Raw genomic sequence first — 115,343 nt, 5'->3', positions numbered from 1 at the left:
TGATATCTTTTTTAGAGGTTGACTTTAGCTTAGAGAAAACTTGTTTGGATACCGCTACATCTTTTTTGGGGCTTTTATCGTCAATAAGTATCAATTCAATAGGGCCTAGATAGGTTTGTGAAAAAATACTTTCAATAAAGAAAGGAACTTCTTTTTCCTTGTTGTAGAGTATTGCAATTATTGAAATTTTTGGCAGTTGTTTGGGTAAGTTAAAAAGCCGTGGCTGTACTTCAACCGTGGAAAAGGGAAAAAATCTAGGTCCAGAATGAAATTTGGTGCTTAATTTGTAATAAACGTAGTTTTTTGAGTTTTTTAAAAAAGTTAGCGGTCCTTGTCTGTAGAGCACCCTAATTGCTTTATAGATAATTCCTTCACCAATGATTAGCTTTAATGACTTCACTATTGCGTTCATATTTCCCATTTTTTTCTTGTTATGTCCAGCATTTGAACTTGTTATCAACATATATTTCATATTACAATTTCTTTTTCAAATTAGTTTAGAGGTTTTTATGAATATTTTAGTGACGGGATCTTCTGGCTTTATAGCATCAAGTGTTGTTAAAAATTTATTAAATTGCGGAAATAATGTGCATGGCATTGATGACCATAATGACTATTATGACCCTGAGTTAAAGAAATACAGGGCTAATTTAAATATTGCTCTGGGGCTTGCGTTTCATAAAGAGTCCATTTTGAATAAGGAATTTCTTCGAAAGTTGTTTCGCGATAGTAAATTTGATTCAGTTCTTCATTTAGCTGCAATGGCCGGGGTAAGGTATAGTCAACAAAGACCAGAATTGTATATTGATACTAATGTTACGGGAACTTTAAATATTCTAGAGCTTTGTAAAGAGTTTGGTGTAAAAAAGTATGCATTGGCTTCAACATCCTCTTTATATGCAGGGGAACCACTACCTTACGTTGAAACTCTGGCTGTAAACAATCCTTGGTCGCCCTATGCGGCCTCAAAAAAATCAGCAGAAGTGTTATCGTATTCCTATCAACATCTGTATCAAATTGATGTTTCAATTTTAAGGTTTTTTACAGTTTTTGGCCCAGCTGGACGCCCAGACATGAGTATATATAGATTTATAGACGGTGCTTTGAACGGTGAAGAGGTAGAGGTTTATGGCGATGGTAGCCAAGCAAGAGATTTTACTTTCATTGAAGATATTGCTGAGGGTGTGTGCAGATCTGTTAAACTAAGTGGATATAATATTATTAATTTGGGAGGAGGAAAAAATCCAAAAACAATATTGGATCTTATTTCTACTATTGAACTAAAAACTGGGAAGAAAATGATGGTAAAGTTCAAGCCATTTATTGACTCGGACATGAAAGTGACGTGGGCAGATATAACTAAAGCAAAAACACTTATGAATTGGTATCCCAAAGAAAGCTTTGAATCTGGTATTGAAAAAACAATTGACTGGCATGAAAACAATAGCGAGTTTATTGCCAAGCTAAAAAATATAAAAAGGTAGTTGTATGAATATTACAGTCATTGGATCTGGTTATGTAGGGCTTGTAACAGGAACCTGCTTAGCAGAAATTGGACATCATGTTAAGTGTCTTGATTTAGATAAAAAGAAAATTGAATTATTAAAGCAGGGCAAGGTGCCAATATATGAACCAGGTCTTGAAGAGTTAATTACAAAAAATATAAAAAAAGAACGCTTATCATTTACTGATTCAATTGAGGAAAGCGTAAATTTCGGTCAAGTTCAGTTCATCGCAGTTGGCACACCTTCTGGTGAGGATGGATCAGCCGATTTAAACTATGTCGTAAAAGCCGCCGAGAATATTGGCAAATATATGAAAAATGAAAAATATATTATCAACAAATCAACAGTTCCTGTTGGTACAGCTGATAAAGTCAAGTCTGCTGTAAACGCTCAACTTAAGATTCGAAACGAAAAAATTAATTTTGATGTGATTTCCAATCCCGAGTTCCTTAAAGAAGGTGCAGCCATTGATGATTTCATGAAGCCTGCAAGAATTATTGTTGGAATTGATAATAATGAAGTTAAACCAATAATTGAAGAGCTATATGCACCATTTCAAAAAAACCATGATAAACTTATTTATATGGATGTGAAGTCTGCAGAGCTGACTAAGTACGCAGCTAATTGTATGTTAGCTGTGCGTATTTCTTTTATGAACGAGTTATCACGACTAGCTGAAAAAGTTGATGCCAATATTGATTTTGTCAGAAAAGGAATTGGTTCAGATCCAAGAATTGGGTTTAATTTTTTATATTCAGGCGTTGGCTATGGTGGTTCTTGTTTTCCCAAAGACGTAAAAGCCTTAATAAAAACGGCACAGGATAATGATTTAAATTTAGAAGTTATTGAAGCCGCTGAAAGTGCTAACAAAAAACAGAAAAAATATTTTGTAAATAAAATAAAAACATACTTTAAAGATGATCTTGCCGGAAAGAGAATCGCTGTTTGGGGGCTAGCATTTAAACCCAACACTGATGATATGCGAGAAGCTCCAAGCATAGATATAATAAATCAACTATCGAATCTAGGTTGTAAGTTTAATTTATACGATCCTGTAGCTATGCAGGAATCGAAAAAAATATTAAATGCTAATAATCTTACATATTTTGACAATCAAATAGATCCATTAAAAGGTGCTGATGCATTAGTTGTCCTAACTGAATGGACAGAGTTTAAAGCCCTAGATTTTGAAGTTTTATCAAAAAATATGAAGGTTAAAGTTATTTTTGATGGTCGAAATTTATATGATTCAAAAGTAGTTACTAAACATGGTTTTCAGTATTTTGGAATTGGAAAAAAATAGTATATGTGTGGAATATTTGGATTTATAAACAAGAACAATGAATCTGTTTCCCAAGAAGTTATTGAAAAATTAAGAAAATCTATTCACCACCGGGGCCCAGATGGGAATGGATATCACAAATTTAAAGATAATATTGTGTTTGGCAATGTTAGACTTGCTATTGTCGACAAGTCACAGGGGCATCAGCCGATTTTTGATAAAACCAATGACTGGGGAATTGTCTACAATGGTGAAGTTTATAACCATGAAGAGTTACGTTTTAAACTTGAGAAAAAGGGTTACACTTTTAAAACTCATTCAGACACTGAAGTAGTTTTATATCATTTTATTGAAAATGGGACGAGTGGAATTAAAGATTTAAATGGAATGTTTACTTTTTGCATATGGAATAATAAAACAGGCGATTTTTTTGTTGCGAGAGATAGGATGGGCATTAAGCCACTTTATATTTACGAGGATAATTCAAAATTAATTTTTTCTTCTGAACTTAAAACTATTTGTCGATTTGAAAATGTTAAAAAAGATCTGAATCCATTAGGTATTCAAGATATGTTATATTTTAGATATAACCCTTCGCCATATACTATTTATAAAAATGTAAGAAAATTAGATCCAGGTACGTATTTACATTTTAAAAATTCTAAACCGACACAATGGCCATTTTGGAACATCTCACAGCAAGTAAATATTAATAACGCTATTTCTGAAGCCGAATCTTTAGAAAAACTTTCTTTCCTTTTGGAAAAATCTGTTAAATCTCAATTAATGGGTGAAGTTCCCGTGGGCGTTTTATTAAGTGGAGGATTAGATTCTAGTACAATAAGTTATTACATTAACATGTTTGGTCAAAATCTAAAAACATTTAATATTGGTTTTCATGATGTAAACGAATTTGAATTTTCACGGGCCGTTGCTAAGAAGTTTGATCTACAACATATTGAAATAGAAACTTCAGTAAGAGAATTGATTGAAAATTATGATGATATTTTAGAGAGTATTGATGAGCCAATTGCGGATCCTGCATGTTTCCCATTATTTATACTAGCTAAAGAATTAAAAAAACATGTAACTGTTGTTTTATCGGGCGAAGGTGGGGATGAGCTTTTTGGTGGTTATAATCAGTATGTGAATATTTTAAAAAAATTTAATCAAGAGGGAACTCGTCAGCTTGATCAGTATAACGCTTTTATTGAGAACAGTTTTTATTACACTGATTTAAACAACTACATGAATACAAAAACGTTACCTAAAGATTATTTTAGATTTTACAAATATTATAATTCAGAGCCAGTGATGTCGATGAATGTTTATGATTTGGTTACTTGGATGCCTGATAATTTGATGATGAAGGCAGATAAAACATTAATGCATCATTCATTAGAAGGAAGATTCCCATTTTTAGACAATGATTTGTTAGATTTTTCATTTACTTTGCCAGAGAAGCTAAAGGTAAATAAGGATATGGTGACTAAGTACATTTTGAGAAAGCTTGTCGAGCCACACCTTCCTGAGTCAGTACTAACTCGCCCTAAAATGGGCTTCACTGTTCCTGTTGATCAATTATTAATTGGATTAAGAGAAAGGGTAGAGACCGCATTTGATACTAATAAATCTGAGTTAAATGAAATTGTAAATTATAAATATTTTAACGATCTAAAGAATAATTTTTATGAAAAGAAGGATCGTAGTCATACTCTAAAGATATGGAACTACTTTATTCTAAAAGAGAAAATAAATCAGTATTTGGTAGTTGGTTAATAAAAATTACAAAATTTGATAAATATTTAGTTTTTTTCCGATTTTAATCAAACTTAATTGTGAATTAATCGAAAGATCTACTTTTGTTGGCGCTATAACTATATCTGCACCAGTTAACTTAAAATTAAATGTTTTAATATTAATTCTAATATTTATAACATCAGGTTGTGGTGATTCTATAATATAGCTATCGTTAATTAGATTATTGTCAGGGATGTAAAGTAAATGCTGATATCTATTAGTAATATTTTTGAATTTATCTTCTGGATCAAGATTTTTCCATATTGTTTTTTGAGGATAGTAAAAAACTCCATTTGCGATAGGAAGTCCAGCTGATAATAATTCCATGGCTTCAATTTGTGAGTTTAAGACGAGTATTCTCATATTTTTTATTTTAGGCAGTACCTCAGCAGAAAGATTAATTCTAGAAGGGGTAATGATTAATGGATTGAATTTAAGGGTAATTAAAACCCCAGCTAATAAACTAGTTATAATAAATGCTTTTTCCATTTTTTTTAAAAAATAGTAAGACGTTAAAAAAGCAAAACTTAACATCCATAACCATGTTGAAAAATTTAAATTACCAGTAACGGCATTTGGTATTTTAAGTGTAATTAAAAATAATAAAAAAGTCCAACTAAGGCTCAAAATGATTACTTTCTTTTCAGAAAGAATAGAGCTCGTTCTTTTTGAATTTAGAATTATGGCGCAAAGGATGGTTGAAGCTAATCCAAGTGCTAAATCAGCCCTGTTTTCACTTACACGTCCCCATTGACTAATTTCAGAAATGAATAGATTTACTCCAATAAGTTGAAAAAATAAAATCCAAAAACAGAACAATACTAATACAACTTCAAGTAAAGAAGGTGTAATTCTTTTTATTAAATTTGAAATCATTAAAAATATTGCAATTGGATATAAGTATAGAAAAGATGCTGCTTCACTCTGATTTGAGCCTGCAAGTGTTTCATAGTACATTGTATGATGATTAATAAATCCTTTGAAAAGTTCCCAAATTGCTATGTTTCCACCTAGAATTGTAGAGCGTTGTCCTGGATATACCGTGGATTGAATCGCGTGGATTGCATGTTGTGCATCATTAAACCATGTAAGTAGAATGAATAGAGTAGTAATGATTCCTGTTAAAATTGAGATTGTTCTTGTTGTCGTAAATTTTTCCCATAATTTATCCCTGTAAAAAATAACGAATGTCATAAGTAAAAATAAATAACCTAATGAAACTTGCCATGGAGGATAGAGAATAAAAACAAAACCAGCGAATGAAATTCCTAGCGCAAGCCCCATTGCTATTTGAAGTTTCCATGATTTTTCATTAAAAATTTGGAAAAACAAAAAGAAGGTCGCAGCAGGAAATAGAACTGTATATGCAGGCCAGTATGACCAAGCCGTTACATAACCAGATAATATAAAAATAGCTGAAGTGGATAAGCCAATTCCCCATTTACCAGGTATTAGAATTTGCATCACACCCCAGAGGGCAAACAAAGCTCCAAAAATTGGAAACCACCAACTCCAAGCTAAAGCTCTGCGAAGATCAAAAATAAAAAAACCCCAAGTTGCAGGCTTTGCTATTGTTGAAATATGTGAGATTGGAACACCGGTCATTCCAACAATAAGCATATTTTGTCCATCAGGCCCAATATTTTTATTAACTATCGGGTATCTTGGTTCGTGCATAGATTGAGCAATGGACATAGGTGTTAATATTAGCCATTCATCTGATCTGATTGGCCTCTCTTTTCCAAGTAGTTTGATTGGATTAGATTCAATTAAATCATCCATATCTTTTAACCCCAAACCCATGGAGGATCCCGATACGCCAATCCCTACGAGTGTAAAAAAGATAGCTATAAGTAATATTGCCATAGTGTATGGTTTTTTTATCATAAAATTAAGTCCTTGGGATTTTTGTATTAGGTTGCAAAATTAAATTTTATCCTCTATTTTTTTTTGAATATTTCGTATGTAAAGCTTTTTTAGGTACGTTTGATGTATCATAATTAAAAAAAGAAAGTATTAATTGAACACCTAGAATTATTGGCATGGCGGCAAGCATCACTGTGCCACTCGAAGCAACTTTTCCGGTGTTATAAGAGTTATTCCATTCAGAATAGCCAAAGCAAGTTCCAAAGGAAAATAATAATAGTCCAACTGGTAATTCAATTGAAGCAATTGATAGATCTCTCAAATAGTAATTATAAAAAATTCTTTTGATAAAATTACGTGTGTGTTTAAAAATAAATTCACCAATAATTTTAGAAATTCTGAGGTTGCTAACCTCATCATCATATTTTGCTTCCATGGGGATATCAACAACAACGGCCTTTAGCGTGTTCAATCTAAACAACATATCAGTTTCAAAAAAATACCGTCGACTTATTTTATCAAATGGTAAAAGTTTTGCTACGTCTCTATGTATAGCAGTAAAGCCATTTGTTGGATCAAATAAATCCCAATATCCCGAAGAAACTTTAGTCATAAATGATAAAATAGCATTTCCAAATAACCGAGTCCATGGCATGTTTGTAATTGTTTCTAAATTAAAAAAACGATTTCCTTTTGTATAATCAGCTTCACCACAAAGGATTGGATTGATAAAATTTGGTATTAAAGTTGGATCCATCTGATTGTCGCCATCAATTTTAATAATTATGTCCATTCCTTCATTAATTGCGACTTTGTAACCTGTCATTACAGCACCGCCAACACCTTGATTTTCTTGATGGCGAACTATTACAACACGAGGATCATTACAGTTTTTCTTTACGTATTCACCTGTTGCATTTGGACAGCAGTCATCAACAATATAAATCCGACTAATTTCATTTCCAATCAACTGAATGACTTTAAGGATATGATTCTGTACTTTGTAGCTTGGAATAACTACTGCAAATTTTAAATTGATTATCTCCAAGTAGGACCTCACTTCTAATAATATAGATAACAATATTCAGTTATATTAGTACGCATTAATATGCGGATATATTAGATTATTTTTGTTATTTATGTAAAGTCATTAGTCAGGAAGAGTTTAATATACCAAATTAAAGATTTGAAATTTTTCGTCGCGCTAACTACTGTAAATAGTGTTGTTTTGCTAATATTTTGATTGAGCTTTCATAAAGCTATACTATAGATGTTTAACTATGTTATGATTAAAAGGCGTGCATTAGGAAGAGGATTGAATGGGTCATTATATTTGACGAAGTTGTGAATATGAAAAGGCACTTAATCCGGTTATAAATTTAAATAAAGCTCATTTATTATTGGATGAAGTAGCTCGTGAAAGTGGCTTAAAACAGTTGAGAATTAGAAACTTTATCTCAATATGAAATCAATAGTTACTTAATGAGCATGAAAAATTTGATATAATAGTTTTCAATGATGTTATTGAGAATAATCCAGATATTGACCAAGTTACCAGCCTTTGTCGCCAAAGAGTCTTCCATTTGAAAGCTCCTGAGACACCTGCTCAAACATAAATTCATCATTGACATTAGCAGGTGCAACGCCAGCTATTCACAGCTCTGGTATGGTTCCTGATACCAACTCACCGAGGCAGTGAATTTTGGTGGAATTAATTATTCATCCAACAGCGATTCTCGCATTTCAATCAGTTGCTTCACCTCAAGTAAGAAAATCAAATGGGGTATTTTTTGAAAAGTTAGATTTATTTCGCTTTGCCATTTTTGGTGTCGGTTTTGCCATTGCCTTATCTTTGATTTTTATTCTGAGAGATCCCATTAATCCTGATTTAAATTTAGCTCGAGGTAAAGTCATGGTCTTATTATCCTTTTGGAGCTGTTTACTTGTTATCTATTATACTCCTGATCCAATTGCCCTCTGTCTCTGCTGTTTTAAAGGTTGAAAGAATTCCATTCCCTATCTGGATCGAAACTCTAGCCATTGCAATAATCTTTTTGGCTTCACTATTTCTTTTTGATTTCATGACCAAAAAAAGAAGAATCTAGTTTTTATTTTCTGCTTTTAGCCTTGCTTTTGGAAAATCTCAAGACAATCGAGAAATGATTTCACATCAAACATATTTTTCTTAGATTCCATAAGTTTTTCATTTATTCCTAAGCCTAGGTTTAGTCGAAAACATCAAAAGGAGAAAGAAAGATGAAGAATGCATTTATAGTCATCGCTACAATATTATTGGGTGGTTCTGCCTTTGCTGGCAATTTGACGGTTCAAAAAGCGGCATCAAAACTTAAAGCTAATGATACAAGAACCATCATTAAGCAAGTCGAAAATACTGATGGAAATCCATGTCTGCCTGAAGGCAAATCTTATCAAGTTGAATTACAAGTTAAGCAGGCTTCATATGACCACGAAAAAAACAAAGTGGTTTATTCTTGGGAAACAGTCAAGGTAATCGGTGTAGATATAGCCGGAAGAGTGATGGAAGTCTGTGCCGAATAAATTCCGGTAATCCAATTTTGTGTTTTGGGACTTTTAAAACTAAATTGGTGGAAATCAGAAGTTGATTCTAAGGGGTTTCGCCTGAATGCTTCCAATGAGTTATCATAAAAATCTTTCGTGGCCTGTCTGTTAGGAAATTTAAATTCATACCGAACAGGACTCCAAAATAGAGAATTATTTTGATTTTTCAAAATTCTAGCTTGAGTGATTTGTAGAAAAAACTCAGCACTCAGGTAAGAGAGCTGAATTTGTTTATCCTGTGAAGAAATAACCAATTCACTAAAATGTTCCAGGTGAGATTGCAGCCAATCCAAAGTTTTGAAAAAAATATCCGACAGATTTAAAAAAACCATTGGCTGAAATGCTATCTGTAGATCTTTTAAACCTTGATCTACCTTCGTAAGTTGAACACTCATTCCTGATTCTGGGTTAACGGGATGATAACACCCACATTGAATTTCGATTGGAATTTGGATCTTCATACCTGATTGATCAGTGCTCCAACCAAGATAACTTGGATGAAAATCAAAACTGCCCACAAAAGAACGGTAAAAAACTAATTTTTGAGACTCGGCAGGGGTCATTTATTTTCCCTTTGTTTCAAAGTCTTAGAGCGCACTTGAAGAGTCTTGATCGAGGCCGCAGGAGGGAGGCGACTGAGGCTTGGCACAGCCAAGTCGCAGGGAGTCCGACCGACGAGAACGAAGAGTTAAGACTTTTCAAGCGCGCTCTTATTGATAGATAATCGGATTGATATTAATCTTTCCCACTTTTCTGAGAGACTGAATCCAGTCCTCTTGCAATTGAGATCCCTTTTGTTGTGCCAAGTTCATGACTTCCTTTTTTAAATCGAGAGTCGAGGTTTCCACCTTTGTTTCCTTTAGGTAAACAATATATTTTGCCCCTTTTAAATAAGTGATACTCGATGAAAGTTTTTTGGCAGGAGATAATTGGAAGACCGCAGACTTGAGCTCTTTTTCTGAGAGCTTGGGGATCTGAGTGGCATCTAAATTAAAAAATCCCGTTTCATCCCAATGGGCATTTAACACATTCATCGCTTGGGTAAGGACATTTAAATCATTTTTCTTTAAGGCTTCCTCTATCTGCTTTAATTGAGTGTCAAAAATATCTCGTGAAATTAATTCTGAAGCTATTTTGGTTTTGACACTATCAAAAACAGCTTTGACTAAAGGCACTTTCCCATTGACTTTGATAATTTGATAACTGCTAAAACCTTTGATGGGTGAAGAGACTTCACCCACAGGCAGAGAGAAAGCAACTTGTTCCATGCCAGGATCTTTTTCTCCCTTCGCAAAAAATCCTAAATCCCCTTTTTTATTTTTACTCCCAAGATCCTCTGAGTAGGTTTGGGCCAATTTGCCAAAATCCTCAGCTTTCACCTTCTCGGATATTAATTTAATTTTATCGTCAGCGACTTTTAGTGAAGCTGCGTCTCCAGGTTTAAAGTTCACTACAATAACCTGGGCAGATATTTTTTCTGGAGTGTCATACTGGTTTTTATTTGCTTCGAAATAGGAAGTGGCCCTTTTAACAAACTCCTCCTGACTTAAATTTTTTTGAATCTCACTAGCCGCAACCACCATCTTTTTGCTTAATTCCTCTTTATCCAGTTTTACAAATTGGACATTCCATTGAGTGCTTTTTAGTTCCTTGATCAAGTTCAATTCATACAAAGACGGTTTTACACTGGTCTCAAAAATTTCTTTGGTACGAAGAGCTTGGACTTGTTTCTTTATGGATTTTTCGAATTGTGTCGGCGTTAAATTATTAGCTTCCAGCAACTGAAAGTAGTGTGAAGCTTGAAAAAAACCTTCTTTTTTAAACTCTGGGATCTCTTTAATCTTTTCTAAGATCTCTTTATCTGAAACCAGTACACCCTCCTCCTCGGCCCCTTGGGAAAGGAGTTCATTCTGAATTAAGGATTCAATAGCCTGTCTTCTTATCATTTTGTGGCGCTCTGGGTCGAAAGTAAAGGGCTGACCAAACATTTGCGCATAATACTCTTGCATTTTTTGAATGCGGGATTCTTCCTGGGAAAAATCTTTGAGGGAAATAAAAATCTTATTTACCTGGGCGGCACTAGCTCCCCCGCTGAGATCATTTTTGGGGAGACCAAAAAAGACAAAAACAATCATAATGGGAACAGCAAACAAAATGGTTCCGATGACTTTTTTTGTTCGATCTTTAGAAGCAAGAATCTCCTTAATGTGATCCACAAAATTTAAGGCCTTTGGATGGGTCTTAGGAGCCGCGTGATGTCTTCTGGTATCTTTTGTCATGTCTTCCTCATTTGGTGTTAAATCTTTGAGTTCCATTAATATGACCCTTTTTTTTTATTCTTTTCAAGACAAAATTGCAGATTATATCTTGCCCCGAACGCCATCTTCACTTTAATATTTTAAAAGGCAGGGAAAATTGAATTTCGTAAATTTAAATCTAAAAAAAATTATTTTTTTCGCTTTTGTGTTTATCTTACCTCTTATCACTATCAACATAGAACAAAGACCTGATCAATCGAGTTGGTTCAATCAACCATTCAGCTGGTTTGCGGGAAGCATGGAAAAATTTTTCTTTGACTACAGCAAAGGTATTAAAGACTCGACAGCTAGATACTTAAATCTTTTAAATATCAAAAAAGATAATAATGCCCTCAAAGAACAAAACAAAGAGTTACAAACTCAGCTATTGAAATTCAATGAGGTGGTGGCAGAAAACAACCGCCTCAAGGACCTCCTCAATTTTAAACAAAATTCTAAAATGAATTTATTGTCGGCACAGGTTATCGCCAGAGATTTAGTGCCTGATCATAACACCGTCACGATTAACAAAGGTACCGATGAAGGCATCTTGCCAGGTCAAGCGGTGATGACTTTATCTGGGGCTCTTGGTTACATTTACAAACCCTCTAAGAAAACAGCGCATGTTTTATTAGTCACAGATCGCTATGCCGTTATCGATGGAATCATTCAACGTAGCCGTGCTCAAGGAATTGTTGAAGGAAAAGGGGGCTCTGGGGGAGGAGCCGTCTTAAAATATGTCGAACGCACTGAAGATGTGAAACCAGGCGATCTTGTTGTTACGGGTGGCTTAGACAATATTTTCCCAAAGGGATTCCCTCTTGCAATTGTGGAAACCACGGAAAAAAAACAAATAAGTGTTTCCCTAAAGGTGGATCTTAAGCCCATCGTTGATCCTGATAAAGTTGAAGAAGTTTTTGTTGTTCTCAATGCTGCTAATCAAGATTTATCTGAATTACTTAAAACGGAGACCGCTAATTGAAAAAAAATAATAAAATATTTTTTCATGGTCTTTTGTTTCTCTTTTTTACTTTTTTACTTTGCACTTTTCAAAGCGTTATTTGGTTTCAGTTGTTCGGTAACTTAACTTCTCCTTTTTTAAGTTTCGTTCTTTTTGTTTACTTTGGATTAGACAAAGACTCTTGGAAATCATTATTATTTTGTTATAGCATCGTCTATATCTATTCTCTTTTTACCTACACCTCTATTGGAATGCTCTATTTTAGTTCGATGATCACCTTTCTCTTTTTGTTTATAGTGAAAAATAGAGTCTATTGGCCTGGACCCATTTATTTTACAATAATGACTTCGAGCAGTTTGTTTTTATTCCATCTTTCTTATATTTTATCATCCCTCGCTTTTGAATCTAGACACACGCCCCTTTTGCTTGGTTCCCGATTTTTGCAACTGGTTTGGACGTCCATAGTCGCTTACTTTTCTTATCATCTTATAAAAAAAATAGACATTTCCTTTAAACCGGAAATCTTAGCGGATATTCACAGAGATAGCCACGGAGATACGCATGGCTGAATATGTTAACAATCCAGATGAAGCCAAAGAGTATTGGGGTCGATATAAATATTTTTATTTTCTTATTTCTTTGACCTTTGTTACTTATATGTTTCGATTATGGTACCTCCAAATTATTTCTGGCTCTGAGTTAAGAGACTTTTCAGAGAAAAATAGAATCAAACAAATTAAAATTCCCGCACCTCGTGGTTTGATTTTGGATCGCCAGGGGAAAGTTCTGATTCAAAATCTTCCTGGTTTTGAAGTTATTTTATCACCACAGTATATTTCGAATCTTGAAGACCTCGCAAAAAATGTAGGGCCACTGATCAATCTGGAGCCTGAAAAAATTATTATCAAAGTGCAAAGAAGCCGTAAGGTGAATGGCCCTTTTTCAATTGTGAAGCTTAAGGAGAATCTAAGTCGTGAAGAAGTCTTTCGATTAAAAAGAATTAACCTCGATACTCCTGGGTTAGAAATCAGAGAAACTATCTTAAGACATTATCCACTAGAAAAAAATGGAGCTCAGTTATTTGGCTACGTCAGTGAAATCTCTAAAAAACAATTACCCCTACTCAATGAACTCTATCGCGGGCTCTTGAAATTTGAACAAGGAGATATCATTGGAAAAAGTGGAATTGAAGAAAATCTTGAAAAAGATATTCGAGGAACCGATGGCATTAGCTTTATTCAAGTGGATGCCCATGGCAGAGAAACCAGCTTAAAAAATCCAAACATATTGGGCGAAAAAATTACAGACCAAGATGCTATTCATGGGAATAATGCCGTTCTGACCATTGATAGAGATATTCAAGATGCCGCCTATAAGTCTTTTAAAAAACTAGATCGCATTGGTTCCCTGGTGGCAATAAAATCAGATGGCCAAGTTCTTGCCTGGCTTTCTGAACCCGCATTCAACCCCAATGAATTCGCAGCAGCAATCTCTGCCCAAACCTGGAACCATCTAATCAATGATCCGTTTAAACCTATGAGAAATAAAGTGATCCAGGATCATCACTCCCCGGGATCTACCTTTAAACCCCTTGTGGCCTTAGCCGCCCTTGAAGAAAAAAAAATAACAGACACACAAATAATTTATGCCCCAGGAGTTTTTTATTTTGGCAAAAGACCCTATCACGATCATCAAAAAGGCGGGCATGGAAATATTAATATTTACGATGCTATCGAGAGAAGCTCGAATGTATTTTTTTATCAAATGGGAATTCGCTTAGGTATTGAAAAAATGTACGACTACATTTCTCTTCTTGGCATTGGGCAAAAAACAGGAATTGAATTAGCCCGTGAAGTTCCCGGCAATATGCCCAATTCTCTTTGGAAAAAACAAAATCGAGGCGAGGAATGGCAAGAAGGTGAAAATCTGAGTACGGCCATTGGCCAAGGCTTCGTCAACACGACCTTGTTACAAATGACCCTCGCTTACAACACCATTGGATTAAAAGGAAAAGTTTATCGACCTTATGTTATTCAAAAAGTGGTCGATCAAGAAGGAAAGGTCTTAAAAGAAACTTTTCCTCAACTTGTCAGAGATCTTACAAAGGTACAAGCTAATGGCGTTAAAATTTCAGAAAAAACTTTTGATATCGTTCGCGAAGGCATGCGAAGGGTCGCTAATGGGGACCGTGGCACCGCTCGATTCTGGAAAATTCCTGGAGTGCAAATGGCTGGAAAAACAGGAACTTCCCAAGTTATGGGTTTTTCTGCTGATCAAATTTATTCTAATTGCACTTCGAAACCGATTCATATGCGCCATCATGGTTGGTTTATTGCCTTTGCTCCTGTTGAAAATCCCGAGATCGCCGTGGGAGTTTTGGCTGAACATTCTTGTCATGGCAGCACAGGGGCGGCTCCAATTGTTCGAGATGTCATCCAAGCTTATTTTGAAAAATACCATCCAGATATAATTGCTGAAGGGCTCAAATCTCAAAAAGTTAAAAGTGTTAAAGCCCTCACCCCCTCGCCAGAACCAGAGGCCATCGATGAGTGATCGTTGGATGGCAGATGAGTCGTCGGCGGATAAATAAAAAGGATTAAATGTGGAATTATCAGTTTCCTATGAAGAAAAGACATTATTTAAACGATTGGACTGGAACTTAATTCTGGTCATTTTCGCACTTAACATCATTGGCTTAATTAATTTATACAGCGCCACCCATGGGCCTAACTCCAAAGAATCCGAATCCTTATTTATTAATCAAATTGTTTGGTTAATCTCTGGCTGGAGTATCTTTTTCATTGCGACGTTGATCGATTATGGAGTGGTCAGAAAAATTTGTTTTTTTATCTATTTCGTAAATCTGTTAGCTATTTTTTACGTGGACTTTTTTGGTAAAATTGCCTTAGGAGCCCAGCGCTGGATTGACTTTGGCTTTTTTAGGTACCAGCCGTCCGAAACAATGAAGTTAGCGATGATTATGGTTTTGGGAAAAGTGCTTTCTTCAAGAAATTCCTATGGAAAGGGAATGGGGTTCAAAGAACTCTTTGGACCCTTAGTTCTTTTGATAGTTCCTTTTATTCTGATAATGAAACAACCCGATCTGGGGACCGCCATGATGGTAACGGCCATCAGCTTGACGATGATTCTATTTACCCGTGTTAGAAAACACATTCTGATAAGTGGCTTGATTCTTATTTCTATTTCTCTTCCTTTGGCTTGGAAGTTTGTTCTCCATGACTATCAGAAAAATAGGATTTTAACTTTTCTTTCTCCAGAGAATGATCCCAGAAAAACAGGCTATAATGCTTTACAATCAAAATATGCTGTGGGATCAGGGCAATTTTTTGGCAAGGGTTTTCGCAAGGGAACCCAGTCTCAACTCGAGTTCTTACCTGAACGGCATACTGATTTTATTTATTCCGTTTTAAGCGAAGAACATGGATTTATTGGTGCGGTAACAACTATTGGATTATTTTGTATTTTATTTTTTCTGATTCTCAGAATTGCCTATCAATCGAGGGATAAATTCGGCGCCATGATTTGTATAGGAATCCTCAGTTATATTTTCTGGCATATGTTTGTGAATATGGGAATGGTTATTGGATTGCTCCCTATCGTAGGAGTCCCATTGCCTTTGTTGTCCTATGGGGGCTCTAGCATGCTCACCACCATGGCTGGATTAGGCTTAGTGTCCAGCATTGCCTTTAGAAGATATCTTTTCTAGGACTTCCGTGGCAGCTACAAATTCTCTGTCTCAAACCAGCGTTCTTACTTTATGCTGGTTTCGATTTTATTTAGAGTTTCACCTTGAAGGTTTCTCAGCTCAAAACGAATTCTCTTTTTTTGCCAATCAATCAGGGCAAGTCCAAAATTTTCAGTTTTAACGAGTGGCCCTAGGTAAGTGGGATCCGATTCCTCATAAACCTTGGGCCTATTTAACGAACTTGAAGTGACTTCGAATAAGGGACCCCACCCATTGATATCCATCTTAGAAATAGAGCCCTGATGACGATCTCCGCTCAAAATAAATAAATTTTTGGCATGGGTTCTTTTTAATAGGCTAATAAATCTTTCTTTTTCCTTAGGAAAATTAGCCCATTTCTCGAAGCCTTGATTTTCTGGAATAAATTGAATACTTGAAACCACGAGTCTTAGATTCGCAGGCTTCAAAAGTTGCCGCTCCAGCCATTGCCATTGCTCCTCCCCTAAAATGGTGACTCCTTTATCCTCGTTGGGAAGATAATTTTTTCCCGTTGCCTGAGCCTCCATGGCTGGCTTTAATGGCGAACGGAACCACCGAGTATCCAACAAGATAACTTGGACGATCGGAGATTTCTTTCGAACCCCACCAAGTGTTTTGGCATAATAAATACCACCTTGATTCAACTTAAGAGAATCTCTGACATAGGCCCACTGATTTAAAAAATCCTTTTTAGCTTCTTCCTTCTCGGGGTTTTCGGCCCCTCCATTATTTAATCCATAATCATGATCATCCCAAGTGGCCAAAAAAGGAATTTTTTCCCTAAAAGATCGAAACTCTTTAATTTGATTCAACTTCTCGTATTGCGCTGAAATAGGCTTTGTTTCAGGATTTGAAGCGTAAACATTATCTCCCATAAATAAAAATAAATCCGGATTGGTTTTCGAAATAACTTCCCAAATGGGTTGGGGAAAATCCTGATGGGCACAGGAACCGAAAGCAATCACTGAAGGGGCATTGGCAAAATCCAAACCTCTAGGAATAAGATCATTAGATTTTGGTGGCTTATACAAAAACTTTGCAGAAACATTTCCTTGAGCCGCCACCGTTGGAGCTGTTGATGTCTTTTCTGCTTTTGATTCTTCAGAGGGCTTAGATAAAGGCCCTGCACAAGCTGATAAAATAACTGAAAACAGAACAACAACAACCCACTTGGGACGACTCATTTGATTCATTTAATCCTCTATTTTCGTTCTGAAATAGGCATGACATGTCTTTGTTCTGGGCCAATATATTCGCTCAAGGGTCTTATAATTCGATTATGTGCCGCTTGCTCCATGATATGAGCTGACCATCCAACAGTTCTTGCCATAACGAAAATGGGTGTGAAGAAATCTATTTCAAATCCCATCATGTAATAGGCAGGTCCCGCAGGAAAATCCAGATTTGGATATATTTTTTTCTTTTCAATCATCACTTTCTCTAGTGAATTATACATTTTCATCCATTTTTGATCGCCAATCACGTCGGCCATCACTTGAGTGTATTTCTTCATCGTCGGAACTCGAGAATCACCTTTTTTATACACCCGATGACCAAAACCCATTACTTTTTTCTTTGCCGCCAAAGCCTCTAATAACCACGACTCTGCCTTTGCGGGATCGCCAATTTCCATCATCATGTGCATCACTTGCTCGTTAGCTCCACCATGAAGCGGGCCCTTCAAAGCACCAATACCGGCAACCGTTGCCGAATAGAGATCGCTCTCTGTCGAGGTGACCACCCTCGTTGTAAAGGTAGAGGCATTGAAAGAATGTTCTGCATAAAGAATCAAAGAAACGTCAAAAGCTTTGATAATTTCTTTCTGAGGAATTTTACCAAAACACATATTAAAAAAGTTTTCACTGATAGAAAGATCTTTACTTGGAGGGATAAAATCCAAATTATTTTTAAACCGGTAATCAGCAGCCACCATGGTAGGAATCTTGGCTAACAACTGAATCGCTTTATCCACATTGGTAGCGGGGCTGGAGTCCCAAACTCTTTCATCCTCACAACCTAGCAAGCTCACTCCCGTTCTAATGGAATCCATGGGATGACATTTCTTAGAAAGAATTTTTACAATATTTAAATTATCTTTTGAAATCTCACGATAAGATCTTTCGAGTTTTTCAAAGTTTGCCAATGAAACAGCTGTTGGAAGTTCTCCGTGATATAATAAATAAGCCACTTCTTCAAAGCGACAGTTTTCCGCCAATTCCTGAGCCGGGTAACCACGATAAATCAACGTATTCGTATCCGAATTCACCTTGGATACACTCGAAGTGTCAATGACAGAACCCTCAAGTCCTTTTTTGGTATTTACTTTTTCTGGTTCTGGAATATAATCTGGATTTAAATAGTTATCTTGTTGTACTGACATTTCGCCTCCTCATAAAAATCATATTTTAAAATTAAAAATTCCTTGGTCGAACTGATTGTATTCTTCATATCGAGTCAAATCATAGAGTTCTTTTCTTGTTTGCATCTCTGGAACTACTTTCTCTAGATTACCTTCTTGTCTTAAAGAATCAAGCCCTCTTTCAACAGCCTTCATAGCAAGTCTTAAAGTTGAAACTGGATAAATCACGATATTAAAACCCAAATCAGTTAGTTGTTTTTTCGTTAATAATTTAGACTTACCAAACTCAGTCATATTTGCAAGCAACGGCACCGAAATGGCCTTCCTAAATTTTTCAAATTCTTTTTCATCAACTAGGGCCTCAGGAAAAATAGCTTCTGCACCAGCATCCACATAGGCCTTGGCTCTAGTGATTGCGGCATCGATTCCTTCCGAAGCTTTTGCATCGGTTCGAGCCATAATTAAAAAATCAGGATCTAACTTTTTCCCAAGCACTGCGGCCCTGATTTTCTTTGTCATTTCTTCCCTTGAAACTAGGGCCTTATTATCTAAATGCCCACAGCGTTTTGGATTCAATTGATCTTCCATATGAACAGCACAGATTCCCATTTCAATCATTTCTTGTACCGTTCGGGTGACATTCATCGGCTCACCAAAACCCGTGTCAATATCAATAAGACTTGGAAGAGATGTAGCCCTCGCAATTTGACGACCGCGATAGGCCACTTCGGAAAGAGTTGTTAGCCCAATATCTGGATAACCTAGGTCATTAGATAAAACAGAACCCGAAATATAAACTCCATCAAATTTTTTTCTTTCAATAAGCATGGCAGTTAAAGGAGAAAATGCACCCGGGAACTCCAGTAAATTTCCTGTTTGAAGCTGCTGCCGAAATTTTTTTCTTTTCTCTGAAGATGTTATTTCTGGAAACAACATCTTAAAAAATTCCCTTCGTGTCTCTTTTATTATTTATCAATTTCTCTATGGGAATCTGAACATTTAATTCTTGAACTTGTTCCAGCGTCAGGTCCGTCAGATTTTCACAAAGAGAGATAAATCGATTTCTCTCTTCCTTAGTAATAATCTCAGAGGTCAAAATATCAAATTTACGAATATAATCAGCTCGCTTAAATGGTTTAGCTCCGGCCGGATGAGCATTCGCAACTCCCAATTCATCAATGACTGAGGTCCCATTGCGGAAAAGGATTTCGACTCGACCGCCAAAACGTTTTTTATCAGGATCTTGAAAATGGTAAGCCTCGGTCCATTTTGGATCTTCAACGGTTCTGATTTTATGCCATAACTTAACGGTATCAGCTCTGTTCGCACGCTCTGGAGAGTAGGACTGAACATGATGCCAGCTTCCATCCTGAAGAGCCACTGCAAAAATATACATGATAGAATGATCTAGGGTTTCTCTAGAAGCTTTAGGATCCATTTTTTGTGGATCATTGGCCCCAGTCCCAATAACATAATGGGTATGATGGGACGTATGAATGATGATTTCTTTTATATCATCGAAATTCGATATTTTGCTTCTCATACGGCAAGCTAAATCGATCAAAGCTTGGGATTGATATTCCGCTGAATGCTCCTTGGTATAGGTTTCCAAAATAGCTCTTTTCTCTTCTCCCATTTCAGGCAATGGGACTTCATATTTTCCATCCTTGCCATCCAGCATGTAGGCAATGACTGAATCCTCCCCTTCATAAATGGGTGAAGGAGCCCCTTCTCCTCTCATGCAACGATCAACCGCTTCAATGGATAATTTTCCTGCATGGGCCGGGGCATAGGCCTTCCATGAAGAAATCTCTCCCTTTCGAGATTGGCGTGTTGAAAAAGAAACGTGCACGGCTTGCTGAATGGCCTGATAAACGACCTCTGTGGGCAAATTCAGCATGGCTCCAACACCCGCTGCTGAGGCCGGGCACAAATGAGCGATATGATCTTTTTTATGCTTATGAAGACAAATGCCTTTTACCAAATTAACATGCATTTCATAACCCGTGACAATCCCTCGAAGTAAATCTTTGCCACTCTGACCCAACTGTTGAGCCACAGCTAAAATGGGAGGGATATTGTCCCCAGGATGAGAATAATCAGCAGCCAAAAAGGTATCATGATAATCTAATTCTCTGACCGCGGTTCCGTTGGCCCAGGCTGCCCACTCACAGGAAAATTTTTGGTCGTTGGGCATTCCAAAAACAGTGGCACCACCAAAAGCTCTGCCTTCCCCTGTGCCCTTTTGCTTGCCGACCCAGGGATGAGCCAAAGCCATAGCCCTTGCCGAGGCCACAGGTCTTCGGTTTGCTGCCGCTATGGCCACCGAGGCGTTATCTATAATTCTGTTAATCACCATCTCTGTAACCTCTGAAGAGATAGCTACCTTATCTGTTGCTAGTTCTGCCATTTTCCAGGCTAATTGATCTTTTCTTTCAAGCTTTTCTTTAGAGGGATAAACTCTTACTAAATTTTTTCTCATAAATTGACCTTTTCTGTTAAAACGATTTAGCCTAGCTTGGAGCTCCAGATCAGGTCAATAGGTATTTAGAACGTAAGTTTCATTTTTGGAGCGAGTTTGAAAGGTCTTAATCAAGGCCGCAGGAGGGAGACGACTGAGGCTTGGCACCGCCAAGTCGCAGGGAGTCCGACCGACGAGAACGATGATTTAAGACCTTTCAAACTCGCTCTGAGCAAAAAAAAAGCTCTGATACAAATCAGAGCTTTTTACACTTAGCCCATTGGGGGCCCCGTTTCAGGATGGTCAGTTAATTCTAACAACTCCTGTTTTACCTTTAGTTTAATAACATTTTTAACAATGATATATCTCACTTACAAACCTCCTTGAAAAATTGTTATTAGCCATTTTTCTTTGAGGCACTTCAGATATCCGGTCGACTAGCCATCGACACTCCCTTCATTCTTTCCTTGTTTGAGTACTCTGTTTTGGCCTTCTCTTTCTTCCTGCGCGCTTGGATCTTCTTTAAAACCTATCGGCAATTTACTCCTGGGCTTTAGTCTTTTCTTTATACTTTTTTTAAAATTATATCGCATTGTCCGTTATAGCAACTGAACCCTGTATAGAGCCTAATCCAGTCATTGTATCATAGAAGAACGATTGACTATTCAGCTGCAAATCAAAAGAATTTAAATCCAGTTTCATTCCTGAGAAGTCAACTGATGACGAATTACCTGAAACACCTGCAGTTCGCCTCAATTCAAGATTCTTTATATTGATCCTATCAGCGGTATTTACAGCGATGTCTCCACTTCCTGAAGCCGACATCACAACTCTATCCAATTCGTACGCATCAGGAGTGAGTCCTTTGTCCAATATGAAACTATCAGTTTGAATGGAAACCGCCGAACTTTGAAGATTCACGGGATTGGCACCAGAAAACTCTAATATCAAAGCTACCAAATTTGATTCTACCTTATAAGCAGAAATCATCCCCAAATTATTTGTAAACATGAGTTTGCTAAACGGCTGGGTAGATAAGATGCGATAGACAGCTGAAGAACTTGAATTATTCTGAAATTCAACTGTAGCCATATTGTGATTAAAAATTCCTTGCACTTTTAAAGCGTAGCTAAGTGTCGGCATTTTTTGGGTGTTAAATATCAGCTTCTTTGTTCTGCCAATTTGACTTGGAGCTGTAAACATTGCTCCAGCTGCAATTCGAAGAGATTGCAACTGCAAGTTATTTGTTGATAATAAGTCCTCTGTCAGCTCAGCCGTACCTTCTAAGTAAAGGGGAGGTATTTGACAATCAGGATGGGTGACTCTGTAATGTGAAAGTGTGTTATCAATGTGAACAGGAACGGTCCATCCTCGACTCTGACCTGAACAATACAAATCCCCAGCTAACGTTATTTTTGAGGTTGTTGAATAGAAATCCAGCTGAGGGAAAGAGCCTCCAAAATCTCTTCCTGCCAAATCCAGAATTCCAGTAACAACTAAATTATCAGACTTCAATTTCCAACTTCCACCGTCGGTATCCATCTTTAAATTATTTAATTCCAAACCATCTGGGGCATCAAAAATCGTATAATCCCCTGATGATCCATTTGGATCCGCAAAGACAAGGGTTCCGTTATTATGAAAAAAATTATTTTTATCAATAATTTTTGCAATTGTTGAGAGATGAGGATTGTCCTTGCTATTAAGAATAAAATCAGAGCCTAAAGGAGCGTAAAACACACCGCCCAGTAGTTCATATTTAAATGTAACCTCTAATCTACCTGTGGATATATTCAAATTAAACTGTCCACCTGTTTGCTTAAAAAAAGATTTAGACCTCGCCAAATCACCGGCGCCCGGACCATGGATATTTCCAACAGAGAAAGCGTGTCCACTTTGATCAAAGAAATTATCTTTTAAATAAAATGAATGAACCTGACTTGGTGCTGTTAACTGTGGAGAACAATTGTTTGGTCCCAACCAACTCGCCGTCGGAGACGTACATAAATTATCAATCATGATTTTAGTACTAAAGCTAGGAGGCAAATTCGCCCCCTGACATCCAGTGAATAACCCGACACTCCCGCACCAGTTGTAAGGATTATTAAAATCATTATCTACCATGCCTGCCCAAGAATAGGGCATCACAATATGATACTGAATGGTATAAATTCCTGAGACATTATTAAATTGATCCGCGAATTTGTAAGTCGCCGAAAAAATTCCTGACAAGTTTCCATCTGCATAGTTACCAGGCCTCATTTCAATTTTTTGTGAAATGTCATTGAGTTCATGAACCCCGTTAATAGAAATAGGAGTAGAAATACTTACGGGTGTGACGGTAAAAGGGGCTCCCTCTGGAACATCATCAATAATCGAACTATAATCGATTTGCGTGGCTATGGAATTATCAAAACTAGACATAATATAAAGTTTGGAAGCTCCTGTTCTCAATTTTGGTGGCTCTTTGGTTTGAAAATTAAAACTTTTAGAAACGGTAAAGCCTGACGCATCTGTGGCAATCAAAGTTGCCTGGTAAGACTTTGCCATACTCAAACTACAGGTGGTCAGATGATGCTCCACATCTGATCCAAGAATGGAACCCTCACTGCACATAAAAATATCGTACAAGGCCGTTTCTGAATTATATTCGTTGATGAGTATTTCAAAATGGTCGACATTTGTGGCGGCTGTCCAATTTAGAAAAAAACTATTGAAACTTTCATTTAACTTAGCACTCGATGAAGGCCCGCTAGTCTTTGAAACTCCATTAATATCGAAATTTCCAATAGTTAAACGTGTCACCTGTCCTGAATTTTCTTCCCTAAAATTTCCAGCTCTGTCACTATGCCTAACCTTAAATTGAAATAAATTTTGAGAGAGCCTAGATGATAAGTTAAAAACTAAAGACCACGTCCCGCTAGTGCAAACAGTATCTTGAGAAATTCCTGAAATAAGCTCAGAAACTGACACCTTTTCATTCGTTTCGGAACAAAGCCCTGCCAGAGCTAAATTTGGCTGATTTGTGGCCATTGAACCGGAAGCCAGGAGACTCAATGTTGGGCTTTGAGTGTCTTTTTGAATCATCAATTTTTCAACAAAAGTATCACCAAAAATATATTTTGATTCAACTGAAACTTCAATGATGCCATCAGCAACTTCTGATAAATCTAAGTTTTTTGAAAATTGACCATTGAGACATTCGAGATCCAAAACTAAAGGAGTAGTGATCCTAAATTTAGCACTGGATGAGGCCTCGCAGGTTCCAGAGATATTCATTTTAGATTTATTTTCGATATTCAAAAAGCTAACATCTGATTTTATTTTGAAGGAACTTGAAAGCTTTTCTTTCGAAAAATCAAAATCAAATACCGGAGACGCGGGAGTACACCCGTTAATAAGAAAAAGAATCCCGAGCCAAAAAACAGAGATCTTTATAAAATTAGTATTTCCCATAACACCCTCTTACATGCAAGTTAGATGAATACCTATACCCACCTAGACTATCGGCCAGTAGGACGAATTAGTTGAGCCAAAGAGGTAAGAAATCATATTTCGTTCATGTTTCATTATGGGAATCAGAATAAAATAGCAGACTTACACTTGTTTAAATATTAATTTGAATTTTAAAATAGAAATAAGATGTCTCATTATTTAATACACGGATATTGAAATCTCCGGTTTCCTCATCCATGGTTTTAGCGGCATTAGCATGCCCCGTAACGGCTGTCAGCTCTTTAGAAAAAGCATAACCGATTTCCTGAGCCGTGATGTACTCGTTTGCAAAGTCTTCATTATATTTAATTTTATTTATAAACTTAAATTGTACTGTCGCTGTTATCTGACGCCAGCTGTAGGCAAAAATATTATTACTTACAGAATATAAATTAACATTTGATTCCGCTTTGGTTGTTTCCTCTGATTCTTGGAATGCCTTTAGCAAACTCAGCGAGCTTGAAAAAGAAAATGCAGGAATTTTCAAAAACTCTGAGTCCATGATAATTCCATATCCCACACCGAGAGCTCCATATTGTTTGTTTTCTTCGCGACTTAACTTTGATAAACCCACCGTGCTCGTCAAAAAAGATCTACCTTTAATTGCAGGAAAAATATTTTTCGGGATCGTAGAAAGATTGATGACTGGGTCGTCCCAATCGGCTTGATCTGAATTTAAGTCACTTTTCAAATAGTTAAGAATCGAAATTAATTTAAATTTTTTAGTTTCGTAACTAGGAGTCAATGTCACTTCTGAAATTTGATCAGGATCTTTCCCCTCAGTAAGTTGATACTGATAATACCTGGTTGCTTCAGAAGTCAGACTCCATGTTTTTGCAGTCATCACCATTTTATTTTTTGGCATAGAAAAGCAGGAAAAGCCCTGCAAAAACAGAAATAAATACAGAATAAGTTTCACACTTGTTAAAAATCTTACGTATTTTATATCCATGCGTCTCTCCGTTGTGACCAATGAAACGATTCCCATAATTTCTATTAAAGACTCGTCCCTAGCAGATAGGAAGATAAACAACTATTTTCCCTTGGAAGAAAAAATTGACGACCTTCTGCTGATTGTAAAATATACTTTTTTCTTAAAACATCAAAACTTCTATAGGTTTCTTTATCATTTTTCATAGCCTGAAATAATCCTTGCTTGGATTTCTCTGAAGCATTTATCTGATCAAGCATTGTAAATAAAACGATAGAAACCTCATCTTTTTTTTGAGTTTCTCTTTGCTCTAGCAGAGTGAGGGTTTCTTCAATTACCGTTTTTACGTCGTCCGGATTGACGGCTCGATCCAACTCCCATAGCGTAAACAAAACAAACCATTTCTCTAACAATTGAAATGATTTTCCATAGTATTTATCGTTCAGCTCTTTCGTTAATTTTTCAGTTGAAACAAACTTTTCTACTGAAACCAATTTGGTTATTTCGATTAGCCAAATCAAGTACTCTTCACTGAAGGTCAATCCTTTATCAATACCCTTTTGAATCGTTTTAAAAATGGACTTAAGTTGATAAACATTAAGAGTGTTATCTGCTATTTTTAGTTTGTTTCTGTGATGAGAATAATACGAGAAAAGACTTTGATGCAAAGATTGAGCTTTTAAAACACTTACAATTCTGTTGACTCGATCAGGCCTTGCAATCCCTTCATTATCTAATTCATTTGTGAGTGGCAAAATTGCAGATTGTGCCAAATCATACCCTTCGGGATCATTTTTGAACACAGTTCTGGTGATATCTATCACGGTTTCTAATTTCCACGGAACTCCTTCATATAAATACGATTTTGTTGGGCTCATTGTTTCTATTGCCGAAGAAAACGATCCATCTCCGGTAATCAATGGCGAAAAAGTAGATTCTGAAATAAGCGCATGAGCTAACTCCCATGGGTGTTTTCCAATGGGAACAAGAATGCAATTTTCTTTAATTTGTACAGAACCACTCCCTTTAAAAACAATCACGGTTTTACGATCTGGAATATCTTTAGAAATTTTCTCTACTGCTTGAATATAATCTTCTGTTAATTGAGGATCTCCCGCGTAAGCAAATGCTAAATTAATTTCTGACAAATTCAGATGGAAAGTCTTAGGAGGCGATGTCCGTTGATTTGAATCTAGCTGATTTGAATTTTTCTGGATGATAGGTGATAAAAATTCTTCAACATATTTTTTATTTTTCTCAGAGTGTAGTCCATCATTATGACTATCAAAACCGTAAACACCAAACCCCAATGGGCCCGCATTTAATTTTACAATCATAGGTTTGGTGTTAAAAATAGTATGACTGTAGGACTCAGAAGCCTGCAGGTATTCTCCAAAAGAAATCTGCATTTCCGCACTCTTAACAACTAAATTCGAGAAAGGGTTATTGTTTGCCGAATACTGCAAGCCCAAATCGGCGTAAGGAATGTGAGATGTCAGCTTGATAACCTCGTTTCTTTGTCTTAATGAAAGATTGTTAGGATCTGCGAAGGTCAATTCTTGCGGAACGGAGACAAAGTAAATTTCGACACCTTTATAATATTGCGCTTCTTTTACATCTGGATTTAAATAGACATCCCCGTTTTCATTTTTCAGAACTTCTGGAATAAAGCTTCTTACCTTATTCACATTTTTTCTTTTATCATCATCATTTAGAGTAACGATAAGTCTCACTTGAATTTGGGGGTACATTTTTTTAAATTCCAATGCCATTATGACATTCGACATCACATCGCCCCAGCCTCCTGTATTTTCGTTCTCTTTAATTTTAATTGAATGCAAATATTGAGGAGTGATCGTGAGCGGAATTCCTGAAACAATATTAATAGATTTTGGCAACTCTGGGCTCGATAAAGAGGACATCGCTTCGGCAGATAGGAATAGGACTACAAATATAAATTTTTTATAAACACTCATAAATATCCTATTCTTCGGAAATTCAAATAAACCTTAATTATTTGAAGCCCTATGAATATAGACCTTTCACGTTTCAAAAACCACTGTAGTGATTTAAACAAAGTGACTAAAATTGTCTGGTTGAACCAGACAGTTTCAGCCCTCCCTGTTACATTCAGGGTATTTATCCGTAATATTCAGGTGCTATATAGGAATTGGTATTAAGAACGTGTCTTTAAATCCTTAAACACGCTCTAAGCCTCTTTGTAGGAACTGCCGTAATACGCTCTTAAATAGATGGTACGAAGTTCCTTCATGGAGGGATAACGTGGATTGGCACCTGTGCATTGATCGTCAAAAGCCTTCTCTGACATCATATCTAGTTTTTCTAGAAACACGCTTTCAACGACTCCCGCATCCTTGATAGATAGGGGAATATCGATTTGTCTTTTTAATTCATCGAGGGCTTCGATTAACAAATCAACCTTTTCCCTAGGGGTGGAACCACCTAAACCTAAATGGTTGTTAATTTTGGCATATCTATCCATGGCTAAGGGGTACTTGTATTGTGGAAATGTCGCCTGTTTTCTGGGGGCGTCCGTCGCATTAAACCTAATGACTTCGCAAATCATCAAGGCATTAGCTAAACCATGGGCCACATGAAACTCAGCTCCAAGAGTATGGGCTAAAGAGTGACAAATTCCCAAAAAGGCATTGGCAAACCCAAGTCCTGCAAGTGTCGCTGCATAGTGAATTTTTTCACGTGCTTTCTGATTGTTCTCACCCTCTCGGTAGGCGGTCGGTAAATATTTAAATATCAATCGTATCGCTTCCAGGCTGTAAGGGTTCGTAAACTCGGTGGCAAATACCGAAACAAAACTTTCTATCCCATGAGTGAGGGCATCGTAGCCACCATAGGATGTTAATTTTTTTGGCATTTTCATCACTAATTCTGGATCCACGATAGCAATATTTGGAGTCAACTCGTAATCGGCAATGGGATATTTTCTTCCCGTCTTTTCATCCGTAACAACGGCAAAAGGTGTTACCTCTGAACCGGTTCCTGAAGTGGTTGGGATAGCGACAAGTATGGCTTTCTTTCCTAACATTGGAAAATGGTAAATTCTTTTTCGTATATCCATAAATCGCAAAGCTAAACTTTCAAACTCTGTATCTGGATTTTCATACATGAGCCACATGATCTTCGCTGCATCCATGGGTGAGCCTCCACCCAATGCTAAAATCACATCCGGTTGAAAGGATTTCATCATTTCAACACCTTTTTTAACAGTTGCTAAGGTTGGATCTGGCTCGACATCACTAAAAACACGGCAATCAATTCCCATATGCCTTAGGGGCTTGATCACTTTTTCGCTGTAACCCATATCGTAAAGCGGTTTATCCGTAACTAGAAACACCTTGGATTTCCCTTTAAGTTCCCCTAAAGCTAAGGGCATACATCCATACTTAAAATAAATTTTTGGAGGGACTTTAAACCAAAGCATGTTCTCTCTTCTTTCAGCATTGACTTTAATATTTAACAAATGTTTGACTCCCACATTTTCACTTACAGAATTTCCGCCCCAAGAACCACAGCCAAGGGTTAAAGACGGCTCTAAGCGAAAATTATATATATCCCCAATGGCCCCTTGGGACGCCGGCATGTTTACTAGTATTCGTCCAGCTTTCATTCTTTCACTTAGGTATTGAACTCGTTCTTTATTTCGAGCATCCGTGTACAAAGTACCAGTGTGCCCCACACCTCCAAACTCAACTAATCTAACAGCCTTATCAACGGCATCGTGATAATCCACAGCACGGTAAAGACCTAATACGGGTGACAATTTTTCATAGGAGAAAGGCTCATCACTTCCAATTTTTTCAACCTCAGCCAACAAAACCTTTGTCGTTTCCGCTACCTCAACCCCTGCCAAGTGAGCAATTTTTTGTGCTGATTGACCGACGATGTCGGCATTTAATTTTCCATCGATAATAATAACTTTGGCTACTTTTTGTTTTTCCGTTTCCGATAAAATATGAGCTCCACGGAATTTAAATTCTTGTTTCACTTCTTCATATTTTGAAGCGACAACCACGACGGATTGCTCGGAAGCACAGATCACTCCGTTATCAAAAGTTTTACTTAACAAGATAGAATTAACTGCCATCTTTAAGTGACAAGTCTCATCAATAATCGCAGGAGTATTTCCAGCTCCGACGCCAATGGCAGGCTTTCCAGACGAATAGGCTTCCTTGACCATGTAAGGGCCACCCGTTGCTAGAATTAAATTTATTTTTGGATGATGCATGAGACGTTTCGATAGCTCCACAGAAGGGTCATCAATCCACCCAATAATATGAGCGGGTGCCCCTGCAGATACAGCGGCATCCAAAATAATTTTCGCTGTGGCAATCGTTGATTTCTTGGCCCTCGGATGTGGAGAAAAGATAATGCCATTTCGAGTTTTTAACGAAATCAACGCTTTAAAAATCGCCGTGGACGTAGGATTCGTCGTTGGAATAATTCCAGCAATCAATCCAATAGGCTCCGCATATTTACAAATACCCCAGGTTAAATCTTCTTCAATCAAACCACAGGTTTTCACATCTCGATACTGATTGTAGATATATTCAGAGGCAAAGTGATTCTTGATCACCTTGTCTTCAACAATTCCCATTCCCGTCTCTTCTACCGCCATTTTGGCCAATTCAATCCGTGCCGCCGCCGCCGCAAAGGCCGCCTTCGAGAAAATAAGATCCACTTGCTCCTGGGTAAAAGTACTATACTCTTGCTGAGCCAGGGACATTTTTTCTATTAACTCATCCAGTTTTTTTTCTTTTATTTCTTTAACTTCTTTTGCTTCAGATTCTGTAGCCATAAAACTCTCCTTGAACTCGAATAGACAGAACCCGAAAGAACAGGTCCTCAAAGATTAAAAATAGAAACACGGGGTAGTGTAACACAAAGATATCCCAATTTCAAGGATTTGGTAAAATCTAGCCAGTTATTGGACTTAACTCATTCATTGAGCTCGGTACATAAAAAAGTTGTCAATTTGTAACTTCTCTAGTCTGTAATGAAGCTCTATCAAGTCAAATATTATTTTTAAAAATTTCCAAATTTTAAAAAGGTTCTTCTTGACCTTTTTCAGATTAAACATAGATAGTAGCTTCTCAAATTATTGAACTACGAAGAGGGACTTATTATGAAAGCAATTACGGAATTTCCTACTTTCTTATTAACAAAAGGCTTGGCTGCGAAGACAGCTTTAACCGCTGAAGGGAAATCTCCCGAAGAGATTCAACAGAATTTGGGTGAGACTTTTAAAATTACTGAACCTAAATTGAAGTATTTTATTGCGGCATTGGATATTGCGGCTCAAAATTCAACAGACCTTAAAAGAGTTTTGGTTTTGGGTCTTGGGGAAAATGAGTCAGCTCCTGCAAAGGCCGTCAAGATTGATGACTATTTTTATGTTCCTGAATTCATTATCCATCGTGAGATTAAACTACAGGTGGGTGCCGGTGTAAAAAGTCCTCGCCGTGGCGGAGCTGGAGCCCGCAAAGATGGGCCAAAAAGCTCCCCTTGGGGTCTTTCTCCTGAAGAAAAAGCGGCTAAAAACAAGGGTGCCGCCAAAAAATAGTTTCTTAGTTTTGATTTAAAAAATCTAAAAATTCCAACCAGCCTGTATTCTGATTGAACTTCAGCTTAGAATATCTCTCTTTATATCTGTCCAGCTGCCAAGCAGAATCAGGCAACCAAATTGACAAACCCTTAGCCTCTTTATAGGACTCACTATTTTTGCTTACTACAACTAGATCATTAAACGTGGTATTCAATTTCGCTTTCGTGGATTCCAGCATTAAATTTTTCGCATCTAAAAGTTTAATAAAATGAAAGAAATCTTTGTAATCTGAATTCGTGAAATACAAAGCTTCATTGGCTGCTAGCATGGCTTCCCTTTTTTCACTTTGGGAAAATCCACGAAGTTCACTGACAAAGGATTTTACCGAATTTTCAAAAGACGAAAGGGCATTCAAATTCAAAATAGAAAATGTGATGTTTGCATGGCCATAAACTCCGCCTGAGTAGGCTTTTAAATACTCATCTGCCAACAAATTTCCCACTTGAGCAGGGCCGGATTCGGGAGCTTTATTCCAAGCACGTAAAAACTCTTTGTAGGGCCAACCTTCACCGGGTTCTACTTGTTGTGAACCAGCAAAATAAGAAACGGAGTCCTTCATTTCCGAAGCCACCTCCGCCATGGACATTAAACAGGCATCACTCCCATAAAGATCAATTTTTCTATGGATATACTTGGAAAAATTCCCCATCACCAATCCTAATTGTTCGGTCGTGATTTTATTTCCCGTTTTATCATCATAGGAAATATCATTGATATGTATTCCTTTTTCTGCCAACTCACTTCGATACCACCCATTCCCATGATTCCAAACAGAAACAAAATATTTTTTAGCAGGATATTTTTGATGTCCCCATTTTAAAAATTTTTCAAGTTCTTTAAAATCTCCCATATCTGCATTCCCAAGGTCTCGAACCACAGGAGAGGTGATTTTATTTGGGTTCGTTGATTTTTTGACTAACATTCTCTTTACTGTTTTACGGCTCATTGAACCCCATTGCACGACAATGTTCATCTTTTCGTTTGAACCTAAGGATTCCATTTGTTTTAGATTCATATCACCAAAGGAATCAAGATTGTTATTCGCGTTTAAAAAAATTAAAAACGTCCATTCCTTTTCAACTTCATTTCCGGCAAAAGCAAAAGTCATAAATGTTACAGAAATAGCAAAGTACATTTTTAAAATGTGGTTTAGGCTCAAAGGTTCCCCCTCTTGTAATTGAATTGAAACTCTATTCTAAAACAGACTGAGGCAATGAAGAGACTAGTTTGTAAAACTGAGACCATTTCCATTTCTTGGTCATACTTTTAAGAAAAAGGCTAACTTTAGTCCTAATCTAAAGACGAGTTTTTCTAGAATGAATGACAACTAAAAATAGAAGCTGCTAATGTCAAATGAGTGAAAATAATGTCTCTTTGAATTGGATCAGAAAATGGAAAAACTGTCACAGACTATATTTACTTATTTTTTAGATCAAATTAAAACCTATTTTTTGAATGATTTTATTCGATTTCACCCGATGGATGATGAAAGTGAAGTGTATTTTCAAAACTGGATGTCCATTATTCTTATATCGAATTCTGATTTTAGATTAACAATCAAAGTCTATTGTAAAGAATCTGATATATTAGCTCTTGGAAAAAGTGCTTTGAGTGGTTTGGAAGACAAATCACAAAATACCGTTTCTGATTTCGTGAAAGAGCTTGCAAACCTACTTGGCGGCACCATGAAGAGAGCCTTTGAGGCCAGCGGCGTTTCTAGTGGATTGTCTTTACCTTTACTGGTTCGGGCCTTTGACGATCTCTTCTTTTCTAAATCACCTACTTCTGAAACCTTTCTGACGACTTATGAGTCTGAAGGAAAAAGTTTTACCGTTCAACTTTATTTTGAATTTATGACAGCCTCTTCAAGAGAAAAACTAGTTCAGTTACAAATTTCAAATCCCAGTGTTGGCACGGGTGAATTCGAGTTTCTATGATCAATCAAAGTTTAGACATCCAAGCAAGTTACCAAATAATTCAATTGATCGAAAGATCTAAACAGAACTCCGAAATGATCATTGAAACCCTTCCAGATCTTTTTTTAGTCATTGATGGCCGTGGAAGGATCTTTAAATCAAATCATGAAAGTTGTAAATTTTTTGGTCTGGTTCCAGAACAAGTCATTGGCTATTCCTTTAGCACTCATATCGAAAGCGAAGAGTGGAACCTTATTCAAGGGCATCTGTTAAGGCTCGTCACTGATAAAGATGTATCCTCTTTTGAAATGCCAATTATTGTTCGAGGCTCTGAGAAAACCTATCTTTGGTCCGTTTCCAGATTTGGAGATTTCGCTGAAAAAGACTTAGTTTTGTATTCACTTCAAGGTCGTGACATCACTTTGTTAAGGACCTATCAGAAAAAAATAAATGATATTTTTTCAAGTATTCCTTTAGGCATTTTTACAGTCAATTCTTTGGGAAGAATTGATGATGCTTTTTCTGAATACACTCGCTTTATGTTAGGCAGATCAGACATTGCTGGGAAAACACTCCAAGAAATTATTTTTGATCCCGCAAAGGAATGGATGGACGTCGCTGGTCGTGAAGGTTTTAAAACCATGATGAATTCGATCAATCGTCCGTTAAGAGATTTTGATATTCTTTCAGAGACCTTTCCAAAACAAATCTACTACCCCCTGCCTCATTCCATTGGCGACAAAGGTAGATATCTTGGAATTAAAGTTCAATCTATTGCGTGGGGTGAACAAGTTTCGGGTCTGTTGGTGATCATAGAGGATCGCACGCTCATTGTCGAAGCTGAAAAGGCCGATGAGAAGGGCCGACTACTTCAAGATCAATCCATAGAACGCGCCATACAATTAAAAAGAACCGACCCCCAGATTCTTGAAATTGTGATGTCTGATTTACATCGCCTCTTTACGGATCTAGGCGACTGTGTCTTAACACAAACATCCGATTCATTTATGAATGTTCTTCACTCGGTGAAAGCAAATTCCCGATTGGCAGGATTAAGTAATTTACAAAAAATCACCCATTCCTTTGAGTCAAAATTGCGCGAGTCAGATAATTTTTCTTGGGAAGTTGTCTATACAAATATTGATGCACTTCTTAATGAGTGGCGAGAAATCGTCGCCTTAGAGAAAATCCTAAACGCCAGTACAAAGGTCACCCCAACTCAGCACTTCGAAAGTTTAAATCGGTCTCCTTGGAAACTTTATAAAGAATCCGTATCAAACCAACGATCCAAGACCGAGTTTGAAAAATATCTGAAAAAAATCTCACTCAGCTCTTTAAGTCAGTTAGAACCCATGGTGATGGGAATGGTCAGCACTGCAAGTTCACAAACAGGTAAAAAAATAAAAATTATTTTTTCCTGGGATCGTGATTTTCAGTTAGATTTGGATCTGTTGAGTGAAATTAGAGTCTGTTTAAGCCACCTCGTAAACAATTCAATTGATCATGGTTTTGAAACTCCTACAGAAAGAGTTGCTAAAGGAAAAGGGGCTACAGGACTTTTACATCTTGGTTCGATCTTATCTAATGACGGTTTAATTTTATTTATGGAAGATGATGGCGGCGGACTTAATACATCTAGAATACTAGAAAAGGCTATTTCCCAACAATTAATTACTAGGGATCATGCCAAATCTCTATCTGAAGGAGAAATCAATGACTTTATTTTTTCTCCTGGATTTTCAACTAAAACAAATATTTCAGAAATGAGTGGCCGAGGGATAGGGTTAGCAGCTGTTCGAGAAATATGTATAAAATATGGAGGAAATTGCAAGGCCACCTCAACAGCCCAAGGGGTCACGCGATTTGAGTTACATTTTCAAACCAATGAATAAAATGAAGCAATCGACAAGAGTCCTTTACTGACTTAGGAGAATTAATGGCAAATATACTTGTAGTTGATGATTCAATGACAATAAGAAAAATACTTCAGTCTATTTTAGAACCTGATGGTCATGTAATTACGGATGCTTCTGACGGTCTTGAAGGAATAGCCAAGTTCAAAGAAAATCCAAAAATCTCTTTGATTCTCACTGATGTGAATATGCCAAATATGGATGGAATCACCATGTGTGAACAAATCAGGCAATTGGAGGAAGGAAAAACCCTGCCTATTTTTGTAATTTCCACTGAAGGAAATAGTGACTTAAAGGCCCGGGCTAAAGCTGCTGGAGTGATGGCATGGATGACGAAACCTCCTCAAGGAGATAAAATACGCGAAGCCATTCGCGTTGTTTTGAGCCGAGCCTCTGGAAATATAAAATAGGAAAAGGATTTATCAATGACAGAAGCGCAGGAGTTTAATCTCAAAAAAAGAAAGGTCACAGAAGAGGATCTCGAAAATATCGTCACTATTTTAAAACCCGGCAGCGAATGCATCATTACCTTGTCCAACGCCGACGATGCCAGTCAAGATTTCGATCGACTTAAGCCCTTGTTAAAAAAAATAATTAAAATTTCTTCCAGAGTTATTTTAATTGCAGCCCCAGGTTTTGAAGCCTTAGTAGATCAAAGCGATAAAAGGAAAATATTTTTTATTAGCAAACCCCCGTTTAATTATGAAAAAATTAATGAGAAAGACTTCGATTCCATTTTAAATTCACTTATTGAAATTTTTTGGGAACATTTTTTCCCAAAAAGCCAACGAGTCAAACATACCAAAGAGTTTACCTCAACTGCCCAGGCTGCTGTTGAGGTCTACAGGGCAAATAGTACTTATCTCTTGACTCTTAAAATGAGTCAAGAGGGGCTTAATGCTTGCGGAGATAAAATATTACAATTTCCTAAAGAAGGAATTAAAAATTATCCTCCCAGTGATTTAGTTGCTGAAGTATTAAATCTATTTTGCGGACTTCTGAGACCCATTCTCCGAGAAAACAAATTAAATCAAGAAATACAGATCGGCATCCCCGAAGAATTATCCTCCCAAAATGAAATGGCTAAGGGGCCGACTCTCTATCGTTGGTCTTTTGAAATTGATCATAAACTAAATTTTGAATTGGAATTAAATGAAGAGGTGAACCATGTTTCCACTTAACACAAGAATATTAATTGTCGATGATATGAAGGGAATCAGAGTCTGGTTGCAAAAGTCTCTGCATAATATGGGCTATACTGATATAAAAGAAGCCTCTAATGGTGAAGAGGCCTTGAGCATTTTAAAATCAGAAAAGATTGAGCTCTTATTTCTAGACATTGTCATGCCTAAAATGGATGGCATTCAGCTGTTGAAAGCCATGAAAAGAGAGGATCGATTTGGATCCCTTCCCATTATCATGCTTTCCGCAGAAACAGATGGGAAATTAATCAGCGAGGCCATCAGTCTTGGAATTTCCCAATATATTATTAAACCTGCAACGATTCCCGTCTTGCAGAAAAAAATGGGAGACGTTTTTTCTCAAAAAAAGGCATAGATGTGAGTGAAATCATTTCCATTTCTGTAAAAGATCATTTCTTGAACCGACTTAAAGAAGCTGTGGACTTCACCCAATCACCTTGGGTTAGTTATGAAGCCTTGGATGATGTTATTGATGTGAGTGGGAAGTTAACTCCCAAACTAATACTCATCTCTGTCGTCGATATTGAGGCAAAAGAAGAAGTTGCCGGTCAGGTACAAACACTTCGTCAGTTTTTTGCCGATGCTTTTATTTTGGTTCTCGCCGCAAAAAGAATGAGCATTTCCGATGCTTTATTCGTAAAAAAATCTGGAGGGAATTTCGTTATTTTAGCTCCGGCCTATTTAACAACCATCCGACTGGAATATATTTTAAATCAAGTGGTTAAAACAAGTTTTATTCCTGTAGGGGCCGATGATTTCAAAGAAGGAACTGTCCTCGACTTTGCCGTCTACACAAGACTTAAATTAAATAACAAAATTGTTCCCGTGATTCACCCAGGGACCTTGATAAATCAACCAAGACTTGATAAATTAAAGTTAGCTGAGGACCTTCAAGTTCGTCGATCTCAAGTAGAACTTTTTTCAAAATACATCAACGATCAACAAGATAGCTCTGCGACAGGTGTGTCCCGTCGATGTCGAGTTCAACTGCAAACTCTAGCCAACATTCATGTAAACTTAGTGCTCACTTTAACAGATCAAGCAGAATCCGGGTCCTTTGGAAAAGGCAAAGATTTGATTCAAAAATTTTCTGAACTTTGCGATAACCTTTTGAAAAATCTAATTCAAGTCTTGGACCCCTGGGAAATTATTGACAGGTCCATATTTGGCAGCATGGGTGTCACTGATCGCTCTATGGTGATCGCTTGTCTGGCCGCTTTAACAAGTTTTCGGACCCATGTCGGAGACCCAAAAGATATCTTAATGGCAGGGTTATTCTGTGATATTGGTTTGTTAGATTTATCCCCAGCTTCGTTAAATTATATTAATACCTTAGAGGGTCGTAAGAGGCTCATTTTAGACGATTTACAAATCTATCAAAGCCATCCTGTTATAAGCCTCAATGCCTTATTAGAGCGAAAGTTACAGCTTTCAGAGAAGGTGAAAGAAATCATTTTATGCACCCATGAAAAAGCAGATCGAACGGGATTTCCCAATCAGGTTTTACCTGAAAAAATCCCTATCGAATCTTTTCTGCTAATGTTCCATGAATGGGTTGATATCGAATGTCGTCCTCAACCAGGAAAAGAACGACCCTCGTTTTTAGATGTAAGAAGAAAGATCTATGCTCAAGAAAGGGAAAATCCCCAACATTTCAGCATCCTTTTTCTTGAAAAAATAAAATCAAGTTTTTGAAATCAACCTTTTTACACTTTGAAATCAAGCCTAGAAATAAAGATCTTCTCTTCGATCTCGAAAAAATCCAAAGGCAGCGCGCTGACTGCGAATTTGAGAAAAATCAAAATCGGCTGTGATAAAACCTTGAGTCTTTTCGTCTAACTCAGCGACTTTATCACCTCGACGATTACAAATAAAAGAATGTCCATAGAATGACTGTCGTGGTTCTTTGCCAATGCGATTTGCTGCAACCACAGGAACCACATTACTAACCGCATGCCCGATCATAGCTCTCTGCCAAGGGTCCTTTGTATCTAAACCAGGATCCTCTGGTTCTGTACCAATGGCCGTGGGGTACATCAATAAATCCGCCCCTTGAAGCATCATAGCTCGAGCGCATTCAGGGAACCACTGATCCCAACAGATACCCACACCTATTTTTCCAAATCGAGTGGACCAAACCTTAAAGCCTGTATTGCCTGGTCTAAAATAATATTTTTCTTCATAACCAGGACCATCAGGAATATGCGACTTACGATAAATCCCCAAAAGCGAGCCATCAGCATCAATCATTCCCAGGCTGTTATAATAACAGGGTCCATCCACTTCAAAAAAAGAAACAGGAATCACAACTCCTAATCTTTTAGCTAATTTTTGAAACTGAAGAAGTGTCGGATGCTCCAAAGCCGGCCGTGCTAAAGAAAAATATTCTTCTTTTTCAAAAGTACAAAAATAAATATTTTCGAAAAGCTCAGGCAAGAGAATGATTTGAGCCCCTTTACTTGCCGCTTGCTCCGTCATTGTCAGCATTAAAGAAACATTCTCAGCGGTATTTGTGGAAAATGCGGCTTGAAGAGCTGCTACCCTTGTTATTGAAGGTATCTCAGAGGATGATACAGAAGACCTTGCAGATGAAGTAACAGAAGATATTGTCGCAGGATTTGTCATTTCGATACTCCAAGAGATATTCCAAGAGATACTCCATAAGGCTGTTGTTGACTGATGCAGTGAAAGGCTCCTCCTCCGGTTAAAATGCCCTTTGCCGATAAACCTACCGTACGCCTCGTTGGAAAATACGTACCAATGGCGTCAACAGCGGCCTGATCCCAAGGACTCCCATAGGTCGGCACCACCACTGTCGAGTTTCCAATATAAAAATTTAAATAACTGGCGGGCATGATTTCTCCATCTTCATCTAGAACTAATCCTGGTGATGGGATTTTTCCCACCTGCAAACGACGATTTTGAGCATCCACCTGTACCGACAAGGCCTGAGCTATAGCGGCTAGGGCTGCGTGATTGGGATCATCGGAAGTTTGAGCCTCCATGCAAAGAACAACCCCAGGAGCCACAAACCTAGCAATGGTATCAATGTGCCCATCGGTGTGATCATTCAAAAGCCCCTCGTCTACCCATAGCATTTTCTCAGCTCCTAAAGCTTTGCAAACCTTGGCTTCCACTTCTTTGGGGCTCAGATTTGGATTCCGATTGGGGTTAAGCAGACACTGACGACTAGAAAGACAAGTGCCCTCTCCATCGACTTCCACAGATCCTCCTTCTAAAACAAAGGAATGAACGACCTGAGCGGCACCACTTTGCTGAGCCACTCTTTGAGCGATTTTGTAAGCCACATTTTCATCGCCAGGCATCCTGTACTTTTCACCCCAACCATTAAATTGAAAGCAAGCGGCAGCAAGTTTATTTTCTTTTCTGACAAATATAGGAGCCGTATCACGAAGCCAAATATCACCATAGGGTATTTCAAAAAAGCTCACAGGAAGCCCCTTCAAAGCCCCACTTGCCTCCTGATAGGCTGTAGCCGTAGGAATTAATACATTTAATTTTTCCCCACGAAACTTTCCTGTTTGCGTATCAAAATCTACAATGGCCTGACAAAGTCCAACAAACTCGGCCTGAGCTTTCTCTAAGTCTTCTTGCCATAACTCCCTGTCGTAAGGCCAGGCAAGCCAAACAGCCTCATGAGCTTCCCATTCTGCTGGCTGTCGATAATTCGCGAAATTGACTTCTTCGATTTTTCTTTCCTTATTGGTTTCTTTATCCAAACCCATTTATTCTCCTATGAATTCCGTGCGGTCATATATATCAGATGTTTTCATAAAAAAATAAGGAATTGTTTACAAAAAATTCCATAAATATTGACTGGGCTTAAAGCCAATGCAATGACCTCGATTAGAAATATGCTTTTAGATTTGTAATTTGTAATTTGTAACTTTTAATAATTTATCTAAAAATGGGGGTTTTATGAATAAGAATTTTAAATTCTTGATATTCGCTATTGGGTTTTCTTTTTTTACATCGGTTTTTGCAAAGGCTTCTACTGTAAATTTATGGGAAAGAGCGTATTCTGCATCAAACTGTGTTTATTTTTCAACAAATTTAGCCGATTTTCATTTTGAATATCAAAATACAAGCCTTCCATGGGGCAGTCGTGTTTTTCTTGTGTACGGTTTTTATGATTCATTCTCTAAACAATCGATGCAAGGCTATGACAAAGTTGAATTACGAGCCTCTCAGCCTTACACTTGGACTGTTCAATTAAATAACTTAACTATCGCTGAGCGCTCTTCTTTTACTCGAACTAAAATCCAGTTCTACTTTAGAATCGTCCTGCCTAATCAACAAATCCTTGTTGATAAAGGAAGTCCTAATGACTATTATTATAGCTCTGACATCCTACCAACTTCTTGCCAAAAGGGTTCATTTCAGAAAGTGACTTATTGGACCTCTTTTTAGACCTCTTTCTTTAATTCGTTTATCGAAAAGGAATATTAGGGAATTTATCACTTTTTCTATTTCTTAAAAGTAAAGGTAGAAAAGTCCCTGATAGTTTTGTGAACTAGAGATCATCGAAATAGAAATATTTTTTTGATAATTAAAACGGTATTCCCAGTGATTTCCTTCAACCTGATGAGAAGCATTAAAGCATTGCTTCTCATAAAATAAATAAAATCGATGTTTATCTGATAAAGAATAAATGAGTCCGCCCTGACCTCCATAAGCAAAATGATTTCTTTCTTTTTCAAAGTATTCGCCATAACGATATTCAAGAGTTGGCATTAACCACATCGTAAAACTGTTCAAATCGACGGCATAACCAAACATTGATTTAAAGCCATGACCAAAGCAATCAATTCTTGAATCACAAAAATCAAATCGTTGAGTACCCACCTCCATGGACCAAGAAAGTTTTTTTTCTAACTCAGATAATGGATTCAGTTGCAGAACTTTAAAAAATGAAAAATGATCCAAAAAGATCGAATTGCCGACTGTTGAAAACTTAAAATTTCCGAACTCCAATTGGGAAAACTTAGGAAGACCCCTTTTTGAATCAAGTAAATCATGAAGCGCAAATCTGAACTCAAAAAATAGTTTCTTTGATTGACTGCTTTTTTCCTCCCCAGAACCTAGGGCGACCCGGCTTGATGGATGTGAACTATCAGGCCTTTCATGTTCAGGTGTAGGAATTTTAAGTTCCTCTGATATAAAATCCAACCTGGCTCGAGTTAATAGATTGGTCTCTTTGAATGCGAACCATGGCCCCTCCCTTTTTGCGATCCCAAAAGGATCTTTTAAATCAGCATAATTCAATACGGTATCAATCACCATGCTTTTTCTCTCATCGGTGAGATGATTGTACTCCAAAGGGAGTTTTTGATCGTTAACATAGGAAATAAAGATTTTTTTTTCACTCTGATCTAAAAGAGAAAATCGGGAATCAAATTGTTTTAGCAAACTCGGTCGGAATTCAACGTTTTTTACAAAATCTTTTTCTGTAAATAAAACTTTTACCGAGTCTGCAGGTATAATAAAAACAGGTAATCTTTCAGAAAAAGAAAGCCGTGGCGCTGCCGCCTCTAAGGCTGTTAACATTTGGTAGGAACAGTTTTGAGAAAAAAAATAATAGGTAAAGAAATGAGGACCAATTTCCCAAAAATGAAAAACCAATGTTTCTAATTCATCCTCTGTTAGATTTAATTCATAAGACCACAGATCTCTAGATTCAAAATCATTATACTCGCGCACTTTATAATAATAGGGAACATTGGTATAGGTTCCGTTAAATCCTCCTGCCAGGCCCAAAATAGCATACATTAATGGATTATCAGTATGAGCATTCGCCGCAAAACTGATTCCATAATCTAAAAGCTCTTGTTTTTTCCTTCCTTCTTTTTCTTTTTTATTGACTCTAAAAAAGGTGTGGCCAAAGGCAGACCCTGGACTGTTTGCGTAGTAGCTAGAAAAAACAAAGCTAATGGACTGAGGGTTTAAACTTCTAAGAAATAAATCTTGATAATAACAATCAGGAATAGGAAGCTTTTTGAAAATTTCGTTTTGGTTCAGTTCAGTTTTAATAAATTTTAATCTTGCAGGAAATTTACAGATTGGATGTTGAAGCTTTTCCACCTTAAAATCATCGTACAAATGATTCAGCTTATCTGTTTTCCAAAAAAAACTAAACAACGTTTCCTTCATCTCGTCTTCAGGGCTTTTATAACCAACTGAACTCATAAAAAATCGTGTGTCCGTCACCTGACTTCTTTTTCGAAGAATGAGGTCCCTTTCAAAATGAAGCAATTTCTCCCATTGTCTTTTCTGAAAGCTTTTATTTGCTTTTAATTTTCCCCAAATGTTGAGTATCTCTCGATTCGAAATAGTGGTATAAAATGAGTTTTTATTTTTATAATACAGAGAACTTTTCAAAAAACCATTTGCTTCTGATTCTTCAAAGAATGATTCTTTAGGTTCGGTTTCTGCAAAAGTTCTTGAGAAAAAACAAAGTTGCAAGAAAAGCACTAAAATAAAAATTGGGGACTTTGTCCCCAATTTGAATTCAGCAAATCTTATGTTGGCAAATTTATTTGCAAGAATTAACAATAGCACCATCAACAACTAATAAATTTAATTTAGATAGTCAATTTACATTGTTGTGACAATTGATCATCGTTTTGAATCAGCGTGATGATATTGTCAGTCACTATGTTTGTATTCTCTTCTAAAAATAAATTTTGATAATTTGCTTTTAAAGCCCTTCCTAATTTAGATGACTCTGAACATCCCATAACTTCAGACAATGCTATAATTGTCTCACCATTTCCTTTAGCTGCATCCCCAATAAATTGAGATTTATTTCCCTGAATATAGTTATCCATTTTAGATGCCACTTCTGAGGACGAATCATCTACACAATTTGAAGTTCCAGAAGTGATACCAAACAATTGACTATAGGAGGTTGCATTTGTTGTCCCAGCAAATATTTGAGATCCCTGACGAGGAATAACAATGGAGCCTAATCCACATCCTGCCATACCATAAGGTCGTTGGTAGGATTTTTTCGTTTTTGGCTTTCCTTGAGAAACTTCTTTAGCCAAAGTAAAACTAAAAGAAAATGCAGTTAGTACTATAAATAATAATTTCATTTTTTATTCCTTTCTTAATTATGATTGTGAATCACTTTGACAAGTTTTTTGAACTTCAGAGTTAGATTTTAAATTTTGCAGAATAGAAAGAGTTTCATTTGACTCAAAAATATTGTTATAATTTTGTTTTAAATTCATTTGAACACTATTTTTTTCCTTGCAAGCCCAAATAGTCATCAGACCATCAAGTGTCTCGCCTTGCCCACGAGCAACATCATCTTTTAATGCCGTTTTGTTATTTTCAATAAAACGCAAACTCACTTCATCTCGTGACCCTTCATAACAGTTAGAGGTACCTGTTGTTATTGCAGAAGTTTGCGGAGACACTATATTATTAAGAGTTGCTGCAACAATTTGTATTTTACCCGGCTGATCTTGGAATACTAAAGCTCCCAACCCACACCCAGCCATTCCATAATTTGCGGCCAGCGCGTGAAAACCAATTAATGAAACAAATACTATCATTTTTTTTAACACAATTTCCTCCCATGAAATTAAATCTCCTCTAATTATTTAAAGGAGGTTTTATTAGATAATTTAAATCTCGTATCGACAAGATTTAACTTTGGTATTGCAGCGTGCAACAAATGAAACTAGATATTTGCCAAGAATCTAAGTACAATCTTTGAGCATTTTATCGAAGGAGTTTTTTGTGAGTATTTTCAAAACCAGCTTAAGAATTTTGTTTTTCCTATCTTCACTCAGTTTAAGTATTTTTGCAGAAGAGGTGTCGAAGGAGGACTCCACAAAAGAAAATCCGTTACGATGCGAACGATTCACTAAATCCAATTTAAGAGATCTAAAAGAAAAGCTATATGAAAACTGTGACCTCAATAAACCATTTTCAACCAGCTTAGCCATTAATATTGGTGAAGAACATTTTCTTTATTGCTGCCACAAAAAGAAATAGTTTCCTTTAGTGAAAGAGCGGATTCTACGATTGTTTGTCATTAGTGAGTAAGTCCCAAAATGAGAATTTGAAATTTACTTCAATGGCAGCTCCTGAACTGTTGTCTCGGACCTAATTGGCCTCAGGCTTATCCCGAGGGTGCCGTTGAAGGGGCTGCTCAAATCCCAGGATCTGATGATTTATTTTTTTAAACATTTCCTAAAAAAAATTTGATTCATTGAAATTAGCTGTTATTTTGATAGCAAAGTCCTTTGGTTAAAGGTTAACTATAAAGTCTGGGGTTACGCCTATGACTTATAATGCAGGGGAGTTCCTATGAAAGATTGGACCTATGAGAATGAGCAATGGACTCGACTACCTACTTATTTAAAACACCTTCCCCTCTTTACCAGATCCATTGATTGGACCAGCATGATTTTTCGATTTGCCTGGTCTGTTTATTTAAAGCTCGTTTTTAGCTCTTACATCCAGCTTAGGATCAAAGGGGACTCTTACGAAAATCTCTATGCCAAATACCCCCGACTCTTAATTATTTCCAACCATGGAAGCCATTTAGATGCGACCTCTATTGCCGCCTCCATCCCTTCAAAGTACTGGCTAAATTTATATATCACTGCGGCTAAAGATTATTTTTTTTCTAATCCCTTTTTTACTTTCTTTTCCAAGCACTGCCTTGGCGCCATTCCCCTTGATAGAAAAGATAGAAAGGGTGAGGCTGTGAATTTAATTATCAAGCTCTTAACCCGCCTAGATCGCATTTGGATGATTTTGTTCCCCGAAGGCACTCGTACTCCTGATGGTAAAATTCATGAATTTAAAAGAGGAATTTCTATATTTGCGGAAAAAACAAATACTCCCATTTTATTTTTATACCTCGATGGAAATACCAAATTGTGGCCCAAAGGACGAGCCTGGGCTAAACCGGGAAAACTCACAATACATGTCGGCCCAGTCCATCCCCCAATGCCTGTGGAACCCCTCTATCAACTCTATAAAAACTGGGTCAAAACGATCAACCCGATTGCTTTTGCTGACGATGATCAGCTCCCACAAAACATAGAACCTAACAACAATAGACCTCTTTCGTGACGAGAAGGCCCTTAATATGAAAGAATCCAAATAAAGGTACCGAAATGAAAACAAATAAAATCTCTTTAAAGATTGGCAATTATCAACTCCATTCTATCCCCACTGGGATATTTGCCTTAGACGGCGGAGCTATGTTTGGAACCGTCCCCAAAGTTTTATGGGAAAAATCAAATCCTGCCGATAATCAAAATAGAATTCCCATGGAAGCTCGTGCTTTGCTTCTTAAAAGTGCCGACCGAAATATTTTAATTGACTGCGGTAATGGTGCTGACTTTATCGCCAAATATGGAGAAAAATTAGGTTCTAAATTTGAGGAAATCTACCAGATACAAAAGGACGGAAATAGCTTACTCAAATCCCTAGAAAAACAAAATCTCCGTCCCGAGGATATCGATGCGGTGATTCTGACTCATTTACATTTTGATCATGCAGGTGGCGCCACCACGGCGAAAGAAGGGAAACTGGTTCCAACCTTCCCAAAAGCTACTTACTACTTGCAAAAAGCAAATTACGAAACGGCTTTAAATCCCAACTTGCGCGAAAAAGCATCCTACTTTCCATCGAACTTTCAACCTTTGCTCGATCATTCTTGCCTAACCTTTCTCGAGGGTGAAACTGAAATCTTTCCTGGCATCAGTTGTTGGATTTCCAATGGACATACCAAAGGACATCAAATGATTTTCATTCAAAACCATCCCTCTACCTCTACCTCTACCCCTAACCCTAACCCTAGCTTCCACTTTAATTCTGTTGAAGATGACAGTGCTGTTTTGTACTGTGGCGATGTCGTTCCAACAAGCTCCCACATCAGACTTCCCTGGGTCATGGGTTATGATTTAAATCCACTGTTGCTCATCGAAGAAAAAGCAAACTACCTACAGAAGGCATTAGCGAAAAATACATATTTATTTTTTGAACACGATCCTTATTGTGATCTGGCCAGCTTCCAAAAAAATGGTTCTGATTTTTCAATTAAGGAAAGATGGGTATTGGAGTAAAAAACTTACAGTTGACTCTGGCTTTATTTCGACTTTAGAATTTCCGCTAGAGTCTATTCACCATCCGAAGGAGCTAGAATGTTTATTAAATTTTCTCTATTTCTACTATTTTCTTTTTTGTTCTCATTTGCAAAAAACCCTGTTGTTGAAATTAAGACTTCCAAAGGTAGCATCCTTGTTGAGTTGAATGAAAAAAAAGCGCCTCTATCTGTAAAAAATTTTTTATCCTATGTGAAAGAGAAACATTATGATGGGACCATCTTTCACCGTGTGATTAATAATTTTATGATTCAAGGAGGTGGCTTTGATAAAGATATGAACGAGAAGCCAACAAAATCCCCCATCCTTAATGAAGCTCACAATGGTTTGAGTAATGATAAATACACCATCGCAATGGCAAGAACTTCTGATCCGAACTCAGCAACGGCTCAGTTTTATATTAATGTAAATGATAATTCCAGTTTGAACTATTCGGAGTCCCTCATTCCAGGATCAAAGGAAAAGGGAATTAATCATGGTTATGCCGTCTTTGGAAAAGTGACAAAAGGACAAGATGTGGTGGACGCTATCAAGACATTAAGGACGGGAATGAAAAATGTTAAAGGGAATATATTTGAAGATGTTCCCACGGAGACCATTCTCATCGAAAGTATCAAACTTAAATAATTCGCACACATAGGGCCCGTGCCCTAAAACTCACGCTTGCGACAGATGGAAAATGAGTTCTTATTTCTAGACCTGCCATAACCAGTATTTTCTGAACTCTGTCTCTTTGATTTCAATTTGTTCCTGTTCTATTTGGTAGCCATTTTTACATACAAATTCATAAATGGATTGAAGATTATGTAAATCTTTAAAGGGGCCAAAATAAATTTCTTTTTTTTGTTTCAAATGAGAATTTAAATTGAAACTTTCTTCATTCATAAAGAGAGGAGTGATTTTCGTTTTTGAGATATTTTGTAAAAAACCCAATATCTCATAGCCCTCTTTATCCATGTCCCCCCAATAAAATAAGGGTTTTGGTATTTTTTCTAGCATTGATTTCAACAAACTAGCCTTCCACCCTCCTCCCCAGATCAACAAACAAGGAAGTTTCATAGATGCCAGCGCATAAAAAGATTCCCAATTTTCAACGATCAAAGAGCCTTTTAAATCAGGCCATCGGTATTCATTTAAATTCTCATTATTAATAATTCCCTGAAAATCGATTAGTTCTTTGTTCTGCATTACCACTTGAGGCGCATAAATTCTAAATTCTGGTGGCGTTTTAAGCAGCTGAAAATAGCGAAAAAAATCTTTCCAAGAAATCAAAGAGTCTCCATTCCCTAACACAGAGAATTGCCAAAATTGAAAAACTTTAAGAAGTAATTTTTCCTTTCCGATAAGCTTTGTCGAATAACCGTGGGGTATTTGTCTGGCGAGCAGCCCTTTATTTTTTTCATAATTATTAAGTAAAAATTGAAAAACATCTAAGCAGGGTTCCACAATTTCGATTTTCTTTAAGCATTCCCCTTTATTTTTCTTAATAAACTCCTTAACTGATATAAACCCATACAAGTGATGCCATAAATTTATATTTTCTTTCAGGGATTTCAATTCAGGTTTCACGCTTAAAAGCTGTTCTTGATTCAGATGGATTCGCGAAGGTCTTGAAATTCTAGCATAGCCTTCTTTGATTTCACGGTATTCGACAACCTTAAATAAGTTTTGAGATTGCAATTCAGTTTCTAACTGCGCATAAAAATCAGAACTCCCTGGCCTCTTTCTTATCTCAAAATAAAAATCACCTGCCTCAGAAAAAAGATATTCATCCTCGGCTTGATCTAAGTATTCCTCTTTTTTGAGATACCCTTCCTTCGTTGAAATTGCCGCCTTCATGATGGGCCCGCAGTGAAGGGCTCCGTTCTTTGTGAACTTAATAGCCGATCATAATCTTCCTTGGAGCTACAAGGAATCGATCTCACTTTCGAATGAGTTGCAGAAACCTTGTGTACAAATACCAACTGGTTGATCGATCCAGCTAAAAGATCCGCCTTGGACATCGGACTAACTAAAATTGATTGAAAACCCATTTGATCCAAAAGTTTGATAATGTCTTTTGGTTTTTCATTATCAAACTTACCGCCAAATTCATCCAAAATTAAAATTCTTGGAGTCTCTTGTCCAAATTGAGGGTCATTGAATTTAAATCGGTAAGACAAACACGAAGCCAGTAAGGTATAGGCCAAATGAGTTGTTTGCGCAGAACTTTTCGCATCTTTCTTCGCCCCAGAGAAGACCTCCACAATCTGATCTTCCTTCTGATCCTCCTGTAAAAAAGACCCCTCGTCTGTAGGCATGGCTCTTCGTAAGGAATGAACCTCAAAATGGAAGTGGTTGCGCACATCAGTTACAAAATTTCTAAAATTTAAATCATTTTGAAACTCTTCCACAAAAGGAACCAACACCTTCATCACGACCTCAGAATTCGTTTCAATTTGATTTCTGATCTGAGCTCCAAGCAGTTTTTCTATGTCTTGAATGCTTTTTTTGAACCTTCGAATTCGTTCGTCTACAGAGGCATGAAAATGAATTCGCAAGTATCTTTTTTCATTCATTAAATCTTCAAAATTAGTCAGTTTTAACACTTCATTTATCGAGGTGATATTTTGTTCGACATCATAAAGCTTCGATTTGATTTCATTGATCATGTCTTTAACAGAATCTATTAATATTTGATCGAAAAATTTCTTCCATTTTTCTTGCGCCTTTGGCAATTCCGTTTCTTTCAATCGCGATAGATTTTTCTCCCACTCCTGAGCAAAAATTAAAACCTCGTGACTTGGTGGCAATAGGAAAGGCAAATTCGGATCTTCAAATGTCATCTTAAAGGAATTTAAAGATTCCGAAACCTGAGACTTGGCCGATTCTGCCTGAATGTCCATTCGATCAAAATCTTTCTTGAGATCCGCCTCATAGCCTAATCGATGTAGTTTCTTTTCAAACAAATACTGTTTTAAATCTGTTAACTTCTGAAATAAAATCTCTTTTGATTGAAATAGATGAACCAAGTTCTGATGCTGTAACGAGGCCATTAGCCGATTTTCCTCTTCAGGAATGACAACTGTCAGCTTTTCCATTTGGGTTCTATGGACTTCAACCTGAGTGTGTATTTGACTTTCTTTTTTTTGCAATTCCTTCAGGTATTTATAAAGCCTGTTCTCTTCAGATTTAAGTTCTTCATATCCTGGATTTTCTTTTAAGAGTTTCTTTTTTTCATCACTTAGGCTTTTCAATTTTGCTGTTATCGAAGGGAATTCTCGATAAAAAGGAAACCGATGATTAAATTCCTTAAGAAAATATCTTTTTTCTTCAGCTTGCGAGCAGCATTTATTAATTACTTCAATCTGAATTTTAATTTGAGAATATTGTTCTTGTAACTCTACCAATTCTTTTGTTTTCAAAGCTAGGTGTTCCTGGTTATCCCATCCCAAAGAGAATGAAAAATGACTCTTTAATTTTCTCATAGTTCGAGAGTCTGTCTTGACCAGACCTTCAGATGTTACCAACTTTCCCTGCTTGTTTTTAAAATCCTTATAGCTCACTAATTGATAGTCGAAAACATCTTCCAACCATTTCTTTAAGTAATAACCAAAATCATGTTCGGTATCAGGCAAAAAATCGATCATTTTCAGAATATCATCCGAATCGTTTTTATCTATTCTATCCCTACTATCCGCAGATAAAAGCTCTTCAGAACTGATTCTCTTAACCACGACGTCAGATTTTAACCCCGTTTGATCCAACCACTGTGTCATAACGTTCAAATAGTCTGGATGAACTAAAATATTTCTAGAAATAGGAAAAAGAGCTGATTCAATGGCCTTACGATTTTGCAAATATCCAGGTTTAACCTGAATCAACTCACCCACAAAAAATATTTTATCCTGTGGAATTTTTAATTTCTGCAACGCCATCTCTTTAATGGAATATAACTCATGTGGAATCAGTGACTTTGTTTCGGATAAATGCTTAATCTCGGCTTTTAAACTTTCTGATAGCAGCTCGATATTATATTTTTTATTTCGTAATAATTCGACTTCTGAAGAATAAGAATTAATTTCAGATTCCAAACTGTTTGTTATCTCAGGAAGTTTGGCGGCAAATTGATCCATTTCTTTTTCGATTTTAAAATTTGGTAATTTCAAATTTAACTGCTTTGCTTCTAACCATTTTTTTTCAATCTCACCATCTAGTTGAGTTAAATTTTGATTTAAATATTGTAATTCAATATCCATTTTCTGCAATCGTGATTCCAAATCATTTTGTGAAATTTGGACTTGAAGTTGTTTGTGAGTGTTTTCGATTTCTAATACTTCTTTTTGTACGATGGGATATTGTCGTTCCAGATTTTCAACCTCAGCTTTTAGTTTGGCTATGGTTTCTTTAGATTTTTCAATATCAATCCAATTCGCGTAATAACTACTAAGTTGCAATTGTTGATCAAATTCCTTTTTCTTTTCAAGACAAAGTTTTAATTTATCAAGATTCCTGAGTATTTTTTCGATAAGGATGATTTTTCTTTCACAACTCTGAATAGCCAGTGCGATTTCCTTACCGTTTCTAACATTTTCTAAAAGCCTTTCTAAATGAGGATTTTCTTGCTCCAGAAGCATATTTTCTCGAATAAACTGATCGATCTGCGAAATTGATTTCACATAAAAAGCGCGGTTTAAGATCTTTAAATCTTCTTTGCTAATATTTCCAAAGCTACTGCTTAAAGCGGTAAAATAGCTTTGCATCACATCGTAAACCTGAAAATGTGGAAAAGTCTCTTTTAAAAGATTGCGAAATATTTTTGAATTTTTCGGACTTTCATTATTAACAAGAAACTGATTTAAACTTAGTGGATCATAACCTATAAATGCCAAATGAGTCTCATTGACTTGATAATTCTGAAACCACCAAATCCTGCCAAGAGTTATAAATTTATTCACATTTCTGTTATGCTGAAAAACCAGCATAAAAATGGAACACCCATCTTTTCGCCCATATCCCGCTTGACCATGGAGCGTTCCGATAGAAGAGTGGGTTGAGGAATGTTTTCCGAGAACATAATCTTTGATAGTTCGCCCACCGCCAGAACCTACTTCGAGATCATTGGTCACACCCAATTTTAGGGAGTTCTCAAAGGGAAGCAGAGTGATCATGATCCCATCAATCAATGTTGATTTCCCAGAACCATTTACGCCAAGTATGGCACTTGCAGCTGGGGGAGCAAATAACAAACCATCATCTGACAAGTCTTTAAGCTGAAACTTTTGATATCCATAAAAATTTCCCCAGTTTAAAATTTCAACTCGTGATAAACTATAGCCGTTGTCTAACATGGGACCTCTTGAGAAGATTTATTTTTATAATGTTGAAAATAAGTTTCCATTTGGGTTTTTCGTTGTTGTAAATCATCTAAACTCATCAAAATTTCACATAGAGGAGAAATTTCAAACAACTCACTATTTTCTTTTGTCTCAAACAAAACCTCTAATTGAAGCATATCATCGATGGCCCTACGGTAATTTTTTTCAAACTGACTATCCATTTTAGAATTATCAAACTGGATTAAATACTCTTTTAACTCTTCTAGCCTAACCAAAGCCGCACCTTCCGGTGTCGGATTTAAAATAAATTGAAGCCGATCATACCTGAGTTTAATCAGTAAGGCCGTTGCCAGAGGTGACAATACCTTGCTTCGACCGATTTGATATTGAACCAGATCCTCAATCGAATCATTTATTGGCTTCAAATAAGCCACTCCAAGCGATTCATTTATTTCTAATTGAATCAAAAAACTATCTAAAGATTTTTGAATCAATTCACGTAAATCTATTATGGTTTGATACCATTTTTCATTTCTATTTTTTAACAAATAGCGATTCTTAAATAGCCGTCTCAAAGCTCCGGCCAGTAGTAATTGACTTTTACTTATTTCCATCTTTTTTTTCCTATCATACTTTTGACGTCTTTCATTTTAATTTTTCAAATCCACATCTAATGATAATTTAAATTGCCCGTCAGGAACTTTTCGCAAAACAAAATCACCTACTTTTGTAGTTAATTGGAGATCAAAAAAATCTTTAGAATAAGACTCAAACCGTTCATTAAAAAGTGAAATATCACAAAGTACATAGTATTCAGCTATCCCAAATTGAAAGGGATATTCAGAGAGTTTCAATTTGGGGTTCTTTTTAAATTCACTGTCAAATTTAAGAAGAACCTGTTGCAGAGTAATCTCCTCAGCTTGCAGCAATGCCAAAATCAAGTCTTTTTCTTCATCAGCATTGAGCTCTTCTGAAAAGATTTTTTGCGATTCAGATTCTACAGGAATTTCAAACAAAAAGGGAGTCACCCCGCCCATGTCAAAGTCCGAAGTTAATTTTATTTGGCTCGGATGACTGACAAAATAATCCAAGAAATCATTTTTATTCTGAAATGATAGTTTTAATATTTCTTTTAACGTTCCCTGCAATCCCATCACATCTGTGGACATGGCATAAGTGACCTGTTGTTGGAGTATCTTAATTTGCGCCCTGATCTTGTCTTGAATATTTAAATCTGAATTTGAAAAATGTTGATTGAAATTTTTTAAAGATGATTTTTTAATTTCATGTTCTTCTATCAATTTTTTATTTTTTATTTCATTTAAAATACGATCTACATTTTTAATTCGAAACCGATTCCCATAATTATTTAAAAAGGAAAGTAAGTTTTTTGCCTGCTCATAACTGATATACTCAGGCGATTTATATAATCCTTCATAAAATTCGGTGATGGCATTTAGGTTCTTTCCAGCACTCCGTCGTCCTTCGAAATAACTTTTTGACAGCTCTTGACGTTCCTTCTCTATGGCCAATTTCACATCTTCTACGGCTGCCAATATTTGATTAGCAGCTTCATCAGCTTGGTTAAAAAGAGCTTCATTAGAATGAGGTATTGGCAATAGCTCCGCAAATTGAACGCCCTGAGTTTTGATTTTCTTTATGTCTTCTTGGTATTTTTTTATCCTTTCAGAATGATGCTCTAGAGCTTCCTCCTGGCTTAACTGCTTTCGACTTACCAAAATATCGTTCAATGAGCCCAGTAAGGTCTCTGCCCCTGTCCCCGAATATTTTGTTCGTTGATTGAGCAAGCTTTTCAGCCATTGAAGTAACAGCCTTCCAGAACGAGTCGTTTCAATATACCTTTGACCGTGACTATCGTGAGTGTCTTTAAAAACCTTCAACTCACCAATGGTCATTAAAAAGAATTGATGAATTTTATTCTCAATACTTTGATTTTTTTTCCCCGTATAAAACTTTATTAAATAAGTCTTAAAAACCTCAACTGGTAATTTTGAATTCTCGTCTTCAAGTATCTCATAAAGATCCTGAATGATGATCGCATATTCTTTCCAATCATCCTTTTGCAAAAGCAAAATGTAAGGATGATGACTGAATAAATTATCCAGCTGCTCCTGATTAAACTTAGAATTTAATAAATCATTAGTATTTTGCACCGGCCACCTAGAGCTATTCAATTTCCATACTTTGGTCAAATCAATAATATGAATTATCGTTGGAATTCATTTTCCGCATCCGGATTTTGATATCTCATACTAATTTCAGACTATTATGGGATAGCGGATAACACCATGGAAGAGTCTGACTTTCGAGATGTGAATTCCTAAAGATTCAAGGGCTATTTAAAACCATCCTGATCGAGTCCTCGACCTTGCATTCAATCTATAATAAAAAAAGGAGTTTCTATGAAAATTTTATTTGTTATCATCCTGTCAATATTTTTCCAAGCCTGTGACCGCCACCAGGATAACTCGGATAGCCCAGCCCAACCTGAACCCATTATAAAAACTGCAGAGACAGATGATTTTATTCCCGACGATGAAAGAAATTTAATTATTGGAGGAGAAAAAGTAAAGAAGAAAGAAGCGATTGATAACTATGTGGTCAGCATCGTTAACACTCAGCAAGGCACTCTTTGCACCGCAAGTATTTTGACAGAAGAATTTCTCTTAACTGCGGCCCACTGCTTGTCAGGTGCTCCGGAAGAAATTAAAATTTCATTTTCCTTAAAAACCTCAGATAAAAAACTACGTTCCATTTCTAGCTACCAAATTCATCCCTACTGGAATAAAAGCAGTCAAAGCAAAAATGCCTTTGATATCGGAATTATTTACTTTAAGGGTGGACTTCCGAGCGGCTATGAAAAGGTCAATCTCTTACCCAGCTCCTACAGATTCCAAAACAATCAAACAGTTGAACTGGCTGGCTATGGAATCAAGGATGGCGAGGATAACTCAGGAGCTGGAATTTTAAGAGCAGTTGAGGCTAAAATAAAAGAAGCCAGTTTCAGCGAGACAGAAATATTAATTGATCAAACGAATCAAAAGGGCGCCTGCCATGGAGATTCTGGAGGACCTGCCTTCGTGAAGTTAGCTGATGGCAAGCTTCTCTATTGGGGTATTACCAGCCGAGGTTATGGCCCGAATGACAAAGACTGTGAAGGCTATTCTATATACACGAAAGTGATGCCTTTTAGAAAATGGATCAATCTTAACGCGAAACAAATGAAGGAAAAATAAACAACCGCAACAATCCTTTTTTAATCTTGCAATAAAATACCCAATCCATATAAGGTAGCCAATGCATGGCACCTTATATGAAAACCGATCCGAAGAAAATAAAGAAATCTAAAGAAAAAAATTCTAAAAAAGAAGCTCCTAAATTAATGAAAAAAATGAACTCCTTAAAAACAAGTAAAAAGAAAGCAACTCCAAAATCCCTATCTCCAATTTTGGATTCAAAAAAATTAGTTGCTACTCAAGGAATGTTTTTTCATTTAGAAAAAGAATTGAAGCTAGAAATTAAATCTACAGAAAAAAGACTTAGCTCAAAATTTCACAAAATCGACGCCCGCTTTGCTTCCATCGATGCCAGATTCAACAAGATGGAAGCTCGATTCAGCGACATTGATGCAAGGTTCAACAAAATGGAAGCCCGATTCAGCGAAATTGATGCAAGGTTTAACAAAATGGAAGCTAGATTCAGTGAAATCGATGCGAGATTTAATACAATTGAATCAAAACTTGATAAAGTATTAGCTGAAGTTCACAGAATGGCTGTACTTATGGAAGAGCAAAATGCCAGAAATCGATTCGTTCTTGAAGGCTATGATCAGCTTTACAAGCGTCAAGATCGATTAGAAATCGAAGTGGAGAGAAGACTTAAAAACATCGAAGAATTGATTATCAAAAAAAAAGAATTTTAGAACTTTAATTGGCCTTTCCGTATCGTTTTAGTTAAAGACAAGAGAACTGCTGATGGTGAATAACTTCGGTTCTATCGCCTAGCTAGAAATAGTTTTCATTTCTCTAAACTAAATCAAGAACCTTGCTGCTTAAAGGCCTCCCGAATTTTGATCGTTAATATGGGGCATCTGAGATTATTTTGGACATTCTGTCAAACATTGTCTAGAAGAAGGCCTTGGGAGACGAGAATGTACAACAAGCTGCAATTTATAAGTCTTAATATACCAAATGACAATAGAGCAAACCTTAAGGATCTAAGCTCCTACATTATCGAAGAAAAATTCCATCTACAATCCTACCCTTTTTACAATGAAATTGAAAATGTCTCTCATCTAAGGAAAGCATATATTTCAAGTAAGAATTCCTACTATAGACTCGATACTCTGAGGCTTGCAAACACTCTCCTTTTTCATTTTGCGAATGGAAATACCTATAATATTTTTGAAATTTTCAATTTTGGAATAACTGGTTTGTTGCCCCAAGGTTTCTTACCACCAGACTTTGAAAAATATGTCAATCCAGCGGTTTTAAAAGAAAATACAAAGTTAGCTAGTTTCTTAAATAGCCTTTTTCATGAAAACCGAATCATTGATTTTTATATTATTGCCAATGCAATATTGATCTTAATTGAAAATGCTTTTAAGCTGGCCGACATTCTTACTGAAAAAGAAAAATTTAAAATCTATTTATCTTCAGGCTTTAACCCAGCTAACCGGAGCATCAAATTATTGCCAGTTTATTCTTTCACTATAAATGAACATTTAAAAGAGGATTTTATTTTAGGACCTACCGCAGATACCTTCAGTGAAAGGTCTTTTTATTCAGGGGGATTCTCTCTGTGGAATAAAAATACAAACCCATTTGTTCCAGAGAATTTATATTTTATAAATAATTCATTTTATAATTTAGATACTAAAGAACTAACGATTATCCCCATTCTCAGCACTGAAAATAAAATCAGAAATCAATTAAATTATTGGGATTTTGATCCAGATATGGATTCAGAAACTGCTGAACAATCAGGCAACATTCGTATCCAAAAATTTACTAATTTAAATCCCATTCTCAGCTGGCTGAACAAAGAAAAAATCTCCTATGAATACTCTAATTCCCCTCAGCTTATCAGTTCAAATAAAGCTCATCCCGTTCTTTCTTTGAACACCTTAAAATCACCTCATGAACTCACTTTTGCAATTAAAGTCTCAAGTGATTTAAATTCCTTCTATCTGATGAACTTTCTAGAGGATATTCGCTTTTTTTCCCAAGGATTCCTAGACGGTATGTCTGCCTTTTTTTACGAAGACAGGTCTGAACTCGCTTCTGGAAAAAAGAATTTTAAAAGAGAGATGGACCTTAAATTTTTAAGACATCGAGGTATTGCTTCCCTTATTTTGTTAGAAACAATGAACTATTATTTAGGTGACCCTTCTAGCGATGGAACCTCTATTAAATCTGAAGATGAGTTAATTGAGTTTTTGAATGTGAAGTGCGCTGTTTTACTCAAAGTCGACGGACTCCCTCTGAAGATGATTATCTCTAAAAAAGTTTATTCTTACCTTAAATCCTCAATACTCCACATCCTAGAAAGGTTGAATTTAGCCCCAATGACCTTTACAAGTCCTGGTGAAGTTATCATTCTCGAAAATGAAAAAATCATTGTAGCTCAATTTGCTAAAGTTATTCTTGAAAGTTATCTGTCAATAGATAAGGGAATGGCTTCCATAAAAGTTTCCCTCAAAGAGAACGAAACCCTTATTAAATCATTATTTCAGAAAAATACTGACATCCTTCTATTGAACGATAAAGAGTCTTCTTCTCTGGCTAAAACTATTTCTAAATACCTACGCAAAGAGCAATTTCATAAAATAGAACTAGAACCTAAACATGGTATGGAACTTTTAAAACAAATTCCCTACTTACTAAGTAAAGGTTGGCAAATTGCCTATGATGACCATGACGTCGTCACCCTCACCGCAGATGAGGTGACGACATCTATTGAATTCAATGACGACAATCTGGATTGGTTTGAACTTCATCCAAAAATATTTTTCAATGGTATGAATGTGAATATCGACGAATTTAAATTTCAAGATTCCATGGGCATGGTTCTTTTTAAGGGAAAATATTATTTGCTTGACCCTAAAACATTGCCGAAAATGAAATCCTTAGAGAGATTTTGGAAAAAGATTTCCAACAAAAAAAATACCCCTGGTCACGGGGAAAAAAAGGAGTTTTATCGACTTCCTAAATCAGAAATTTTGGAGCTTTTAAGTTTGCACCATCGCGGAGTTAAGGTCGAGTCTTCTTCTGCCCTATGGAACAAGATTTTAAATTATTATCTAAATTTAAATGCTCAAAAAAATGATCTATTTATCAATAAAAAACTGACAAAAATCCTTAAACCATACCAAATAGAAGGAATTCAATGGGTCAATGATTTGTTCAATTTACAACTTGGTGGTATCTTGGCGGATGATATGGGTCTGGGAAAAACCCTACAAACCTTATCATTTTTCGAGCACCTTTCTAAATTGGATTTAATATCTTCAACTCATGCAAGTGGAAAATTGAATTTGATTTTAATGCCTACTTCCTTGGTGTTTAACTGGATCCATGAAGCCAAGAAATTTACGCCAAACTTGAATTTAATTCATTTCAACTCTCAAAAAAAGGAAATCATTTTAAAAGAACTTTGTGAAAATACTAAAAAATCCGTTCATGTGCTGATTACCTATGGAGTGCTTTGTGAAAATATTGAAATTCTTAAAAAAATAAAATGGCAGGTCATCGTATTTGATGAAGCTCAATATTTAAAAAATATTTCTTCCTACCGAGCAACCTGCGCCAGACAACTTCATGGAGACTTTAAATTAGCTCTTACAGGCACTCCTTTGGAGAATAACTACATGGAATTTTATTCCATCGCCGATCTCATCCTTCCTGGCTGTTTAGGTCAATATGAGACCTTTAACCAAATTTATGGAGTGGGAAAAAATTTAACAAAAGAAGACTTGGAAGACCTGAAACTTAAAATCAAACCCATCCTTTTACGAAGAACAAAAGATAAATTAAATATTCATTTGCCTCAAAAACATGAAAAAAGCATCGTTTTAGAATTTGAGAAAGAACAATTAGAAATTTACAAAAAACTAGCTCTTTCCCATAACGATCAAATTAATGAACTCCTTCTATCTCAAGGGGAAGGAAAAAGCCAATTGGCCATGCTTACCGCATTGTTGCGATTACGGCAAACCTGTTCTGATCCAAACAACTTACCTAAAATATTCTACAATAAAGTTTCGCCAAAACTAGAACATCTGATCGATTCGATAAAAGAACTGATTGAAAACAATCAAAGCGTTCTTATATTTACTCAATTCTTAACAACTCTTGAAAGAATTCATTCTCTCTTGAAAGAGGCAGGCATTTGCTGTTTAGTTATTAACGGGGCCATTCCGCAGAATAAAAGAAAAATGATTCTCGAAGAATTTGACAAGTCAGAGCAACCCATGGTTTTGGCAATGACCCTAAAAACAGGCGGAGTTGGCCTTAATCTAACAAAAGCCTCTACCGTTTTTCATGTAGAACCTTGGTGGAACCCTGCCGTTGAAAATCAAGCCACTGACAGAGTCCACCGTCTGGGACAAACAAAAAATGTCGAAGTATACAGACTCATTATGAAAAACTCCGTCGAAGAAAAAATCGAATCCCTTAAATCGAGAAAAAAAGGCTACTTTGATTCCTTATTTAGCGAATCTGAAGACATTACCACATCAGTAAGTGGACGGCTCACAAAAGAAGACTTTTTGTTTTTAATTCAATGAGGGCTATAAGTTCAAAATTCTTTCAACTTAACCCACTACAAATTCAAATTGATCGTGGTTTACTTCTTGAAAAAATCACAACAAAAAATAATTACCTCTTCCGTTCCTGAAGAAAGAGCTATGGAATTAACCTCCTTCAAGCACTCCAGAACACAGGATCTTATTTTAACATAGTCAGAACTTGAAATAGAGTAAACTCCAGTGAAGTGCACTGATTCTGGTGAAGGATTCAATTGAACGTCTAAAAGTGCTTGTTGTCGCCAATTATTATGATGATTTCCAATAAAACGAGATTTTGCATCAATATGACCTAGCTTGCCTGAGTACTTCCACAGACCGTTTTCACGTTGGATGTAATTCATATTTTCTAAATCAGATAAAATACTAAGGACAGAATCAACAGAAATATTAACTTTTTTTGAAATAGCTTCGGTACTTTGATACTCAGGAATACTTGTGAGAATATGAATATAAGAATACATCCATGTGCTAAAAAACCTCACAAGCTCTTCTTTATTCTCAATCATAGGTCTTTCAAGAATATTACCAATTTCGAGAGCATTACTTTGAATTGATTTTACTTTCTCCGTCAGCAGTTTTTTTAGAGGTCCTGGGGCGGCTCGTTCTAAATCAACAAGTAATAAAAAATAGTCACGCTCTTTCGGACTCAGCAAAAAAAATTGACTGACACCAAAAGCCTGTTCCGGAGTTAATTGAACTTTAGACCCCCTGCGCATAACTTGGGAAATATAACTGGCTTGACAATTAGCGGCCGCCGCCATCATTTTATACATACCCCTGATTTTGTTATTTAATTTAAACACCGCCGTCAGGAATTTCTTATATTCAATAAAAGAAAAAATATTTATCGTTTTTATTTCCATACATAAACAGTATATCATATATATATCAATAAGTTATAAAATTTAGTTAATATTTTATTAATTCAATTACAATAAAATAATAACATATAATTAGGGCAGAATAGCACGCCATGTTATCTTGCGTTTTAAATGATTCCGGCTCATCAAATAACAATTAACTGGACTCAATCTTGCTCGATTATGTTTGCGGCAAAGTTGACTCCCAACAATGGAGATTTTTATGTCTAAAATTATTTTTCTGCTTTTTTTAACTTTTGGATTTTTTCAGATCAGCAAAGCCGACGGTCCTGGTCTTACAGGTGGTGGAGATGTCGTCCCCACCGAGAATGGATCAGCTTGGTTTCTTGGCACAAACAAGAGAATCAACACTTGTATTGTTCGTGCCAATAATTTTTCTGTCCACCAGGATGTTATTATTTCAGATATTCGCAAGGCCTTTTCTAAATGGGAACAATATTATAATCTGACTATAGCGTCTGTTGACTACAACCGAACTGAGTCATCTACTCCGACATTTAATTTTACAGTCTCAGAGCTCTGTTCAGGAAAGGAAGATTTAGTGTTTTATTTCAATGTTTCGACTCCTGAAACTGAAAAGGCTAAAAAGTCTTTCTTTAATCCTATAGCGTTTTCCCGTCGTACAGATTTCAACAAAAAAAGTGGCTGGAGCAAAGGATTTGTGTGGTTTTCCAATTCTATTTCCCCTTATACCAGCTGGCTAAAAAAACAAAATCTTCTTCATGCTGCCATTTTGCATGAGCTAGGTCATATCTATGGAAATGACCATGTTAAAGAGACTATAATGACTCCTGATCTTCAACATTTTTTACTTTCTGCTTCAAATAGTGACATCCCTGAACAATTAAAATTTCTTGAATCAATAGACCACAATATTCAGTATATAAATCATAAAGAAAATTTTATGGGTCGCTTATATCCAGCATCCTGTGAGTTGTTGTTAGGAATCAAGAATTGTGGTTCTGATTTCTCAATCACAGCACCCGCAATCCTAAAAGAAATGACACCGTTTAGTTATTCACTTAGCTTTGATATCGGTGGTAACTCAAAAAACATAGATATTCAGATAACCAAAGACACATTGCAAACCTTTTATAACAATACGGCAAAAGCATTTCATGTATATTTAGACGAAGGATTTCCTAATGGAGTTTATATAGACCGCTACTCCATAGCTGGTGAAGGTTCAATTCAGTATGGCAACTTAACTCTACTGGATGGATCAAAATTACCTTTAGTCATCTCAAAAAATTCAACAAAATTTGGAGCGAAAAAATTACTTGTTCAGTTTTTTGATAAAAATGGGATCCCTATAGAACTTTTTAGCAGTTACACAGTAACTCAATAAATTCTCTTCAAGAGCTTAGCTGATAAAAATTTATCAGCTAAGCTCTTTTTGTTTTTCTGCGACTAAAAACCTAAATTAATTATCTTTATTAAACTTTGACAAGCGAATCCTTCTATAGTTTATTTCATCAGCTATGTTGAAGACTGTAACAAAAAATAAAACAACTTTGTTCTGGGTATTATATGCTCTCATTTCACTTTATCATTTGTATATCATAGCAAAAACATCAGTAAATGTCCCCTTTATGGATGAATGGGAATTGTTTCATCCCAATAGTTTCTTTTTAGAACCGAATTTGCACAATCTATTTAAACAGCATAATGAACATATCTTGGTCTTGCCGAATTTGATTTTTCTTTTCTTTAAATGGCTTAATGGATTCAATATTCTAACTCTTCAAGTTTTTAACTATATTTTTTATAGTCTTATCACTCTTTTAATAATTTATTTTATTAAGTCTTCTACAAAGAGCAGGATTGTTTTATTTTCTTCCTTAGTTCTTCTTTCACCATTAAATTTTGAAAATCATTCTTGGCCCTTTCAAATACAATGGCATTTGATGGCTTTTTTCAGCATTTTAAGCTATTATCTCTTTTTTATAAAAAAAGAGAATATGGCTTTCCTCGTACTTTCAATTTTATTGCCTTTCTGTATCGTCTATTCCTTGGGGGCCGGTCTTGCCGTCGTTTCTACACAAATTGCTTTTTTTGCTCTCGTAACTCTTTTCGATAAATCACGACTTTCTAAATTAGATATTCTTTATAATATCTTTTATATTTTCTTTAGCATGTTCGTCATCTGGTTCTATTTTATGAACTACCAGAAACCAGCAAGCCATCCGGAAATTATTTTTCCTTATTCAGGGGAGTTTTGGAAGCATTTCCTATCGCAATTATCACTTGGTGTAAATTCTAATTCGCCAAATCAGATTATCTTGGGAATAATACCCTTATTTCTTATTTATAAGAACACTCAGTTTGTTTTAAAAAAATGGTCCCTCATTTCGCAATTAGATAAATTTATTTATGGACTTAGTATTTCATTCCTAGGAATTTTAATGATTATCTCATTATCCAGGGCAGGATTTGGATTTAACCAAGCTCTGGCTAGCCGGTATTTTGAATATTCAGCAATACTATTTTTAATCGCCTTGGCTCAATCTTATTCACTTTATACTTTAAAAAAACGATATTTGTTTATTATTAATTTTATTTTATTTTATAATATGACATTTAATTTTGATTTTTTTACTCTCTACAATTCCTTAAGAATTGAAAGATTAAAGGGACAAACCTGCCTAACCAAGATGATTAATGATGATGAAGGACAAATTTGCAAAGAATTGTATCCCGGTGAAATTAAAGGAGTAATTAAAGGTCTTAAGGATTCAAACTTAAAATTATCTTTTATGGAAGAACTTAAAACGAAGTAATTTTCAATTACCCAATTACCATCCCCATTTTATAAAATATTGAAGGGTTGATTTAATATGAATCCATAATAACTTTTTGGATTTATAGCTCCCTTGACCATGTTCGTGATAGATTGTGACACCTGGAAAGTGAATGTTTTTTGCCTCCAAAGAGGCTCTTCGGGATATATCAACATCTTCCATATACATGAAAAATCTTTCATCAAAGCCTTTTATTTTTTGTAAAATAGAAGTACGAAACATCATAAAACACCCTGAAAGACTTGGGACCTCCATAATTTGATCGTAATCCCTGTCTCTCATTTCAAAATAATAATCATTCTTTTGTCGTGATTCATGACTACCAAATCTTCGTATAAAAAGATCATAGGGCGTTGGCAACTTTTTACATAAATACTGAATTTTTCCGTTTGGATACAATACCTTTGGAGCGACCAATCCCACCGAAATATTCTCATTCATGTACGCAAGGATGGGAGTAATCACATCCCCAATAAAGTACACATCTGGATTTAAAACTAAATGAAAGCTAATCTGACGGTTTATAGTGTCTTTGATTGAATGGTTATGGGCCGCGCCAAATCCAATATTTTTTGGCAACAGCTGATATTTCTCGTTTTCATTTAATTCCAACCAAGAAAAATATTCTGATGAGTCTGAATTGTCCACCAGATCAAGTTCATAATGGACCCTCGTCTGCCTCAATGAATTTATGACTTTTTCAATTTGCTCTCGAGGATTTCGATACAAAACAATGGATACCTTTAGCTTGAGAACTTTATTTATTTTTTGTTCAACCATTTATATCTTGCCATTTAGGGTGGGGATTTATTACTTTCCACATTAATGAACTCTAATTCAATATTCAACTTAAATATCCAAGCTCATAAAGAAGTAAGCATTTGCGCACTCATTACTTGTTACCATCCTAATTATGAGGAGCTAAGTCGTCTATTGTATTCTATCAAAAACCAGGTTCAATCTATTTTAATAATAAACAATGGGGGCTTAGATGCTTCTCAGATTTCGCAAGAACTGATCTCCCATGTTTCTATTCTGACTCCCAATGAAAATCTAGGAACAGCAGGAGGGTACAATTTGGGAGCAGCAAAGGCTTGGGAACTTCATAGCACTCATGTTTTGTTATTGGATCAGGATAGCGAATGCAAAGACCATATGGTTCAAGAATTGTTATCTTTAGAAGAGCATCTGGTCCATATGAACATCAAGGTTGCCGCTGTTGGTCCTTATTATATCTGCAGATCTAATTCTAAACCGGCGCCATTCATCCAACATGTGGGCTATCAAATTGTAAGAATTTATCACGACTCAAAAAAAACCATCCTATTTAAAAATAATTCAAAATACACTCCCTGTAGTTATATTATTTCATCAGGTTCTCTTATTAGAAAAAACTCTTGGTTGGCAATTGGACCAAAAAATGCTGATCTATTTTTAGATTTTACAGATATTGAATGGGGTTTGCGTGCAGAATATTTTGGCTATCATTGCTTCGGATCCTTTGAGGCTAAAATGTATCACTTAATAGGTGATCAGCAATTAAATGTTCTTGGAAGAAAAATTTCTTTGCACAGTCCATTAAGGCATTATTACGCCTTTAGAAACTGTGTTTGGCTTTTCAGGCAAAACACAATCCCCCTGGGTATCAGGGTTAACTATTTGATAAAATTGTTTCCCAAATTATTTATCTATTCTGTTTTTTCACACGAGCCAGTTAAACAATTTAAATTTATGGTGCTTGGAATTGTTGACGGTCTTTTTCAGAAAATGGGAAGATATTCTTCATGAAAATTCGTTTTCTAAAAAAAATATTTGCTGATTCCAATATATTAAAGAATTCCTTCTATAACATTATGGGACAAGGGTTACCCCTCATCATAGGATTAGTCTGCATCCCGTTATTAATTAAACGCCTCGGTATTGAACGCTTTGGTTTACTTTCCTTGGTATGGATATTCTTGGGTTATCTTGCTTTTTTTGATTTAGGTTTAGGACGTGCGATTATTAAAATTATTTCCGAACAATTGGGTTTGGGAAATCGTCAAAGTATCAGTAAAATTTTTTGGACCACAATTTGGATTATACTCATTCTATCTCTTATTGGATCAATGATTAGCCTGCTATTGGCACATACGATTATGATTGAAGTTTTTAAAATACCTGATTTTCTGAAGGAAGATGCTCTCCACTCCTTTTATTTGCTTTCCATTGGTATTCCTATTATCACTTTAACCGCAGCTTTCCGGGGAATCTTAGAAGCAGAACAACGTTTTTTTGTCATTAACCTACTTCAAGGCGTAACCGGAACCATCACTTATATTGTTCCCCTCCTTATTGCCTTTTATACTTTAAATGTCTCCGTAATTATTTTCTATTTAGTCCTTGCTAGATTTTTTGCCTTGATTGCGCATATTTTGGTTTGCTTTAAAAGATTTCCGGAACTCAGAAAAGTGACTCTTCCGGATAAAGATGCCATGCCACTGCTCATCAAATTTGGAGGTTGGCTAACTGTTTCCAATTTAATCAGCCCTTTGATGGTTTATTTTGATCGATTTATTCTTGGCTCTATCATCCCCGTTGGTGATTTGGCCTACTATACCACTCCTTACGAAATCATAACGAGGGTTCTTATTGTTCCCACGGCCGTGAGTCGGGTTCTTTTCCCCTCCGTTTCCTTCACTATTGCTAAAAACTTCTCTAGCGAAAAATTAGTTGAAAACGCCTATAGACTCACAACCCTGACATTACTTCCCATTATTATTTTTTTAATAGCTATAGCCAAACCCGGAATGAATCTTTGGTTAGGTCATGAATTTGGCGAAAAAAGCTCCATCATCTTACAAATTTTAGCTCTAGGCGTGTTCTTTAATGGTATAGCCTCAATCCCCTTTACCCTTATCCAAAGTTCTAACCGACCAGACTTAACAGCTAAAGCTCATTTAATTGAGCTTCCTATATATGCCCTTGTCCTTTGGTTTATGTGCCGGGAGTACGGCACCATAGGAGCAGCTACAGCTTGGAGCTTTCGAATTATATTAGATTTATTTATTCTTTCTTTTATTGCCAAAAGAAATTTAACAGACTTGTCTGCTTTTATTGAAGTAATGAATAAAAAGTATATTTTTATTTTTATCTACTTAATCGGTTTTGTTGTCTTCGTTCACTTTAAAGAATGGATCTCAGCAACCGTGATCTCCTTGCTTCTCCTGATTTATCTGTGGTCATACTTTGTTACCTTTGAAGAAAAATACATGCTAAAGCATTTTAAATGGTTGGACATTAAGACACTACCAAATAAGAAAATTGATAATACAAATACCGCCGTTTTGATCATCACCTTTAATCCAGATCCCGTTTTAAAAGATACCGTCGAGTACCTAAAAAATCAATTTAACCGGATTATTTTCGTTGATAATGGCAGCACTAAAGAATCTCTAGTTGTATTCGAACAAATAACTCATGGCGCAAAACAAGACAAAGTGATTGTGTTATATAACAATCAAAATTTTGGAATTTCCTATGCGCTTAATCAAGGTTTCAAAAAATCTCAAGAGCTGGGTGCTGATTGGGTGTTAACCTTTGACCAAGATTCTAAACCTAATTCGAACTATCTTATCAAAGCCCAAGACGTTTTAAGTAGTTATCAAAATTCCGAGACCGTAGCAATGATCACCCCCACTCTCTACGAAGAACAGCTTGAGTTGGTCATTCCTATCAAGAACAAGCCACGGGAAAAATGCTCCAAAGCCAGGTTGGCAATCACATCAGGAGCTATCACTAACGTAACCTCTTATTTTGAAGTCGATGGCTATAATGAGCCTTTATTTATCGATTACGTAGACTTTGATTTTTGCTTTAGACTTCGCCATTCAGGTTACACTATATTAGAATCAAACGAACTTGTTTTAAATCATCAATTGGGAAAATCTCAAAAACATGATTTTTTATTTACAAATTTTATAACCACCCACCACAACGAGACACGTAGGTATTATATTACTCGAAATCGTTTCTATATGTATAAAAAGTATTACTTCCTCGAAACAGACTGGGTTATTGAGGATTGTATAAATTTTTTCAAAGATTTCTTTAAAATTCTTCTAGCAGAAAAAGAAAAACAAGCAAAAATTAAAAACATATTTATGGGCATAAAAGATTTTTCAAAAAATAAATACGGGAAAATCTAAGGAACTAATATAAATATATTTATATTTATTTCAAATAGCCCCATTTTTCAACAGTAGCCATGTTTTTAATTTCATTGATTACCTTCTGAATTTGCGGGAATTCCGTATCTAATCTGGAGTTGAGAGGCCTTTTCGCAGGGGTTGGAAATGCTGTGGAAGGAATTGGTTTCAAATCTTTTAATTTTAATTTAATTCCTATTTTTCTAGCTTCATCAATAGTTAATTTGGCCACATCAAACCACGACATAAATGGTTTAAACCGAAGATGATAAATACCTGGATCTAAATTAAGTCCATTTTTTTTCTGATTCAAAGTAAGTTTTATAAAAGCGCTAATTTCACGAGCGTCTGTGGGAGAGCCCATTTGATCATTGACGATGGATAATTCTTCTCTCTCTTGGGCTAGCCTGCAAATTGTTTTTGGAAAATTTTTTCCCCATGGAGCATAAACCCATGAGACTCTAAATATATAATAAGTAGCGCCAGAACCTTGGATTAATTTTTCGCCCTGAAGTTTGGTCTCACCATAATAGTTAATAGCACTTGTTGACATTGATTCAGTCCAAGGTATTTCACCTCCCCCATCAAATACATAATCTGTGGAGAAGTGTACCAGCGGACACAAGTTCAGTTTACACCATTCAGCAATTCGACCAGGAGTCACTGCATTGATTTCCATCGATTCTTCTTTTTCAATTTCAGCTTTATCTACCTGGGTATAGGCTGAAGCATTTATAATTAAGTTTGGTTTAATTTGATTTAATTTTTCGATGACAAGATCCGGTTTCAAAAAATTAGCTTCATCGCTTCCCAGAAAAATTAACTCATTACGATGAAGTAAATCTGTTAAATCTTTCATAAGTGCCTGAGCAACTTGACCTGTCTTTCCAAAAACCAATATCATGATTCCACCTAATGAATTTTATTTACCGACGTATTATTTCTAAAACCATGGGCCTTGTCACTTTGAAATCGCTTAAAAGTGAAAGCATATTTTGAACCCCACAATAATTTGTTTATTTGTTTTCTTGATTTTGATTTACCTCTACGTCATATTACGCTCAAACGCATCCATTAGGAGTACTTATGCGATTATTAGTAACTGGAGCTGCTGGTTTTATTGGCAGTTCATTTGCCAGACAGGCCATTAAGGAAAACTATAAAATAGTAATCTTAGACGCACTTACCTATGCTGGGCATATGGAAAATATCCAAGAAATTTTGAAACCAGGGGAAGTTGATTTTATCAAATCAGATATTAGATCCTTTGAAGATAACTTAAATATTTTTAATAAATATGAAGTCGATGCGGTTATTAATTTTGCAGCGGAAAGCCATGTAGATAACTCTATTTCTGGTCCTAAAGCTTTTATCGAAACAAATATTCTGGGTACGTTTTCTTTACTAGAAGCTTCTCGCTGTTACTTTCAAAAACTCACGGATGAAGCTAAGAAAACTTTTAGATACCTACAAATTTCTACAGATGAAGTTTATGGAACCTTAGGTGACACAGGGAAGTTCCATGAAAAAATGGCCTACCAACCCAACTCGCCTTACTCTGCATCAAAGGCCTCTTCTGATCATTTGGTCAGAGCCTGGTTTCACACCTATAAGCTGCCAACCATCACTACAAATTGTTCAAATAATTACGGTCCAAGACAATTTCCTGAAAAACTTATTCCTGTGATGATCACGAAATGTTTAAACTCAGAATCCCTACCCGTCTATGGCACTGGTGGAAATATTCGTGACTGGATCCATTCCGAGGACCACAGTCAGGGTGTGCTTTTGGCCTTACAAAAAGGACAACCTGGTGAAACCTATTGTTTTGGTGGAAACTCCGAAAGAAATAATTTAGATGTGGTAAAAAGTATCTGCACCCTTCTGGATGAATTAAAACCAAGATCTGATAAAAAGTCCTACCACCAACTGATTTCCTTTGTCCAAGATCGTGCTGGACATGACTGGAGATATGCCATTGATGACAGTAAAGCACAGAAAGAATTAGGATTTACCAGAAAATACAGACAATTTGAAGATGGCTTAAGAGCCACGGTTATCTGGTACTTGGAAAATAGGAACTGGATTGAACAAGTAAAAAATAAATAGTGAGGTAAATAATGAAGGGTATTATTTTAGCTGGGGGCAGTGGAACTCGGTTATGGCCAACAACTCAATCAGTTTCTAAACAGCTACTTCCTGTGTATGACAAACCAACCATTTACTATCCCTTATCCACTTTGATGCTTGCTGGCATCAATGACATTCTCATTATTTCGACACCGAGAGACCTACCTCTTATTGAGTCTCTTTTAGGGGACGGTTCCCCCTTTGGCATCAAACTGAGTTACAAAGTTCAGCTAAAACCCGATGGCATTGCCCAAGCTTTTGTCCTTGGCGAAGAATTTCTAAATGGTTCACCGGCCTGTTTGATCTTAGGCGATAATCTATTTTACGGTCATGATATTACCATTCAATTAGAAAAAGCTAAGGCCCTAAAAAAAGGCGGAGTCGTATTTGCTTACCATGTTCATGATCCTGAACGCTATGGAGTTGTTGATTTTGACCTTTTTGGGAAAGCCCTTTCTATTGAAGAAAAACCTAAAGATCCTAAGTCAAATTGGGCCGTCACTGGTTTGTATTTTTATGATTCGACGGTCACTCAAAAAGTTAAATCTTTAAAACCTTCACCTCGCGGTGAATTAGAAATCACCGACTTGAATAAACTTTATCTTGCAGAAGGAGCATTGAGTGTTGAAAAATTTGGTAGAGGTGTCGCCTGGCTTGATACTGGAACTCATGAATCCCTTTTAAGTAGCTCTATTTTTGTTCAAACAATTGAAGACAGACAAGGGCTTAAGATTGCATGCTTGGAAGAAGTTGCTTTATTTAAAGGCTTTATCACCCAAAAACAATTTGCAGCGCTGGCTGAAAAAGCTCCTAAAAGTGGTTATGGCGAATACTTAAGAAAGCTTACAAAATTTTCTCACGTTTAGATAGGGATCCCAATGGAAGTTAAAGAGTTTAATATTAAAGGTCCAAAATTAATTACCTTAAAAAGTTTTAAAGATGATCGTGGTTTTTTCTGTGAACGATTTAGAGTCCAGCAATTTGCAGAACTTGGTTTAAATTCTTTTGTTCAAGAAAATTTTTCCAGGTCTGTCCCCAAAACCTTAAGAGGACTCCACTACCAATGGGACAAACCTCAAGGTAAACTGGTAACTGTCCTGCGCGGAGAAATTTTTGATGTGGCCGTTGACATTAGGAAAAATTCTCCTACCTTTGGCTTGCATATTTCGGTTACCTTGAAAGACACTTACCCCCAATGGTTATGGGTACCTGCTGGATTTGCCCACGGCTTCTGTGTCCTTGGTGACCAAGAAGCTGATGTCATGTATAAGGTGGATAATTATTGGAATGGTTCTGGAGAGTCAGGAATCCTTTGGAAGGATCCAAATTTGAACATTCAATGGCCAATCAAGAATCCCTTTCTTAGTCCCAAAGATGGAGTTATGAAATCTTTTTCTGATTATGCCAAAGATCCCAAATTTCTATAAGACCTAAAAGGTGTTGAAATGAACCTGAAAAATATAGATAATTCTCGTTCTCTTTTTGCATTTATGATATGGACCTCCCTCCTTGCCATCCTCCCGTTTCTTTGCCTCTCTGCTTTTACTATCCCAAGTGCTGATGATATTTTTTACCATAATTATGGTTTGAACAAATCCCTTCTTGAATTTCTGATTCATCATTACAATACGTGGACAGGTCGCTATTTTTCAAACTTATTGATGGCTATTAATCCCTACTCTTTGACAAGTCAGCTGAGCTACTATCCATTGATGACTTATGGTGTTCAAATTCTTTTTTTTCTTGCTAGTTTTTTGTTCTTAAAAGTCTTAATTATCTCACTGAGTTTAAATTTAGTTGATCCGTTAGTGACAACAAAGACAGCAAAAGTTGAAAAAATAAAGTTAAGGACCCTCACCAGGCTGATATATTTACTTTGGATAGCGCTCTTTTTTCATAAAATGCCAAGGCCAACAGATTCTCTATACTGGTTTGCGGGCAGCTCTTCTCACTTAGTTGCAATGAGTTTTTGCTTGTTTGCCAGTGGTCTCTATTTATCCTCCTTTAAACAAAATTATTTGGTTCAAATGTTTTATTACTTTTTGATTTCTCTTCTAACGATTTGTATCTGTGGCTCGAATGAAACCCTTATGTTACAGTGGATTTTCCTTATTTTTTTTGCATTTATTTATGAAAGAGTGGTGTTAAATCGACTGAATTTGAAATTGATATTTCCATTTCTGATATCCATAATTTGCTTTGCCATTGTCTTTTTGGCTCCTGGAAATAAAATCAGGGCAGAGAATCTTCAGGGAGGGCATGACCTTCTTTTGTTAGTATTTAAACCTCTAGGGCTAATTGTCGAAACCTGCGTTAGGTATTTAAGTGTTAATTTGGTCATTCTTCTATTCTGGAGTTTACCTTTTTTAAGTCGAATTTTTATTCTTATACCTGCTTTTCTTAAAGAAAAAAGATCAATTTATTTATTTATATCTTTGTGGTTCGGTTTTTTCTTTTTAACCTTTGTTCCCTCGGTATGGACCATGGGAGGATTGCCTCCCCGAAGAGTTCTAAATAATACCTATTTAGTTATTTTATTTCTTAGTTTTTTTATTCTTTTACTTAAAATCAACTCCTGGACTTTTTTATTCCGTTTTAAGCATTCCTGGGACAAATACTTTCCGATGAAGTTGCAGAAGATTGCTTTTTTAGTTAGCTTTTTGTTACTATTTAATCACTATGAGGCCTGGAAGGATCTTATCCATATTCCGCGTTTTCTAAGCTCTCTGAATGAAAGGAACGAATTGGTGCTCCAAAGTAAGGGTCAAGATCTTGTACTTAAGCCCTTCAGTTATTTTCCTACCACTTTTTTTTATGAAGATATTACCACAGATCCAACAAATTATAGAAATGTGGTTTTTGCTGAGTTTTACAAGTTAAAATCTGTTAAACTATCTACACAAGAGAGCCCTAATTGAAAAAAATTTTGATTGAGAGGATCCCCAATTGAAAAAAAAAATAATTGAAGGGCCATTAAAATGAGTAAGGTGCTTCTTATCATTCCTTGCTATAATGAGGAAAATCGAATTTCACTCGAGACTTTTCATCGATTTCACAATCCCCAATCAATGTCAGATTCAAGTAATGAAGATAAGTTTTCTTCTAAAAATAAAATTTCATTTTTGTTTGCTAATGATGGATCCAAGGATCACACGGCAGAGAAAATTAAAGCCTACATTGATGCTCATCATTTAGAAAACCAATGGTTTTTATTTAACAATCCTCAGAACACTGGAAAAGCGAATGCTATTTCCAATGCCTTTAACTGGTCCAATAGAAATATTAACGAAACCTTTGATTGGTATGGCTATTGGGATGCTGATTTGGCCACTCCCCTTTTTGAAGTAGAAAACATGCTGACCTATCAAAAGGTTTTTTTTCCATATAAGCAAGCTCTGTTTGGAAGTCGTGTCTTAAAATTAGGGAGTCGAATAATTCGTAAACCTCTACGTCACTATCTGGGACGGTTTTTTGCCACGGTTATTTTCCTAGCTCTTAAAGTAGGTAGTTATGATAGTCAGTGTGGAGCCAAGTTGTTTTCACAATTAATAGCAAAGAAGGCACTTTCTGAGCCTTTTATCAGTCCTTGGATATTTGATGTTGAGGTCATGCTCCGAGTTGGCGAAGATAAAATTGTCGAGTACCCCTTAATTGAATGGACAGATGTTCCTGGCTCCAAAATAAAAATACTTCGTGAGTGCTTTCGCATCGTCAAAGACATCATAAGAATCAGAACCAAATATCTGGGTTCTCACAAACATTAAATTTTATTTGTAAACGGTTATCTGTTAGATTTTAGCTATTACATTCTAGCAACTAGATTTTAGTTGCTAGATTCTAAATCCTGCAGCTTCGGAGTCTGCTTTGAAGGTTTTTACGGTATCTAAGCTCAAATCCAAAGGGGATCTGTTGAATCCTGAAAGCTTTTTGATCACATCAGGCGGAGCTGTGATAATCTGACATCCACATTGCTCTGCTTGCACGATATTAAAAACTTCTCTTGTCGAAGCCCAAAGCAATTCAATTTGCTCACCGTAGGTGCGACAGTAATCTGCAGCCACACTCATCAAGGGCATGGGATCACGACCGCTATCCGCGATTCTCCCCGCAAAGACAGACACAATAGAAGGTGGGCCGCCTTTCACTGCATGTACCGTTTCTTGAATTTGATCCCAAGTAAAAATGGCAGTGACGTTTAATTTAATTCCGGCTTGGACTAATTCTTTTACTAATGGAATACAGCTTTCCCCTTTTGAATTCATAATTGGAATTTTCACATAAACATTTTCTGCCCATTTATTGATAATGAGGGCTTGTCTTTTCATTTCTGAAAACTCATCAGCAAAAACTTCAAAACTAATGGGCTTGGTTTTAATAGTAGTTAAAATATCCTTGCAAAACTCAACGTAATCAGAAATTCCGGCCTTTTTCATTAAAGAAGGGTTCGTCGTCAATCCCTGCACATAGGGGTTCGCAGCCATTTCGAGCATAGATTTTTTATCAGCACCATCAGTGTAGATTTTAATTTTATTTTGAAAAGGGGACTTTAATTGCTGAGTTGTCATGTCATTTTCTCCGATTTATTAATTGGCTAACATTTTTTTGGTGATGATTTTTCCTAACTCTACGCCTGGTTGATTGAATGCTTCAATATTCATATACTCACCAAGGGCTCCTACAATGAGTTTGTAGGTCATAAAATATTGACCCATTGTAAATTCATTTAAGGTTTCCAATTGAAGTTCCATGACATGATTATTCACTTCTTTTTGGCTCTCGGTCATGGTTTGGGCTTCCGTTTTTAATAACATCCCAAATTTTTTATTTTGCAAAGGACTTGTTTCTTTGAAGTGAGACTTTGGAAATAGCTCTGCCATTTCTTCACTCTCTGTAAATCGATGAACCACTACTGATTTTTGTAATTGAGTCTCCATCATTTGTTGAAGCACCGAATGCTGGTCATTGGCACCAAGGGCGACGACGGGAACCGATGCCACATAAGGAATATGACTGGCTCCTTTTCTTAATTCTTTTTTAGCTAAGGATTCAGCCCATAATTGTTCGAGCCACTTACCCAGTTGATAAGCCGAATCGGAGTAATACCAGAAGTAAGACAAAACATCTTTATGATTTAATCCCTCGATATAAAAATGAATCATGGGAAGCAAGGTGTTCTGGACATAGCTTTGTTCAAAAACAGAGGCCGCACCTTTCCTAAAGGCCTGAATATCCTTGTGGGCGATTCCAACCAAAACTTGCCCCACACTTGAGAGCACAGAGAATCTTCCCCCCACATCCAAGGGAATCTCAAGAACAGGTACTTGATTTGTTTTAGCCCAATCATAGAGGGAGCTAGGTTTTAATTCTGTGATAACAAGAGAGTGGTTTGCTAGGTTTAACTTTAGTTGTTCAAATTTACTTAGGTAATAGTCTAAAATAGAAAGGGTCTCAATAGTGGTACCACTTTTAGAAACGAAAACAAAACCTACTTCTTGCCAGTTAGTCATTTTTTTATTTAAACTTTGCAAAGTTTTTAAATCAGGATTTTCGACAAAATAAATATCTTCGTTTGCAAAAGCCAATGCCATACTTTTAGGACCAAGACTGGAGCCACCAATGCCAACCCAGACAAATTTTTTGAACTTTTTAGCAAAAGTTGTCGTCACTTCTTGAGCCGTATTCCACATCGTGGGATGTTGAGGAAGCTTGAAAAAGCCAAGATCTGTTCTTTTTAATAAAGCTTCTAAACTGCTTTGTGCTTGATGGGTCGTTTCTGCTGAATTTTTATTTTTGCTTTGAAAGTTAACTTTCATAACTCTCCTTTTCATTTTTAATCATTGTTCATTCATTTTCATTGGTTATTTATTCATTTATTTTCATTCGTAATTCACTCGTTGTTCATTCGTAATTCACTCGTTGTTCATTCGTAATTCACTCGTTGTTCATTCGTTGTTCATTCGTAATTCACTCGTTGTTCATTCGTTGTTCATTCGCTGTTCATTTACGGCTCTTACATTACTTTAAATAGCTTTTATACAAGCATTTAAACAAACAGCGTTTACGCCTAGGTTTAAAAGGTAAGACCAACAATGTAAATAAAAATCATGAATTGGTTAGGATTTTTTTAAAAAGACTCATTATTTAAAAAGACTCATTATTTAACAGGACTCATTTTTAAACGAGACTCTGACAAGGCTCTAATAAGCCATTTTTTTAAGCTCTTTGAGTTTCATGTCCTCGGTGAGGGGCATAAAAGTCCCTGCGGATCCAGAATACATGTCGAACAAATATTCTTCCATTTTGGCATAGCACTTCTTAGCTTGCGGACTATGAGGCACCGTCTTAATGCAAGCTTCCAAATACTTTTCGCCCAAAGAGGTTTGAAAATGAGTTAAGGAATTGATATAACTGCTTCCCAAATACCAAAAGACTTCTGCCTGGGACTTGCTGTCGAGTTTAGACTCTAACATTTCATGCAAATAAGAAATGGCTAACTGATTCCAAATCTCTCCGCCCAAGCTGCCATAATCAAAACGTCTAGAGATCGTTCGTTCGATCCATACTTTCAATGTGGTTAGAGATACCTTTTTGTCTTTTGCTAAACTCCAAGTGTGAATGTCCTCTAACCAAACCTGAATGATATTTTTGAGATAGAGAGGAAGAAACTGCGATTTAGCAGCCTGCAGAAGAAACTCATTCGTTTTTTTGGCGTCCCTTTTATATCTTACAAGTATAGACAACGAGTTATGAAGAGCGCTTTCCGCGCGGAATTGGTAATCCCAACTTACTTCCTTGAGTTCGAAAAACTCTTTGTACTTTGCCAAAGCCTCATCAAACTTTCTGGTAGCAGTGAGTATTTCTGCCTGATCTAAAATAGCCAATTTAGCAAAGTTTTCTTTCATTTTTGAGGAACTGAAATTAGGTCCATTATTGGATTGGGTATGGCACTCAATACAAAAATTTGTTGTTTTCAACAATTCAAATCTAGCAAAATCTTTATTCCCTGATTCAAAAGAATTTTTCGATAGTTCTACTTGCTCTTTGAAATCAAAGGAAATGTAAGCAAGACTTGGATCATTCATCTGGGACATGGGAGAGTGATTCACCTTTTTGGAAATGGTATTTAATCGTTCTAAGTGAAATAAAATTTTATTTTGATTATCTTTTTTTCCAAAATCCTGTGGTGAAAGAACTAAGGGATAAAGTTCTATCAAGCTATTTTCAAGAGCCTTCATCTGCTCGGGCCAAGTTTCTGGAATCTGAGTGTCTGTTTTAGAATAATCAATCTTTACGGGCTCGTCTGTTTTTTTTGTCTGTGATGACTGACAAGCAATAAACGACAAATTGAGTGCCAAACCCAAAACAGCTCCAAAAATAATAGTTATTTTCATTTTCATATTTACCCTCTTCAACGATGATTATGGTTAAAGTCATGAATCTTGTCATGAATGAATTCATTTATTTTAAATTCCTTGAAAAATCCCTTATTCTTCTAGACTAAAGTTCCGTCCTAAGCCATAGTGTCGAAAAAAAGGAGATAGTTTATGGGTATTAAAACTTTGGCTCTGGGCCTATTCAGCTCACTATTAACTCTGGCGACAAATAACCCCGCTTCTTTTTCTGTTGATAATCAAATTATTTATCAAAATTTATTAGCCTCGCAAAAGCAATCCTACCTTTGGAATGCCATCGTCGTTTCAAAATATCAACAACTTCCAGACACCCGAACAGGCCTTGGGATTCCACTTATTTTTAATTCCATTACCAGCTTTTTAACTTTAAAAACGAGTTTTGATCATGCTTCAGATATAATGCCGGAAGGACGAAAAAAAATAATTCACACTTACGGAACTGTAGCCCCTGTACGATGGATCCCTGCTCGAAACTCTTATTCGGGTATTTTTCAAACTGGAGGTTTTGGCCTAGCTCGATTATCTATTGCCGGAGATCCCAATCTCTTAGGGATCATTCCAGGAATGGCCTTGAAAATTTTTGTTGATGGCCAGCCTAGTGTTAACTTGCATGTGATGCACTCTTTGGATGGACAGGGAAAAAATAATAATTTTTTTGCCAACTCCTTTACCAACAATATCCCAATGCCGACAAATCCCTTGCTCTATCCCCTGATCGCTTTGTTTGCCATTGTTCAGAATCCTCCAACCTATTTGCCACTAGATCATTTTGCCAAGGTTGATCGTTTTGGCAAACCCCTAACACCTTGGCGAGCCCCTTTGACTTTGATTTTTAAACCAAGCTCTTCTGTTTCTGCGATCTTCCCAGCAACTAGCACTTTGGATTTCAGAACTCAGCTGGCTCAACTTAGGCCTGGAATTTTTATCTATGATATTTACGCCACGGGTTCACAACCATCTCAAAGAAATGCAGAACTTATTGGCAAGCTTGTTCTCGATGGCAGTTTTGTCGCCAGTGATTTTGGTGATGAAAAGCTTTTCTTCCAACACCATAAATGATGCCATGGACCCACTGTTGGGTAGGGGTCACACCTATGGCTCAAATCGAGGCCGCAGGAGGGAGGCGACTGAGGCTTGGCAAGCCAAGTCGCAGGGAGTTCCGACCGACGAGAACGAAGAGTTGAGCCATAGGCGTAACCCCTGCTAATTGGGCCTGACGTAGGTTGACTTTTTAATAACTTCCTTAGCGTATTGAACTTTTTTTTTGTCACCATTGAACATCTTCAAAGCATTGTTATAAAGAAACAAGTTGTTTTTATGAGCATAAATCCGATCGGAATAGGCCAAGTAAACTTTTAATAAACTCTGTCCAAGTATCAATTGTCTTCGAGTTCTCATTTGTTTCTCAGGTCGATCAGAGTCCGTTTTATAGGAAAACCAGGTTTTAAGCTCAGCAATGGAGTTATCAACATACGCCAGCTTTTTCTTTTCATTTTCGTAGGTTAAAATTTCCGGAAAATCACTAAAGACACTCCGGTTCTCTTGATCTAAGTAACAAGAAATCACTGATTCAAAATAGCCCTTAGCAGGAAGCATGGCATACGCTTCACCACGATGTCCAAGTTGATCCAGAAGCTCTTCTAAACCTATCCTAGTTAGCTGAGTCAATCCGATGGCCCCCGTAGGAGAAATGGCTCTGGCATCAAATCTGGATTCTTGTCTGACCTTGGAAGCGATAAGGAAAGGATCGGTTCCAAAGCAATAGGAGGATTTCACAATCTCTTCCGCTAGCTGGCGTTCTGAAAAACCATTAACAGCTTCGAAATTACTTGAACACTCATTAAAATTACAAGAGACCAAGTTAGCATTTTGTTCCATTTTAATAAATTGCTGTAGCCGATTCACCAGTGTAAAATACTGTTTGGAAGGATTAAAAACCAAACTCCTTAAACTGGTTTTTTTAGCCTTGGCAGGCAAAAAGAGGTCTTTTACAGGACTGTAGACAAAATAATTCTTTTCTAGTGAGCTTTCAGGGACTTGATAACCCATGGGAAAAAAATTTTGAGCTCCAGCCACAGAGCCCAGGCCAAGCAAAAGCATCCCTATTTTTGATGAAACCTTCAGTATAACCTTCATTTCTAACTTCCTGTTTACTTTTAATTAATTGTTTAGGAAAATTAATTAAAATTTCAGTTTCCAGAAAATTCAATAGAAATCAACGCGTCCAAAATTTCTACCATTCTGGCGTTCTGCTGGGGTTACGCCTAGGACTCAAATCGAATAATCCCCTAAAATCTTTTTTCGATGGGTGTGCCATTGATTTTACCTCGATAGCCACTATTTCATCAACACGATCATAAACTAAAAAATCAACTTCAAATTTTGAAATTGGCTGGTAACAAATGCCCTACAAGAGGATCCAGTTTAAATGACTTTGTATCGTTCTTTCGCAGAATATAAAATAACTGGATATTTATCCCTATAGAAAATGCCCATTCATAGAATAGTTGTTGTTGCGAAATTTTGTAAAATGGCACATATTTTATACTGACGAGGTCGATTTGCGCTCTTTCCTTTTATTTTTTTTTAAGCTGATTTTTTTATTCCCACCGCTTATTTCTTTTCTCACTTTTCTACCGAGCTCCTTTTGCCTCGCTCAAGAGTCTGCTTCTGAGTTCGTAAAAGATAAGACTAAAAAACTGACGATTGAATGGGAAGAGGTTGTGGGAAGTCACAGTTACGAGGTTGAAGTTTTTCAGATTTTAGATGCCTCCAACCTCAAAAAAGTGGGTCTTTTTCAAATGCAAAAAACGGCTTGGGATGCCGATTTATCCCCAGGAAAATATCAGTTTCGCATTCGCTCTTTAGATATTCGCGGAGTCCCAGGAACATGGGGCGCCTTCACTGTTTTTACGTTAAGTCCACCTCCCCCTGATCTTTTAAGCCCCAAAAACGATGACAAAATACAAACGGAGCAAGAAGATAAATTTGCGGTCAACTTTTCCTGGACTCCTGTTAAAGGAGCTTCTTCCTATAAATTAGAAATTTTTCAAGACGAAGAATCTTCACCGCTCCGTTTTGATGTGACCAACACAAAATACTCACAATCGCTTCCTGTCGCCAAATCCTATCGCTGGCAAGTTTCTTCAATGGATGCGGATAAAAACTTGGGTGATCCCGTCAAAAATCAATTTTCATTTTCTCTTCTCGGGAAAAAGTTAGAAAGTCCTGAAATTGAAATCCCCGAATCCGAATTTGCCACTCGCATTCAATGGAAAAAACCGCAAAAGACGGAACTGTTTTCTTATTCACTTTCTAGAAAAAGAAGTAATGGATCTTTGGAATTATTAGAAAAAAATTTAAATTATAAATCAAACTTTTTAGAGATCAATCCCAAACATCCTGGCGGCACCTTTCAATTAAAACTCAAGGCCAATGCTAAGCTTCGGCCCAGTTCTGACATACAAACCATGGAGTTTCCAGTCTACGCTGGTGAAAGGACCCCGAAAGCCATTGAGACAGCCAAACTTAGGAAGGCTCTGGAGCGCGATAAAGAAAATTATTTTATCGCCACCTATTTGGTTTCATCCCTAAACTATGCCGGCGATAACAAAGAAACAGGAAATCGCGTCGCCTACAGTGTTTTAGGGGGAACAGGCCGCCTGGGCTATGGTTATATGCCCAAAACAAAATGGGGTTTTCTGACGGTTCTAGACCATGGAGGTGTTAATTTAAAACAAAAAATTTATACTTACTCTTCGATAGAGGCCTATGGGGTATGGCGTAGGTACCTATCCCAAGCAACTCAACTGAGAATTTTCAGCGGGCTTTTTATAAAAGAAACTCCCGAAGCTACAACTTTGGACCTGACCGAAGTCTCTGTTAAAAAAGTTCAGCATTTGGGACCCGTTTTAGGCCTTCAGTTTTGGACCTCCTTTAATTATAAATATGGATTTCAATTTAATTTTCAATTGAATGAATCACTTTTAAAACTTTCAACTCCCAACGGAAAAGATCTGGTTCCATCGGCCACCTATCAAATCGGAGCTATGGGGTCCTACAAACTAAAAGAAAATTTAACTGGCTTTGCAGGCCTTGCCTACCGCGTAGATCGTGTTGTTTACAAATCAAAGGCCTACACTGGAGACTCTGAAATAAATTTTGCTAATGAAGGCGATACCAATTCCGTGATCATGACGGGAACCTATTTAAATCTCTACGCAGAATGGGGATTTTGAATTTAGTCTAGGTAGTAAAAAACTCGAATCCCATCAAGTCCTAAACCTACGCCATCATCGACGATGCAGAATCCTGAACTGATGCGGCCCTCACCTTGATCGGCGCCAATATTGGGAGCATAAATACAATCTTCACTGGCCTCACACAAGCTATTGTCATTTCCAACACCATCCCCATCAATTTCTATAGCATTTCGTAAAAAAGTTTTACCTCCGGCAATCACAATATCTAAAGGACTCAAGGCCACTGAAACCGCATTGCACTGAGAAATACTATCAAAACTGGGAGCTGCAGGTCGAGAGACCCCGTCATAGCTCGTATTATAAATATTGCTAGAAGCAAAATGAGCGGCTCTGAAATCCCATATTCGATAGGGAAGAGCAGCCATAAAACCTCGATTCACGCTCGCTATAGTTGAAATTGAGTTCGACCTACCAAGTCCCCTCATCCTGCTGTCAAATCGAAACCAACCAAAAAAATCGGTAATAGCGACATTTATAGATCCAAAAGTATCTAGTGGATTCAGACTGTCATCCACAGTCACTGCGCCAACAAAGGCATTCGTAAGATCTCCGCCCGCAATGGAACCAGAACATAAACTCGAAGACCCACAGCTCGAAAAATTTCCTTGAACAAAGTACCCATTCTTGAAGACTCCTAAACCTCCAGAATAAATATCTGCGGCAAAGGCCCCACCATTTGCAATGTATAAGTCTTGAAAAAGATTTCCATTTCCTGACATGCCTGAGGATTCTGCCTGAATCGCCTTATCCATATTCCCAGCGACCAGAGAGATAACGCTGTTGTTATTGTAATTCCCTGACGCAAAGAATATGGCATTGGACACATTACTAAACATCGTTAACTGAGTAAATATATTCGAGTTCACATTGGAACCCATAATATTTATTCCCGTATCACCGGTAAAGGCAGTCAAAACTTGGGAGAAGATATTACGATTTGCGAGTCCTCCAAATCCATTTAAATTAATGGCTTTTCCACTTCCTTTTATATTCATAGCAGTGAGTCTGGAATATATATTGTCGGAAGATTTTTTTAATAAAATGGCATCCGCACCTGTATTAATTGTTTTATGGTTGGCCACTCGAAGGTCATAAAATCGATTGAAAGTTGCCGTATCAAGAAATAAAGAATTTGCGTCTGCCGAATTCCCAGAAACATCCGCAATATTGAGATTCCTCACAGTATTACGATTGGATACATTCATACTAAGCCCAGCAAAAATATTAAAAATATTTAAACCTGAAATCAAATTAGCGTCGGAATTTTTTAACTTCACAGCAAAGTCTCCACTAGCACTTGTTTCCATAGGACTCACTGTCGACTCATGTATTCGAGAAAATTTCCACATGTAGGCCATAATCCCTGTATGAGCCTTATAGGCGGCTCCTGTCACTCCATCTATATTGGCTTCAATCCAAATATATTTTTTTCCTGCTCCACCACCTGATAATACAGCATGCATATTTAGAGTGTTATCAATAGTTCCATCGTATTCTGAAAAATTATTTGCAACTGAAGAAGGCCGGAAGACTTTGATCTTCGTCGTGCTATCAGTCACAACAGCGATCTTATCCGCATCAATTTGATAACCGTAAGTTACCAAATCTGCAATAGGAACGGCATAAATAGTTCCCGAAGTGTTTAGTTTTTTGACCGTCGTACTTGCTGAATTATCAAATGGCGCTGTATGCAGATTGGCAATCGGATTTCCCCACCAAAGAGAATCACTCCCGGAGCTGGGAGTTGAAATAGATGAACCACCTATAATTACAACAAGGTGATTGTTTTTCCAAGCCGGAGGAGATGCGCTAAAATCAATTAAATCTTTCAGCCCCTTGCCATTCTTAAATCCCTTCGTAAAAAGGGTTGCTACGGAGTCCTCTATTTCGCAGACCCATTCAAAAACACCTAAGGCTTCTGTAATCATGGTGACATTGACACAGGAAAAAACACCCCATAATTTAAATTTTCTTAATTCACCACCATGAATGCAGCCATCATGCTCGTTGTAATATCCAAGCTCGGTTCCAATGCAGGGATCAGCCCCTGGAGGCTGCCTATAGGATCTTGATCCCGCAACTGGATATTGAACATAGTCGTTCCAATCAGGTGCATTCGTGTAGGTTGGAACGACCACTGGCATTCGATACTCATAATTCAAACTCACCGTCGAGCAGGGTGAGGAAGCGCTATCCGCCCCACTCAGCTTAGCTTTGAAGGTATAAATTCCGGATGAGGGCATAGTTAAAGGAATATCCACAGTCGCTCCACCCGCTACGACAGCTGAGCCAATTTGAGAAACACAATCATCGGTAAACAAACTTACGGAATCACCTGACGAGACCCCACCGATTTGAACCACAATACTGTTAAAAACACTGGGTGAAGTTGTAGGAGGTAATAAGGTGATACTCGGGATGGGATCATTGTCGATGATATTGCCATAGGCTTGACCTGCCCCGAAGATTGTCGCATTAACGGCACTACCTAATTGCACAAAGAATTTCTCTTGAACTTCGGGAAGGGAGTCATCATTGGTCATAAAGGTGATGACCTTACTTGTTTCTCCTGGAGCAAAACTAAGACTTCCTCCGCCAGGAGCGGCGGCAAAATCAGCGTCCGTCGTCGTTACATGGTTAAAGGTATATAAAATGGAGATTGCTTCAGTGGAAGGACTGGATAAAGAAACTGTGAACTGGCTGGGATCCCCTTCCATCACCACTCCACCAAGAATACTTATTGTTGGCCTTAGATCATCGTTCACAATTTGTAAAACTCCAGTTCCTACCAAGATGGAAGCTTCTATTGGGCTCATCAGGGTCACCATCAGATCTTCATCGATTTCAAATTTACTGTCATTTGTTGTTGGGATGGAAAGATCGACGCTCGAAGATCCCATCGGAATCATCGTTAAAATATTACTCTGAGGTGTGTAATCACCATCTGCAACTGTTGCGGTGCCATCACTGGTTGACCAGCGAAAACTAATATCGTGAGTGGGACAAACTTGGGAAAGTTGAACTCTTATTAAACCCACAGCTCCTTCGGTAACTGAGGCATCACCAGCCGTTACTCCATTCATATCAATAGTGCTTAGGGTGGGACGGTCTAAATCTACGATGGTTCCTTGTGCTTGGGAAGTCGCTAGGGTGGCGCCGCTCGATGGGTTCGTTAAATTCACGAAAAAAACTTTATCAGCTTCACAAACTATCGTGTTATCTGCCGTTGGTACTAAAACGGTTTTCGAAGTTTCCCCAGCGGCAAAGGATAAACTCCCACTTGGCGGTAGGGGTATATCGAAGGCCGTTGCAGATACGAGTGTTGTTGAGTAATCAACGGTGATGACTTCAGTGGAGGCTTTATCAAGAGTGACTTGGAAGGAAAAGTTAGCCCCTTCACCTAGGGGAACCGGCGGAGTGATGCTCAACTTTGGCTTTTCAATAACTTTGGAATTAAACGAAATGGTTGCTTGGCTTGTGGTGTTTTGTGGGAGCTTGCGATCACCTCGTAAAAATACTTTTTTGTTAACATTGGCATCCGTTGAGACATTGAAAGTCGAGCAGATATTTTGAAAATACAAAGTGAATTTACCATCACTACAATCTCCATCGCTTGCAGAGTTATATCCTGTAACTCGGGCCCAGGTCACTTCCTCGTCAATTGAAAACTCTAATTGGCTCAGCCGTTTATCACAGCTTCCAGAAATAGAAAGCTCTGAAGAACACTGAGGGCTTGTCACAATACTATAAGCTTCAGAGGATTTTTTATCGGAACTAAAAGTAATCCCACTCAAACTCGTTAAACTCGAGACCTCGGGCTCTCCAACCGTGCATCCATTTAAAAATAGAATAGACACAGTTAAACTGAATAGTGGAATCACCTTGCTAGGAATCAATTTATTAATAGACACGACGTTCCAGCTCATAAATAACCTATCGTCAGAATTTAGAAAAACTTAAGAAAATTTCTAGATCTAAGTCTGGCGTGGCTCAATAGTACGGTAAAACTGTCTTAGCTTTAAACAGTTTCATGCTTTTTTTGGGGCACTTTGGTAAAAAAAAGTGTCTTCCATTGGGACAAATTTTTTATTCTATCCCTACTCATCTACCTAAGGTATAACGGCTTCCTATCATCCTGAGGAATCCAATGAAAATAGGTTTTTGGCATAGAATATGTACCACTTTTTTAGTAATCACGTTCAGCAGTTGCTATGCATTACCAAAAACAAAAATTATCATCGACTCTGTAAAAAAAACTAAAGACGATGAGGAAGGAAAGCTCGTTATCTTAAAGAAAAACAAACAAGTTCTTTATTTGAGATTAGATCACAAAAATTTTGACTCTTTGTTTTTAAATGTCTCAAAAAGCCAAAGCACAAATTCTAAATTAGAATTTAAGTTAGATGAGGATCTCAATATTTTAGAAGTTTCTTCAAAAGATGAGGCTAAAGTAAAAGATAAGGCGATCGTTAAGGATAAAAAATAAACTTAGGAAGTTTAAGAGGTTGTTATTAGGAATTCTATGGGTTTACAAATTTTCATTTTTAATTTTATTTTATCATTTTCCTTGGTCTCTTATTCTCAAACGAAAGAGTCCTTACAGGAGTACTTTCAAGAAAACAAATTGCTGACGAGTGAGTTGGGGCTTTTTTATCAAAGTCATGATTTTGAGCCTTTTTTTATCCAAAATGGCCAGTGGACCCCAACTGGAGAATCATTGGAAAGTATTTACAAACAAATTGAAGAAAATGGATTGATTTCAGAAAACTATGGTTTGAAGCAATGGAAGACTTTTAAGGAAAATCCAGTTTATTTAAATCAAGAATCTGAATTGCTCTTAGGAAAAAGTATTCTTTCAGCACTCATTCATCATATTACCGGAAGGATCCCTCCAAAGTCGGTAGCCAAGGATATCGAATTTGAAAGAAATAAATTTTCAGATTATCAGGCCCTTACTTTAAATCTTTTGAATCATCCAAAGGATTTGTTTTCAGAGTTAGGTCCCAAGTCAGAGCCATTTCTTCAACTTAAAGAAATGTTAATCTATCTTAAAAATCTAGAAGCTAGTTCCAATTGGCCTTTGATCACCCCATTTCCGGAAACTTTAAAACTAAACTCAGAAAATGAAGTTGTTTTACAAATCAAACATAAATTATCTTTATTTGGTTATCATTTTTCCTATTTCAATAAACGTTTTGATCCTGACTTGGAATTTGCAGTCAAAGATATTTACGCAAATAAATTACTTAATTCAGAAAAGGTCATAAAACCTGATTCTTACTTTTGGCAATATATTAACGTTCCACTCTCGACTCGAATTGTAGAAATTCAGTTGCAGATGGAAAAGTTGCGATGGCTTCCCAGGGAACTTGAAAATCGATATGCCTTTGTCAATATTGCCAACCAGACTATAAAAGTTTTTGATAATAATCTTCAAGACCACGATCCCATTCTGCAATTTAAGACCATCAATGGCCAGGTAACTCGAAAAACTCCCTCCATGAAAGATAAGATCGTGAGTGTCACTTTGAATCCCACTTGGACCGTTCCCTTGAGCGTGTTCTTTAAAGATAAATTAAGGATCTTACAAAAAGATCTTAGTTATTTAAACAGAGGAAACTTTAAAGTTATCGATGTAAACAGCGACGAGGAAATTGACCCCTACTCTATTGATTGGCAAGAAGTCACCAGAGAGAATGTTTATTTTCAGTTGGTACAGATGCCTAGTTATAGCAATGCCCTGGGTGTGGTTAAATTTTCGATGACAAATCGATTTTCAATTTACCTCCATGATACTGGAGACCGACATTTGTTTGCCAAAAATTATAGGTTTCTTAGCTCAGGTTGTGTTCGTCTTGAGAAACCTATCGACTTTGCAGAGTATTTATTACGTGCCACCAGCTGGACCAGGGATAAAATTATGAATTTTGTCGCCAAGCCTGGAGAGTCCAATAAGCCAACCCTTTCCATGGTCCTGAAGTCTCCACTCCCCGTTTATTTAATTCAATTAACCGTAGAAAAGAAAGATCATGTTATTAAATTCTATGATGATTACTACAGGCAAAATTTAGCTTTATTCAAATCTCTTAAAAGCCAAGGATTCTTTTGAATTTATAATATTGACACAAGGCATTATATGGTGTAGGTTCGGCCAACCAAAAGGAGTCCTACCTTGAAAAATTCAAAAATCATTTCAATTTTAAATTCGATGATCATCGCCCTCACCTTTTTTATGAGTGTTGGTTATTCCAAAACAAATGAAGAACCATTTCGTTTAGAAGACAAACAAAAAATTCTTGAGGATCAAACCTTGAAGGGGAATTTAATTCGAACCTACGTTCGCATCTTTACTTCTCGATTGTGCAAAATGGATCATCAGGCACCTTGCGCTTGTGAAGAAGATAAACTTAAATCTTGGATTAATTACATTAAAAATAATGTTCGTCAGGATTCGATAACGACAGAACCCAGCTCTGTAATTGTTCTGAACAGAGACGAAATCAAGTGCCTTGAACTAGCACTTTAACTAGTCATAGCTTAGCCATAAATGAGCTAAGATATAAATAAGCTAAATCATAAATTAGCTAAACCATAATTTGATAAGAAGGATGTTCTATGAAAAAAAAATTCTTTTTGCCATTGCTGATGATCTTCGCCGCAAGCATTAGCTCTTCTCAGAGTTCCTCCAGTTGCCTTGCTAGCTATACTAAGAGCTACGATGAAAATAAAAATTGGGGATTGCAAATATTTACAAAAAATTTAGACATCTTAAATGACCAATTACTTAAGATCAAAAATCTGGGTATGGATGAAGCGAATGATCAGTTATTACTGTCGGAAGCCAGAGTTTTATTTTTTCGTATGGAAGATCAAGCTCGCGTTTATAATTTAGCCTATGAAGAAGATAAAAGTTCATTCTTTCTTAACTATTTAAACTTATTTAAAAAATTTGAGGGTCTTTTAGGGAAAGTCGATTTAAAAGCCAGTTTATTGCAATTATCGAAAGATTTAAAAGAACCAGAACTCGTTTCCCACTTTAAAGACTTAAAGCAAAAATCCGAAGGCGATTTCTTCTCAGCTTTAGAGGATGAACTTTCCCTTAAAAAAATACGTAAAAATCTTGTTGATTTTCCAAAATGGAAATCAGCCAAAGAGGATAAGAAAATTCATATAAGCTATCTTGTTAAAGAATTGGAGAGGTTGTCAAAAGACATCAAGAAACGAAAGTTCACCCATTCAGATATTGAAAAAGGATTACATGAACTCCGAAGAAGAATTCGTTGGATCGTCATCCATGTGCAAAACTTAAATGGTTTCACTCAATATGATCATTCTCTAACCGTTTCCACAAAAGTGGACTCCTTTTTAAATGAGTTAATAAAGGCAAATCCTCTTTTAACCGAAAGCAAATATTTGAAGATGACCCCTTCAGAAGTTTCAAATCCTTTAGCCATATCCTTTAAAGTCCATAGTATTTTGTGTGAAATTGTTTCAACCATAGGATCAGCAAAAGATAATGCTGAAAAACAAATTTACATTCATGAAGCCTTAGAAGAACTAGGATATTCAAAAAGCGCTAAAATGAATACGGATATGAAATTAAAAGCGCTTTTAAAGGTAAATGAAAACGTGGATCATCAAAAACTTGCGGATTATTATCAGGAAAGAATAGAATCCACAGAGCTATTGGAAGAATACATCCGAACCCTTAAAAAATTAAACTAAAATGAATGAAAGAATATTAAGAGCGCGCTTGAAGTTCTAAAGTTTGATGAACTTCTTCATGCAGACATTCAAGGGAATGATGGGCATTGGAATAGGGGGCATAGTGACGAAGCCCATTCCAAATTCCTAACATCAAGGCTTTTTGTGAGTGGAGTCGGTTTTCAGCCTGTTGAAATAAAGCAGAGCACGGATGCTCCACCATCTCGGCAGTAATTTCTAGCCCCTTGATCATTGGCAAACAATGCATCACCAAAGCTCCAGGCCTTGCATGGCTATAAAGTTCCAAATTAACCTGGTAACCAGTAAAAGCGCCTTCTCTGGTTGAAGCCTTATCTTCAGATCCCATGCTGGTCCACACGTCTGTGGAAATGGCATTCACACCTTTAACTGCCGCTTTGGGAGTTTTAAAAGATCGAATTTTAGCTCCCGTTTTGGCGGCTCGTAAATGGGCTCTTTCTAGAATCGACGGATCGGGTTCAAAGCCTTTGGGGCAGGAATAATGAACATCCACACCCGCCATTGGCAATAATAGTAAAAGCGAATGTAAAACATTATTTCCATCACCTACATAAGCTAATTTCAAACCTTTGAGCTTTCCAAAGTTTTGTAGCAAGGTTTGCAAGTCGGCAAGGGCCTGGCAAGGATGGTGAAGATCCGACAACCCGTTGATAATTGGAATTCTCGATTTAGTGACCATTCGTTCGAGATTGCTATGTTCAAAGGTTCTGAGCATCACACCATGAACCATTCCTTGTAAGACTCGAATGGTGTCTTCGGGTTCTTCGAATTTTTTTTGACTCGAGTTGAGCTCAATCACTTGCCCACCGAGCTCTTGAATACCCACCGTAAAACTCAATCTTGTTCTTAAGGACGGTTTTTCAAAAATCAAAGCAAGGCTTTTTCCTTCAAGAGGTTTAATGGCTTTAGTTCCTCGAGATTTTCGGAGGTCTTCAGCCACGTTCAATAAGTTTAGTAATTCCAATTGAGATAATTCTTCACCTGTTAAGAAATGATGAGAATGGATTGAAAACATGCCGCGCTCCTTTGTATTTATAGACTTTTCAATAGAAATGTCTCTGCATTTCAGCTGCATTTATATGCATCAATGCTGCATACATTAACAACAAATCTAAATAAATCAAGAATAAGCTTGCGTTTATGCATATTTTTGCATATATTTGCATAAATATTCATGAGCTGTTATTTGCAATATCAATATTAGCCTTCATGTGCTTCATGTAAAGGATGAAATATGTCAGAAAAAAAAGTACTTTTAGTTTATAGTGGAGGTCTCGACACCTCTATATGTATTCCCCTGATGAAAGAAGAATATGGTTATCACAAGGTGGTGACGGTCACTGTCGATGTTGGACAAGCTCCGGAAGAAATCAAAGTCGCCGCTGAAAAGGCAAAAATATTAGGAACAGAACATTATACTGTCAATGCTCAAGAGGAATTTACGACAGAGTTTTGTTGGAAGTCCTTGCAAGCTAACGGGGAGTACCAAGGTTACCCGATGTCGACCTCGATCGCCCGCCCCTTGATCGCCAAAAAAGCAGTGGAAGTAGCAGAGAAACTAGGAATTCAGGCCTTTGCCCATGGCTGTACGGGAAAGGGAAACGATCAGTACCGGATTGAATTTGGCATTCGAAGCCTAATGCCTTCGGCCGTGATACATGCACCGGTGCGTGAAAAAAACATGACTCGCACTTGGGAGATTGAATATGCTCTCAAAAATAACGTGCCTATCCAGCAAAGCTTGGAAAAAATTTGGAGTATCGATGAAAACCTTTGGGGACGATCCATTGAAGGCGGTCGTTTAGAAGAGCCAGACTTTACCCCACCCGAAGAAATATTTCAATGGACCCAATCTGCAGAAAAAGCAGAAGTCAAACCACTGGTCATTGATTTGCAATTTCAAGATGGCGTGCCCGTGGCTATCAATGGCGAGAAACGCAGTCCTGCTAATTTGGTTTTGCAAATGAACCAAATAGCCGGAGCTCACGGTATCGGTCGCATCGATATTATGGAAGATCGAATGATGGGCTTAAAGGTTCGCGAAAATTATGAATGCCCTGGCGCCACGGTTTTTTTAAAAGCCCATAGGGCCTTGGAAAATTTGGTTCTCACTCGGGATGAAATTCGCTTTAAAAGTTTGATCGATCAAGAATGGAGTCATCTGGCCTACGAAGGACGTTGGTGGGACCCCTTAAAAGAAGATTTAGAAGCCTTCATCGGCGAAACACAAAAACGTGTGAGTGGGCATGTGATTTTAAAACTTTATAAGGCGAACTTAACCGTCGTTGGCAGGAAATCTGATTGGGCCCTGTACTCTGAAGACTTGGCTTCCTTTGATACAACAACCTTTGATCAAAGGGAAAGTACAGGTTCCGTAAAAAACTTTGGACTGCAAGCTCGCATGTACCAACAGCTTTTGAAAAAAAGAAGGTAATTATGTCTAAACTTTGGGGTGGTCGCTTCACTCAAGATACGCACAAAGAGGTGGAATCTTTTACGAGCTCTCTGAGTATCGATCAACGCCTTTGGAAAGTGGATATTCAAGCCTCCATCGCCCATGCTCAAATGCTGGGTAGGCAGAATATTATTCCGCCCTCTGAGGCCCAGCTCCTCATTCAAGGATTAGCAGATATCGCCAAAGACCTAGAGTCTGGTACTTCTACTATAGATCCCTGCTCTGAAGATATCCATTCCGATATCGAAAAGAAATTGGCGCAAAAAATTGGAAGTATCGCTGGCAAGCTCCACACCGCTCGAAGTCGCAATGATCAAGTGGCCACAGATATTCGGATCTATTTAAGAACTGAAGTCACTGAAATAGAAGAAATTATTTCCAAACTCCAAGGTTTTTTAGTCCAAAAAGCTTCTGAACATCTGCATACCTTGTTGCCGGGAATGACCCACACTCAGCATGCTCAACCAGTGAGCCTCGCCCAGCATCTGCTAGCGTATTTTTGGATGCTCGAACGGGACCGCGAGCGATTTCATGAATCACAAAAACGGATCAATCATCTTCCCCTGGGGGCGGCAGCCCTTGCAGGAACTGGATTTCCTACCGATCGTCTTCAGTTGGCCAGCGATTTAGGATTCGATTCCCTATGTGAAAACAGTTTAGATGCTGTCAGTGATCGCGATTTTATCGTTGAATTTTTATCCTCGGCTTCTCTATCCATGATGCATCTTTCAAAACTGAGCGAAGAGCTGGTCCTGTGGAGCACTCCCGAATTTGGATTCGTTGAATTAGCCGATGAGGTCACCACTGGTTCAAGCATCATGCCTCAAAAGAAAAATCCAGATGTGGCAGAGCTTATCAGGGGACGAGTTGGCTTGGTCTATGGCGATTTGATGGGAGCCCTGACCATGATGAAAGCCTTGCCATTAGCCTACAATCGAGACTTACAAGAAGATAAAACATTTCTATTTCGAAGTGTTGACACTTTGAAATCATGTTTGCGTCTGACCCATCTCATGTTAACGAAAGCTTCGTTTAAAGCGCAAAAAATGAAATCAAGCCTTGAGGGAGATTTTTCCAACGCAACGGATTTGGCTGATTATCTCGTCACCAAAGGAGTGTCTTTTCGCATCGCCCACGAGATTGTTGGCAAGTTGGTTCAGTACTGCTTAGAAAATAAAATAAAAATGGAAGCCCTCACTTTGCCTGAATTAAAAAAAACGAGCGCTGTTTTTGAACAGGATGTTTTGTTGATTCTTTCTCATGAAGCCGTCATGAATTCTCGAAGTTCCAGGGGGGGCACTTCCCCTACAGCCGTAGCGGCTCAGCTCGAACTTGCCAAAAAGTTGTTAAAAAAATACTAAACCAGGGGTTTCACCTTTGACTCAAAAGTGGAACCTCCTCTTACTGAGCAACTCCACTCGCATTGACTATGGCAAAATTAGGAAATTGGTAATTTTGATAGTAAGTGAAAATCCCTCCAACCAAAAGATTAGACCCGTCCCAGAACAAAGAGCTACCCACGACTCCAAATCCGCTAAGCCCATTGCCAGCAACAAAAACCGAATCCTGAAGACCACTGCCTAAAGCAATTTTAGAAAGATATTTGGCAGAAGCACCTCGATAGGTGGTGAAAGCCCCAGTCACATATAAAGAGGTCCCATCGCTAGCAAGAGCATTCACAGTGCTACCAAAACCCACCGTGCCTGTGCTTTTAAAAGTCGTGTCTAAATCACCGCTGCTCGTATCAACTTTCGCGATACGATTGACAGTGATCCCTTTATAGGTTGTAAAGGTTCCTCCCATATATAAGGAACTTCCGTTAATGAGAAGGGTATTAACGTTGTTGTTCACGCCATTGGAAGCCGAGGGGCTAAATGTCGTATTCAAAGCGGCATTGGTGTAATCTAATTTAGCAACACGATTGGCAGAGACGCTTTTATAGGTCGTGAATTTACCTCCGATATAAACGTTAGATCCACTGATAACAAGGGCATAGACAGAGCTGCTCGGCCCCGTTGTCGTACTAAAAGTAGCATCTAAAGTTCCTGAAAAATTCAATTTGGCAAGATACTTTAAAGCGGTGCCCTTGTAACTGGTAAAATCTCCTCCAATAAATAAATCCAAACCGCTGATGGCAATGGCCCAGACACTGCTATTAGCGCCATTGTTACCAGAAGCAGGATTAAAGGTGGTATCTAAAACTCCACTGGAATCAAGTTTAGCGATGCGATTGGCAGCAGCTCCTCCGTAAGTGGTAAAATCTCCACCCACAAAAATCGTAGAACCAGAAAGAGCTATCGCGCGAACATTATTATTAAATCCATTGGCCGCACTTTGAGAGTTAAATGTCGTATCCAAATTTCCCGCACTATCAATTTTTGCAATATAATTTGCCTTTGAAAAATTTCGATAAGAATAAAAATTTCCACCCACATAGACTCCATTGGTACTTGCTAGAATCGCATTCACATTACCACTAGCTCCATTGGCCCCGCTGCTGGGATTGTAGGTCGTATCTAAAACCCCATCCGTACCCATTTTGGCAACACGAACAGCACTTAAATTTCTATAGGTTGTGAAAAGCCCACCCGCGTACAAGGTAGCTCCTGAAAGATACAGTGCATTCACAGTACTTGAAGCTCCATTAGCGCCAGAACTGGGGCTGAAATTTGTATCCAGAGCGGCCGTTGTGAGGTTTACCTTTGCAATGCGATTCGCAGCTGCGGATTTATAGGTGGTAAAAGTACCTCCTAGATACAAGCTCACTCCATCCGTAACGATACTGTAAACCGCAGCACTGGGTCCAGTGGTTGTCGAAAAGGTTCCATCTAGAACTCCACTCGAAGAAAGTTTGGCTAAGTACTTAAGAGCTGTCCCTCGGTAGGCCGTAAAGTCACCCGCAATAAAAACATCTGTTCCATTCAAAACAATAGTTCTGACATTATTATTGGCTCCATTACTACCAGATGAAGGATTAAAAGTGGTATCTAATGCACCTGTAATCGAATCTACCTTAGCAATACGGTTGGCAACACCACCGCGATAAGATGTAAATGAACCACCGATATAGACCACGCCGCTTCCCACAGCGACGGAATAAATCGATCCACTTGAAAATCCAACAGTTCCCGTACTGAGGAAAGTGGTATCCAGAACCCCGTTGGCATCCAATTTGGCTATACGATTCACCGTTGTTCCCCGATATTTTGTAAAGTCGCCTCCAAGATAAATACTTGTTCCTTGAACTGCGATGGTGCGAACAATTCCCGCCGCACCATTGTTTCCAGAGGGAGGATTGAATGTAGTGTCTAAAACACCGGACGAATTTATTTTAGCAATTCGGTTTGCGGGTCTGCCCCGATAGGTTGTGAAATCTCCGCCAACAAGAATATTTCCATCTGCCATTTCAGCAAAGGCATAGACCTGCCCATTAAAACCAGAACCCGTCGTAAAACTGGTGTCTTTGGTTCCATCTGAATTTGTTCGAACCAGGTACATATCACGGTTGAGCGAAAGGCTGTTAAAGGTACCTCCAAAAAGAGTGCTGCCATCGGGAAGTTTTTGCATGGTCAAGATCTGTCCATTTAAAGACATTCGAAGTTGGTAATTGTAAGTCATCGGTAACGATGTGATGTTATTACCGCTATCCGTTTGACTTAAGGTCAAAGTGCGCGTTCCCGAGGTCCCTGTAATTTCCACATAAAGCTTGTAGACGCCTCCCGTGCAGGTCAAAGTGGATGGGCCTGTGATATTCGCCCCATAGGTAATTTCAATGGTGTAGGCATTGTCACAGGAACCAGCAACGGCGAATTCAGGCTCAGTGATGAGCTCATTGTTGACGGGCGTGTTCACTGTCAAAACTGGAGGTGTGGTGTCGGCAAGCCAACCCGCAGAAGATTGTTGAGTTAAGTTTCCAGCATTGTCAATTACCTGCATGTTCACATAATAGGTTCCACCTTCAGTCAAGGAAAGACCTGTGGCCGTGAACGCTCCTCCCGTTACATTTGTCCAAGGAGCTATATCAAACGCTAAATCCCCGGTTGTCCCCGTTCCAATAGCATACTGGTATTTTTGCACACCACTACCCAAATCATCCGTGGCTGATTCCGTATAAGTCACGGCAGGAGACTCTATCAAAGAATTATAAATGGCGGCGTGAAAAGGAACATCAAGCCAAATTGGAGCCGTGTCATCGTGAATGATACTATCGCTGACACAGGCACTGGTGTTTCCGGCAAGATCTCTGGTTTTCATGTACACTGATACCGAAGCATTGGTCGCGGTTAAATTCCAAGCTTTCGTCGTCGCAAAAGATTCCCATACTCCCCCACTGGAACAAGCAGGATCTTCAGTGAGATACATTTCAAAGGCTCCTGTAGAACTCAAGGAAAGGTTCACTGCCGTCGTCGCCGCGATGGCTGTATCTCCATTGATAACCAGGCTGTTGGCGCTGGGACTCACTACATCTTTAGTTAAACTCACCGTGGCCTGAGTGGCTGGGTTTCCCGCATCGTCGGCATGGTCTACATTAAGAGTGATTGTTCCATCGGGAACGGCGGAAAAATTAACTGATTTGCTAAAACTTCCCGAACTGCAAGTTGTCGAAGTGCTCACTGATCCCGAAATGCTAATGGTGCGCGTGTTCTCGCTGCAGGAACCTGAAACAAGAACGGATGTCACATTGCTTGAGTTAATGTAATCCGAAGCCAAGGGCGTGGAAAAACTGATCGTGGGAGCTAGGGTGTCTTTCGTGTAAACAGCAACAACTTGAGTTGCAGAATTACCAGCGGCATTTTGATGATCAAAGGCCAGACTAAAGGGAGCATCAGGAAATCCAGAAAGATCAAAGGAAACACTCCAAACTCCACCAGCGCAAGATATTGAACTCGTGATAGCTCCACTTAAAACAACAGGCTGCCCGGATTCGGAACAGGTTCCGTTAAAAGTAACCGCATTTTGATTGGCTATATTTACTGCGGATCCAGAGACCGGTGAACTGAGGGTCAATGTGGGAACCGTTGTATTTTTTGAAAAAATCCGAGTGATTTGAGACGCTGAATTTCCAGCCACATCTTGATGATTAATATAAAGCGTGACGGAACCATTAGGAACAGCCGTGGCATTGAGGCTAGCACTCCAGTTTCCTGAAGTACAGGTGACCGTGCTGGAAATGGCCCCAGAAATGACCACGCTTTTTCCCTCTTCAGAGCAAGTCCCTGTGAGTTCCCAATGGGGTCACATTGGCTAAATTAATAATGGAGTTAGCCAGTGGGCTATCAAAACTCAGACTGGGTGGAAAGTTATCATGAATGATGGATTGATTCAAACAGGGGCTTAGGTTCCCTGCCACATCTTGATATTTTACATAAACCGTATTTAAGGAGTTCGCATATGGCAAGGTCCAAGATCTTGAGCTCGCAAAGCTTTCCCATGCTCCTCCACTAGAACAAGTCGGCGAGTTCGTCACATACATCTTGGTTGCACCAAGACTTGCCAAGCTCAGGGTCACATTGAAATTTTTCGAATAAGAGGCACCGCCTTGGATAAGAAAACTATTGTTCGTTGGTGCCACTGTGTCCTTTGTAAGAGGAAATGTCGCCGTGGTTGTCGTATTTCCAGCAAGGTCTGTCTGCGTGAGACTCCATTGAAGTGGTCCATCCACTAAGAGATTCAGATTCAGGGTGACTGACCATGTTCCGCTGACACAAGTACTCGTCGCTCCGTAGGATCCATAAAGGCTCACCACTTGCCCCTCTTCAGAGCAGGTTCCACCAAGGGTTAAGGCATTTACATTATTCAAATTCACATAACTATTTGCTGCGGGGGAGGTGATAGCTACGGCTGGGGGCAGATTATCATGCAGGACAGAGGCTCCACCGACACAGGCTGATTCCTGAATCATGGTTTTTGTGCTGCTATTATCTACATATCGCACTTTAAAATAAATTTCATTCATTTGATTTGCAAGAGGGAGTGTGTAGTCCTTACTTGGAGCATAAGTTTCCCAAACGCCCCCGCTGGAACAGGTAGAATCAGTGGTGATATACATTTCTCCTGCCTGCTGAGCGGTCAGGTTAAGAGTCACTTGAGAGTTTTTTGTCAGGCTCAATCCCGAATTAATTTCAAGGGACATAGGCTCAAAATTAATTGCCTTCTCGGGCGTGGGAGTTGTCGGAGATGACGAAGCAGGTTGAACTACTTTTTCAGGTACCTTAGGAACGCAACCCAAAAGTTGCACAGTCAATACAGGTGCCAACAGCCAACGTCCTATTTTCATCTGAACACTCCTCTAGATTTTAGATCCTAATACTAGACCTTAATGCTAGACTTTGGATCGGATGTTTTTTGAAAAACTTAAACAAGAAATCAACGTGTTTTAGAAAAACTGAAGGAAATCGACGATCTTAATTTCAGACGAATCACTTTGATACATACTTTTTAACCCTGTATGATGTGGAAAATTTTAATTCTCAATGAGAAGGCGGTCGGTTGAATTTGACATAAATTGCGAAGCCTTAGAAGGACTTTTTTGGATACCTATCCAAAAAAGTCCAGAATTAATTGGACAGGTATCCAAAAAAGTCTATAGTAAAACTTATGGAAAGATACATAAAAAAGCAAATTCTAGAGGATTTGAATGAAAAAATGGTTTTACTCGCTGGTCCTCGCCAGGTTGGCAAGACAACCCTCTCTAAAATTCTAATGAAAAATTGTGACTATATGAATTGGGATATCGATGAAGATCGATCGCGAATTCTTGCCAAGGAGTTTCAGAAAAGTTCTCTTTGGGTGTTTGATGAAATTCACAAGTATAAAAAATGGCGAAATTACCTAAAGGGACTAGTTGATAAATTTCAATCGGATCAGAAAATTTTGGTAACAGGAAGTGCCAGGCTGGATATCTTAAGAAAAGGTGGTGACAGCCTTCAGGGTCGTTATCACTTTCTTCGATTAATGCCATTAACAGTGAATGAATTGAAACTTTCAAACAATCAAGACGTCCTAGACTTATATGAATTAAGTGGTTTTCCTGAACCTTATTTTAAAGCATCAAAGGTCGGCTGTAATCGATGGTCAAGATCTTATAGAGAGAGGATCGTTCGGCAAGAAGTTGCGTCGAACGAGCAATTTCATGATCTTGCGACAGTGGAGATTGTTTTTCAAAGACTGCCAGCATTGGTCGGTGGGCTATTTTCAGCAAATAGTCTGTCCGAAGACATTCAGGTGGATCAAAAAACCTTAGTTAAGTGGGTGAATGCCTTGGAAAGACTCTATGCTATCTTTAAGGTCTCGCCATTTGGACCACCAAAAATTAAGGCAATTAAAAAAGCACAAAAGATATTTTTTTACGATTGGAACGCAATTATAGAACCGGGGCATCGATTTGAAAATTTTGTGGCGGTTCACTTGTTAAAGTGGGTTTATTTTGAACAGGATGTTCAGGGTCGAGATTTAGACTTAAGGTTTTATCGTGACAAATATGATCACGAGGTTGATTTTATAATTTTAGAAAATAGCAAACCAGTGATGTTTATTGAAACCAAACTGACAGACCAAGAGACCTCAAAGGGCTTGCGCTATCTCAAATCAAAATATAAAAACGTGCGCGCCCTTCAAATTCACATTCTTGGGAAAAAGGAATATATCGATGGCAATGGAATCGAACATTGCCATTGCCTCAGACTTCTCAAAGAGTTGGTTTGAAAATACAAAGTGAAGAATTATTTGATTTTTTAAACGCGACCTTGGATTCCCATGGTTTCACCTATGTGCTCTCCATGTTGGTGAAGGTCTAAACCAATAGTCTCTGCCTCGATATCTATTTCTAAAGGTAAAATTTTGCGGATAAGACTAAATCCAAGATAAGAAGCCACCGCCGTGTAAGTAACAACGACAATCAAACCGATAAGATGGGCTTTGAGAGTGCTGGTATTACCTGCTATCAAACCCACATCTTGGGCCAGAACAGCCGTCATGATCATTCCGACAATTCCACCAATACCGTGACAAGGAAAAACGTCGAGGGTGTCATCAACTTCGGTACGAGATCTCAGCGCCACCACGTAATAAGCCGCTACGGAGGCAATGGTACCTATAAGAACACTTGACCCCACACTCACAAAACCAGCGGCAGGCGTAATTCCGACAAGGCCAATAACGGCTCCGATACAAGCTCCAAGAGCTGAGGGTTTTCCCTTTTTCCACCAATCGAGCAGTAACCACGTCAACATACCTGCTGCGGAAGCGGTATTCGTGGTTAAAAAGGCTTGTACAGCTTGAGAATTAGCCCCTAGTGCTGATCCTGAGTTAAAACCAAACCAACCAAACCATAGAAGACCTGTTCCTAGCATGACAAAGGGAATATTGCTTGGAATGTGTTCAGCGTTAGCTCGTTTTCTCATCATCAGCGCTGCGACGAGGGCGGCAATTCCCGCAGAAATATGAACTACCGTACCACCGGCAAAATCAAGAACTCCCATTTTCCTGAGGAAACCATCAGGATGCCAAGTCCAATGGGCGATAGGAGCATAAATAACTAAACTGAAAAATACCAGAAAAAGAAGATAGGCCTTGAAGCGGATTCTTTCGGCAAAGGCCCCAGAAACTAAGGCCGGTGTGATAATAGCAAACTTCATTTGAAAAAGAGCAAAGAGAGCAAATGGAATCGTGGCCGAGTAAACTGCATTGGGTGAAAATCCTACATTTTGAAAGCCAAGATAGGTCAAGGGATTTCCGATAATTCCACCCAAACTATCGCCAAAGGAAAGACTAAATCCAACAAGGACCCATAAAAGACTAACGACAGACATGGAAATAAAACTTTGAAACATGGTAGAGAGAAGATTTTTTTTACGAACCATCCCACCATAGAACATCGCTAAACCTGGAGTCATTAAAAGAACTAATCCCGTGGCAGTTAGAATCCAAGCCGTGTCACCAGAATTAATTAAATTTGTGTTATTCATATCACTAGCCTCATCTTTTGGTCCTCTCCTAACAATATGGCAGTCCCTTTATTGAGATTAAGCCAACTGTTGAAAATTTCTATACCCAAATTTTACTGAAAAAATTTTTAGACAGGCGAGTTCTTTGCATAATAATGTTTCATCATATGAAACGATTCCCAAGCAAAAAATAGCTGACTTTAAACTTTTGCAATTATTGGATTTAAACAAATTAGTATAAAAATATTTACAAAAGCAATAACAAATTGAAAAAATTAAATCAGTGACGGTAAAAATTCCTTATGTTAGAGCGTGCTTAAGAAGTCTGAGGAAACGATCCATGTCAAAAGTCATAGCACCAATTGATATTTTTAAAGAATGGTTTGAAGAAGCCAAAAAAAAAGAAGAAAGCTATCCTGAAGCTATAGCTCTAGCAACGGTTTCTTCTTTAGGCATGCCTGATGTGCGAATGGTCCTCATGAAGTCTTTTGATGAAAGAGGTTTCGTTTTTTTTACAAATTATCAGGGTAAAAAAGCTCAGGATATTGAGTTTTGTTCCCAGGCAACGATTTGCTTTTACTGGAAATCCTTACAAAGACAAATTCGTATTTCTGGAACCTTAGCAAAAACCTCTGGGCAAGAATCTGATGACTACTTCCAAACTCGTCCCCGCTTAAGTCAAATCGGCGCATGGGCCTCCAAACAAAGTGAAGTCATGAGCAGCGAATACGAATTAGAGAAACGAGTTGTTGAATTTACTTTAAAGTTTCATGTCGGCCCCGTTCCCCGTCCTCCTCAATGGGGCGGTTACCGATTGAGTCCCCAACGTTTTGAATTCTGGGAAGAACGCCCCTCCCGCATTCACCGCCGCAGAGAGTTCTTATTGAAAGATTCAGAATGGACCTCTTCATTTATATTTCCCTAAGGTCCCTTAAATCAGCCCAAGACCCCATTTAAGCTATTGAATAATAGCGGAGGTGGCGTGTATAAAAGAATTCTGAATTTAGACTCTATTCGGGGTGAATTTACTTGGTGGACGAGCTTCAAAGGTGCTGTTTCACCCTCTTGTTTTTCCGGAATTTGCAAATGATTTTAAATTTCATTCGAATTTTTTGTCACAACTTGAAAATGGGGGACTTCCGAGTGTCACACTGGCGAAGAACCCCAAACGGCGGTTGTCTGACTATGTGGGCTTATACCTTAAAGAGGAAATTCAAAATGAAAGCCTCGTGCGCTCATTGGATAATTTTTCAAGATTCTTAGATATTCTTTCTTTAGCCAATTCAGAGCAAGTGAATTTTAATGAGATCGGAAATGATGCTCAGGTAGCGCCGTCAACGGTACGCGACTACTATCAAATATTAGTCGATACTCTCATCGGTGATTTGGTTCCAGGTTTTACAAAAACGAAAAAAAGAAAAGCCATGTCGACAGCAAAATTTTATTTCTTTGATACGGGAGTAGCTCATTGTTTAACCCGTCGTTCAAGTCTAACTCCAGGATCAATTGAGTTCGGAAAGGCTGTTGAACACTATGTATATCTTCAACTAAAAGCGTATCTTTCATATAAGTTTAAGCCTCATGAAATTAACTACTGGAGATCCACTTCAAATTTGGAAGTCGATTTTGTCGTCCACCATGGAATCGAGGAAATTTTTGCCTTTGAGGTGAAAGCAGGAGTTAACCCAAACCAGTCGAAGGGGCTTCTTGCCTTGGCGGAAGAGTTTCCAATCAAAAGAAAAATAATTATTTGTTTAGCTGATCAACCAAGACTGACAGAATCGGGGATAGAAATCCTTCCCATGGATTTTTTTCTGAAGGAACTCTGGAAGGGAAAGATATTCTAAACCTTTTTGGGGAGGCACTCCCTTATTTTGAGTTGTTTAGAGTGTATTTGAAAAGCCTTAAAGAAACTTAAGTATCTCGTCCATTCTCACTTTGGCATCACCGAAGAGCATCCGGGTGTTCTCTTTGTAAAATAAAGGATTATCCACTCCTGCATAGCCAGGGGCCATACTTCTCTTTGAAACGATGGTTAGTTTGGACTTCCAAACTTCTAAGACCGGCATTCCTGCGATAGGGCTTGTAGGATCTTCAAGGGCAGCTGGATTGACTATGTCATTGGCGCCAATAATAATAACCATATCTGTACTGGGAAGATCATGATTAATTTCTTCCATTTCATAAACAATATCGTAGGGAACTTTGGCTTCCGCTAAAAGCACATTCATATGCCCTGGCATTCGACCAGCAACAGGATGAATTGCAAAACGTACGTTCATTCCCTTTTCCTTTAGCTTCCGAGTGATTTCATAGATAGTATGCTGAGCTTGGGCAACGGCCATTCCATAACCTGGAACAATCACCACATTTTTGCTAGTTAATAATTGATTGGCCACTTCCTCTGCCGACATGGCTGTCACCTCACCCTGTGGCTCCGTTGCTGTCGACGTCGAAAGAGCAGAGGCTGTGTTTTTATTTTCTGATCCAAATCCACCAGCGATAACGCTTATAAAACTTCGATTCATCGCTTTGCACATGATATAGCTGAGCACCGCTCCGCTTGAGCCAACTAAGGCTCCAGTCACAATTAATAAATCATTAGAAAGCATAAACCCTGTAGCCGCGGCCGCCCAGCCAGAATAACTATTTAACATGCTCACGACAACGGGCATGTCGGCACCACCAATGGCCATGACCATGTGAATACCAAAGAGAAGAGCCAGAACAGTCATTCCTGAAAGTACAAAAATTTTCATTTGAAAATCTTCAGTCCATAAAAAACAAACACCCAAAGCCAAGGCCATCAAACCTATGGCTAAGTTCATAAAATGCCTTCCTGGTAACAACAACGATTTTCCACTGAGCCGACCACTCAATTTTCCAAAGGCCACTACGGAACCGGAAAAAGTAACAGCACCGATCAAAACACCCAAATAAATTTCCATTTCATGAATGAGAAACCCAGACCCTTGAAAATTTTCGCCACTCGATTCGACAAAGCTATTATAACCCACCAAAACCGCGGCCAAGCCAACGAAGCTGTGTAAGATCGCTACAAGCTCTGGCATTTCTGTCATCTTAACTTTTTGCGCACCGACGTAACCAATCACACCACCTATCAATACCGCTGCAATTAAGAAACCTATTGATTGCACTTGGGGATTCAAAAAAGTAACTACCAAGGCCACAGCCATTCCTAGCATTCCATAATAATTACCTCGTCGCGCGGAAGACTGATGGCTAAGTCCACCTAAACTAAGAATAAATAAAACACTTGCTCCTAAGTAACTCGCTGTGAAAACACCTTCTGAAATCATCACCAATCTCCATTATTGAGAAATTATATCCATCAAATTAATTATTTTCGAAACATCTTTAACATTCTGTGTGTTACGGTAAAACCGCCCACAATGTTTATCGTGGCAACAAGGATGGCCAAACCCGCAAGAACTTGCACCACAACATGGCTCGAAGATATCTGTAAAAAAGCACCGATAGCAATAATTCCACTGATCGCGTTGGTCACGCTCATTAATGGCGTATGCAAAGACGCCGTCACATTCCATACCACCATGTATCCCACAAAACATGAAAGAACAAAGACCGTAAATCTCGCCAAAAATTCTGGAGGAGCCCATTGACCGACAACTAACAAAGTCACCGCACTCACGAATAAGGGAATAAGCAAAGACAACAAACTAGATTCTTTTACGGGTGCCTTACTTGAAGCTTGCGTTGAGGTGGAAGCCGGCGTTGATAATTTCGAATCATTTACAGCTTTTTGCACAGAAACCATGGATGGCGGCGGCGGTGGTGGCCACAGAATCTCCCCTGCATTGACGATGGTGGCCCCTCGTAAAACTTCGTTCTCTAGGTTGATATGGATCACGCCATCTTTTTTTGGAGTCAGTTCTTCTAATAAACGCCACAAATTACTTGCATACAATTGACTGGATTGTTTTGCTAAACGACTTGGCAGGTCCGTATACCCAATCAAAGTCACTCCATTTTTTATCACCACTTTTCCTGGTTCTGTGAGCTCGCAATTTCCACCTTGCTCAGCTGCTAAATCCACAATCACACTTCCAGCTTTCATCGACTTGACCATCTCTTGAGTGATCAGCGTCGGGGCTTTTTTCCCAGGGATCAAAGCGGTGGTAATAAGAATATCGACTTCCTTTGCCTGCTGGGCAAAAAGTTCCATCTCTGCTTTGATAAAGGCTTCGCTCATTTGTTTAGCATAACCACCTTGACCCGTGCCTTCTTCAATAAAATTTAATTCTAAAAATTCAGCCCCCAGGCTCTTCACTTGATCCTTCACTTCAGGACGTGTATCAAAGGCTCGCACCACAGCGCCGAGACCACTTAGGGTGCCCATCGCTGCTAAACCAGCAACCCCAGCACCAATCACTAAAGCCTTAGCTGGAGGGACTTTCCCAGCTGCCGTTATTTGACCGGTAAAAAATCTTCCGAAATGATGAGCCGCTTCGATGACGGCACGGTAACCAGCAATATTTGCCATGGAACTTAAGGCATCCATTTTTTGAGCTCGAGAAATTCTTGGAATGCAATCCATCGCCAGGACATGGGCTTTACTTGCTGCTAATTTTTTTAACAATTCAGGGTTCTGACCTGGCCAAACAAAACAAATCAAGGTCTGACCTTTCTCTAGAAGCTCCACTTCATTTTTTCCAAGCTGAGCATTCATCTCGGGCGCACGCACTTTCAGGATCAGCTCTGCCTGCTTCCATAAACTGAGGGAGTCAGAAATGATTTGGCAGCCCGCCTTCTCATAATCTTCATTCAAAATATCAGATAAAACTCCCGCATCTCTTTCAACAAGTATTGAAAATCCTAGTTTTATCATTTTCTCTGCCACATCAGGGGTCAGTGCCACTCGTTTTTCACCTGCATGTATTTCCCTAGGTATGCCAATTTTCATTTCTCATCTCCCTATTTCATCCTCTCCTTTAATACATACATTCATTGAAGGCAAAAAACATAATTGATTCCTCGTTTTTAGTGTGGCGTGCCGAGAAAATTTGACAGCTCTCTAAAATCTCTGCAAGATTTTTGAATCATTAGGAGCTATCCGTGGAACAATTTAAAATAAGTCTGAGTACTAAAATTTTGCTACCTCTATTATTAACCCATTTATTTTTTAATTTAGGCTGCTCTAGCTGGGCCCTTAAAGATAAATGTGAAAACACAAATTGGTTTGAATACTCGCAAAATATTGCGTTTCAAGGGAAGTACCTTGAAGAAGATGCCTTTGTTAAAGACTGCAAAGGCGTTGATCGCATCAATGCCACACAAATAGATCAAGGATTTAAATTAGGCCGCGAAAAAATGTGTGGTTACGATGAAATCTATAAACGAGCCCTTCAAGGACAACCTGTTTTTTTTAAATTTTGTGATGGTCTTGAGCCCAGCTTGATGAAAAAACGGTTTGCAGAGGGATTAATCATTTTTTGCACTCAAGAAAAAGGCTACTCTTATGGTAAATCGGGGCAAGTCTACCAAAAAGTTTGCAATGCCAAACAAGAAGTTGATTTTCTACCAGGGTATTTTCAAGGACGAAAAGAATATTTGACTCAATTTATTGTTGATAAAAAAGAATTTGAAACGAATCAATCCCATTTACTTGAAGGTCTTGAAATCAGTGAAAATAATGTCTCCCGTGCCTACTCTTCAATTCCTAACCTCTTGCAGTGCCACGTTGTAAATGTTTATAACCAAGCACTTAAAAGAGATGAGAGCAAAAATGTCTGCTCGGAACCAGGGTATATCATGCGCCAGAGAACTTCACTTTTTGAATCTTTATCTACCGCCAGATCCCAAACCCACTCGGCAAGAAAAACTTTAACTGAAACCCGCGACAAAATTCTATGGGCCCAGCATGAACTATCTGTTCTTCCAATAATACCATCAAAAATCACTGAAGTCCCAAATCGCTAACATGGTTGGGCACATTAGAGACAAGTCCTTCTCTTTGCCCAACGGTTGGGCAAAGAGAACGAGGAGTTGAGGCATAGGCGTACCCCCTATTAAAACTTAATCGAGTGGCCTTTTTTATCGACTTTAGCTTGGAGGTAACTTCGGTTATGAGGGTTTACAAATACCTTGGTTGCCGTTCTTTCCGTAATGAGAATACCCAAATCCTTAAGCTGTTTTTCCTTATCAGGGTTATTACTCAGTAATCTAATGGATTTAATTCCCAAAGCTTTGATCATTTGGGCTGCTACCGAGTAATTTCGACTATCTTCGTTCAAACCTAATTTGACATTGGCTTCGAAGGTATCACTCCCCAAATCTTGAAGGGCATAAGCTTCTATTTTATCATACATACCAATACCTCGACCTTCTTGCCTTAGATAAAGAATAGCTCCGCCCTCCGCTTTAATTTTTGTTAAAGCTTCATTTAACTGATCTCCACAATCACAACGCTTCGAACCAAAAACGTCACCTGTTAAGCATTCAGAATGCAGGCGGACTAACACATTCTCTTTAGAACAAACCTCACCAGAGATAATGGCTAGATGCTCTCTTTCATCTAATAAGCCCTTAAAAGAAACAAAATTAAAATCTCCATGTTTTGTAGGAACCTGAATCATTGTTTTAATTTCGGCATCAGGAAGAGATTTAAGATTCATTTTTATTTAGTCACTTCCCAGTAAGTTCCTTCTGGAGTGTCACTGATCGAAATCCCCATGGAATTCAATTTATCTCTTAACTCATCTGATTTTTGATAATCTTTCATTTGCCGAACTAAAGTTCTTTCCGCGACAATTTCCTTTACCAATTTAATATCTATTTGATTTAGTTCTATCAATTTTTGATCTAAGAAATCTAAAAAAATGATTGGATCTTCATTAAATAAAGCAATCAGTTTCCCAACTTTATGAAAAAAAATCTGAAATTGCTGACACTTCTCTACTAAGGCGGGCGCAGGTTTCAAGCCCCTCTTGATGGTTTGATTGAAATTTTTCATCACTTCGTAAATCACGGCCATCATTTCTGCAGTGTTAAAATCATCACTCAAAACAAAAATAATTTTCTGCCATGCCTTCGCTAAATCGCTTGCCTCGTTCAGGATTGCTGACTCTTGAATCGAATAATCAGGAGAGTAACTTTTAGCAAGGGCAAGGCTAGAATAGATTTTAGCAAGACTCGAAATACTTCTATTTATAGTTTCTTCACTGAAATCACCAACCGTTCGATAATGAACCGACAGGATAATAAACTTATAAATTTCTGGATGATATTTCTCTGTAAATTGCCGTAAAGAAATAATATTTCCCAGAGACTTACTCATTTTTTGTCCGGAAAAATTCAGCATCTGCCAATGAATCCAGTACTTCACGAAGGACTTATGACTGCAGCCTTCGGATTGAGCGATTTCATTTTCGTGATGTGGAAAAATCAAATCACTCCCCCCGCCATGGATATCAATTTGATCGCCGAAAATATTTTCAATCATTGCCGAACATTCAATATGCCACCCAGGACGCCCTGCCCCCCATGGAGAACTCCAACTAGGCTCACCGGGTTTTGCGGACTTCCAAAGGGCAAAATCAAGAGGGTTTCTTTTTTTCTCATCCACTTCAACCCGGGCTCCCGCCAATAACTCTTCCGTATTTCTGCCACTTAATTTTCCGTAATTTTGAAATTTTTCAATAGAGAAAAAAACATCGCCATTTTGAACATAAGCTGTTTTATTTTCAATCAGCTGAGAGACCATCTCCTGTATGGCTTCCATGTTTTCTGTCACTTTTGGATTATAATCATGGGGCCGTAAACCTAAAATCTGAAAATCTTTTTTGTACTCATGGATATAATTTTCTGAAACTTCAGAAGAAGGTAATTTTAGCTCATTGGCCTTCTTTATAATTTTGTCATCCACATCTGTAAAATTAAGAGCAAACTGAACCTGATAGCCAATCTCTTCTAAATAATTTCGAATGAGATTAAACACAACTGGCCCTCTAAAGTTTCCCACATGTAAAAAGTCATAGACCGTGGGACCACAGACGTAAATTGTCACGTGAGGAGGATTCAAGGGGACAAATAATTCTTTTTTTTTCGTTAAACTATTAAAAATTTTCAATTCCATCTTCTTAGATATTTCCATATAAATAAAATGAGTAAAGCACTTCCAATTAATTAAGGTTAGAGATAATTTTTTCTGCCCGATGAACCAAAGATTTTTTATTCATTAAAGGGACAAGTATTTTCAACTCTGTACCGTGGGGCTTGCCGATAACAGCCACTCTCATCGGCATAAATAAAAATTTACCCTTTACTTGAGACTTGGTTTTCACCTCATCCTGAATTTTTAAAAAATCCTCCTCGGTATAATTTTCTTTGGGATTATTTTCCAAGACTTCCTTCCATGTTTTAATAACCAAAAGTGAGCTGGGCCAATCAGTAACTTCTTTGGATTCTGGCAATAATTGGAAAAAATGATCATCCAAAAGCTTGAAAGACTCAACCGCATCCATCAAGGTCTCTAAATACGGCTTAAAAACTTTTAGTGATTGGCATTGCCATTCTTTATCTTGAAGAAATTGAACCTTATTTTGAATTAAGAAGGGTTCTATGAGGCTCCATAACTCTGGCTCTGGCATGGCTCTGAGATGTTGTGAGTTCACCCATTTTAATTTCACTCTATCAAAAATGGCCCCCGAAGAATGCAATCGATCGGTTGAAAAGGACTCCTTCATTTCTGCCAAGCTTAAGATTTCCTTTTCTTCAGGGTGAGACCACCCCAGCAAGGCAATAAAATTAAGAATGGCCTCTGGCAAGTAACCTTCCTCCCTAAATTGATGGCAACTCGTTGCTCCCTTTCTTTTCGATAGTTTTTGACGATCTTCATCCAGAACTAAGGACACATGGCCAAACTGAGGGGTTTCCCATGCCATCGCTTCATAAATCATTAACTGTCGTAAAGTGTTGGAAAGATGTTCCTCAGCCCTTAAGACATGGGAAATTTTCATAAAATGATCGTCCACGACACAACAAAAATTATATACCGGCATGCCATCGGATCTTAACAGTACAAAATCGCCTACCATATCCGATGGAAAAGTGACCTCCTGACGGATGAGGTCCTGAAAAACATAGTCTTTTTTTAAATTCCTTGTTTTAAATCTGACAACGGCCTTTGAGCCTTTTTTTAGTTCGGCCTGGGCCTGTTCCAGTGTCCAATTCTCATAAGGGCTCTGAACATGAAGTTGCCCGACATCACTTGATGATTCCTGATTTTTTAATTCTTCTCGTTGTTTTTCAATTTCCTCATCGGTAAGAAAACAGTAATAAGCTTGCCCTTTTTTAAGCAGCTCTTGAGCGACTTCCTGATAAATTTTCTGCCTCGCTGATTGCTTGTAGGGACCAAAGTTTCCCCGTTCAACGAGTGTTTTAGAATCGGGACCCTCTTCCCACGTCAACCCCAACCATTGCAAATCTTCAAGAACCATTCGCAGGGATTCAACACTCGAACGTGCCTCATCGGTATCTTCAATGCGAATGATAAAATCACCTTGATTTTTTCGAGCGTACAAAAAATTATATAGAGCTGTTCTTGCTCCGCCGACATGAAGGTAACCCGTAGGGGAAGGGGCATACCGAACACGAACTTTTTCAAATGTACCCATTTTTATATTAGATTTCATTATAGCTGTTGTCATAGCTAGGTATAATAATATTATTATTATTTAGAGCTCAACCTATTTATTTAACCTAAATAACCTAATAAGGCTATTTAGGCTATTTAGGTTTTACTTATAAAATTTATTTTCTATTTTATTTCTATTTATCATTCAGACCGAAGATGTCTTTGACGTCCTCTTGATTGAAAAGTTCTTCTTCAGAGGTGGCTAGAGTTAGCTCTTTAAACAAAAGAGTCCTAGCTGTATCGAGCATTTTTCGCTCACCAAAACTTAATTCTTTATCAATTTTTAAAACAAACAAATCTCGTAAAACTTCAGCTATTTCATAGACGGAGCCAGTTTTGATTTTTTCCATGTACTCACGGTAACGGCGATTCCAGGTTTGGTTATCTATTTTAACATCCCTCTCTTTCAGGATGCCAACCACTTTAGAGGCTTCTTCTTTGCTGATAATGGGCCTTAAACCCACTGATTTAACATTGTCCTTTGGAATCATGATCTTCATTCCAGTTTCAAAGATTTGAACTGAATAAAAAGTTTGTTTATTTCCAAGAATTTCTTTAACCTCAATAGACAGAATACGCCCAACACCATGTCCTGGATAAACTGCATTTTCGCCAACTTTAAATCCGTTCATGAAACCTTCTTTCAAAAGATCATTAACAAGATGCAAGTTCTATCACGTTTGACACAATTTATCAATCAATAGTCTAAAAAAATGAAAAGATTACTCTAGATTTTTGAATTGTAGACAGTCATGTCATAACAAATAAGGGCCATCGTCTATTTAATTGGCAATTCAGAACGCCGCGTGAGCAGTCAAAAATAACTTAACAGCAAGTCTATTTTAACCAATGATCAAATTTAGTAACTGATTTAAAGAGCTTGTCACCAAAATGCCCAACGAAGTAGATGACCTTTTGGTGACAGGCTCTTAAAAAACAATAATCCACAAAAGGGGATAAATTGGAAGCTCTTATATTCATTACAGATATTGTTGAAAAATTGATTCTGCTCTTAATGTTTGGATTGTCTGTTTGGTCTATCTCCATCATGATTGATCGAAAACGTTTTCTTAGTGTTGAAAACCAAGACGAAGATTTTGCTGTTCTCAAAAAAGAAATTGCTGAGCATAACTTTTCTGGGGTTGAAAAAATTTGCTCTCAGGGCTCTTCTTTTTTAAAAAGAGCCCTGACTGTCGTCTTTAGAGCTGGAAAAAATCCTGAGTTTATCGACCGTGCCTTGATCTCCCACCTCAAAGAAGAAAAAATTCACCTAGAAAAAGGCTTGGTAGTCCTAGGAACCCTAGGCGCCAACGCTCCCTTTATTGGACTTTTTGGAACGGTTCTAGGCATTATTAGATCCTTCGCCCATCTGGGGAGCCAATCAGGATCTGCCGCAGTGATGAGTGGCGTTTCACAAGCCTTGTACGCCACCGCCATGGGACTTTTTGTCGCCATACCTGCAGTTATAGCTTATAACATTTTCTCTAAAAAAATTAAGGACCTGCAAAACAAAGTAGAATCACTCAAAGACCTCTACATCTCAAAACTGTAACTACTGGAGGAAACCTAATGGCTGCATCCAATGAAGAATCGCACAATGAAGGTATCATGACGGCCATCAATATCACACCCTTTGTGGATGTGGTCTTAGTCCTATTAGTGATTTTTATGGTCACGGCACCCATGTTGGTCAAAGATATTCTTGAATTACGCCTGCCTAAAACCAAAACTGGAGATGGCCAAATGATGCAAACTCTTGGCGTGGCCGTAAACAAAGATGGAAATATTTTACTCAATGGGCAACTGACCGACGAAGCGGGGCTTTCTGAGGCTACGAAGTTGTCTCTGGCAGAGAACCCACAGGCTCAAGCCCTTATCAGCGCTGACAAAGAAGCCTCCTATGGCAAAGTGGTCAAAGTAATTGATATTTTAAAAACCGCTGGATTAGAAAAATTTGCCGTACAAATTGAAAGAGAAGAGAAAAAACCATGACTGTTCCATTTTGGAAAGGTTCTCTGAATTGGAAAAGTCCGCTGACTCTTTCATTGGTTATTCATTTTAGTTTTGTTATCTTGCTCGTTGGCTTAAATTTAAAACCCACCATCAAAAAAATTTCTGTCCCGTTTGAAGTTTATGATTCACCAAAAGTCGTTTCCAAAACCTTAAATTTAGAAACTCCTAAAACTCAAAAAGCTAAACCACCTCCACCGAATTTGGATACCAAGCCTGTTTTTGGGGTTTCCAGGAAAGCGATATCGACAACGACGAGTTCAGAAACCACTGCCGAAGTTAAATTAGGAAATACGATAGCTAAAGAACAAGATAATTTAAGTCTGGATCCAAAAGACCAAGATTCTATACCTATTCCTGCCGATGATTACCTCGTTTCCAGCATGCCCCAATTGGTTTCTGAAGTCAGAATTCCCTATCCTGAAGCTGCAAAAAAAGCTGGAGTTGAAGGACCTGTGAACATGGACCTCCTCATCGATGACCAGGGGCAAGTTAGACAAGTCATCTTGATTAATGGACCTGGATTTGGTTTAAATGAGGCGGCTCTATCGGCAATTAAAAACTTTCGTTTTAGACCCGCAAAAATAAAGGATCAGTCTGTTGCTGTTAGAATTCGTTACACTTATAGATTTATTTTGGAGAATAGATAATGAAAAAAACTTTACTAATATTTTTATATTTTATATTCTTTTTTTTCAACATTTCATCTGCCGAGGAGTCCACTCTTAAAAATGAGTCACTAAAATTCCATGGTGTTTTAATTGAAAAAGGAACAAATAACCCACTAAAAGAAGTTTCTGTATTCTTACTCCCTTTAAAACTTAAAACAGTGACCGATACCCAGGGTCGTTTTAAATTCGATATTCCTAGGGATTCTAACTCCCAATCTATTACAAACACTCATTCTCAAAGTAAAACTGAAGATGACTATCAACTTGTTGTCAACGTCAGTGGTTATAAAAAATTTGAACGGGTCCTAGATAGCTCCGACTCAGACACCTCTTTAAAATTATTCATTGAAAAAGAATCTTATTTGGGATTTGAAACCAGGGTGATAGGGCAAAAACAAAAAAGAGACCAGACTCAAAAAACCCTCACCCAGGAACAATTTCTGGCGATGCCTGGCAGTGGAGGCGATCCCATCAAAGCGGTTCAAAATTTGCCCGGTGTTAACAGAGTTCAAGGGTTTTCCTCCCAGGTCGTCATCCAAGGAGGCGAACCGAAAGATACTTCCTATTCTTTGGAGGGGCATGAAATACCTATCGTTTTTCACTTCGGAGGCTTATCTTCGGTTGTCATGCCGGAAGCCTTAGAACAAGTTGATTATTTATCTGCTGGTTATGGCGCTGAAAACTCGAGGGCTACCGGTGGAATTATCAATTTAAAAACCAAAATCCCCAATTCTGGAGATCGTTCTAAAAAATCTTTTTTCTTTGCGGATAACCTTAAGATTGGCGGACTTTATGAAAGTACGGTGGATCCTGAGACCTCTTATTTGATCAGCGCGAGAGCCAGTTACATTGGTCTTTTTCTTCAACAAGTTGCCAAAAATCAAGAAGACGCCAATTTAACTGTAGCTCCTGAATTTTACGATGTTACCGGAGTCTATCATAAAAAAATTAATTCAAAGGATGAGTTTAATTTGGTCAGTGTCGCTTCCAGAGACATTTTGTCCTTTGTATTAAAAGAGCCTGTCAAAACGGACCCATCCTTTCGCGGAACTTTTTACAATGAAACGCAGTTTTATCGTTTCATTCCTAGTTGGTCGCGAAAATTAGAAGACAATAATTCCCTAAAATTCTCCGCAGGACTGGGTCAGAATCAAGTCCTCATTGATCTGGGACAACAATATTTCAACTTGCAATCTGATATTTTAAGTTTGCGAGGTGAGTACGAGCATTCTTTCAACTCTGATTGGATTTCTCAATGGGGAGTGGACAACATCTATGGCCAAGCCAAGGTAAAAATAAAACTGGTTCAGCCTCGAAGCGAGGGAGGAGTGAGCAATCCATTTGCTTCCAGCGAGGTGAAAGAACGAAATATCACCGGGAAAATTAGCAATATTGGAATCTACAACCGTCATGAAATCAATTCGGGTCAATGGACTTATGTTCCGGGACTGCGCGTAGATAAGTTTACCCTCACCAAGGAAACCTTTCTATCTCCTAGATTGGCGGCAAAATGGAAAATCCAAGAGGATCTACTTCTCAAAGCTGCAAGCGGCCTTTATTTTCAACCACCTGAACCCCAAGAACAGGATCAGAGCTTTGGAAACCCAGACATCAAGTCCCCCAGAGCTATTCATACCAGCCTCGGTTTTGAAAAAGACTTCAGAAAAAATGCGAAGGATGGCTTTACCTGGCAAACTCAATTTTTTGATAAGTGGCTGGATCGCTTAGTGATCCAATCCTATGCGAAAGTAGAACGAGAGGGTATCCTTTATTCTGAAAATTATAATAATCAAGGAGCTGGCCGCTCTTACGGCATTGAGAATCAACTTAAATGGAATGATGATACCTGGGATCTTTGGTTGAGCTATACCTGGAGTGAAAGCTTCAGATGGAATCCCCTCGTCGCTTCTTACAAACATGCCTATGACCAAACTCATAATTTAAATCTCGTAACCTCAAAGAAATTAGGAAATAATTGGAAAATCTCTAACCGTTTCCGCTATGTCACTGGAAACCCTTTAACCCCTGTTGTTTCAGGAACTTTTGATACGGATAATGACGTCTACATCCCTACTCGTGGAAGTTTATATTCTGAACGCTATAAAGATTTTTACCAATTAGATTTGCGAGTTGATAAAAAATGGATCTTGAACGAAGAAATTTGGACTCTTTATTTAGACATTCAAAATATTTTAAATACAAAGAACCCTGAATCTATTGAGTATTCTTATAATTACTCACAAAAAGAATTTATCACGGGACTCCCCCTGCTCCCCGCTTTTGGAATCAAAGGAGAATTTTAAAATGTATCCGAGCCTTCTTATTTTCTGTGTTCTTTTTCAGTGTTTATTTATTTTAACGACGGGTTGTACAAAGTCTCAACTTCCAAAGTATGTCGAGCTGGATCAACTGCGTGTACTTACTCTCATTGCTGATAAACCTGAAGTGGGCCCAGGAGAGACGGTCACCATCACTCCTGTCATTTCGGATATCAAAGAAACTGCCAGCCTCACCTATGAGGCCTATGGCTGCATTGATCCTGGAGTTTCCGCAGGAGCCAAAGCCACCTGTGATAACAACTCAACGCAAATTCTGCTGGGTCAAGGGACCATCACCTCTGCCACCAGTTCCGAGATGTCTCAAAATTTTAGCGGGAGCGCTCCCAGCTTCACTTTAAATATTCCAGCAAGCTCCGTTATTTTTTCACAACGATCTTCTATGGATCAGTTTAATGGTGTTAGTTATTTGGTTACTTATAAAGTTTCTAATACCTCTGGACAAAATGTCCTTAGTTTTAAACGAATTCTTGTAAGTAATAAAAGTTCATCCGATAAAAATACAAATCCAGTAGTCCAAAATATTTTGAGCCAAGGACAAGCCTTAGGGGTAAATAACTTTCCACTCAATGGGAAATTTTCT

General features: G+C 37.7%; 91 protein-coding genes (2 of these 91 only partly in view). 50 read left to right on the top strand and 41 right to left on the bottom strand.

All coding sequences use genetic code 11. The annotated features are described in order from the left end of the window. Positions 1–412 carry the 5' portion of a glycosyltransferase gene (locus J0M15_07835; GenBank protein MBN8536950.1) on the bottom strand. The gene continues 1,766 nt to the left of window position 1, outside the view, so the window shows 412 of its 2,178 coding nt (coding positions 1–412); its start codon is at positions 410–412; its stop codon lies off the left edge, out of view. Between the two features lie 97 nt (positions 413–509). Between J0M15_07835 and J0M15_07830 the strand changes: the two genes are divergently transcribed. The 3 genes from J0M15_07830 to asnB are packed head-to-tail and all read left to right on the top strand — an operon-like array spanning position 510 to position 4,566. After that, on the top strand, positions 510–1,484 hold the full coding sequence (locus tag J0M15_07830) for a GDP-mannose 4,6-dehydratase (protein ID MBN8536949.1): 975 nt from the start codon (positions 510–512) through the stop codon (positions 1,482–1,484). Positions 1,485–1,488: 4 nt separating this feature from the next. Then, the gene (locus J0M15_07825; protein ID MBN8536948.1) at positions 1,489–2,808 is read left to right on the top strand and encodes a UDP-glucose/GDP-mannose dehydrogenase family protein; all 1,320 of its coding nucleotides are present in this window, start codon (positions 1,489–1,491) and stop codon (positions 2,806–2,808) included. A 3-nt stretch (positions 2,809–2,811) separates the two neighbouring features. Continuing rightward, on the top strand, positions 2,812–4,566 hold the full coding sequence (gene asnB / locus J0M15_07820; protein MBN8536947.1) for an asparagine synthase (glutamine-hydrolyzing): 1,755 nt from the start codon (positions 2,812–2,814) through the stop codon (positions 4,564–4,566). Positions 4,567–4,572: 6 nt separating this feature from the next. On the opposite strand, the gene J0M15_07815 is transcribed toward asnB, so the two are convergent. Both J0M15_07815 and J0M15_07810 read right to left on the bottom strand, forming a co-directional pair. Then, positions 4,573–6,474: a hypothetical protein gene (locus tag J0M15_07815; GenBank protein ID MBN8536946.1), complete on the bottom strand. Its 1,902-nt coding sequence runs from the start codon at positions 6,472–6,474 to the stop codon at positions 4,573–4,575. A gap of 46 nt (positions 6,475–6,520) precedes the next feature. Continuing rightward, entirely contained in the window at positions 6,521–7,501 is a 981-nt protein-coding gene (locus J0M15_07810) for a glycosyltransferase family 2 protein (GenBank protein ID MBN8536945.1), read from the bottom strand. A 657-nt stretch (positions 7,502–8,158) separates the two neighbouring features. On the opposite strand from J0M15_07810, the gene J0M15_07805 reads away from it, so the two are divergent. Continuing rightward, positions 8,159–8,455, top strand: coding sequence for a hypothetical protein (locus J0M15_07805; protein ID MBN8536944.1), 297 nt, complete (start codon positions 8,159–8,161; stop codon positions 8,453–8,455). Between the two features lie 254 nt (positions 8,456–8,709). Then, positions 8,710–9,012, top strand: a complete 303-nt coding sequence (locus tag J0M15_07800; protein MBN8536943.1) for a hypothetical protein — start codon at positions 8,710–8,712, stop codon at positions 9,010–9,012. Here J0M15_07800 and J0M15_07795 read toward each other — a convergent pair. Both J0M15_07795 and J0M15_07790 read right to left on the bottom strand, forming a co-directional pair. Next, entirely contained in the window at positions 8,940–9,596 is a 657-nt protein-coding gene (locus J0M15_07795; protein MBN8536942.1) for a hypothetical protein, read from the bottom strand. The two genes, J0M15_07800 and J0M15_07795, sit on opposite strands and share 73 nt — an antisense overlap. A gap of 147 nt (positions 9,597–9,743) precedes the next feature. After that, entirely contained in the window at positions 9,744–11,348 is a 1,605-nt protein-coding gene (locus tag J0M15_07790) for a SurA N-terminal domain-containing protein (GenBank protein MBN8536941.1), read from the bottom strand. Between the two features lie 100 nt (positions 11,349–11,448). On the opposite strand from J0M15_07790, the gene mreC reads away from it, so the two are divergent. The 4 genes from mreC to rodA are packed head-to-tail and all read left to right on the top strand — an operon-like array spanning position 11,449 to position 16,018. Beyond that, positions 11,449–12,312, top strand: coding sequence for a rod shape-determining protein MreC (gene mreC, locus J0M15_07785; GenBank protein MBN8536940.1), 864 nt, complete (start codon positions 11,449–11,451; stop codon positions 12,310–12,312). After that, a complete protein-coding gene (locus J0M15_07780) occupies positions 12,309–12,860 on the top strand; it encodes a hypothetical protein (GenBank protein ID MBN8536939.1) in 552 nt (183 codons plus the stop codon). The genes mreC and J0M15_07780 overlap by 4 nt, the downstream gene beginning before the upstream one ends. Beyond that, the gene (gene mrdA / locus J0M15_07775) at positions 12,853–14,844 is read left to right on the top strand and encodes a penicillin-binding protein 2 (GenBank protein ID MBN8536938.1); all 1,992 of its coding nucleotides are present in this window, start codon (positions 12,853–12,855) and stop codon (positions 14,842–14,844) included. The genes J0M15_07780 and mrdA overlap by 8 nt, the downstream gene beginning before the upstream one ends. Before the next feature lie 49 nt (positions 14,845–14,893). After that, positions 14,894–16,018, top strand: coding sequence for a rod shape-determining protein RodA (gene rodA / locus J0M15_07770; GenBank protein ID MBN8536937.1), 1,125 nt, complete (start codon positions 14,894–14,896; stop codon positions 16,016–16,018). Positions 16,019–16,062: 44 nt separating this feature from the next. On the opposite strand, the gene J0M15_07765 is transcribed toward rodA, so the two are convergent. The 8 genes from J0M15_07765 to adhE all read right to left on the bottom strand — a co-directional run bounded on the left by J0M15_07765 (position 16,063) and on the right by adhE (position 30,116). Continuing rightward, the gene (locus tag J0M15_07765; protein MBN8536936.1) at positions 16,063–17,229 is read right to left on the bottom strand and encodes an alkaline phosphatase family protein; all 1,167 of its coding nucleotides are present in this window, start codon (positions 17,227–17,229) and stop codon (positions 16,063–16,065) included. 8 nt (positions 17,230–17,237) lie between these two features. Next, complete coding sequence (locus J0M15_07760; GenBank protein ID MBN8536935.1) at positions 17,238–18,416, bottom strand: bifunctional 2-methylcitrate synthase/citrate synthase; 1,179 nt, start codon at positions 18,414–18,416, stop codon at positions 17,238–17,240. An 18-nt stretch (positions 18,417–18,434) separates the two neighbouring features. Next, a complete protein-coding gene (prpB, locus tag J0M15_07755; GenBank protein ID MBN8536934.1) occupies positions 18,435–19,331 on the bottom strand; it encodes a methylisocitrate lyase in 897 nt (298 codons plus the stop codon). Position 19,332: 1 nt separating this feature from the next. Continuing rightward, entirely contained in the window at positions 19,333–20,877 is a 1,545-nt protein-coding gene (locus tag J0M15_07750) for an MmgE/PrpD family protein (GenBank protein ID MBN8536933.1), read from the bottom strand. A gap of 561 nt (positions 20,878–21,438) precedes the next feature. Further along, positions 21,439–24,312: a hypothetical protein gene (locus J0M15_07745; GenBank protein MBN8536932.1), complete on the bottom strand. Its 2,874-nt coding sequence runs from the start codon at positions 24,310–24,312 to the stop codon at positions 21,439–21,441. A 151-nt stretch (positions 24,313–24,463) separates the two neighbouring features. Next, positions 24,464–25,303, bottom strand: a complete 840-nt coding sequence (locus J0M15_07740) for a hypothetical protein (protein MBN8536931.1) — start codon at positions 25,301–25,303, stop codon at positions 24,464–24,466. A 44-nt stretch (positions 25,304–25,347) separates the two neighbouring features. Further along, positions 25,348–27,258: a hypothetical protein gene (locus J0M15_07735; GenBank protein MBN8536930.1), complete on the bottom strand. Its 1,911-nt coding sequence runs from the start codon at positions 27,256–27,258 to the stop codon at positions 25,348–25,350. A gap of 233 nt (positions 27,259–27,491) precedes the next feature. After that, complete coding sequence (gene adhE / locus J0M15_07730) at positions 27,492–30,116, bottom strand: bifunctional acetaldehyde-CoA/alcohol dehydrogenase (protein ID MBN8536929.1); 2,625 nt, start codon at positions 30,114–30,116, stop codon at positions 27,492–27,494. 327 nt (positions 30,117–30,443) lie between these two features. Here adhE and J0M15_07725 point away from each other — a divergent pair, with 327 nt between their 5' ends. Then, the gene (locus J0M15_07725) at positions 30,444–30,881 is read left to right on the top strand and encodes a hypothetical protein (protein MBN8536928.1); all 438 of its coding nucleotides are present in this window, start codon (positions 30,444–30,446) and stop codon (positions 30,879–30,881) included. 4 nt (positions 30,882–30,885) lie between these two features. Here the strand turns inward: J0M15_07725 and J0M15_07720 are convergent, their stop codons facing one another. Continuing rightward, on the bottom strand, positions 30,886–32,082 hold the full coding sequence (locus J0M15_07720) for a hypothetical protein (protein ID MBN8536927.1): 1,197 nt from the start codon (positions 32,080–32,082) through the stop codon (positions 30,886–30,888). Between the two features lie 232 nt (positions 32,083–32,314). Here J0M15_07720 and J0M15_07715 point away from each other — a divergent pair, with 232 nt between their 5' ends. Genes J0M15_07715 through J0M15_07690 form a run of 6 tightly spaced genes read left to right on the top strand, consistent with a single transcriptional unit; the run spans position 32,315 to position 37,649 of the window. Continuing rightward, the gene (locus J0M15_07715) at positions 32,315–32,860 is read left to right on the top strand and encodes a hypothetical protein (protein ID MBN8536926.1); all 546 of its coding nucleotides are present in this window, start codon (positions 32,315–32,317) and stop codon (positions 32,858–32,860) included. Next, positions 32,857–34,731 (top strand): PAS domain S-box protein, encoded by a 1,875-nt coding sequence (locus J0M15_07710; protein ID MBN8536925.1) that lies wholly within the window; start codon positions 32,857–32,859, stop codon positions 34,729–34,731. Before J0M15_07715 ends, J0M15_07710 begins: the two co-directional genes overlap by 4 nt. 44 nt (positions 34,732–34,775) lie before the next feature. After that, positions 34,776–35,162 (top strand): response regulator, encoded by a 387-nt coding sequence (locus tag J0M15_07705; protein ID MBN8536924.1) that lies wholly within the window; start codon positions 34,776–34,778, stop codon positions 35,160–35,162. Positions 35,163–35,177: 15 nt separating this feature from the next. Then, positions 35,178–35,933, top strand: a complete 756-nt coding sequence (locus tag J0M15_07700; protein MBN8536923.1) for a hypothetical protein — start codon at positions 35,178–35,180, stop codon at positions 35,931–35,933. Next, positions 35,920–36,309, top strand: coding sequence for a response regulator (locus tag J0M15_07695; protein MBN8536922.1), 390 nt, complete (start codon positions 35,920–35,922; stop codon positions 36,307–36,309). Before J0M15_07700 ends, J0M15_07695 begins: the two co-directional genes overlap by 14 nt. A gap of 2 nt (positions 36,310–36,311) precedes the next feature. Beyond that, positions 36,312–37,649: a hypothetical protein gene (locus J0M15_07690; protein MBN8536921.1), complete on the top strand. Its 1,338-nt coding sequence runs from the start codon at positions 36,312–36,314 to the stop codon at positions 37,647–37,649. Between the two features lie 30 nt (positions 37,650–37,679). Here the strand turns inward: J0M15_07690 and aguB are convergent, their stop codons facing one another. Together aguB and J0M15_07680 are read right to left on the bottom strand one after the other, a co-directional pair. After that, the gene (aguB, locus tag J0M15_07685) at positions 37,680–38,579 is read right to left on the bottom strand and encodes an N-carbamoylputrescine amidase (GenBank protein MBN8536920.1); all 900 of its coding nucleotides are present in this window, start codon (positions 38,577–38,579) and stop codon (positions 37,680–37,682) included. After that, positions 38,576–39,700: an agmatine deiminase family protein gene (locus J0M15_07680; GenBank protein MBN8536919.1), complete on the bottom strand. Its 1,125-nt coding sequence runs from the start codon at positions 39,698–39,700 to the stop codon at positions 38,576–38,578. The genes aguB and J0M15_07680 overlap by 4 nt, the downstream gene beginning before the upstream one ends. A 193-nt stretch (positions 39,701–39,893) precedes the next feature. Between J0M15_07680 and J0M15_07675 the strand changes: the two genes are divergently transcribed. Then, positions 39,894–40,385, top strand: coding sequence for a hypothetical protein (locus tag J0M15_07675; protein MBN8536918.1), 492 nt, complete (start codon positions 39,894–39,896; stop codon positions 40,383–40,385). Between the two features lie 63 nt (positions 40,386–40,448). On the opposite strand, the gene J0M15_07670 is transcribed toward J0M15_07675, so the two are convergent. The 3 genes from J0M15_07670 to J0M15_07660 are packed head-to-tail and all read right to left on the bottom strand — an operon-like array spanning position 40,449 to position 43,546. Beyond that, a complete protein-coding gene (locus tag J0M15_07670; GenBank protein MBN8536917.1) occupies positions 40,449–42,536 on the bottom strand; it encodes a DUF4105 domain-containing protein in 2,088 nt (695 codons plus the stop codon). A gap of 20 nt (positions 42,537–42,556) precedes the next feature. Next, positions 42,557–43,069 (bottom strand): DUF3015 family protein, encoded by a 513-nt coding sequence (locus tag J0M15_07665; protein MBN8536916.1) that lies wholly within the window; start codon positions 43,067–43,069, stop codon positions 42,557–42,559. Between the two features lie 18 nt (positions 43,070–43,087). After that, complete coding sequence (locus J0M15_07660; protein MBN8536915.1) at positions 43,088–43,546, bottom strand: DUF3015 family protein; 459 nt, start codon at positions 43,544–43,546, stop codon at positions 43,088–43,090. A 175-nt stretch (positions 43,547–43,721) separates the two neighbouring features. On the opposite strand from J0M15_07660, the gene J0M15_07655 reads away from it, so the two are divergent. From J0M15_07655 to J0M15_07640, 4 genes are all read left to right on the top strand, one after another. Further along, positions 43,722–43,979: a hypothetical protein gene (locus J0M15_07655; protein MBN8536914.1), complete on the top strand. Its 258-nt coding sequence runs from the start codon at positions 43,722–43,724 to the stop codon at positions 43,977–43,979. A gap of 315 nt (positions 43,980–44,294) precedes the next feature. Further along, a complete protein-coding gene (locus J0M15_07650; protein MBN8536913.1) occupies positions 44,295–45,068 on the top strand; it encodes a 1-acyl-sn-glycerol-3-phosphate acyltransferase in 774 nt (257 codons plus the stop codon). A 44-nt stretch (positions 45,069–45,112) separates the two neighbouring features. Beyond that, a complete protein-coding gene (locus tag J0M15_07645) occupies positions 45,113–46,066 on the top strand; it encodes an MBL fold metallo-hydrolase (protein MBN8536912.1) in 954 nt (317 codons plus the stop codon). Between the two features lie 78 nt (positions 46,067–46,144). Continuing rightward, positions 46,145–46,732: a peptidylprolyl isomerase gene (locus J0M15_07640; protein MBN8536911.1), complete on the top strand. Its 588-nt coding sequence runs from the start codon at positions 46,145–46,147 to the stop codon at positions 46,730–46,732. Positions 46,733–46,798: 66 nt separating this feature from the next. Here the strand turns inward: J0M15_07640 and J0M15_07635 are convergent, their stop codons facing one another. From J0M15_07635 to J0M15_07620, 4 genes are read right to left on the bottom strand one after another with little or no spacing between them, the layout of a single operon-like run. Next, the gene (locus tag J0M15_07635) at positions 46,799–47,944 is read right to left on the bottom strand and encodes a hypothetical protein (protein MBN8536910.1); all 1,146 of its coding nucleotides are present in this window, start codon (positions 47,942–47,944) and stop codon (positions 46,799–46,801) included. After that, entirely contained in the window at positions 47,941–51,435 is a 3,495-nt protein-coding gene (locus J0M15_07630) for a hypothetical protein (GenBank protein ID MBN8536909.1), read from the bottom strand. The genes J0M15_07635 and J0M15_07630 overlap by 4 nt, the downstream gene beginning before the upstream one ends. Beyond that, positions 51,429–52,037 carry a DUF4194 domain-containing protein gene (locus J0M15_07625; protein MBN8536908.1) on the bottom strand — a complete coding sequence of 203 codons (609 nt, stop codon included), beginning with the start codon at positions 52,035–52,037 and terminating at the stop codon, positions 51,429–51,431. Before J0M15_07625 ends, J0M15_07630 begins: the two co-directional genes overlap by 7 nt. Before the next feature lie 36 nt (positions 52,038–52,073). Beyond that, positions 52,074–53,597 carry a hypothetical protein gene (locus tag J0M15_07620; protein MBN8536907.1) on the bottom strand — a complete coding sequence of 508 codons (1,524 nt, stop codon included), beginning with the start codon at positions 53,595–53,597 and terminating at the stop codon, positions 52,074–52,076. Between the two features lie 249 nt (positions 53,598–53,846). On the opposite strand from J0M15_07620, the gene J0M15_07615 reads away from it, so the two are divergent. From J0M15_07615 to J0M15_07605, 3 genes are all read left to right on the top strand, one after another. Further along, positions 53,847–54,680, top strand: coding sequence for a trypsin-like serine protease (locus tag J0M15_07615; protein MBN8536906.1), 834 nt, complete (start codon positions 53,847–53,849; stop codon positions 54,678–54,680). A 77-nt stretch (positions 54,681–54,757) separates the two neighbouring features. Then, on the top strand, positions 54,758–55,366 hold the full coding sequence (locus J0M15_07610) for a hypothetical protein (protein ID MBN8536905.1): 609 nt from the start codon (positions 54,758–54,760) through the stop codon (positions 55,364–55,366). Between the two features lie 228 nt (positions 55,367–55,594). Beyond that, positions 55,595–59,230 (top strand): DEAD/DEAH box helicase, encoded by a 3,636-nt coding sequence (locus tag J0M15_07605; protein ID MBN8536904.1) that lies wholly within the window; start codon positions 55,595–55,597, stop codon positions 59,228–59,230. Between the two features lie 59 nt (positions 59,231–59,289). Here J0M15_07605 and J0M15_07600 read toward each other — a convergent pair whose 3' ends face one another. Continuing rightward, entirely contained in the window at positions 59,290–60,132 is an 843-nt protein-coding gene (locus J0M15_07600) for a TIGR02147 family protein (protein MBN8536903.1), read from the bottom strand. A 202-nt stretch (positions 60,133–60,334) separates the two neighbouring features. Between J0M15_07600 and J0M15_07595 the strand changes: the two genes are divergently transcribed. Together J0M15_07595 and J0M15_07590 are read left to right on the top strand one after the other, a co-directional pair. Then, entirely contained in the window at positions 60,335–61,480 is a 1,146-nt protein-coding gene (locus tag J0M15_07595) for a hypothetical protein (protein ID MBN8536902.1), read from the top strand. Positions 61,481–61,613: 133 nt separating this feature from the next. Beyond that, positions 61,614–62,912 (top strand): hypothetical protein, encoded by a 1,299-nt coding sequence (locus tag J0M15_07590; GenBank protein ID MBN8536901.1) that lies wholly within the window; start codon positions 61,614–61,616, stop codon positions 62,910–62,912. A 15-nt stretch (positions 62,913–62,927) separates the two neighbouring features. Here J0M15_07590 and J0M15_07585 read toward each other — a convergent pair whose 3' ends face one another. Further along, positions 62,928–63,713 (bottom strand): glycosyltransferase family 2 protein, encoded by a 786-nt coding sequence (locus J0M15_07585; GenBank protein ID MBN8536900.1) that lies wholly within the window; start codon positions 63,711–63,713, stop codon positions 62,928–62,930. A 45-nt stretch (positions 63,714–63,758) separates the two neighbouring features. Here J0M15_07585 and J0M15_07580 point away from each other — a divergent pair, with 45 nt between their 5' ends. Both J0M15_07580 and J0M15_07575 read left to right on the top strand, forming a co-directional pair. Next, on the top strand, positions 63,759–64,721 hold the full coding sequence (locus J0M15_07580) for a glycosyltransferase family 2 protein (protein ID MBN8536899.1): 963 nt from the start codon (positions 63,759–63,761) through the stop codon (positions 64,719–64,721). Then, a complete protein-coding gene (locus J0M15_07575) occupies positions 64,718–67,120 on the top strand; it encodes an oligosaccharide flippase family protein (protein MBN8536898.1) in 2,403 nt (800 codons plus the stop codon). Before J0M15_07580 ends, J0M15_07575 begins: the two co-directional genes overlap by 4 nt. Before the next feature lie 25 nt (positions 67,121–67,145). On the opposite strand, the gene rfbD is transcribed toward J0M15_07575, so the two are convergent. Then, entirely contained in the window at positions 67,146–68,024 is an 879-nt protein-coding gene (gene rfbD, locus J0M15_07570) for a dTDP-4-dehydrorhamnose reductase (protein ID MBN8536897.1), read from the bottom strand. Between the two features lie 182 nt (positions 68,025–68,206). Here rfbD and rfbB point away from each other — a divergent pair, with 182 nt between their 5' ends. From rfbB to J0M15_07545, 5 genes are read left to right on the top strand one after another with little or no spacing between them, the layout of a single operon-like run. After that, positions 68,207–69,229, top strand: coding sequence for a dTDP-glucose 4,6-dehydratase (gene rfbB / locus J0M15_07565; GenBank protein MBN8536896.1), 1,023 nt, complete (start codon positions 68,207–68,209; stop codon positions 69,227–69,229). An 11-nt stretch (positions 69,230–69,240) separates the two neighbouring features. Then, positions 69,241–70,116, top strand: a complete 876-nt coding sequence (gene rfbA / locus J0M15_07560; protein MBN8536895.1) for a glucose-1-phosphate thymidylyltransferase RfbA — start codon at positions 69,241–69,243, stop codon at positions 70,114–70,116. A 12-nt stretch (positions 70,117–70,128) separates the two neighbouring features. Then, positions 70,129–70,677 carry a dTDP-4-dehydrorhamnose 3,5-epimerase gene (gene rfbC, locus J0M15_07555; protein MBN8536894.1) on the top strand — a complete coding sequence of 183 codons (549 nt, stop codon included), beginning with the start codon at positions 70,129–70,131 and terminating at the stop codon, positions 70,675–70,677. A gap of 18 nt (positions 70,678–70,695) precedes the next feature. Beyond that, positions 70,696–72,168, top strand: a complete 1,473-nt coding sequence (locus J0M15_07550) for a hypothetical protein (protein ID MBN8536893.1) — start codon at positions 70,696–70,698, stop codon at positions 72,166–72,168. A gap of 60 nt (positions 72,169–72,228) precedes the next feature. Beyond that, a complete protein-coding gene (locus J0M15_07545; protein ID MBN8536892.1) occupies positions 72,229–73,014 on the top strand; it encodes a glycosyltransferase in 786 nt (261 codons plus the stop codon). 66 nt (positions 73,015–73,080) lie between these two features. Here J0M15_07545 and J0M15_07540 read toward each other — a convergent pair whose 3' ends face one another. The 3 genes from J0M15_07540 to J0M15_07530 all read right to left on the bottom strand — a co-directional run bounded on the left by J0M15_07540 (position 73,081) and on the right by J0M15_07530 (position 76,647). After that, entirely contained in the window at positions 73,081–73,815 is a 735-nt protein-coding gene (locus J0M15_07540) for a transaldolase (GenBank protein ID MBN8536891.1), read from the bottom strand. Between the two features lie 18 nt (positions 73,816–73,833). Then, positions 73,834–75,063, bottom strand: a complete 1,230-nt coding sequence (locus tag J0M15_07535; protein ID MBN8536890.1) for a glucose-6-phosphate isomerase — start codon at positions 75,061–75,063, stop codon at positions 73,834–73,836. Between the two features lie 384 nt (positions 75,064–75,447). Continuing rightward, positions 75,448–76,647 (bottom strand): hypothetical protein, encoded by a 1,200-nt coding sequence (locus J0M15_07530; GenBank protein MBN8536889.1) that lies wholly within the window; start codon positions 76,645–76,647, stop codon positions 75,448–75,450. 147 nt (positions 76,648–76,794) lie between these two features. Between J0M15_07530 and J0M15_07525 the strand changes: the two genes are divergently transcribed. Next, a complete protein-coding gene (locus tag J0M15_07525) occupies positions 76,795–77,721 on the top strand; it encodes a hypothetical protein (GenBank protein MBN8536888.1) in 927 nt (308 codons plus the stop codon). A gap of 144 nt (positions 77,722–77,865) precedes the next feature. On the opposite strand, the gene J0M15_07520 is transcribed toward J0M15_07525, so the two are convergent. After that, entirely contained in the window at positions 77,866–78,540 is a 675-nt protein-coding gene (locus J0M15_07520; protein MBN8536887.1) for a transglycosylase SLT domain-containing protein, read from the bottom strand. Positions 78,541–79,223: 683 nt separating this feature from the next. On the opposite strand from J0M15_07520, the gene J0M15_07515 reads away from it, so the two are divergent. Then, entirely contained in the window at positions 79,224–80,900 is a 1,677-nt protein-coding gene (locus J0M15_07515) for a hypothetical protein (GenBank protein MBN8536886.1), read from the top strand. Between the two features lie 2 nt (positions 80,901–80,902). Here the strand turns inward: J0M15_07515 and J0M15_07510 are convergent, their stop codons facing one another. Continuing rightward, positions 80,903–84,850: a hypothetical protein gene (locus J0M15_07510; GenBank protein MBN8536885.1), complete on the bottom strand. Its 3,948-nt coding sequence runs from the start codon at positions 84,848–84,850 to the stop codon at positions 80,903–80,905. Between the two features lie 221 nt (positions 84,851–85,071). On the opposite strand from J0M15_07510, the gene J0M15_07505 reads away from it, so the two are divergent. The 4 genes from J0M15_07505 (at position 85,072) to J0M15_07490 (ending at position 88,649) form a co-directional block, all read left to right on the top strand. Beyond that, positions 85,072–85,410 (top strand): hypothetical protein, encoded by a 339-nt coding sequence (locus J0M15_07505; protein MBN8536884.1) that lies wholly within the window; start codon positions 85,072–85,074, stop codon positions 85,408–85,410. 36 nt (positions 85,411–85,446) lie between these two features. Next, positions 85,447–87,033, top strand: coding sequence for a L,D-transpeptidase family protein (locus J0M15_07500; protein ID MBN8536883.1), 1,587 nt, complete (start codon positions 85,447–85,449; stop codon positions 87,031–87,033). Positions 87,034–87,096: 63 nt separating this feature from the next. Further along, on the top strand, positions 87,097–87,450 hold the full coding sequence (locus J0M15_07495; protein ID MBN8536882.1) for a hypothetical protein: 354 nt from the start codon (positions 87,097–87,099) through the stop codon (positions 87,448–87,450). 89 nt (positions 87,451–87,539) lie between these two features. Beyond that, positions 87,540–88,649 carry a hypothetical protein gene (locus J0M15_07490; protein MBN8536881.1) on the top strand — a complete coding sequence of 370 codons (1,110 nt, stop codon included), beginning with the start codon at positions 87,540–87,542 and terminating at the stop codon, positions 88,647–88,649. 16 nt (positions 88,650–88,665) lie between these two features. On the opposite strand, the gene argF is transcribed toward J0M15_07490, so the two are convergent. Next, the gene (gene argF, locus J0M15_07485; GenBank protein ID MBN8536880.1) at positions 88,666–89,682 is read right to left on the bottom strand and encodes an ornithine carbamoyltransferase; all 1,017 of its coding nucleotides are present in this window, start codon (positions 89,680–89,682) and stop codon (positions 88,666–88,668) included. A gap of 219 nt (positions 89,683–89,901) precedes the next feature. Here argF and J0M15_07480 point away from each other — a divergent pair, with 219 nt between their 5' ends. Next, entirely contained in the window at positions 89,902–91,101 is a 1,200-nt protein-coding gene (locus J0M15_07480; protein ID MBN8536879.1) for an argininosuccinate synthase, read from the top strand. A 2-nt stretch (positions 91,102–91,103) separates the two neighbouring features. Then, positions 91,104–92,483: an argininosuccinate lyase gene (gene argH, locus J0M15_07475; protein MBN8536878.1), complete on the top strand. Its 1,380-nt coding sequence runs from the start codon at positions 91,104–91,106 to the stop codon at positions 92,481–92,483. Between the two features lie 40 nt (positions 92,484–92,523). Here argH and J0M15_07470 read toward each other — a convergent pair whose 3' ends face one another. Together J0M15_07470 and J0M15_07465 are read right to left on the bottom strand one after the other, a co-directional pair. Then, complete coding sequence (locus J0M15_07470) at positions 92,524–96,312, bottom strand: hypothetical protein (protein MBN8536877.1); 3,789 nt, start codon at positions 96,310–96,312, stop codon at positions 92,524–92,526. 13 nt (positions 96,313–96,325) lie between these two features. After that, positions 96,326–97,399 carry a hypothetical protein gene (locus tag J0M15_07465; GenBank protein MBN8536876.1) on the bottom strand — a complete coding sequence of 358 codons (1,074 nt, stop codon included), beginning with the start codon at positions 97,397–97,399 and terminating at the stop codon, positions 96,326–96,328. A gap of 320 nt (positions 97,400–97,719) precedes the next feature. On the opposite strand from J0M15_07465, the gene J0M15_07460 reads away from it, so the two are divergent. Beyond that, entirely contained in the window at positions 97,720–98,826 is a 1,107-nt protein-coding gene (locus J0M15_07460) for an ATP-binding protein (GenBank protein ID MBN8536875.1), read from the top strand. 29 nt (positions 98,827–98,855) lie between these two features. Here J0M15_07460 and J0M15_07455 read toward each other — a convergent pair whose 3' ends face one another. After that, a complete protein-coding gene (locus tag J0M15_07455; GenBank protein ID MBN8536874.1) occupies positions 98,856–100,088 on the bottom strand; it encodes an ammonium transporter in 1,233 nt (410 codons plus the stop codon). A gap of 319 nt (positions 100,089–100,407) precedes the next feature. Between J0M15_07455 and pdxH the strand changes: the two genes are divergently transcribed. Together pdxH and J0M15_07445 are read left to right on the top strand one after the other, a co-directional pair. Then, a complete protein-coding gene (gene pdxH, locus J0M15_07450) occupies positions 100,408–100,992 on the top strand; it encodes a pyridoxamine 5'-phosphate oxidase (protein ID MBN8536873.1) in 585 nt (194 codons plus the stop codon). Between the two features lie 94 nt (positions 100,993–101,086). Then, the gene (locus J0M15_07445; protein ID MBN8536872.1) at positions 101,087–101,914 is read left to right on the top strand and encodes a DUF4143 domain-containing protein; all 828 of its coding nucleotides are present in this window, start codon (positions 101,087–101,089) and stop codon (positions 101,912–101,914) included. A 57-nt stretch (positions 101,915–101,971) separates the two neighbouring features. On the opposite strand, the gene pntB is transcribed toward J0M15_07445, so the two are convergent. Both pntB and J0M15_07435 read right to left on the bottom strand, forming a co-directional pair. Further along, complete coding sequence (gene pntB / locus J0M15_07440; protein ID MBN8536871.1) at positions 101,972–103,384, bottom strand: Re/Si-specific NAD(P)(+) transhydrogenase subunit beta; 1,413 nt, start codon at positions 103,382–103,384, stop codon at positions 101,972–101,974. A 44-nt stretch (positions 103,385–103,428) separates the two neighbouring features. Continuing rightward, a complete protein-coding gene (locus J0M15_07435) occupies positions 103,429–105,012 on the bottom strand; it encodes a Re/Si-specific NAD(P)(+) transhydrogenase subunit alpha (protein MBN8536870.1) in 1,584 nt (527 codons plus the stop codon). Between the two features lie 152 nt (positions 105,013–105,164). Here J0M15_07435 and J0M15_07430 point away from each other — a divergent pair, with 152 nt between their 5' ends. Then, the gene (locus J0M15_07430) at positions 105,165–106,028 is read left to right on the top strand and encodes a DUF2799 domain-containing protein (protein ID MBN8536869.1); all 864 of its coding nucleotides are present in this window, start codon (positions 105,165–105,167) and stop codon (positions 106,026–106,028) included. Between the two features lie 89 nt (positions 106,029–106,117). Here J0M15_07430 and ribA read toward each other — a convergent pair whose 3' ends face one another. The 4 genes from ribA to J0M15_07410 all read right to left on the bottom strand — a co-directional run bounded on the left by ribA (position 106,118) and on the right by J0M15_07410 (position 110,375). After that, entirely contained in the window at positions 106,118–106,723 is a 606-nt protein-coding gene (ribA, locus tag J0M15_07425) for a GTP cyclohydrolase II (protein MBN8536868.1), read from the bottom strand. Between the two features lie 2 nt (positions 106,724–106,725). Beyond that, positions 106,726–108,183 carry a cysteine--tRNA ligase gene (locus J0M15_07420; protein MBN8536867.1) on the bottom strand — a complete coding sequence of 486 codons (1,458 nt, stop codon included), beginning with the start codon at positions 108,181–108,183 and terminating at the stop codon, positions 106,726–106,728. A gap of 46 nt (positions 108,184–108,229) precedes the next feature. Beyond that, positions 108,230–109,723: a glutamate--tRNA ligase gene (locus tag J0M15_07415; protein MBN8536866.1), complete on the bottom strand. Its 1,494-nt coding sequence runs from the start codon at positions 109,721–109,723 to the stop codon at positions 108,230–108,232. A 154-nt stretch (positions 109,724–109,877) separates the two neighbouring features. Next, on the bottom strand, positions 109,878–110,375 hold the full coding sequence (locus J0M15_07410) for a CarD family transcriptional regulator (GenBank protein MBN8536865.1): 498 nt from the start codon (positions 110,373–110,375) through the stop codon (positions 109,878–109,880). A 329-nt stretch (positions 110,376–110,704) separates the two neighbouring features. Between J0M15_07410 and J0M15_07405 the strand changes: the two genes are divergently transcribed. The 5 genes in view from J0M15_07405 to J0M15_07385 are tightly spaced (at most 17 nt apart) and all read left to right on the top strand, a layout consistent with a single transcriptional unit that may run on beyond the window. Beyond that, positions 110,705–111,295 (top strand): MotA/TolQ/ExbB proton channel family protein, encoded by a 591-nt coding sequence (locus J0M15_07405; GenBank protein MBN8536864.1) that lies wholly within the window; start codon positions 110,705–110,707, stop codon positions 111,293–111,295. Positions 111,296–111,312: 17 nt separating this feature from the next. Further along, complete coding sequence (locus J0M15_07400) at positions 111,313–111,735, top strand: biopolymer transporter ExbD (protein ID MBN8536863.1); 423 nt, start codon at positions 111,313–111,315, stop codon at positions 111,733–111,735. After that, positions 111,732–112,403: a TonB family protein gene (locus J0M15_07395; GenBank protein ID MBN8536862.1), complete on the top strand. Its 672-nt coding sequence runs from the start codon at positions 111,732–111,734 to the stop codon at positions 112,401–112,403. The genes J0M15_07400 and J0M15_07395 overlap by 4 nt, the downstream gene beginning before the upstream one ends. After that, positions 112,403–114,727 carry a TonB-dependent receptor gene (locus tag J0M15_07390; GenBank protein MBN8536861.1) on the top strand — a complete coding sequence of 775 codons (2,325 nt, stop codon included), beginning with the start codon at positions 112,403–112,405 and terminating at the stop codon, positions 114,725–114,727. The genes J0M15_07395 and J0M15_07390 overlap by 1 nt, the downstream gene beginning before the upstream one ends. A gap of 1 nt (position 114,728) precedes the next feature. After that, positions 114,729–115,343 carry the 5' portion of a hypothetical protein gene (locus J0M15_07385; protein MBN8536860.1) on the top strand. The gene runs 264 nt beyond the window's last position, so 615 of the gene's 879 nt are visible here — the first part of the coding sequence; its start codon is at positions 114,729–114,731; its stop codon lies beyond the right edge, outside the window.

It is taken from the genome of Deltaproteobacteria bacterium (assembly GCA_017302835.1).
GTDB lineage: Bacteria > Bdellovibrionota > Bdellovibrionia > Bdellovibrionales > Bdellovibrionaceae > UBA2316.
The sequence above is the reverse complement of the archived record's forward strand: the minus strand, read 5'-3'. Positions and strand labels throughout refer to the sequence as shown.

Bases quoted from the DNA above. Each gene is read 5' to 3' on its own strand.
- J0M15_07830 (MBN8536949.1), top strand. From the start codon at position 510: ATGAATATTTTAGTGACGGGATCTTCTGGCTTTATAGCATCAAGTGTT.
- J0M15_07825 (MBN8536948.1), top strand. From the start codon at position 1,489: ATGAATATTACAGTCATTGGATCTGGTTATGTAGGGCTTGTAACAGGA.
- asnB (MBN8536947.1), top strand. From the start codon at position 2,812: ATGTGTGGAATATTTGGATTTATAAACAAGAACAATGAATCTGTTTCC.
- J0M15_07815 (MBN8536946.1), bottom strand. From the start codon at position 6,474: ATGATAAAAAAACCATACACTATGGCAATATTACTTATAGCTATCTTT.
- J0M15_07800 (MBN8536943.1), top strand. From the start codon at position 8,710: ATGAAGAATGCATTTATAGTCATCGCTACAATATTATTGGGTGGTTCT.
- J0M15_07795 (MBN8536942.1), bottom strand. From the start codon at position 9,596: ATGACCCCTGCCGAGTCTCAAAAATTAGTTTTTTACCGTTCTTTTGTG.
- J0M15_07790 (MBN8536941.1), bottom strand. From the start codon at position 11,348: ATGGAACTCAAAGATTTAACACCAAATGAGGAAGACATGACAAAAGAT.
- mrdA (MBN8536938.1), top strand. From the start codon at position 12,853: ATGGCTGAATATGTTAACAATCCAGATGAAGCCAAAGAGTATTGGGGT.
- J0M15_07765 (MBN8536936.1), bottom strand. From the start codon at position 17,229: ATGAATCAAATGAGTCGTCCCAAGTGGGTTGTTGTTGTTCTGTTTTCA.
- J0M15_07760 (MBN8536935.1), bottom strand. From the start codon at position 18,416: ATGTCAGTACAACAAGATAACTATTTAAATCCAGATTATATTCCAGAA.
- prpB (MBN8536934.1), bottom strand. From the start codon at position 19,331: ATGTTGTTTCCAGAAATAACATCTTCAGAGAAAAGAAAAAAATTTCGG.
- J0M15_07750 (MBN8536933.1), bottom strand. From the start codon at position 20,877: ATGAGAAAAAATTTAGTAAGAGTTTATCCCTCTAAAGAAAAGCTTGAA.
- J0M15_07745 (MBN8536932.1), bottom strand. From the start codon at position 24,312: ATGGGAAATACTAATTTTATAAAGATCTCTGTTTTTTGGCTCGGGATT.
- J0M15_07740 (MBN8536931.1), bottom strand. From the start codon at position 25,303: ATGGATATAAAATACGTAAGATTTTTAACAAGTGTGAAACTTATTCTG.
- J0M15_07735 (MBN8536930.1), bottom strand. From the start codon at position 27,258: ATGAGTGTTTATAAAAAATTTATATTTGTAGTCCTATTCCTATCTGCC.
- adhE (MBN8536929.1), bottom strand. From the start codon at position 30,116: ATGGCTACAGAATCTGAAGCAAAAGAAGTTAAAGAAATAAAAGAAAAA.
- J0M15_07725 (MBN8536928.1), top strand. From the start codon at position 30,444: ATGAAAGCAATTACGGAATTTCCTACTTTCTTATTAACAAAAGGCTTG.
- J0M15_07715 (MBN8536926.1), top strand. From the start codon at position 32,315: ATGGAAAAACTGTCACAGACTATATTTACTTATTTTTTAGATCAAATT.
- J0M15_07710 (MBN8536925.1), top strand. From the start codon at position 32,857: ATGATCAATCAAAGTTTAGACATCCAAGCAAGTTACCAAATAATTCAA.
- J0M15_07705 (MBN8536924.1), top strand. From the start codon at position 34,776: ATGGCAAATATACTTGTAGTTGATGATTCAATGACAATAAGAAAAATA.
- J0M15_07700 (MBN8536923.1), top strand. From the start codon at position 35,178: ATGACAGAAGCGCAGGAGTTTAATCTCAAAAAAAGAAAGGTCACAGAA.
- J0M15_07695 (MBN8536922.1), top strand. From the start codon at position 35,920: ATGTTTCCACTTAACACAAGAATATTAATTGTCGATGATATGAAGGGA.
- aguB (MBN8536920.1), bottom strand. From the start codon at position 38,579: ATGACAAATCCTGCGACAATATCTTCTGTTACTTCATCTGCAAGGTCT.
- J0M15_07680 (MBN8536919.1), bottom strand. From the start codon at position 39,700: ATGGGTTTGGATAAAGAAACCAATAAGGAAAGAAAAATCGAAGAAGTC.
- J0M15_07675 (MBN8536918.1), top strand. From the start codon at position 39,894: ATGAATAAGAATTTTAAATTCTTGATATTCGCTATTGGGTTTTCTTTT.
- J0M15_07670 (MBN8536917.1), bottom strand. From the start codon at position 42,536: ATGGTGCTATTGTTAATTCTTGCAAATAAATTTGCCAACATAAGATTT.
- J0M15_07665 (MBN8536916.1), bottom strand. From the start codon at position 43,069: ATGAAATTATTATTTATAGTACTAACTGCATTTTCTTTTAGTTTTACT.
- J0M15_07650 (MBN8536913.1), top strand. From the start codon at position 44,295: ATGAAAGATTGGACCTATGAGAATGAGCAATGGACTCGACTACCTACT.
- J0M15_07645 (MBN8536912.1), top strand. From the start codon at position 45,113: ATGAAAACAAATAAAATCTCTTTAAAGATTGGCAATTATCAACTCCAT.
- J0M15_07640 (MBN8536911.1), top strand. From the start codon at position 46,145: ATGTTTATTAAATTTTCTCTATTTCTACTATTTTCTTTTTTGTTCTCA.
- J0M15_07635 (MBN8536910.1), bottom strand. From the start codon at position 47,944: ATGAAGGCGGCAATTTCAACGAAGGAAGGGTATCTCAAAAAAGAGGAA.
- J0M15_07630 (MBN8536909.1), bottom strand. From the start codon at position 51,435: ATGTTAGACAACGGCTATAGTTTATCACGAGTTGAAATTTTAAACTGG.
- J0M15_07625 (MBN8536908.1), bottom strand. From the start codon at position 52,037: ATGGAAATAAGTAAAAGTCAATTACTACTGGCCGGAGCTTTGAGACGG.
- J0M15_07615 (MBN8536906.1), top strand. From the start codon at position 53,847: ATGAAAATTTTATTTGTTATCATCCTGTCAATATTTTTCCAAGCCTGT.
- J0M15_07610 (MBN8536905.1), top strand. From the start codon at position 54,758: ATGAAAACCGATCCGAAGAAAATAAAGAAATCTAAAGAAAAAAATTCT.
- J0M15_07605 (MBN8536904.1), top strand. From the start codon at position 55,595: ATGTACAACAAGCTGCAATTTATAAGTCTTAATATACCAAATGACAAT.
- J0M15_07600 (MBN8536903.1), bottom strand. From the start codon at position 60,132: ATGATATACTGTTTATGTATGGAAATAAAAACGATAAATATTTTTTCT.
- J0M15_07595 (MBN8536902.1), top strand. From the start codon at position 60,335: ATGTCTAAAATTATTTTTCTGCTTTTTTTAACTTTTGGATTTTTTCAG.
- J0M15_07590 (MBN8536901.1), top strand. From the start codon at position 61,614: ATGTTGAAGACTGTAACAAAAAATAAAACAACTTTGTTCTGGGTATTA.
- J0M15_07585 (MBN8536900.1), bottom strand. From the start codon at position 63,713: ATGGTTGAACAAAAAATAAATAAAGTTCTCAAGCTAAAGGTATCCATT.
- J0M15_07580 (MBN8536899.1), top strand. From the start codon at position 63,759: ATGAACTCTAATTCAATATTCAACTTAAATATCCAAGCTCATAAAGAA.
- J0M15_07575 (MBN8536898.1), top strand. From the start codon at position 64,718: ATGAAAATTCGTTTTCTAAAAAAAATATTTGCTGATTCCAATATATTA.
- rfbD (MBN8536897.1), bottom strand. From the start codon at position 68,024: ATGATATTGGTTTTTGGAAAGACAGGTCAAGTTGCTCAGGCACTTATG.
- rfbB (MBN8536896.1), top strand. From the start codon at position 68,207: ATGCGATTATTAGTAACTGGAGCTGCTGGTTTTATTGGCAGTTCATTT.
- rfbA (MBN8536895.1), top strand. From the start codon at position 69,241: ATGAAGGGTATTATTTTAGCTGGGGGCAGTGGAACTCGGTTATGGCCA.
- rfbC (MBN8536894.1), top strand. From the start codon at position 70,129: ATGGAAGTTAAAGAGTTTAATATTAAAGGTCCAAAATTAATTACCTTA.
- J0M15_07550 (MBN8536893.1), top strand. From the start codon at position 70,696: ATGAACCTGAAAAATATAGATAATTCTCGTTCTCTTTTTGCATTTATG.
- J0M15_07545 (MBN8536892.1), top strand. From the start codon at position 72,229: ATGAGTAAGGTGCTTCTTATCATTCCTTGCTATAATGAGGAAAATCGA.
- J0M15_07540 (MBN8536891.1), bottom strand. From the start codon at position 73,815: ATGACAACTCAGCAATTAAAGTCCCCTTTTCAAAATAAAATTAAAATC.
- J0M15_07535 (MBN8536890.1), bottom strand. From the start codon at position 75,063: ATGAAAGTTAACTTTCAAAGCAAAAATAAAAATTCAGCAGAAACGACC.
- J0M15_07530 (MBN8536889.1), bottom strand. From the start codon at position 76,647: ATGAAAATGAAAATAACTATTATTTTTGGAGCTGTTTTGGGTTTGGCA.
- J0M15_07525 (MBN8536888.1), top strand. From the start codon at position 76,795: ATGGGTATTAAAACTTTGGCTCTGGGCCTATTCAGCTCACTATTAACT.
- J0M15_07520 (MBN8536887.1), bottom strand. From the start codon at position 78,540: ATGGAACAAAATGCTAACTTGGTCTCTTGTAATTTTAATGAGTGTTCA.
- J0M15_07510 (MBN8536885.1), bottom strand. From the start codon at position 84,850: ATGAGCTGGAACGTCGTGTCTATTAATAAATTGATTCCTAGCAAGGTG.
- J0M15_07505 (MBN8536884.1), top strand. From the start codon at position 85,072: ATGAAAATAGGTTTTTGGCATAGAATATGTACCACTTTTTTAGTAATC.
- J0M15_07500 (MBN8536883.1), top strand. From the start codon at position 85,447: ATGGGTTTACAAATTTTCATTTTTAATTTTATTTTATCATTTTCCTTG.
- J0M15_07490 (MBN8536881.1), top strand. From the start codon at position 87,540: ATGAAAAAAAAATTCTTTTTGCCATTGCTGATGATCTTCGCCGCAAGC.
- argF (MBN8536880.1), bottom strand. From the start codon at position 89,682: ATGTTTTCAATCCATTCTCATCATTTCTTAACAGGTGAAGAATTATCT.
- J0M15_07480 (MBN8536879.1), top strand. From the start codon at position 89,902: ATGTCAGAAAAAAAAGTACTTTTAGTTTATAGTGGAGGTCTCGACACC.
- argH (MBN8536878.1), top strand. From the start codon at position 91,104: ATGTCTAAACTTTGGGGTGGTCGCTTCACTCAAGATACGCACAAAGAG.
- J0M15_07465 (MBN8536876.1), bottom strand. From the start codon at position 97,399: ATGAAAATAGGACGTTGGCTGTTGGCACCTGTATTGACTGTGCAACTT.
- J0M15_07460 (MBN8536875.1), top strand. From the start codon at position 97,720: ATGGAAAGATACATAAAAAAGCAAATTCTAGAGGATTTGAATGAAAAA.
- J0M15_07455 (MBN8536874.1), bottom strand. From the start codon at position 100,088: ATGAATAACACAAATTTAATTAATTCTGGTGACACGGCTTGGATTCTA.
- pdxH (MBN8536873.1), top strand. From the start codon at position 100,408: ATGTCAAAAGTCATAGCACCAATTGATATTTTTAAAGAATGGTTTGAA.
- J0M15_07435 (MBN8536870.1), bottom strand. From the start codon at position 105,012: ATGAAAATTGGCATACCTAGGGAAATACATGCAGGTGAAAAACGAGTG.
- ribA (MBN8536868.1), bottom strand. From the start codon at position 106,723: ATGAATCTTAAATCTCTTCCTGATGCCGAAATTAAAACAATGATTCAG.
- J0M15_07420 (MBN8536867.1), bottom strand. From the start codon at position 108,183: ATGGAATTGAAAATTTTTAATAGTTTAACGAAAAAAAAAGAATTATTT.
- J0M15_07415 (MBN8536866.1), bottom strand. From the start codon at position 109,723: ATGGGTACATTTGAAAAAGTTCGTGTTCGGTATGCCCCTTCCCCTACG.
- J0M15_07410 (MBN8536865.1), bottom strand. From the start codon at position 110,375: ATGAACGGATTTAAAGTTGGCGAAAATGCAGTTTATCCAGGACATGGT.
- J0M15_07400 (MBN8536863.1), top strand. From the start codon at position 111,313: ATGGCTGCATCCAATGAAGAATCGCACAATGAAGGTATCATGACGGCC.
- J0M15_07395 (MBN8536862.1), top strand. From the start codon at position 111,732: ATGACTGTTCCATTTTGGAAAGGTTCTCTGAATTGGAAAAGTCCGCTG.
- J0M15_07390 (MBN8536861.1), top strand. From the start codon at position 112,403: ATGAAAAAAACTTTACTAATATTTTTATATTTTATATTCTTTTTTTTC.